Origin of the sequence: Vibrio sp. G-C-1 (genome assembly GCF_021728015.1) — a bacterium.
Lineage (GTDB): Bacteria > Pseudomonadota > Gammaproteobacteria > Enterobacterales > Vibrionaceae > Vibrio > Vibrio splendidus.
Genome location: NZ_JAKKCR010000008.1, coordinates 115,343 through 230,685 on the forward strand (window position 1 = coordinate 115,343; position 115,343 = coordinate 230,685).

Annotated in this window: 73 protein-coding genes, 1 pseudogene and 1 riboswitch (1 of these 75 cut by a window edge); of the genes and pseudogenes, 36 read left to right on the forward strand and 38 right to left on the reverse strand. The window is 44.6% G+C overall.

Annotated elements, in window-relative coordinates:
• Positions 1 to 624, reverse strand: a complete 624-nt coding sequence (locus L3V36_RS13515) for an XRE family transcriptional regulator (protein WP_017082298.1) — start codon at positions 622 to 624, stop codon at positions 1 to 3.
• 441 nt (positions 625 to 1,065) lie between these two features.
• Between L3V36_RS13515 and L3V36_RS13520 the strand changes: the two genes are divergently transcribed.
• The 3 genes from L3V36_RS13520 to gcvP all read left to right on the forward strand — a co-directional run bounded on the left by L3V36_RS13520 (position 1,066) and on the right by gcvP (position 5,758).
• Entirely contained in the window at positions 1,066 to 2,358 is a 1,293-nt protein-coding gene (locus tag L3V36_RS13520) for a serine hydroxymethyltransferase (protein ID WP_017082299.1), read from the forward strand.
• Between the two features lie 51 nt (positions 2,359 to 2,409).
• Complete coding sequence (gene gcvH, locus L3V36_RS13525) at positions 2,410 to 2,790, forward strand: glycine cleavage system protein GcvH (RefSeq protein ID WP_004730871.1); 381 nt, start codon at positions 2,410 to 2,412, stop codon at positions 2,788 to 2,790.
• Positions 2,791 to 2,878: 88 nt separating this feature from the next.
• Positions 2,879 to 5,758, forward strand: coding sequence for an aminomethyl-transferring glycine dehydrogenase (gene gcvP / locus L3V36_RS13530; protein ID WP_208774859.1), 2,880 nt, complete (start codon positions 2,879 to 2,881; stop codon positions 5,756 to 5,758).
• Positions 5,759 to 6,110: 352 nt separating this feature from the next.
• Here gcvP and L3V36_RS13535 read toward each other — a convergent pair whose 3' ends face one another.
• Positions 6,111 to 6,650 carry a hypothetical protein gene (locus L3V36_RS13535; protein ID WP_102491741.1) on the reverse strand — a complete coding sequence of 180 codons (540 nt, stop codon included), beginning with the start codon at positions 6,648 to 6,650 and terminating at the stop codon, positions 6,111 to 6,113.
• Between the two features lie 879 nt (positions 6,651 to 7,529).
• Here L3V36_RS13535 and L3V36_RS13540 point away from each other — a divergent pair.
• Complete coding sequence (locus L3V36_RS13540) at positions 7,530 to 8,912, forward strand: MATE family efflux transporter (RefSeq protein WP_208774861.1); 1,383 nt, start codon at positions 7,530 to 7,532, stop codon at positions 8,910 to 8,912.
• A 97-nt stretch (positions 8,913 to 9,009) separates the two neighbouring features.
• Here the strand turns inward: L3V36_RS13540 and L3V36_RS13545 are convergent, their stop codons facing one another.
• The 10 genes from L3V36_RS13545 to L3V36_RS13590 form a co-directional block, all read right to left on the reverse strand.
• Positions 9,010 to 9,573, reverse strand: a complete 564-nt coding sequence (locus L3V36_RS13545) for a type II secretion system protein (protein WP_267136746.1) — start codon at positions 9,571 to 9,573, stop codon at positions 9,010 to 9,012.
• Positions 9,574 to 9,935: 362 nt separating this feature from the next.
• Entirely contained in the window at positions 9,936 to 11,462 is a 1,527-nt protein-coding gene (locus tag L3V36_RS13550; protein WP_208774922.1) for a methyl-accepting chemotaxis protein, read from the reverse strand.
• A 453-nt stretch (positions 11,463 to 11,915) separates the two neighbouring features.
• Complete coding sequence (locus tag L3V36_RS13555; protein ID WP_017079152.1) at positions 11,916 to 12,542, reverse strand: LysE family translocator; 627 nt, start codon at positions 12,540 to 12,542, stop codon at positions 11,916 to 11,918.
• 290 nt (positions 12,543 to 12,832) lie between these two features.
• On the reverse strand, positions 12,833 to 13,693 hold the full coding sequence (locus tag L3V36_RS13560) for a delta-class carbonic anhydrase (protein WP_102446677.1): 861 nt from the start codon (positions 13,691 to 13,693) through the stop codon (positions 12,833 to 12,835).
• A gap of 356 nt (positions 13,694 to 14,049) precedes the next feature.
• Positions 14,050 to 14,529: a hypothetical protein gene (locus tag L3V36_RS13565; protein WP_102446678.1), complete on the reverse strand. Its 480-nt coding sequence runs from the start codon at positions 14,527 to 14,529 to the stop codon at positions 14,050 to 14,052.
• Positions 14,530 to 14,665: 136 nt separating this feature from the next.
• Complete coding sequence (locus tag L3V36_RS13570) at positions 14,666 to 15,043, reverse strand: VOC family protein (RefSeq protein ID WP_017094262.1); 378 nt, start codon at positions 15,041 to 15,043, stop codon at positions 14,666 to 14,668.
• A 191-nt stretch (positions 15,044 to 15,234) separates the two neighbouring features.
• The gene (locus L3V36_RS13575; RefSeq protein WP_017094261.1) at positions 15,235 to 17,271 is read right to left on the reverse strand and encodes a M4 family metallopeptidase; all 2,037 of its coding nucleotides are present in this window, start codon (positions 17,269 to 17,271) and stop codon (positions 15,235 to 15,237) included.
• A gap of 308 nt (positions 17,272 to 17,579) precedes the next feature.
• On the reverse strand, positions 17,580 to 18,641 hold the full coding sequence (gene trpS, locus L3V36_RS13580; RefSeq protein WP_102446679.1) for a tryptophan--tRNA ligase: 1,062 nt from the start codon (positions 18,639 to 18,641) through the stop codon (positions 17,580 to 17,582).
• A 250-nt stretch (positions 18,642 to 18,891) separates the two neighbouring features.
• On the reverse strand, positions 18,892 to 19,692 hold the full coding sequence (locus tag L3V36_RS13585) for a hypothetical protein (protein WP_208774863.1): 801 nt from the start codon (positions 19,690 to 19,692) through the stop codon (positions 18,892 to 18,894).
• Between the two features lie 267 nt (positions 19,693 to 19,959).
• Positions 19,960 to 21,291 (reverse strand): D-serine ammonia-lyase, encoded by a 1,332-nt coding sequence (locus L3V36_RS13590; protein ID WP_208774865.1) that lies wholly within the window; start codon positions 21,289 to 21,291, stop codon positions 19,960 to 19,962.
• A gap of 133 nt (positions 21,292 to 21,424) precedes the next feature.
• Here L3V36_RS13590 and L3V36_RS13595 point away from each other — a divergent pair, with 133 nt between their 5' ends.
• Positions 21,425 to 22,618, forward strand: a complete 1,194-nt coding sequence (locus L3V36_RS13595) for an MFS transporter (protein ID WP_208774867.1) — start codon at positions 21,425 to 21,427, stop codon at positions 22,616 to 22,618.
• A 45-nt stretch (positions 22,619 to 22,663) separates the two neighbouring features.
• Here the strand turns inward: L3V36_RS13595 and L3V36_RS13600 are convergent, their stop codons facing one another.
• Entirely contained in the window at positions 22,664 to 23,461 is a 798-nt protein-coding gene (locus L3V36_RS13600) for a helix-turn-helix transcriptional regulator (protein ID WP_208774869.1), read from the reverse strand.
• Positions 23,462 to 23,502: 41 nt separating this feature from the next.
• Complete coding sequence (locus tag L3V36_RS13605) at positions 23,503 to 24,036, reverse strand: YbhB/YbcL family Raf kinase inhibitor-like protein (protein WP_208774871.1); 534 nt, start codon at positions 24,034 to 24,036, stop codon at positions 23,503 to 23,505.
• A 243-nt stretch (positions 24,037 to 24,279) separates the two neighbouring features.
• Here L3V36_RS13605 and L3V36_RS13610 point away from each other — a divergent pair, with 243 nt between their 5' ends.
• From L3V36_RS13610 to L3V36_RS13625, 4 genes are all read left to right on the forward strand, one after another.
• Complete coding sequence (locus L3V36_RS13610) at positions 24,280 to 25,689, forward strand: DUF3404 domain-containing protein (RefSeq protein ID WP_208774873.1); 1,410 nt, start codon at positions 24,280 to 24,282, stop codon at positions 25,687 to 25,689.
• Entirely contained in the window at positions 25,667 to 26,314 is a 648-nt protein-coding gene (locus L3V36_RS13615; RefSeq protein WP_017082332.1) for a response regulator transcription factor, read from the forward strand. Before L3V36_RS13610 ends, L3V36_RS13615 begins: the two co-directional genes overlap by 23 nt.
• Positions 26,314 to 27,132, forward strand: a complete 819-nt coding sequence (locus L3V36_RS13620) for a DUF2861 family protein (protein ID WP_208774874.1) — start codon at positions 26,314 to 26,316, stop codon at positions 27,130 to 27,132. The genes L3V36_RS13615 and L3V36_RS13620 overlap by 1 nt, the downstream gene beginning before the upstream one ends.
• A gap of 120 nt (positions 27,133 to 27,252) precedes the next feature.
• Positions 27,253 to 29,661 (forward strand): glycoside hydrolase, encoded by a 2,409-nt coding sequence (locus L3V36_RS13625; RefSeq protein WP_208774876.1) that lies wholly within the window; start codon positions 27,253 to 27,255, stop codon positions 29,659 to 29,661.
• A 72-nt stretch (positions 29,662 to 29,733) separates the two neighbouring features.
• Here L3V36_RS13625 and L3V36_RS13630 read toward each other — a convergent pair whose 3' ends face one another.
• Complete coding sequence (locus L3V36_RS13630) at positions 29,734 to 30,636, reverse strand: LysR family transcriptional regulator (protein WP_208774877.1); 903 nt, start codon at positions 30,634 to 30,636, stop codon at positions 29,734 to 29,736.
• Between the two features lie 128 nt (positions 30,637 to 30,764).
• On the opposite strand from L3V36_RS13630, the gene L3V36_RS13635 reads away from it, so the two are divergent.
• The 5 genes from L3V36_RS13635 (at position 30,765) to L3V36_RS13655 (ending at position 36,961) form a co-directional block, all read left to right on the forward strand.
• Positions 30,765 to 31,829, forward strand: a complete 1,065-nt coding sequence (locus L3V36_RS13635; RefSeq protein WP_009844998.1) for an HlyD family secretion protein — start codon at positions 30,765 to 30,767, stop codon at positions 31,827 to 31,829.
• 3 nt (positions 31,830 to 31,832) lie between these two features.
• Entirely contained in the window at positions 31,833 to 33,383 is a 1,551-nt protein-coding gene (locus L3V36_RS13640) for a DHA2 family efflux MFS transporter permease subunit (RefSeq protein ID WP_102446688.1), read from the forward strand.
• 286 nt (positions 33,384 to 33,669) lie between these two features.
• Positions 33,670 to 35,259, forward strand: a complete 1,590-nt coding sequence (locus tag L3V36_RS13645; RefSeq protein WP_102455438.1) for a response regulator — start codon at positions 33,670 to 33,672, stop codon at positions 35,257 to 35,259.
• The gene (locus L3V36_RS13650) at positions 35,253 to 35,585 is read left to right on the forward strand and encodes an Hpt domain-containing protein (protein ID WP_017079133.1); all 333 of its coding nucleotides are present in this window, start codon (positions 35,253 to 35,255) and stop codon (positions 35,583 to 35,585) included. The genes L3V36_RS13645 and L3V36_RS13650 overlap by 7 nt, the downstream gene beginning before the upstream one ends.
• Before the next feature lie 479 nt (positions 35,586 to 36,064).
• Entirely contained in the window at positions 36,065 to 36,961 is an 897-nt protein-coding gene (locus L3V36_RS13655) for a sigma-70 family RNA polymerase sigma factor (RefSeq protein ID WP_017087197.1), read from the forward strand.
• A 240-nt stretch (positions 36,962 to 37,201) separates the two neighbouring features.
• Here L3V36_RS13655 and L3V36_RS13660 read toward each other — a convergent pair whose 3' ends face one another.
• Both L3V36_RS13660 and L3V36_RS13665 read right to left on the reverse strand, forming a co-directional pair.
• Positions 37,202 to 37,555, reverse strand: coding sequence for a hypothetical protein (locus tag L3V36_RS13660; RefSeq protein WP_017079131.1), 354 nt, complete (start codon positions 37,553 to 37,555; stop codon positions 37,202 to 37,204).
• Positions 37,556 to 37,756: 201 nt separating this feature from the next.
• Positions 37,757 to 59,851: a tandem-95 repeat protein gene (locus L3V36_RS13665; RefSeq protein WP_208774879.1), complete on the reverse strand. Its 22,095-nt coding sequence runs from the start codon at positions 59,849 to 59,851 to the stop codon at positions 37,757 to 37,759.
• Between the two features lie 186 nt (positions 59,852 to 60,037).
• Between L3V36_RS13665 and L3V36_RS13675 the strand changes: the two genes are divergently transcribed.
• The 10 genes from L3V36_RS13675 (at position 60,038) to L3V36_RS13720 (ending at position 74,545) form a co-directional block, all read left to right on the forward strand.
• Positions 60,038 to 60,400, forward strand: a complete 363-nt coding sequence (locus tag L3V36_RS13675) for a hypothetical protein (protein WP_016793662.1) — start codon at positions 60,038 to 60,040, stop codon at positions 60,398 to 60,400.
• Positions 60,401 to 60,402: 2 nt separating this feature from the next.
• Positions 60,403 to 61,752, forward strand: a complete 1,350-nt coding sequence (locus tag L3V36_RS13680; protein ID WP_004730526.1) for an HlyD family type I secretion periplasmic adaptor subunit — start codon at positions 60,403 to 60,405, stop codon at positions 61,750 to 61,752.
• A 3-nt stretch (positions 61,753 to 61,755) separates the two neighbouring features.
• Positions 61,756 to 63,987 carry a response regulator gene (locus L3V36_RS13685; RefSeq protein ID WP_017096054.1) on the forward strand — a complete coding sequence of 744 codons (2,232 nt, stop codon included), beginning with the start codon at positions 61,756 to 61,758 and terminating at the stop codon, positions 63,985 to 63,987.
• Positions 63,962 to 65,386: a TolC family protein gene (locus tag L3V36_RS13690; protein WP_208774881.1), complete on the forward strand. Its 1,425-nt coding sequence runs from the start codon at positions 63,962 to 63,964 to the stop codon at positions 65,384 to 65,386. The genes L3V36_RS13685 and L3V36_RS13690 overlap by 26 nt, the downstream gene beginning before the upstream one ends.
• Positions 65,376 to 66,962, forward strand: coding sequence for an ABC transporter transmembrane domain-containing protein (locus L3V36_RS13695; protein ID WP_017081154.1), 1,587 nt, complete (start codon positions 65,376 to 65,378; stop codon positions 66,960 to 66,962). Before L3V36_RS13690 ends, L3V36_RS13695 begins: the two co-directional genes overlap by 11 nt.
• Complete coding sequence (locus L3V36_RS13700; protein WP_102446690.1) at positions 66,959 to 69,097, forward strand: ATP-binding cassette domain-containing protein; 2,139 nt, start codon at positions 66,959 to 66,961, stop codon at positions 69,095 to 69,097. Before L3V36_RS13695 ends, L3V36_RS13700 begins: the two co-directional genes overlap by 4 nt.
• 107 nt (positions 69,098 to 69,204) lie before the next feature.
• The gene (locus tag L3V36_RS13705) at positions 69,205 to 69,579 is read left to right on the forward strand and encodes a hypothetical protein (RefSeq protein WP_017094532.1); all 375 of its coding nucleotides are present in this window, start codon (positions 69,205 to 69,207) and stop codon (positions 69,577 to 69,579) included.
• A gap of 213 nt (positions 69,580 to 69,792) precedes the next feature.
• Complete coding sequence (locus L3V36_RS13710) at positions 69,793 to 72,993, forward strand: response regulator (RefSeq protein WP_102446691.1); 3,201 nt, start codon at positions 69,793 to 69,795, stop codon at positions 72,991 to 72,993.
• Positions 72,994 to 73,002: 9 nt separating this feature from the next.
• The gene (locus tag L3V36_RS13715; RefSeq protein ID WP_017080103.1) at positions 73,003 to 73,479 is read left to right on the forward strand and encodes a hypothetical protein; all 477 of its coding nucleotides are present in this window, start codon (positions 73,003 to 73,005) and stop codon (positions 73,477 to 73,479) included.
• Position 73,480: 1 nt separating this feature from the next.
• The gene (locus L3V36_RS13720) at positions 73,481 to 74,545 is read left to right on the forward strand and encodes a porin (protein ID WP_102446692.1); all 1,065 of its coding nucleotides are present in this window, start codon (positions 73,481 to 73,483) and stop codon (positions 74,543 to 74,545) included.
• 88 nt (positions 74,546 to 74,633) lie between these two features.
• On the opposite strand, the gene L3V36_RS13725 is transcribed toward L3V36_RS13720, so the two are convergent.
• From L3V36_RS13725 to L3V36_RS13735, 3 genes are all read right to left on the reverse strand, one after another.
• Positions 74,634 to 75,044, reverse strand: coding sequence for a phosphate ABC transporter substrate-binding protein (locus tag L3V36_RS13725; RefSeq protein WP_017081159.1), 411 nt, complete (start codon positions 75,042 to 75,044; stop codon positions 74,634 to 74,636).
• Between the two features lie 9 nt (positions 75,045 to 75,053).
• Positions 75,054 to 76,190 (reverse strand): outer membrane beta-barrel protein, encoded by a 1,137-nt coding sequence (locus tag L3V36_RS13730; protein WP_102446693.1) that lies wholly within the window; start codon positions 76,188 to 76,190, stop codon positions 75,054 to 75,056.
• A 131-nt stretch (positions 76,191 to 76,321) separates the two neighbouring features.
• Positions 76,322 to 77,788, reverse strand: a complete 1,467-nt coding sequence (locus L3V36_RS13735; RefSeq protein ID WP_017094538.1) for a methyl-accepting chemotaxis protein — start codon at positions 77,786 to 77,788, stop codon at positions 76,322 to 76,324.
• Between the two features lie 621 nt (positions 77,789 to 78,409).
• Here L3V36_RS13735 and ggt point away from each other — a divergent pair.
• Positions 78,410 to 80,140 carry a gamma-glutamyltransferase gene (gene ggt, locus L3V36_RS13740; protein WP_102446694.1) on the forward strand — a complete coding sequence of 577 codons (1,731 nt, stop codon included), beginning with the start codon at positions 78,410 to 78,412 and terminating at the stop codon, positions 80,138 to 80,140.
• A 161-nt stretch (positions 80,141 to 80,301) separates the two neighbouring features.
• Here ggt and L3V36_RS13745 read toward each other — a convergent pair whose 3' ends face one another.
• Entirely contained in the window at positions 80,302 to 81,378 is a 1,077-nt protein-coding gene (locus L3V36_RS13745) for a hypothetical protein (protein ID WP_102446695.1), read from the reverse strand.
• An 87-nt stretch (positions 81,379 to 81,465) separates the two neighbouring features.
• Positions 81,466 to 82,797 carry an anaerobic sulfatase maturase gene (locus L3V36_RS13750; protein WP_102446696.1) on the reverse strand — a complete coding sequence of 444 codons (1,332 nt, stop codon included), beginning with the start codon at positions 82,795 to 82,797 and terminating at the stop codon, positions 81,466 to 81,468.
• Positions 82,798 to 82,933: 136 nt separating this feature from the next.
• On the opposite strand from L3V36_RS13750, the gene L3V36_RS13755 reads away from it, so the two are divergent.
• On the forward strand, positions 82,934 to 83,722 hold the full coding sequence (locus L3V36_RS13755) for an SUMF1/EgtB/PvdO family nonheme iron enzyme (protein WP_208774883.1): 789 nt from the start codon (positions 82,934 to 82,936) through the stop codon (positions 83,720 to 83,722).
• A 163-nt stretch (positions 83,723 to 83,885) separates the two neighbouring features.
• On the forward strand, positions 83,886 to 85,568 hold the full coding sequence (locus L3V36_RS13760; RefSeq protein ID WP_208774885.1) for an alkaline phosphatase family protein: 1,683 nt from the start codon (positions 83,886 to 83,888) through the stop codon (positions 85,566 to 85,568).
• 140 nt (positions 85,569 to 85,708) lie between these two features.
• On the opposite strand, the gene L3V36_RS13765 is transcribed toward L3V36_RS13760, so the two are convergent.
• Entirely contained in the window at positions 85,709 to 86,803 is a 1,095-nt protein-coding gene (locus L3V36_RS13765) for a substrate-binding domain-containing protein (protein ID WP_102462874.1), read from the reverse strand.
• Between the two features lie 81 nt (positions 86,804 to 86,884).
• Between L3V36_RS13765 and L3V36_RS13770 the strand changes: the two genes are divergently transcribed.
• Both L3V36_RS13770 and L3V36_RS13775 read left to right on the forward strand, forming a co-directional pair.
• Positions 86,885 to 88,003, forward strand: coding sequence for a substrate-binding domain-containing protein (locus L3V36_RS13770; protein WP_004730499.1), 1,119 nt, complete (start codon positions 86,885 to 86,887; stop codon positions 88,001 to 88,003).
• A complete protein-coding gene (locus L3V36_RS13775) occupies positions 88,000 to 90,474 on the forward strand; it encodes an EAL domain-containing protein (RefSeq protein ID WP_102446699.1) in 2,475 nt (824 codons plus the stop codon). The genes L3V36_RS13770 and L3V36_RS13775 overlap by 4 nt, the downstream gene beginning before the upstream one ends.
• Positions 90,475 to 90,555: 81 nt before the next feature.
• On the opposite strand, the pseudogene L3V36_RS23955 reads toward L3V36_RS13775, so the two are convergent.
• The 10 genes and pseudogenes from L3V36_RS23955 to L3V36_RS13820 all read right to left on the reverse strand — a co-directional run.
• A pseudogene (locus tag L3V36_RS23955) lies at positions 90,556 to 90,696 on the reverse strand (lipid kinase YegS); the annotation flags it as partial.
• An 18-nt stretch (positions 90,697 to 90,714) separates the two neighbouring features.
• Positions 90,715 to 91,620 carry a LysR family transcriptional regulator gene (locus L3V36_RS13780; protein ID WP_102446700.1) on the reverse strand — a complete coding sequence of 302 codons (906 nt, stop codon included), beginning with the start codon at positions 91,618 to 91,620 and terminating at the stop codon, positions 90,715 to 90,717.
• Positions 91,621 to 91,698: 78 nt separating this feature from the next.
• Positions 91,699 to 93,066, reverse strand: coding sequence for a BatD family protein (locus tag L3V36_RS13785; protein ID WP_102446701.1), 1,368 nt, complete (start codon positions 93,064 to 93,066; stop codon positions 91,699 to 91,701).
• Positions 93,063 to 94,769 (reverse strand): VWA domain-containing protein, encoded by a 1,707-nt coding sequence (locus L3V36_RS13790; RefSeq protein ID WP_102446702.1) that lies wholly within the window; start codon positions 94,767 to 94,769, stop codon positions 93,063 to 93,065. Before L3V36_RS13790 ends, L3V36_RS13785 begins: the two co-directional genes overlap by 4 nt.
• Positions 94,762 to 95,841 (reverse strand): VWA domain-containing protein, encoded by a 1,080-nt coding sequence (locus L3V36_RS13795; RefSeq protein WP_208774891.1) that lies wholly within the window; start codon positions 95,839 to 95,841, stop codon positions 94,762 to 94,764. The genes L3V36_RS13790 and L3V36_RS13795 overlap by 8 nt, the downstream gene beginning before the upstream one ends.
• Positions 95,834 to 96,376, reverse strand: coding sequence for a DUF4381 domain-containing protein (locus L3V36_RS13800; RefSeq protein WP_208774893.1), 543 nt, complete (start codon positions 96,374 to 96,376; stop codon positions 95,834 to 95,836). Before L3V36_RS13800 ends, L3V36_RS13795 begins: the two co-directional genes overlap by 8 nt.
• On the reverse strand, positions 96,377 to 97,339 hold the full coding sequence (locus L3V36_RS13805) for a DUF58 domain-containing protein (RefSeq protein ID WP_017080116.1): 963 nt from the start codon (positions 97,337 to 97,339) through the stop codon (positions 96,377 to 96,379).
• A 12-nt stretch (positions 97,340 to 97,351) separates the two neighbouring features.
• A complete protein-coding gene (locus L3V36_RS13810) occupies positions 97,352 to 98,335 on the reverse strand; it encodes a MoxR family ATPase (RefSeq protein WP_017094550.1) in 984 nt (327 codons plus the stop codon).
• Positions 98,336 to 98,484: 149 nt separating this feature from the next.
• Positions 98,485 to 100,923, reverse strand: coding sequence for a tetratricopeptide repeat protein (locus tag L3V36_RS13815; RefSeq protein ID WP_208774895.1), 2,439 nt, complete (start codon positions 100,921 to 100,923; stop codon positions 98,485 to 98,487).
• Between the two features lie 208 nt (positions 100,924 to 101,131).
• Positions 101,132 to 102,679 carry an arylsulfatase gene (locus tag L3V36_RS13820; protein WP_004730481.1) on the reverse strand — a complete coding sequence of 516 codons (1,548 nt, stop codon included), beginning with the start codon at positions 102,677 to 102,679 and terminating at the stop codon, positions 101,132 to 101,134.
• A gap of 347 nt (positions 102,680 to 103,026) precedes the next feature.
• Between L3V36_RS13820 and L3V36_RS13825 the strand changes: the two genes are divergently transcribed.
• From L3V36_RS13825 to L3V36_RS13845, 5 genes are all read left to right on the forward strand, one after another.
• Positions 103,027 to 104,589 (forward strand): arylsulfatase, encoded by a 1,563-nt coding sequence (locus tag L3V36_RS13825; protein ID WP_060981438.1) that lies wholly within the window; start codon positions 103,027 to 103,029, stop codon positions 104,587 to 104,589.
• Positions 104,590 to 105,005: 416 nt separating this feature from the next.
• Positions 105,006 to 106,100, forward strand: coding sequence for a cytochrome c peroxidase (locus L3V36_RS13830; RefSeq protein ID WP_208774896.1), 1,095 nt, complete (start codon positions 105,006 to 105,008; stop codon positions 106,098 to 106,100).
• Positions 106,093 to 108,519 (forward strand): ATP-binding protein, encoded by a 2,427-nt coding sequence (locus L3V36_RS13835; RefSeq protein WP_208774898.1) that lies wholly within the window; start codon positions 106,093 to 106,095, stop codon positions 108,517 to 108,519. Before L3V36_RS13830 ends, L3V36_RS13835 begins: the two co-directional genes overlap by 8 nt.
• Before the next feature lie 13 nt (positions 108,520 to 108,532).
• Positions 108,533 to 108,961: a hypothetical protein gene (locus L3V36_RS13840; RefSeq protein WP_102446707.1), complete on the forward strand. Its 429-nt coding sequence runs from the start codon at positions 108,533 to 108,535 to the stop codon at positions 108,959 to 108,961.
• Positions 108,962 to 109,068: 107 nt separating this feature from the next.
• The gene (locus L3V36_RS13845) at positions 109,069 to 109,722 is read left to right on the forward strand and encodes a DUF2057 family protein (RefSeq protein WP_029406130.1); all 654 of its coding nucleotides are present in this window, start codon (positions 109,069 to 109,071) and stop codon (positions 109,720 to 109,722) included.
• Between the two features lie 88 nt (positions 109,723 to 109,810).
• On the opposite strand, the gene L3V36_RS13850 is transcribed toward L3V36_RS13845, so the two are convergent.
• The 3 genes from L3V36_RS13850 to L3V36_RS13860 all read right to left on the reverse strand — a co-directional run bounded on the left by L3V36_RS13850 (position 109,811) and on the right by L3V36_RS13860 (position 112,200).
• Entirely contained in the window at positions 109,811 to 109,969 is a 159-nt protein-coding gene (locus L3V36_RS13850) for a hypothetical protein (RefSeq protein ID WP_004730469.1), read from the reverse strand.
• Between the two features lie 164 nt (positions 109,970 to 110,133).
• Positions 110,134 to 110,850, reverse strand: a complete 717-nt coding sequence (locus L3V36_RS13855) for a Crp/Fnr family transcriptional regulator (RefSeq protein WP_102482614.1) — start codon at positions 110,848 to 110,850, stop codon at positions 110,134 to 110,136.
• A gap of 351 nt (positions 110,851 to 111,201) precedes the next feature.
• A complete protein-coding gene (locus L3V36_RS13860) occupies positions 111,202 to 112,200 on the reverse strand; it encodes an adenosine deaminase (RefSeq protein WP_065607259.1) in 999 nt (332 codons plus the stop codon).
• 90 nt (positions 112,201 to 112,290) lie between these two features.
• A riboswitch (purine riboswitch) is annotated at positions 112,291 to 112,390 on the reverse strand.
• 167 nt (positions 112,391 to 112,557) lie between these two features.
• Here L3V36_RS13860 and L3V36_RS13865 point away from each other — a divergent pair.
• Entirely contained in the window at positions 112,558 to 113,340 is a 783-nt protein-coding gene (locus L3V36_RS13865) for a LuxR C-terminal-related transcriptional regulator (protein ID WP_102487904.1), read from the forward strand.
• A gap of 99 nt (positions 113,341 to 113,439) precedes the next feature.
• Here the strand turns inward: L3V36_RS13865 and L3V36_RS13870 are convergent, their stop codons facing one another.
• Positions 113,440 to 113,934 carry a GNAT family N-acetyltransferase gene (locus L3V36_RS13870; RefSeq protein WP_102497660.1) on the reverse strand — a complete coding sequence of 165 codons (495 nt, stop codon included), beginning with the start codon at positions 113,932 to 113,934 and terminating at the stop codon, positions 113,440 to 113,442.
• A 166-nt stretch (positions 113,935 to 114,100) separates the two neighbouring features.
• On the reverse strand, positions 114,101 to 115,084 hold the full coding sequence (locus L3V36_RS13875) for a DUF2860 family protein (protein WP_004730460.1): 984 nt from the start codon (positions 115,082 to 115,084) through the stop codon (positions 114,101 to 114,103).
• 202 nt (positions 115,085 to 115,286) lie between these two features.
• Here L3V36_RS13875 and L3V36_RS13880 point away from each other — a divergent pair, with 202 nt between their 5' ends.
• Positions 115,287 to 115,343: the beginning of a fasciclin domain-containing protein gene (locus L3V36_RS13880; RefSeq protein WP_208774900.1), read on the forward strand. 441 nt of this gene lie beyond the right edge of the window; 57 of the gene's 498 nt are visible here — the first part of the coding sequence; its start codon is at positions 115,287 to 115,289; the stop codon falls past the right edge of the window.

Genomic DNA, 115,343 nt, shown 5'->3' on the forward strand with positions numbered 1-115,343 from the left:
TTATTTTGCTGTCACCCACAAAATGAGCGCGTCTTCTGCGCTGGTCGAGATAAGCATGTGACCCATATTGGCATCGTAATACATGCTATCACCTTCACTCATTGGCACAGGTTCATAGAATTCTGAGTAGAACATCACATCACCAGAGATGATCATCAAAAACTCTTCACCGTCGTGACGTACCCAATCGTTATACTCTTCAAAAGTACGCGCTCTCACGCGACTCTTAAAGGGCATCATCTTCTTATTAGACAGCTCTGTTGCAAGCAGTTCATGCTCGTACGTTGGGGTTGGGTGAGGTTTACCTTGACCGGCCTTAGTTAAGTCACGACGCCCTGTTGCGACCTTTTTCCTTGGTGGCTCAAACAGTTGGGGCATGTTTATTTGTAAGCCCATCGCTAGCTTTTGCATCGCTTGGAAGGTTGGAGAGATTTGCTCGTTCTCAATTTTGCTGAGCGTAGAGCGAGCTAAACCAGTACGTTGGCTCGCTTCTTCTAACGTAATCCCAAGCTTGCCGCGGATATCTTTAATACGCTGGCCAAGCCTAAGTGGTTCGATATTCTGGTCTAACGTTTCCTTCGCCAACGTTAAAGATGGGTACTCATCATAAATGTCTTCTGACATAGGTCCCTCATTAAATTCTTGCTTCCTGTCTATTAATTTCATTGTTGCATGAAGCGCTTTGTTGATTAAAGAGCACACAGAGAAATAAAGCGTGCTCCCCGTAGCAAAACAAGAAAAGTTGTTTCCTATTGGAAATTTTTGTTGAAAATTGATTTTATCGGAGCTATGTTATCGACTTGTTAGATGAAGAGATGCTACTTCGGCTTGCAGCAAATGATAGATTTAACATTTGTAAGAGCTGTTTTTTACCCGAACTTTTTGGGAAACAATTCGTGCTGCATTGACCCTACAACGATCGCTTAGACGCTGTAAGAGTATATTTATAACGCAATTCACGTTTATCTATACCTATATAGCGCAAACGATACCGATGCAGAAATCAACGTAAGACCTAATGGACTATAAAAATAATCACCATTAGCTTAATGAAAGGTCTCGACAATGAACGCTTACCAAAACCATAGCTTAGACAGTTTTTTCACTACGAACCTATCTGGTACTGACGACGCAGTATTTGCTGGCATCCAAGCAGAGAACACTCGTCAAAACGAACAAATCGAACTTATTGCTTCTGAGAACATCGTTTCTAAAGCAGTAATGCAAGCTCAAGGCACTTGCCTAACCAACAAATACGCAGAAGGCTACCCAGGCCGTCGTTACTACGGTGGTTGTGAGCACGTAGATACAGTTGAGGCTATCGCGATTGAACGCGCAAAACAGCTGTTCAAATGTGAATACGTAAACGTACAGCCTCACTCTGGCGCTCAAGCAAACGGTGCAGTTAAACTTGCGCTACTTCAACCTGGCGACACTATTCTAGGTATGTCTCTTGACGCTGGTGGCCACCTTACACACGGTGCGCGCCCTGCAATGTCTGGTAAATGGTTCAACGCCGTTCAATATGGCGTAGACCGCGACACACTTGAAATTGATTACGAAGCGGTTCGCGCTTTAGCAATCGAAAGCCAACCTAAAATGATTATTGCTGGTGGTAGTGCTATCCCACGCGTTATTGATTTCGCTAAGTTCCGTGAAATCGCTGACGAAGTTGGCGCTATCCTAATGGTTGATATGGCACACATCGCGGGTCTTATCGCGACAGGTGCTCACCCTAGCCCACTACCACACGCACACGTTGTTACTACAACAACGCACAAAACACTTCGTGGCCCACGCGGCGGTATGATTCTGACGAACCACGAAGACATCAACAAAAAGATCAACTCTGCAGTGTTCCCTGGCCTTCAAGGCGGCCCACTAATGCACGTTATCGCGGCTAAAGCAGTGGCGTTTGGCGAAGCACTTGGCCCAGAATTTAATACTTATATTGATTCAGTGATCGACAACGCAAAAGTTCTTGCTGAAGTGTTGCAAACTCGCGGTTGTGACATTGTGACAGGCGGAACTGACACGCACCTAATGCTGGTTGACCTTCGTCCTAAGGGCTTGAAAGGTAACGTAACTGAAGAAGCATTAGAGCGTGCAGGGATCACATGTAACAAAAATGGCATACCATTCGATACAGAGAAGCCTATGATTACTTCTGGTATCCGTTTAGGCACGCCAGCTGGAACCACTCGTGGTTTTGGCACTGAAGAATTCAAACTTATCGGTGAATGGATCGGCGATGTACTTGATGGCTTAGTTGAAAGCCCTGAAGGCAATGCTGAAGTTGAGCAACGTGTTCGCAAGCAAGTTAAAGAGCTTTGCAAGCGCTTCCCTCTTTACCGTTAAACCGTTTTTAAGATTTAAATTAAAACCTCATAAATTTTTGGAGAATAAGCAATGGACAATACACTAAAGTTTGCAGACAGCCACGAGTGGGTAAAAGACAACGGTGACGGTACTGTGACTATCGGTATTTCTGAGCACGCTCAAGAGATGCTAGGTGACGTTGTGTTTGTTGACCTGCCTGACACTGGAGACGAAATCGAAGCTGGCGAAAGCTTCTCTCTAGTTGAATCAGTGAAAGCAGCTTCTGATATCTACGCACCAATCTCTGGCGAAATCGTAGAAATCAACGAAGAATTAGAAGATAGCCCAGAGTTAATTAACGAAGAATCTTATGAAGGTGGTTGGATTGTTAAAGTGAAGATGTCTGATGCGTCTGAACTAAACAACCTTAAAGATGCGGAAGAATACCTAAGCTCTATCGAAGAAGACTAATAGGTTCCTCATTACGATAAAGCTGCTCTTTAGAGCAGCTTAATTTTAGGGGCTAGCTCACGGCTCCAAAGAGAAAGTAGAACATATCATGACTGAATTACTTCAAAGCCAATTACTAAAAGACTTGGGTACTCAAAACGAGTTTGTTGCTCGTCATAACGGCCCTAATAAAGCAGACCAGCAAAAAATGCTTGATGCGATCAACGCGACTAGCTTAGACGCTCTGATCGACGAAACGGTTCCTGCACAAATCCGTCTTGAAAAACCAATGACACTTGCTGCGCCACTGAGCGAAATGGACATGCTGACCTCTCTTAAAGAGATCGCTAACCTAAACCAAGTGAAACGTACTTTCATTGGCCAAGGCTACTACAACACATTCACTCCAAACGTTATTCTACGTAACGTTTTAGAGAACCCAGGCTGGTACACAGCTTACACACCATACCAACCAGAGATTTCTCAAGGTCGTCTTGAAGCTCTACTCAATTACCAACAAATGGTAATGGACCTAACAGGTATGGAAATCGCGAACGCATCCCTTCTTGATGAAGCGACAGCGGCTGGCGAAGCAATGACACTGTGTAAGCGTGCTGGTAAAAGTAAGAGCAAAGTATTCTTCGTTGCTGACGATGTTCACCCTCAAACACTAGAAGTTGTTAAAACTCGTGCTGAGTACATCGGTTTTGAAGTAATGGTTGGTGCTCTTGAAACACTTCCAGAGCAAGACGTATTTGGTGCGCTTCTTCAATACCCTAGTACAACGGGTGAAGTACGTGACCTAACAGACATCATTGCGAAAGCTCAAGCTAACAAAACACTGGTTACAGTTGCTACTGACCTACTTGCTTCTGCTCTACTTAAACCTGCGGGCGAAATGGGTGCAGACGTAGTAATCGGTTCAGCGCAACGTTTCGGTGTTCCTATGGGTTACGGCGGTCCACACGCTGCATTCATGGGTACTCGTGAAAAGCATAAGCGTACAATGCCAGGTCGTGTAATCGGCGTATCTATCGATACTCACGGTAACCAAGCGCTACGTATGGCAATGCAAACTCGTGAGCAACACATCCGCCGCGAGAAAGCGACATCGAACATCTGTACAGCTCAAGCACTTCTAGCAAACATGGCGTCTTTCTACGCGGTTTACCACGGTGCAGAAGGCCTACGTACTATTGCTCGTCGTACACACCACATGACCGCTATCCTAGCAGCTGGCCTGACTAAATCGGGTTACGAGCTAACGAACAACAGCTTCTTTGATACCATCACGATCAACTCTGAAGAGAAGACAGATGCACTGTACGCGAAAGCGCAAGCAGCAGACATCAACCTTCGCCTTCTTAAGGGTAAGATCGGTATCAGCTTAGATGAAACAACAACGATCGATGACGTGAACGCACTGTTCGCAATCTTCGACGTGAAAGAAGACGTTCAAGCACTATCTTCTGACATTGCATCAAACGAGTTTGCCGCAATTCCAGAAAACTGCCGTCGTGAATCAGAGTTCCTAACTCACCCAGTATTCAACACGCACCACAGCGAAACGCAAATGATGCGTTACCTAAAACAGCTTGAGAACAAAGACTTCTCACTAACGCACGGCATGATCCCACTGGGCAGCTGTACGATGAAGCTGAACGCTGCTGCTGAGATGATTCCAGTAACATGGCCTGAGTTTGGTTCAATTCACCCATTCGCACCTCTTGATCAAGCAGCAGGTTACACAGCGCTAGCAAAAGATCTTAAAGAGAAGCTATGTGAAATCACCGGTTACGACGATTTCTCACTACAGCCTAACTCTGGTGCATCTGGTGAATACGCAGGTCTAATCGCGATTCAACGTTACCACGCAAGCCGCGGTGACGCTCACCGTAACGTTTGTCTGATTCCAAGCTCTGCGCACGGTACTAACCCTGCAACAGCATCAATGGTTTCAATGAAGGTAGTGGTTGTTAAGTGTGATGAAGATGGCAACATCGACATGACAGACCTAGCAGCGAAAATCGAGAAGCATAAAGAAAACCTATCAAGCATCATGATCACTTACCCTTCTACGCACGGCGTATACGAAGAGCAAGTGAAAGAAGTGTGTGAACAAGTTCACGCAGCGGGCGGTCAGGTTTACCTAGACGGCGCTAACATGAACGCTCAAGTAGGTCTAACTTCACCTGGCTTCATCGGTTCAGACGTATCTCACTTGAACCTACACAAAACATTCTGTATCCCACACGGTGGTGGCGGTCCGGGTATGGGTCCTATCGGTGTTAAATCGCACCTAGCACCTTTCCTACCAGGTCACATCGAAAACGGTGTACAAGGTTCTGACTACGCGGTATCAGCTGCAGATCTAGGTAGTGCTTCAATCTTACCTATCTCTTGGGCTTACATCGCAATGATGGGCGAACCTGGCCTAACAGACGCAACGAAAGTAGCGATTCTTAACGCGAACTATGTGATGGAGAAACTACGTCCTCACTACCCTGTTCTTTACCGTGGCACTAACGGCCGCGTAGCGCACGAATGTATTATCGATATTCGTCCACTTAAAGAAGACACAGGCATCAGCGAAGAAGATATTGCTAAGCGTCTAATGGACTTCGGTTTCCACGCGCCTACTATGTCTTTCCCAGTTGCTGGCACACTAATGGTAGAGCCAACTGAATCAGAAGATTTAGAAGAGCTAGACCGTTTCTGTGAAGCGATGATAGCAATCCGTCACGAAATGGCAGCAGTGAAAGCGGGTGAATGGCCACTAGACAACAACCCTCTAGTGAACGCACCGCACACACAAGTTGACCTTTCAGGCGCAGAATGGGATCGCCCTTACTCTCGCGAACTGGCTTGCTTCCCATCGAAAGCAACCAAGAACTCGAAGTACTGGCCAACAGTTAACCGTGTAGACAACGTATACGGCGACCGTAACCTAATCTGTTCTTGCCCAAGCATCGACAACTACGAAGATTAATTTTTGTAGATTTTAGATAAACAAAAGCGAACCATTTGGTTCGCTTTTTTTGTTTTTCAGATTATATGACTAAGAAAGCATTGACCTTACCGTAAGGGAAAGGTTTAAGGTTGAGTGAAACCAACGATGACTTAGGAACTGATTATGGGATGTTGCAATAAAGCGCCAAAAGGTGGAGCCCCTCTTGGCTTGCTTCTAAAAGTAACGCTTGGGATTGGTCTTTTTGTTTTTCTTCTGGCTTTGTGGCAGTAGGAGGCTTATATGGCGCTAGATTTGAAGCTAAGAAGTGGTGGTATGCAAAAGCTAGATTGCGCCAAATTGCTATTGGCGCCGTAGTAGTTACTATTTTGATTTATAAGTCATTTTTAATTTTCCGAGTGTCTGACATCCACCACTCACACATGTCCCAATAGTCAAGCTTAGTAGCCTCATTACCCATACTTTTGCGTATTTCTATCAAGAATGTCCCAAGTAGTCTCATCATATCTTTTAAGAAGTTTTCAGGTTGACCATTTTCATTCATGTTGTATAGATATTGCATCATATCGTTGTATGCTTTTACAACCTCATCATTTGCCATTAAAGCAAGCTTGAAGCCTAACCGCCTATATTCTAGAGTTAGCATCTTGGCAGAGCCTACATCAGCCTTATTTTTACCTCTATTTCTTTTATCCATTTCCCATGCAGCATCAGACATGAGAATGATAATAAACGGTTCTAATATTTGATTATAAATATCAATCCGGTCATCTCGAAGCTTATTCTCTAGCTCAATTTTACGCTCTATGTTTTGCTTAATTTTCCAACCAACCGAAGATACAACAAGCACTATTATGGGGGTGGCAATACTCCCTATTGCAGTCACTACATCTAACCAATGTTTTTCTTCCATTACCACTCCTAAATTTTATGATGTCGCGATTGGGATAACGCCCACGAAAGATGTGAGCAATACAATGTTTTGCGAATCACTCTTATACAATTTATATGAGCTTGGGACTTATCAATAAATACTGACCTGATCCCTTACGACCTCTAAAGTGATTAATAAATGAAGAAGCCGATGGGTTGAGTCTAGGAGAACCCTATCACTAACCTTAACAACCCAGTGCCAATGGTTCCCTGCTCGCAAATTTACTTTCACTATGGATGGCGCAATGACATTGTTCTAAGATACAAACCTTTGCGTTTCGCAATAAATCCCAGTGTATCTAAAACTCTAATGAGATCTTTGTGCATAGTGTAATACTGTCCATCAACCACCAAGTGATACTGATTGAAAACTTCTTCGACACGTTCACATGGTAATCCTGTAACCATTGCTATACATGCAACCCGCAGTCCCCTTTCATATATTTTCTTTGTACTACTCGATTCATCAATTTCTCCGAGAGCCTTAAAAACTAATAGACTGAAAAATTCTATATTTATATCAAAAGAATTCCACGCATACACTTATGCGACCAATTGTACTAGCCTTTGTCTTTCCATAACAATCACTTATACCGTTAGATTAGTGATTATCGTGGCAAATATAGAAATTATCCATCTAGCATGATTCACAATAAATCAATAACTTACGTGAGTTGGTATTGTGTTTTGACCATCAGAATCTGCCCCTACATCAAAGCTAGTGAAACTCAATAAATCCAATGCTTGACCCTATACGGTAAGGTGTTTATATTGTCGCCCGCCCAACGGGGCACATCCTAAAATACACACCGGCCATCCTGCCATCATTCGTGTATTTATATTGGTGTTGTGAACTTCCATGCTAACGAAACTTCGTCCTTTTACTCGTGAATCGGGTGCGCTTATGCATCTTTCGATTCCAATCATTTTGACTCAAATAGCGACCCAAGCGATGGGATTTGTCGATACGACAATGGCTGGCCAAGTAAGCCCTGCCGACCTCGCCGCTATTGCACTTGGCACTAGCCTTTGGATCCCAGTGTTGCTGTTACTGCGTGGCGTGATTATGGCACTAACGCCTGTTGTCGCTTACCACCGCGGCGCACGTGACTTTCAAAGTATCTCTGTCGAGTTCTTCCAGATGGTTTGGTTGGCATTAATCGCGAGCGTACTGCTTATCGCTTACTTGGTGAGTGCGAAACCGATCTTAGAATGGATTGGCGTAGCCGCTGAGATCATTCCAATTGGCAGTGACTATGCGTTTGCCCTAGCCTTTGGTGTGCCGGGTATTGCCCTGTTCTACACCTTGAATGGCTTCTGTGAGGGTATGAACAACACCAAAGTACCAATGATCATTTCTGTGGTTGGTTTGTTGGTGAATATTCCGGTCAACTACGTGCTTATCTACGGTAAGTTCGGCTTCCCTGAAATGGGCGCTGTGGGTTGTGGCTGGGCGACAAGCTTAGTGTATTGGTTAATGTCGGGAATGCTGTATTCCTACATTAAAGGTCATCACCACTACAAGACCATCATCAAGTTTTCAGATGCGAAGCCAAAAGCAAAAGAGATGCTACACCTTCTAAGATTAGGTTTACCTATCGGGATGAATATCGCGGTGTGTGGCAGTATCTTTGCGGTAATCGCTCTGATGATTGGCCGTATTGGTGCAGAGAACGTGGCAGCGGCGCAAATTGCTCTGAATATATCGAGCCTGACATACGTGATTCCAATGAGTATCTCATTTGGCATTACAATTCGTGTTGGGCATGCACTAGGCAAGAAAGATGAACTAGGCGCAATTGAACGCAGCAAAGTCGGTATCTTAGTTGCAGCATTAATCTCGCTTCTTTCAGTAGCGATGTTCTTACTGTTCCCTGAGTGGATCATTAGGCTTTACACCACCGACCCTGCAATAAGCGCTACAGCAGCGGTATTGTTGACCTTTACGGCGATGTACCAATTCAGCGATGCATTACAAACATCGGCTAACGGTGCATTACGTGGCTATAAAGACACTAAGATCCCAATGATCTTAGCCATCGCTTCATATTGGGGCTTGGCACTGCCACTCGGCATGGTGCTAGGACTAACAGACCATATTGTTCCAGCAATGGGTGAAGAAGGCTTTTGGATTGGTATCCTAACGGGATTAAGCGTTTCAGCGACGCTGATGCTAATTCGCTTGCGATACGTGATTAAGAAGCGTGACTTGCCACCAGCAAGTGCGGCAATAGCAAACTAAGATTGACCAATAAGCTAATACAAAAAAGCGCGTTACTACCAACTCGTAATAACGCGCTTTTTTATTGAATTTCTATAAACCAGATGATGTGCTTGGTTTAACACTCATCGTTCATAACACGAACTGTACACTCACAACCATCTACTGGACATGTGTCTCCACTTGTCCTGCCGCCAAAAGAATCATAGATAACATAACAACCCGAAGGTAAGGCATCGTCGGTAATGTTATTGCTGTTCAGGTCTGCGTAGCTAAAAGGTTGATTGTATCCGACTACCGTATGTCTATTTCCATAATCTGAGATAATACTGTCATCATCTGACAATGTGAGGAAATCGAGCATGTTCAATTTGTCACCAGACTCCCCTCGGCTTTCTGGGCAAAGTGTTCCCCAATCGACTTCAACACTACCAATACCAAAATCGATTACGTAGTTGCTCTGATCTCCTGGGTTTGTTGCGTCCGGATTAAGCCCAACGATAATGGCCTTAGACGTAACTTGCGTGATTACCCCTTCCATTGCACCTGCAACACCTTCAAGCACCGCTTCTCTCGCTGACTCTTGGATATTAAGAAACCTTGGAGCTGCTGTCACAGCTAAAACACCGAGTATCACGATAACAATGATTAATTCCATTAACGTAAAGCCGTTTTTCTTCATAACACCCACATCAACTGACAACTACAGATACAATTACTGAATGAATTATCAATAACTATACATCGTGATGAGATGCGGAACACCTTCTGTGTCGCGTCAAAGTTGTTGTTTAGTCGATTTTTAGACCTTACGCATGGGAGGATGAAAATTAGCGCCTTGTTGTCGCTGTCTTATTTGATCGCGTTGTTTTGAATGAGCTAAATTGTCACGATATTACACTGCAGGTACATTCTTCATTTCTATTGCGCTCTATCGGAGTATCTGCGTCTGCATATCGCAAAAAAATAGCGCTCATGTATGACATAAGCGCTATTAAATAACTGGAGACTCAACACTTCTCTCAAAGAAATATGTTGGGAAGTCTAGATTTTAAATGAACCAACATAACGATCGAGAACTTGTGACAACTCTGCCAGCTGCTGACTTGATTGCTCTAACTTCTCACTTGCGCTCAAACCGTTTTTGACTGAGCTATTAACCGTATCCATGTTCATATTAATTTCATTCGCTACCGCTGACTGCTGCTCCGTTGCCGTTGCGACTTGCGTATTAATATCAAGAATAGCCAAAACTTGCGTGGAAATTTTTTCCAAAGCTTGGCGAGCCATTTCAGTTTCAGTCGTACCCTCTTCAATTAAGCTCTTACTATTACTCATCGAACTAACAGCGTTCTTAGCTTCGGTTTGAAGTTGGTTGATCATAGTGTCAATTTCATCGGTCGACTGTGCTGTTTTTGTCGCAAGGTTACGAACTTCGTCAGCAACAACCGCAAAGCCTCGACCAGCTTCACCAGCACGTGCAGCTTCAATCGCAGCGTTGAGTGCTAGCAAGTTTGTTTGCTCAGAGATACCTCGAATAACGTCAAGAATAGTACCGATCGACTGAGTATTATCAGCAAGGCTCACGATGATGTTAGAAGCACTATTCATTTCGGCTTCAAGGTTTGCAATCGAATTTGTGGTCTTCTCGATCGTCTTATGACCTTCTTGAGTTTCACTTGCCGCCATGTTTGCCGCGCTTGCAGCACCAGCCGCGCTAGACGCAATTTCATTAACCGTGGCGATCATTTCATTCATAGATGTCACGACCAACATGGTTTGTTCGTTCTGCTCTTGTCCTCTTTGCAATGCTTGCTGTGACTGTTCACGAAGCCCAATAGCGGTGCTATTTAATTCAACACCCGTATTCACTGTTTGAGTAATAATCTCGTGCACCTTGCCAACGAACACATTGAAAGCCGATGAGATTTGAGCAACTTCGTCATTCCCTTTGATAGGCAAACGTACTGATAGGTCACCATCACCTTCAGAAATATCGTGTAATGTGTTTTTCAATACTAAGAGAGGCTGCATCAGTTTGCTAAGAAGAAGCGATAGAACAACGAGACAAACAACAAAAATGAAAACCATTGAAGCGAGCTGGTAGCTAATAATACCGTTCGTTGCTTGGCTAACCTCTGTGATAGGAATGCCGATATCAAAGGTGCCGTACAGCTCACCGTTGACGTAGATAGGTGCCATGATGTCAAACACCCACACTTGTTGAACATCAGCGTACCATTTTGAATACTGTTGGACGCCTTGGGTTGCGCCTTTAACGGTATAGCTATCTTCGTAAACTTTATTCAGTTTATTTTTGTCGCTGTGTGCAACAGCACTTACGTTACTATCAATAACAATGGCATAAGTGACATCAGATCGCTGTTTCAGCTCACCCACCAGCTTTTGTAAATCTTGAACTGGGTTGTCCGAATTCTCTAAGATATACCCAGCATTTCCAGCCAAGAATTCAGCTTGAACTTGAGATTTGTTCAATATTATCTCATCGATTTTTTCACTTGAAATGAAATAGGTTGACGCCATACTCGCAGCGACTGCAATGCCAAACATAATAAAAACGGCAAATAGGATTGTTTTCTTCATTTAGGTTGTCTCGACGCAAGTTTGTTAAAAATTCTCTGAAGGTTTCAATAACTGAAACCAAAGCTCGCACGTTCTGTCTCGTGTTAGAGCTCCCACTAATCCTTTATCTGTCAAAATCTCGATAACTTTAGCTAAATCATATAAAAAACATATGTTAGTCACACATCTTTAACACGCAGACAAGTCCAACTCGGAACCTACATTTGGAAATCTAATTAATAAGTAAAGCCGTCGCTTAATAAGTACATTTGTATGGATAGTCGATTTCACGTATCGAGTCGCAGAGTTGATATCTGATGAAATGTTAGGGCTTGGTGTAAACAGTTTGCTTAGGGTTACTTAACCTTATCGCTTGTAGTTAACGCCATAAAGCAAAAAAGGCGAACCATTCGGTTCGCCTTTCTACATGAAGAATCGTGCTTATCGATTTATCGCCAAATATGAGCCAGCCGCGATCATTATTCCACCAGCACTTTGATTTAATCTTCTATGCGCGCGTGGCGTTTTTAACAAACCTGCCATTCTGCCCGCTCCTACAGCGATAAGCATTAAACCGGACATTAGAGCAACAGATGCTAAACCAGAAACCAAGACAATATCTTGTGAGCGCAGAACTGTCAGATCAATGAAAGTCGGCAAGAACGAAATATAAAACAGAATCACTTTAGGGTTTGAAGCTGAAATCAAAAAGCCTTGCGCGAAACTTGCGAGTTCGGATTTCTGACTCTGTTTGGCAGCAAGTTCCGCAGAGCCTTGCACTTCAGGTAAGCTCTTAAACATCTTATAGCCCAAGTAAATCAAATAAGCTGCACCAACGTAGCGAATCACCTCAAACGCAATCGACCAATTCTCGGCAATCGTTGCTAGACCGAAACAGGCAAGTGCAAGATAAATAAGATCACTGCATATCATCCCTAACGAGAGAGTGATGCACTTTCGCCAACCATTAACCATGCCTCGAGCTAAAATGGCAAATACGCCAGGCCCCGGAGTAATACCAAATATAAACATGGCAATAAAGAATGTAATCGCACCTTCTAGTGACATTAGACTGTCCTTATCTATAACCCAACATAATTGATCATGAACGTATCATGGAGCTTCGATTCGCGTAAAGAACGTTTTTGACTAAGCGCGTTTAACACAACTCATGTTTTGAATAAGTGTGACACGTAATTTCCCCACCACACCTAAACCCAGCCTTAACCCCAAGCATAAACTTCAACTTAAACCAGTCACCAATCACCAATCACCAAAGTGTCTTTCGTTAAGACACAAAAAAGGCGAACCTGTAGGATCGCCTTCGTAAACGATGATCGAAAATCAACGTAACAAGATTAGTTAGCGATTGGAGACAGTAACTCAGGGTTTACGACTATATTTCTTACACCGTGGGCGTGATCTTCGTTAAAGTCATTACCTTCACACCAGCTACCCACTGTCGCGATATTTACTTTCGCGACTTGTGGTCTAACGCTCCATGTTACTTGGAAAGGTGAACCTTGCTCATTGTAACCAGGACCCGTTGTAGAGCCTGCGTATTGAATCGCTGACCCCGTATTTTGTGGAATATTTGGTGCTTGGTTTAAACCGTTGACTTTAGAGTGTTTCGCTAATGCTTCAAAGTCGAGAGCTTTATCGTCATTAACTAATACATAGACTTGAGTTTCAACACGCAATTGTGGATTGGTAATCGCGTCGTTAAAACAAGCGCCCAGTGTTTCGCCCGGTTCGACTTGCGCCGTTGAATAAACATAGTGAACTTCAATGGTGTCCCCCGAATGCAAAGAACCATGATCGCTCGGACAAACCTTGCCCTCAAATGGTTTCAGCTCAGCTGAACTCAACTTACCTGTGTATTTAAAACCACTCTGGAAGCCCTTCCCATCACCATTGCCAGCGTATTGAGTAAACTCGCCGCCTTTGTGCTCAGCGTTCTTATGGAAGTGAATATTACATAAGTTCATTGCTGTTGAATCAGGGGCATCCGAAAACAGTCTGGTATTTGTTCCTTTCAATGAACCCAAATCTCGTGGAGCTTGCGGGCCAAAACCTTGCCCTTGGGTGTTTTCAGAAAGCTTCGCTCTTTGTTCTGCGATAACACCATCTGAGACAGACTCATGGTTCGTGTCAGATGCATTTGCTTGAGCAGACAACATCACCATCGCGACGCTTAAAAACACACTCTTGTTGTTCATATTTCCTCCCTAGAATATTGATAACTAAACCTAAACCGAACCTAACAGCAAACATCTTACTATGCTCACATATGAATATAAGAGTTGTCTTTGTAAGATTAGATTTCATTGCTTACTTTCGGATGAGTATTAGAACCCTTGATGCATATAACAAGTCAAACAGATTAAATTCGGCGAGTCCCTTCCAGAACTAATAATTTCCGACTTTGTTGACTGTCGTCTGACTCAAACGCTCAGATAAGTGGACACGATGATTAGGCGCAACGCTGGCTAGATTTAGGATCAAAAAAGGCGAACCACTGGGCTCGCCTTCACGTTTAATTCTATCTATTAGGTTGGCATTCTTAGTTAACGGTTTAACCATTACCGGTGGCAAATATCCCAAACGTCATGACGTTTAATGCATCTGTCACGCCCTCTAGTGATTTAATCACGGTCTTAGTCGGTTGGTTATGACGAATAAAATAGCTTCCGATGCCTTTTTCACCGCTACTGTTAGCATCGCTTTCAGTTGTTTCCGTCGCTGCTATTTGAGAGGGTTCCACAGATTCTGGCTCTGCATTGGCGTGAGTTATCGTGTCATTATTTGAATCAAGGTTTGAGTTTGATTCATGATCAGTTATTGGTTGATGATTAACGAACGATTCATGGGAAGATTCAACGTTGGTCTCAGCACTTGTATCAATTGCAACATCGATATTACTCTCCCCTTCCAAGCTTTTCGACATAGCGTCTTCGTTGCTCAATGTATTGTCGTCTAGCTGATTATTACTCGCTGAAGAACAAGCTGTTAAGAAAAATAGGCTAACGATGAATATGAGTAAGTTTCTCATCATAGTGATAAAGCACGAATTAATAAAACATCGTTCGATTGTAATTTATTTGATTGACTACATCCAGCACCAAGCAGCGTAAAAGTGAAATGTCATGTACTTGAAGAGTAAAGAAAAGCGTACGATTGTAGGTCTATAACTAATAATTCGAGACTTCAATCAGGTTGCCATCAGGATCTCGAATATAAACGGAAACAATTTTTCCCGTCGCACCGGTTCGCTGTACTGGTCCCTCCTCTATCACGACGCCTTGCGCTTGGATATGTTCGGCAACTTCAGCAATTGACGTATTGGTAATAAAGCAGAGATCTGCACTACCGACCTGCACACGCCTCGCCTTTGGCTCGAACTCGCTACCACTGAGGTGTAAATTGATCTTCTGCGTCCCAAATGACAACGCCAACCTGCCCTCGCCAAATTCGATAGGCTTCATTCCAAGTACCCGTTGGTAAAAATCGACCGTAACTTGTAAATCTTTCACGGTTAATACCAAATGATCTAAATGACTGATTTCCAATTTAATCGTCCTTGTCTCGTCGTTACTAAATGTTGAATATTAAATGCTGAATAACGCTAAGTTACATACTCTAATGTTAGATTTACTAACACAAGATAAGCGTACATCTTCACTTCTCACTTTGAACGAATAAAGGGAGCACTGACTGCGCTCCCTTATCATAGGTATTACGTCACTTTAAACCGTTTTAACTAGTAACAAGCACCTTCAAATACCCAATACCAATAATTATCGAACGGATCTGCACCCCAATTGTCCGCCGATGCGGTGAATCGGTGGCCATAATATTGAACAGCCGCACCAGTAGGATAGTAGTAGTTTGGATTCCACTCTTGAAGGTTGTCACACAAGCCTTGTGGTTCTGGTTCTGGCTCAGGCTGAGGAGTTTCTATGTCAGCACTCACAGCAACATACGCATCCATCGAACCTTGAGTCCCAGCAGCCATCACGTATACGTCACTTCCCTGTATCCCATTAAAACCACAGTATTCACGGTTACCTTGATTGGTCGAAGAACAATCATAGTCATTGATCGTTGCTGGTCGACCGATTGCAACGTACATATCGACATCGCCGTAGCCATTATAAGTCTGAATCCACACTTCATCAGCCGGCGCGTTCTTAAGCACAAATTGTTGTTGATTCTCACTTTCGCCTTGTATAGGCGTTGGTGTATTGATCTCTAGCTCTACAACACCCGGAGTTGGAGTTGGCGGGTTAGGATTTGGATTTGGCTGGCCCGCACCACAGTTTTGAACATCAATACCTACCTGACTAAACGCTGAACTTACAGCTGAGGTTTCATAACCAAGATCTTTAGCGGCTTTGCAGACACCGTCAGCACCTTGTTGAAAATCCGAGTTAGGTGTCCAGTAAAGCTGGTTAGCCGTCGCGTAGGCCTTGAACGCTTTTTTAATACCCCAGTTATTACTTGTCGACAAATGGTAGAACGCTTTATTAAAGACCCCTGAACTGTGGTGTACATCAATGCCGCTATAGTATTGGTTGACGTGGTCAATAGATATACCATCTTGGCTTGGTTGAATGAAGTAACGCATTGCATCACTATTTTTCATTACATGCTCGCCCATCTTCCAATTGAAGCTACCGTGCACAAATTCACTTAATGCGGCAGCGGCCACATCTGAGAAAGATTCATTCATACCGCCTGACATTCCACGGTACTCAAGTCCGGAGTTTTGTTCAGTAAAACCGTGGCTCACCTCATGGGCAATTACATCCCATGTCGCTAACGGGTACATAGATTGGTCGCCATCACCAAATGTCATTTGTCGACCATCCCAAAATGCGTTCCCATAGTTTGAACCATAGTGAACACGCATCGTGAGTTTTTGCTTAATCGGACGTGTATTTAGCCAATCTTGGTACATGTCGAATACACGTTGTCCAAAATAATGAGCGTCATTCATAGGCGCATAAGCACCATTCACTGCGCGATAATTGTTAACGTTCACGCTATTGTTACCGTTACAACTAAACCGATGTATTTGTCCTGAACTCTGCTGATTGTTCATGTTCAGAGTGACAACATTCTGGCTGTCCATTTGGCAATTCGAGTTAACTTGAAATCCTCCAAATCCCGTATTTGAACCAAAATAGTAACGACCGCTTTTCTCGTTTCCACCAGGCCCCTCAGCTTCAATGAAAGCAATGCCTTCCCACTGATCGAGTAACTCTCCCGATTTCGCATCAACAAGCGTAATTGGTCTTGAAGGCCCCATTCCTTTGGTTTGTAAGAAATCAATCTTGTAGATGAGGCGTGCTTGTTCCTGTTGATCAAGCCAGATAACAAGCTCGGTATTAGGGTCACGAATGGTCGCTGCTGCAATACCTTTGTGCTTTGATTTCGCAATTTCAACGGCTTGTTTAGCGTTAATCAGCGGTAGTGTTGAACCAATATCAGACTCGATGCCTGTTAAGACTTGGCCATCAACGGCTGTTGCAATACCTTGCCTAGAAAGATCCACGACCACAGATTGTCCGTAAACAGGTACTCCATAATGGAATTGCTTCTTACGTAACAACGTTGTTGTATCTATGTTGACTTGGGTTATATCTTGATAAGAAAGCGGCTCACTTACGGCTGTAAACCCTTGTTTTGTATTATTAAGTACTTTAGACAAGTCAACTTTTGAATAGTCGACAACGTTGGCAGCTTGAGACGTGAAAGCTATCGGAAATAGCATTAGTAAATGTGTACTACGCATACATCACCTTTATAATTATGTTTTAAAAATTCATCAACTCGATGAGCGCACATCTTAACGATAGATATTACACATAATAAAATTAACTTAGTTGCATATGCGATGTTAATTCAAAACATAATTAATGAAAGGTAGCTAATTGAGACATACAGTCAGAAAAATAAATGAAATCTGATGGTTAGTTAAATTTACTACTGGATAGTTTCGATAGATAGCATGCTTTTAGATCACCTCCTTTCTCATCAAACGAGAACCCAAAGACGCTAAATCGTCCGAGCATGACTTTGGGTTCAAAATAGTTCTCAAACTTACAAAATATTCAAACCAAAGGCGTCTTTAACATCGAGCAATACCTTTTGCGTTCTTTCTCTAGAGACTTGGCTACCATTTCGCAAAATATCGATGAGCTGCGCTTTGTCATCCAGTAACTCAGCTCTTCTTTCACGAATAGGACGAAGCATCTCTTGTAAGCACTCTTCCAATACTTTCTTAGTTTGTCCATCGCCTAGCCCACCTCTTTGGTAATGCTCTTTTAGTTGACTGACATAGTTAGCGTCTGTGTGAAAAGCATCAAGATAAGTGAACACGATGTTGCCTTCTACTTTGCCTGGGTCTTCAATTCGCAGATGGTTTGGATCGGTATACATGGATTTAACGGCAGCTCTGATCTCTTTCTCTGTTGCACCCAAATTAATGGCGTTGCCCATCGATTTAGACATCTTACTTTTACCATCGGTACTAGGGAGGCGAGATGCATTGCTGAGAAGCGGTCTGCATTCATTCAAGATTGGTTTGCCAGCGAGCGAATTCACTTTCCTTACTATCTCATTGGTTTGTTCTAACATCGACAATTGATCATCGCCAACAGGCACTAAAGTCGCGTTAAAAGCAGTGATGTCTGCCGCCTGTGAGATTGGATAAGTGAGGAAGCCTGCTGGAATTGAACGTCCAAACTCTTTGTTCTGAATTTCGCTTTTGACTGTTGGATTCCGTTCTAAGCGAGCGATAGAAACAAGATTGCTGTAGAACATGGTGAGCTCAGCTAACACCGGCAGCTGTGATTGCAGACAAATCGTGGTCTTGGTCGGGTCGATACCCACCGCAAGATAGTCAGCGACTACATTGAGAATGTTGGAAGAAACCTTCGAAGGATTATGGGCGTTGTCGGTAAGCCCTTGCATGTCAGCGACCAATATCGTTTGGTCGTGAATATGCTGCAAAGAGACTCTTTGTTTAAGTGAACCGACGTAATGACCCAAGTGCAAAGGCCCAGTAGCTCTATCGCCAGTCAGAATGATTTCAGGCTTGTTGGTATTGTTCTTACTGCCAATATTATTGCTGTCGGTATGGCTGTTTGAGTTGGTATTCATGGTGTATCTCCAAGTTAAAAAGGCTACTGGAGATAAAAAGAGGCGACATTTTTGATGACATTCTTAGCTACCGTCCAGCAGCTAAAGAATGTAAGTATTCCGTGCTGCTCTATTGAGAGCACCACCAAAAGAAAATTGAAGTTGAAGCAGAATTAAATTTCATGGCTAAAACCTATCAACAATACAGACGAGCGACAACTGTTATTTACGCACACCAAGAAAATAGGTTTAAGATTAACAGTTTATAGGCTTAATCTTTACTGGAACACAGTTCAGTGATTCGGTCACACATGGCTTGGTTGACTGTGAAGTGGGTGTTGAGAAACACTAGTTGGGCAAGTGCCGATTCAGCCGTGCGCTCGTAACCTTGGGTAAAGGTTGGTAGCAATTGAGCAAACTTAGGAAAGCGTGCTTCTAGTCTTCTATCCGACATAAACTCATCGACAAATTCAGGCTCAGAATGTTCAGTTTGATCCACAAGATCGATCAAACGATCAAGTGCGTAAGATTGAACGAACCGACTGCCCGACAGCTTTTCGCCTCGATTATAACGAGACATGCCGACATAAAGATTGGTTAGAGCCTCACCAATGATCCACTCTTCGGAGTTAGTATCTGCCTCCCCTTTTACTGGTGGGATACAGCACCGAGTATCAAATTCAGGTTGCTGCCAAACAATGCGCCCTTCAGCAAATGGAATATGCGCTAACTGTTGGGATTCAAACACCGCAAACTCGCAAAAGATTCCGTCAGCATATAAGACTTTATAGCCATCGACGGTGTTTCTCACCGCGTAGTCGATTGGGTGAATATCAGATAGCCAATGCAAGCTGTCTAAGAAATACTGCTTATGCCCCGTTTGTACTATCGCGAAAAAATCGACATCTGAATACTGATCAAGTCGTTCTGTTTCAATACCTACCGAGCCCAATCCCAGTAAAGCATGAGCCTTACCCGATGCTTCCAAAGACTCCCCAATCGCATCTAAACGCTGGAGTAATTTTTCTGGTGTGTTTATGTGTCTTGTCTGCATCACTTTATCCGTCTGCATTGCTAAATCCCTATCAAGTTGAATGCCACTCAACCTAACTGATAGTTAGAACATCTAAGAAGCCTAATTTATAAAATATGTGTTTCGGGTAACGATCTGCGCAAGTTATTGTTCGAATAATGACTGGATTTATGAGTTAAAAAGAGTGCGTTCAACCGATAAACAACACTCTTCTATCATGGCTTATCTTTTAACCGCTGATATTTATAACAGCTTATACTTATAAACACCTAGTTTACAAACAGCTAGCTTATAAACGCTTTAGGGCTAAACCGATGACTTAGCTAAGTAAGCAGCCATTTCTTCTTTCGGCACCATGCCTCCGCCAGTCGCCCACACAAGATGCGTTGCATTCGCTAGCGTCGACTCATCAATCTGTAGGCGAGCAAGGTATTCGCTATTTCGCTCAACATAAACCGCACCTGGCATACCCGCTAACGCTGAAGGTTCAAGTTGAATACCCTCTGCTTGGTTCAGTTCGCCTAGCAATTGATACATGCGTTCATCGGTTAATGTGTAATAACCATCAAGCAAGCGCTCCATCGCGCGACCCACGAAACCTGAAGCCCGACCTACCGCCAAACCGTCTGCGGCGGTGAGGTTATCGATACCCAGATCTTGCACCGCAATCTCATCATGCAAACCGGTATGAACACCGAGCAACATACAAGGCGAATGGGTTGGCTCAGCAAAAATACAGTGCACGTGATCACCAAAAGCCATTTTCAAGCCAAATGCAACACCACCGGGGCCGCCACCCACACCACAAGGCAAGTAAACAAACAATGGATGTTCTTTATCCACTGAAATGTGTTGTTGTTCAAATTGCTGTTTGAGCCTTTGCCCTGCCACCGAGTAGCCAAGGAACAGGGTTTGCGAGTTTTCATCATCTATAAAGAAGCAGCGCGGGTCTTGTTCTGCCTCTTTCCGTCCTTGTTCTACTGCAACGCCATAATCTTGTTGATACTCGACCACGTTAACACCGTGCTCTCGCAGTTTACTTTTCTTCCAAGCTCTCGCGTCTGCTGACATATGAACAGACACGGTAAAACCTAGCTTGGCACTCATAATACCGATCGACATTCCTAGGTTACCCGTGGAGCCTACTGCAATGCTGTATTGTTGGAAGAAGTCACAAAATTCAGGTTCGAGCAACTTACTGTAGTCATCGCTCTCACACAGTAACCCCGCTTCAATCGCAAGCTTCTCGGCATGCGTTAGTACTTCATAGATACCACCGCGCGCTTTGATTGAACCTGAAATCGGTAAATGGCTGTCTTTCTTCATCATCAAGCGCCCTTTTATTGGCTGCTGATAATGAGCTTCTAATGCTAACTTCATTGCAGGGATATCGATAAGCTCAGATTCGATGATGCCATTCGTCACATGAGTTTCAGGGAATGCCTTCACCAGATAAGGGGCAAACCTTTGTAACCTCAAACTCGCATCATAAATATCTTGTTCGCCTAATCCCACATAAGGCAAACCGTGCTCCAGAGTCGTCACATTTGGGTTAAACCAAACCACTTCTTCCAATGCAATCAATTGTTGAAGTAATGGGAAATCTGAGATGAGTTTATGGATATTCAATACAGTCATGGATTACCTTCTTTGGTAAAGCGCGCGCGACGCTGGTTCAGTCATTAGTAAACCTATTTAAACGGTATTTGTGTAATCATTCAATGATCTGTAGGCTAGCCTGTCTTCTCATAAGCAAACAGTAGAACAACCTATGAGCGCCTCTCTTCGTAATAGCATTTTCGTCATGTTAGGGATTCTATTCCTAGCACTTAACCTTCGTGGGCCTTTTACGAGCTTGGCTCCTGTGCTTTCTCAGGTTATGGAAGGCCTCAACCTTACGTCGTCGGCTGCTGGCTTCTTAACAGCTTTGCCACTGTTAACTTTTGCCTTATTTTCACCATTAGTCACCAAGATATCTCAACGAATTGGTCTAGAACCTAGCCTGCTCTTAGGCTTAGTTTTGATCACTTCGGGTATTACACTGCGCTCTTTTGGAGCAATTCCGACGTTATACATCGGCACAGTAATGATTGGACTTGGTATCGCGATTGGTAACGTGTTGTTACCCGTTGTAGTGAAAATTAGCTTCCCTACTCGTATTGCGACAGTCACTTCTTTGTACATTTTTACGATGGGCATCGGTTCGACGTTAGGCTCAAGTTTGATGGTGCCGTTTTCAAATCTAACCTTATTTACGATCACGGGTTGGCAATTAGCACTGTTAATGAACCTAATATTCCCAATATTAGCTTTGGTGATCTGGTTGCCTAAAATCAGAAAGCGTTCTTCTTCAGCAACCAATAACAAGCATCAAGAAAAGCCTATTCCGATGAAGAAAATGATCAAGAGTGGCGTTGCATGGCAAGTGACACTAGCCCTTGGGCTTAACTCATTTACCTTCTACTCTTTGGCAGGCTGGCTTCCACAGATCTTGAACGACCTTGGCTACAGCGAAATCGATGCGGGTTACATCTACGGATTTCTACAATTTTCGACTATGGTTCCGGGATTGCTGTTACTGCCGTTCTTAGGTAAAAGCGATAACCAACAATGGCTTATCACTCTGTGTGCATCGAGTGTATTTGTCGGACTGATTGGCCTGTTGTATTTACCTGAGTTTGCGATTTTTTGGGTGGGACTGTTTGGATTAGCCAACTGCTCTACGTTTATTATCGCGCTCTCTTTTGTCGGCTTACGTACAGCGAATAGCAGCCAAGCCGCATCGCTGTCGGGTATGGCTCAAGGAATTGGTTATGCTTTAGCAGCAACAGGCCCAACGCTGGTGGGTAAGCTTCATGCTCAAACCGATTCTTGGAGCGTTCCCATTCTGCTGATCGCATCTGTTGCATTTGCGTGCACGATTTTCGCGGCATTGGCAGCACGAGACAAAAAAGTGAGCGTTTAGGACAAACAGAATGGTTATGGCGTCGCGACTTTATTGCTCGCGACTCTATTTGCTCGCGACTGTATTGCTGACGACGGTTTTGATGTATTCACTTGGCGACAAACCAAACTTCCCTTTAAAGCGCTGACTAAAACGCCCTTCCGATTGGTAACCGCAAGACTGAGCCAACATCGCCACATTCTGCTGCCCGTTTTGCATCAGATAAAGCGCATGACTCAACCGAACTTCAGCCAAAACCTCTCGATATTGCATGCCTTCAAGTTTCAATTTTCGGATAAGCGTGGCGCGGCTCATCGCAAAGCGCTCTGCTACCGACTCTAACGGATGTTTCTCGTCCGGTGAATGAGAAAGATAATGGCTGAGCTTTTGGCTAAACGAGACGTTGGCACTGGCAAACAATCGATGCAGTACCCCTTTTTCGGCTAATTGCTGATATAAGCCCTGCAACCAAAACTGCTGGGTCTCTTTACTCATGCTTTGTCTATCAAAGGAAAACAGAGCATTGAGTGAATCTCGTAAGCTACGATCCGCTTGTACTTTAGGCAGCCCCAGATCATTCGAGCGTTCCTCACTTAAATCAAGCATCGCCTGAGAAGGTTGGAATTGAAAGCTGAATACACGCGAAAGGAAACGTCCTTTGTGGGGCATGTTCTCAAAACTCAATGACGATGATGCCTCACACAACAGCAGCTCTGAATGTGAGAGTTCTGCCGTTGAATCTTTCCAAAACAGGCGCTTACTGCCTGTAATGATCTGAATGATACTAGGGGATAGAATCCTCACATTACGCAGTTTTTGTAACTGCTCTGCACGAAAGATCGTCACTTGATATTGATGATTCATCTCATCCCCCTTGTTTACTTATTATCAACGTGTATAAGCCATTAACGTGTGTAAGTTGTAGTCAGTTTCGCTTTATCTAAAGCCATGCTGTTCAACGTGAATCCAACCACAGCCGACGGCGTGTTTTCGTCTAGGTTGAGCTTATCCGTTTGCAATGCCCAAACCGTGAATTGATAACGGTGCATGCCATCTTTTTCAGGAGGACAAGCGCCACCGAAACCTACCGTTCCATAATCGATGCGGCCCTCTTTGCCACCCACTTTAGAGATGTCGACACCACGAGGTAGCGCGCTCACTGTTGCTGGAATATCAAACGCGACCCAGTGCCAGAAACCACTTTCAGTTGGTGCATCTGGATCATACGCCGTGATTGCAAAGCTTTTGGTTCCTGCTGGAGCATCTTTCCACATCAACTGCGGTGACAAGTTCTCGCCGTCACAACCCCAACTTGAATATTCAAACATCTTCGCCATCGGGTGACCTTCTTGAATATCATTACTCGTTAATTCGAATGCCTGAGCCGAGCCAGCTGTTAAGATACTAAGTGCCAATACTGATTTAATGAGTGTTTTCATGGTGGTTCCTCTGATTAGGTATGAGCCCAGTATAGTCCCCTCCACCCACCCAGAAATAACAATAAGTACACAATTACCTAGTTTAATCCATCAAAATGATACTTACTGTATTTTTAATTTATTATTTTAAAACATGACCCACTCGACAATTTGTTGTTAAAGGAACACTTGTTGACATTCAGGTTACAAATCACGTCCAAAACTCTTTAGACTCGCCCCACGACTTTTAACGAGAATGATTGGATGCGCAGGTTTACCTTAGCCCTTGGCTTGATCTTTTGGCTCCCAACTCTAGCCAATGCCCAAAATTTGCAAGACAAGTGGCAAACCCTGTATCAACTGAGCTGGCAATCATCCCCAATCCTAGTATCTCAACAAGAGTTGGCTCAGTATCCGAAAGTTCTGCTTCATGAACGTAGCCGCTATCCTGATTTCAACCAATTCAGTTGGGACGACATCGCAGCGTTAGCGTCAATACAAGATCACTGCCGAGCGATTGAAAGCAATAACCCTTCATTAGATGATGCCATCGAGTTTGAGCTCGCTTTGTGTCAGCAACAAGCATTGGATTCCATTTGGTTTGCAGCACACTCCAAACGACACCCTGCAGGTGGCAGTTTTGCTGATCGTTATTTAGCCGCTTACCCAGATGTGACCGAGCAGATACGCCCATTTTTGAGTCTTACCAACCCTCAGCACCCTTTATATAACAAGCTAGAAAACCTAAGTGCACAAGGCAGAGAAGCACTGCTCAGTGGATACCGTGCTTGGCAACAGGACGATGTGCTTTGGTTAAGTGGCGAACAAGGCTGGAAAGCCATTCCCTTAAATGTTTGGCAACCTATTGTAGAGCGGCAAGAGGTATCTTTGACGGGTAAAACCTGTACTTTTCGTTACAGCAACGTGTGCTTAAGCGAGCCTAGCAATGACAATCTGGTCATGAAAACGTTGATCTTTACATTGCTGTTAACGTTGCTTTCCGGACTCGGTAGAGTCTTATACCTAAGAACAAAGCAACGAAAAGAGAGGCAGTTCGTTTTACAGCTTCTTACTCATGAACTGCGCACGCCAATTACTAGCCTAGGCTTAACCGTCGAAATGTTTAGAAATCGCTACGATGACTTTTCTGATGAAACTCAAAATGCGGTTTGGCGTTTAATATCCGACTATCAACGGCTCTCTCAGCTCACTGAAAACAGCAAAGTGTATCTAAGTGCGGATCAGTCGGAGCCTTTATTAAAGCAGAACGCATCCTTAGAAGAGTGGCTCGATCATGTATGTGAAAAGCACAATATCGAGTATCAATGTGATTCAAGTGATGCTGAACTTAACCTACCGTATTACTGGCTAACCATCTGCTTAGATAACTTGATTAAGAACGCTAAACAGCATGGTATAGGTGAGGTTTTGGTCAAGGTAGAACTCGCTGATAAGCTCAGGATTGAGGTGCAAGACGAAGGTCACTTCCCTTCTTTTCTGCAACGGTTTGTATCTCGAGCAACACCGAATATCAATCACAGACAAGACAACATGGGCATTGGCCTGACTATTGTCGAACACTTGATGAAACAAGCGAATGGCCGTCTCATTATTCTTCGTAACCCAACCCGATGTATTTTGGAAATAGCTTATGAACACCCTACTGCTGATTGAAGACGACCATCTACTTGGACAAGGCCTCGTCAGCTTCTTTGAGTCCAATGGTTACCCATGCCTTTGGGCGAAGGATTCAGAGAGTGCCAGTAAGCAATGGTTCCGCGCCGATCTAGTGATACTGGATCGACAACTCGAAGACGGTGACAGCTTGCGACACCTGCCGAATTGGCTACTCCTCAAAGCGCTTCCTGTGATTGTGTTAACGGCTAAAGTGGAAGTCCAGCAACGCGTAGAAGGCTTAATGGCAGGTGCCAAAGATTACGTCACTAAACCTTTCTCGAACGAGGAGTTGCTTGCTCGAGTCATTACCCATCTTCGTCCGTTAGGTGTTAGCCACCTAAATTACGCCAACATCCAAATCAACTTGTCGGAACGAATCGCTTATTTGGATGAAAGCCCGATCACGTTAAAACCTAAAGAGTTCCAGTTATTGGTCTTGTTTGTTCAGAACCAAAGTCGTGTGTTTCATCGTGATGAGTTACTCAATAAGATTTGGGGGTATCAAGCCTTTCCAAGTACCCGAACCGTGGATAATCACATACTGCGCTTGCGCCAGAAGCTGCCAACCCTAAAGATCGAAACACATCGCGGCGTTGGTTACCGCTTAGCTGGGGAATCATAATGAGAGTCACTTCGTTAATCGCATTGATCTGCGCTTTGCCGTTTGCGTGTCACGCCGCTTGGTTTACCAACACGCCATTACAGCATACGTATCAATCTCTGCTTGATGAACAACCTCAAGTCGCGTGGCAAGAGCTTCAAATCGCACTCAATCAACAAACACTTGATAGTGAGCTTTGGTTGCCAGTTAAACAAGAGATACTGAGCCAAACTCAATGCGGAACTTCACTAAGACAAGACACTGAGACGAAACATCACATTCAAGTTAGCTTCATTCGACGCTACGGCCTGTCATCGCAAGGTTATCAAATCAAAGTCGCTGCAGAACAACTCAGTGAAGACATAAAAATCCAAACACAACCTATCTCTCTGGTTTCCCCAAGAGGTAAAATCCTTCTCGATGGACAACTCGCTTCTAACAATGAGTATCAAGAGATTGAGACCAGTGAAATGTTTAACAAACCCGAATCTGGTGTTTATCAACTAAGGATAGGTTCAAACCACTATCCTATTGTTGTCGCTTTAGACAACAGCAAGCGATGGTTAACACTCGAAAGTAAACTCAGCGAACCACATATCGTGATCACGCCACCGAAGGTGATCGACAACTGCCCTAACGCCAATGTGAGTTGGCAATGGTTCGATGAGAACTACAACCTGTTAGGCTACAAAGTGCCAATCAAGACAGCTCAAGCACCCGTTCCCACAGAAAGCCCACTAGGGACTAATGCCAGACACTTGAGTGCTTCGGTTGAAATGTTTGAATACCAAGGTGCGATTGAAGTCCAATATGTGCAGCGTGTCGCGGTCCCTTTCTAATGGAATGCTTTCATAAGAAGATTAGAAACTAGGTAATTCAGAAAATAGAGACATATAGGTGACAAAGCACTAGCGCTACTTGGGTGTAATAACCGTACTTACCCTTTACGGAATCTTGACATGCTCAGTGTACGTCACCCACTCAATCTTTCTACTTGTGCCATTGTAGCTTTAACAACAGCTTGTCTGTTTTCATCCAATGCACAAGCGAGCCAAATAACGCTAACCAGTAATAGCAGCGTCAGTGCTAACACCACTACCAACAATACAGTCTCTATTTCATCGAATACTTTAGAGATAGATTGGAACGGCTTAAGCGTTAACAGCGGCGCTCTCACCGTTGATAGCCAACCACAGAAAGTGACCAATCTAGTCATTGGTCTTTCCGATAAAACTAACTCAGCAAAGACCGCAACTTGGATCTTAGTACCTAGTGGGATAAACATTGAGGCAGAACTAAATCAAGATCAACTCACTTTTCAGTTCAGCTTCCCTTCAAATATACAGGTGAAACGTAACCAGCCCGTAGAGTTGGCGTGGTTTGATCTTGCAGAACAACAAACTCAGACACTATTTCTTCCTTTTAGCGAAGGCATGCGTGTACCTACAAATAACAAGCTTTGGGGTAGTTATCTAGTCGACAACCATTCTGGAAGCAACACCACTCAAGACCTAAAGATGCCTTTTTGGACAGCACAACAGAACGACCACTTCATTAGCTATCAGATGATTAATGCAACCAACAATCAACTGCTCTTTTCAGATGCATCCTCTAATGCTTCCTCAAATACAAAGACCAAAATTGATATGAAGGCATCACACCAATTTACGATGCTCAATCAATCGCAACCATTTATTGTTCGTATCACCGTTGGAGACTCGTGGTTAGATGGTGCCAAACAATACCGCGATTGGCGCATCAATAATGACCAGTCCGAAACACTTGTAGCAAAGCAAAAGCGCAATCCAGATGTGAGTAAGTTGATCGGCGCGAGCCACGTTTATTTGTTTGGTAAAGATCCATTAAGCGTCCAAGATGTGAGCGACTGGTGGGGATTGAAAACATGGTATCTAGAGAGGTCTAAACTCGGATTTTCTGGGGAAGCGAAAAGAGAGCTTTCATCACTCTCCAAGGGCAAAGATTGGTTCAGTCAGTACCACAAACAACTATTGTTAGACTCTATTAGCCAGTCATTGCAGGTGTTATTTCCAGTCGGTACTGCGACACTCGAAAACAACACGATCAAAGCGCAATACAAAGCAGCACAGGATAAGAAGAACTGGTTGCTAGAGCACGCTTCCCCTTACATAAACTCGTCAGAGACATGGGGGCAAGCATTGTCTTCAGACATGGTCGCTAATCTAAATAAGGCAGGTTTAAACAAACTGTGGCTAGGATTCGATAATTGGATGCCAGCATTCTATCAACCTAACGCCGTGGCTATGGCAAAACAGTCCGGATATCTGGTCGGTACTTACGATTCCTACAACACAGCCATTCCTGCGAAGCTGAACGACAACTGGCTAACCGCTCAATTACCAGAGCCAATGCGTCAAAGTTGTGCTATTGAACTAGCGGATGGCAGCCTAAAAAAAGGGTTTCGAGGTAACGGATTCTACCTCAATCCGAATTGCCATTTAGATTACGTAAAGCAGCGCGCTCAAGACATTATGAAATTCGGCAACTTCAACAGCTTGTTCTTAGATGTTGATGCAACCGCCATGGCTCGTGAGGATTACAGCGGCTCTATAGACAGTCATAGCAAGAGTCATAGCAAGAGTCATAGCAACAGCAATGGCGATACAAACGAATCGGATATGCTTTCTGCCTTCAACAACCGAATGCAGTGGCTAAGCGAGCAACCATCGTTAGTATTAGGCTCTGAAGACGGCAACAGCCTTACAACAAAAGGCATCGCGTTTGCGCACGGCTTAGAAACGGTTGGTTTTGGCTGGACAGATAAAGACATGAAAGAGAATCGCCGATCTCCCTATTACTTAGGTCGTTGGTACCCAGACCACAAGCCTGACTTCTTCTTTAAACCCGCCGACGTTAAAGAGCCCTACAAGTCGCTACTGTTTTCGCCACAATATCGAATTCCGTTATACCAAGCCGTTTTCCATGATGAAGTAATCAATACGCACCATTGGCACTCAGACAGCCTTAAGTTCACTAATGTACAAGCAGAACGTGACTTAACCACCATGCTGTACAACACACCACCGATGGTTCACTTGACCAGAGATGAAGCTTTATCAAGTTCAAGTCCAAGGATCAAAGCACTCAAACACTATCAAGATGGCTTTGAACCGATGCACGAACAGTTATGGGATAAACAGTTGGTCGATTTCGACTGGTTAGACAAAAGCGGCGAAGTTCAACAAACCGAGTTCAGTGACGGGAGTAAGATCATTGCCAACTTCTCCAACAAGGCCTTTCGTCACAACGGTATCGATATTGCTGCCCTATCGGTCAAAGCTATATTAGTGAATGGACAAGTCGTCGACTGGCAGCCCAATCATAGTTAGCTTCAATACGGTTTAGACAAAAACGAATAATAGGAAGCTTAAGCACTTATTTAACCGCTAATGTTCAGCCCGTTACTTGTGCTTCCTATTTTGAAAGGCAGTCAGTAGATAGTCGATAAAGACCTTTTTACGTTTCGGCATCAACTGCCTGTCTGCATACACTAGGCTTACTGAAACTTCTGGCATCTCATATTCAGGTAACAAACGAATCAGCTTACCTGTCTTGAAGTGTTCCCGACAAATGAATTCAGGAAGCACCGCCAAGCCGAGCCCATCCACACACGCTGTTAGGCATGCCGTGATGGTATTCACCCGCAACTGACACGGTAGATCGATCAAAATCGACTCTCCGCCTTCTAATTGCAAATGCCACTTAGGTAGACGTGCCGCCTTGTTCACCACCTCAATCATTCTGAATGGCGGTTCAAGATCATTGGGCGAAGAGATTTCATCGAACTGCTCTAAATACTCAGGGCTGGTTACCAATACACGCTTCGATGTTGTGAGGTAGCGAGAAACCAAGCTCGAATCCACCAACTCACCAATTTGCGCGTAAAGATCGATCCCCTCTGCAATGATGTCAACTTCTCGATTCGACAGTTCTAAGTTCAAAGTCACGTTTGGGTGCTCTTTTAGGAAACTGTGGATGTATGTGGCTAATACTTGATGTCCCAATTCGACAGGCAACACAACATTCAACTGCCCTCGGATCAAATCCTGATTGGCAGAAACCTCTAACTCAGCTTGGTTCATGATCTCTTGCATCTGCATGCTCGACTGATAAAAGCGCTCACCCTCTGGCGTTAAAACTAAACTTCGTGTCGAACGAGTGATCAACCTCACACCTAGGTGCTGCTCGAGCTCGTCAAGCTTTCGGCTGACGGTCGACTTGGTCATGTTCAATGCTTCAGCTGCGTGCGTGAAACTCCCACAATCAACAACTTGTGTAAAAACAGTCACAGCATTTAAGTCCATCGTATTTCTCCCAAAGCTATATTAGTAAGATTTTTGCAACAGTGTTTCTCTTTTTTCCTATCTTATCAATCAATCGAATTCATTTACAATTCGTTACATCTAAATAAAAACAAAATGAGAAATAAAAAATGACAGAGAACAATAACGCTTCGCAATCAGTAAGCACAAAAAAACGTAAAAAAGCTCCGCTTATTGCTACTGCGATCATGCTGTCATTAGGTCTTGCTGGTGCCGGATATTGGTATGGCTATGGCCAATACTTTGAATCTACCGACAATGCCTACCTACAAGGCGACATCACGAATATAAGCCCGAAGGTGTCAGGTTATATTGTTAAGTCTTACGTGAGTGATAACCAATCGGTTAAACAAGGTGACTTGTTGGTTCAAATTGATGATCGTGATTACCAATCTGCACTTGCTCAGGCGAATGCGCATTTAAGCGTCGTTCAATCAAGCGTACACAACCTTATCGCTCAACAAACGTTACAACGTAGCCAAATAAATCAAGCCGAGAGCCGTGTTGATTCCGCACAAGCTGAATACGAGCGTGCAATCCAACAAGTAGTGCGTTCTCGTAGCTTATTAAAGCGTAACTATGCTTCGCAAGATGAAGTCGACAGCATGGTCGCACAACAAAAAGTCACCCAAGCAGAACTTGAAGAAGCAAAAGCAAACCTCGTCGCAAGTAATGATCAGCTAATCGTGATTGCGAGTGAAATCGAACAAGCAAACGCATCCGTGACTGAAGCTCAAGCACAAAGAGATCAAGCACAACTTAACCTTGATTACACCAAAGTTTACGCGCCAGCGGATGGCGTGATTGGTAAACGTAGCGTCCGTGAAGGCTTGCTGATTCAAGCTGGCGCACCACTTATGAGCTTGGTACCAAACAACCAAGTGTGGATTGAAGCCAACTTCAAAGAAACTCAATTAAGCGGCATTCACAAAGGCCAAACCGTAGAAGTCGAACTGGATGCCTTTCCGGGTCAGCCACTTGAAGGCGTGGTAGACAGTTTCTCCCCTGCAACTGGCGCCAAGTTTGCGCTCCTACCACCAGAAAACGCGACAGGTAACTTTACTAAAATCGTTCAACGTGTACCGGTGAAAATTACCATTCCAGATCAGCAAGAATTGAAAGGTAGACTGCTTCCTGGTTTGTCTGTGGTAGCGACCATCGATAAACGAGGCTAGACCATGAGTAACGCTGGTGTTGTCACCCAAACTAATGATGGTGGAGTGGTTTCTAGGCGCCATTGGATCGCCCTATTTGGCGGTTTGATTGGTGCGTTTATGGCGATCTTGGATATTCAAATCACCAACTCGTCTCTCAAAGATATTCAAGGTGCGCTGTCTGCCACCTTAGATGAAAGTTCGTGGATCTCTACGTCTTATCTAGTCGCAGAGATGATCGCTATCCCACTCAGTGGTTGGCTTTCTAAAGCGCTCGGTAAACGCCGTTATATCACATGGACGACGGCCATTTTCACCATTTCATCTTTGTTGTGTTCGTTCTCTTGGAACATGACCTCGATGATCGTATTCCGCGCAATGCAAGGCTTCAGTGGTGGTGCTTTAATCCCGCTTGCTTTCTCGTTAGTGATTCAGTTATTACCTGTTAACAAACGTGCTGTGGGTATGGCACTGTTTGGCGTAACCGCGACCTTTGCTCCATCGATCGGCCCAACATTTGGTGGTTGGCTGACGGAGAACTTTTCATGGCACTATATTTTCTATATCAATATTCCGCCTGCTTTGCTTGTGATCACCATGATCCGATATGGTTTGGATGATGAAAAGCTCGACCTTGGCACACTGAAAAAAGCCGACTGGTTTGGTATCGCCACCATGGCGTTAGGGCTCGGTTGTTTGGAAGTGGTACTAGAAGAAGGTAACCGTGAAGAGTGGTTCAGTTCGAGCTTTATTATTGGCTTGAGTATCGTGTCGGCGGTGAGTTTGGTTTACTTCGTGATAAATGAACTCCAACACAAAAAGCCATTGGTTAACCTGCGGCTATTGCGGGATGGGCAGTTTGCTATGTCTTGTATCGCCTATTTGATTTTGGGGATGGCGTTGCTTGGCTCTATCTATGTGCTACCGATGTATCTCACTCAAATTCAGCAATATAACGCGATGGAAATTGGTGAAGTGCTAATGTGGATGGGTTTCCCACAACTTCTGATATTCCCAATTGTGCCCAAGCTAACACAGATCATTAAGCCTAAGTACTTGGTGACCTTTGGCTTCGCAATGTTCGGTTTCAGTTGTTACGTAAATACGCACATGACAATCGATTTTGGTGGCCAGCAGCTAATTTTGTCTATGGTTCTGCGTGCTATTGGTAGTCCGTTTATCATGGTTCCGCTGTCTTTGGTTGCCATGAAAAACATCAGTAAAATGGACACGCCAGACGCATCAACGTTAACCAACGTAATGCGCAACTTAGGTGGCGCTTTCAGCATCGCGATTATCGCTACGCTACTCGACAACAAAACCCGTGAGCATCTGGCTCACATCAAGGAGTCGTTACCTTCCGTGAGTCAACTTGGTTGGCAGACGCTTCAGCAACAACAAGCATTTTTCATTCAGTCAGGAAGTGATGCCGCAACGGCGATGCAACAAGCGCAAGCAAGCTTACTTGGTACAATGCAACGTGACGCTGCCATCATGGCTTACAACGATGTGTTCTTAATGATGACAGCGTTCTTAGCTCTAGCGGCAGTATTGATTTTTAACATGCGTGATTAGCGCTAGTTTTTTAGTTAGTAAAGCTTCCAAAAAGGCTACATTTCGGATAAAAAATCGAGTAAGAAAACAGAGAGGTAAGCTTATCGGCTTACCTCTTTTTTATTTCTAAAACACGGATAACCCCACAAAAATAAGGTAAACGTAGCATGCGTTTGAAGGCTTTCATAAATGTTATCGAATACTCTTTAATTACCAATAGTTTATTGAGTGTTTGTATGTGATGTAGGCACCTTGACAATGTGCAACCTGACACCTAAATTAAACATAACATTTGGTATTGAGGAAAATGGATTTGACCTTACCAACAGACCTGCGGGTTTTGATTGTCGACGACTCTAAGAGCGCAACAATACTTATTAAGCAGCAACTCTCGAGCTTGGGCATTTCACATGATTGCATCTTTATTGCGACCGATTATCGACAAGCCATCAAGGCGGTCGAGACGCACTCTTTTCATGTACTCCTCATCGATTACCACTTAGAGCAATCCTTCACGGGGTTTGAGCTTTTGGGGATCCTCTATCGAAACAGGCTCATCGATCATACAGTCGCCACAATTCTTGTTTCTGGGGATATGCGTCAGGAAACCGTATTGACTGCCCTTTCAGGCGAAGCACATCACTTTGTTTCTAAACCGATCAATACTCAATCTTTAGGCAAGAAGATTCAAAGTGCTGTGTCCGTTTCGAAGAAACTCACCCAACTGAATGACTTATATCCGATCACTAATCTGGAACGATTGACACAAGCGTTAGCGATCTCCCCTAATGGCAATAGCGTTCAGTTTGAAGCGACGTTGATTGAGCACTTAATTGGAGGCAAAGAATGGGATTTGCTTTCAAGCACAATCAACAACTCGAACACGAAAATGCACCCGACCAAATTAGTCGCAGAGGCATTAATTCTAGACAGCTTGGGTAAACCGAACCTAGCCATAGAAAAGCTCCACAATTACCTGATTGCTCAGCCATTGTCATTAAACGTTATTGATTGTTTAAGCTGCATTTATGAAAAACATAATATGTTACTGCCCGCACTTAAACTGGCCATAAGAGCGTTTGAAATGACGCCTAGCATCAGTCACCGTGCGATAAGAGCAATCGACTTGGCAGAAAACGTCGACAACACCCTGATGCTTATCAAGCTTGGTGAGATGTACGCGACGCATATATCGTCTGCCGACATTGATATTATTCATTCCATTAGCGCTCACTTCAGTTCACTAAAGGCGACCTACCAACGTGAGACACAATTAAAGTACAAACGTATTCTACTGGAACATGCTAATCAATTCACAGAGTTGGTAAACCTCAAACTTCCGGTAAAACAACAGCAACAAGTTCTGGCCAGCCTTGCCCTATTTCAAAGTAATATTTTACTCATTGAGAACAGCCCTCAAGTTGCTCACAAGAAAGTGATTCGAGCCTCGACACTGTTAGCAAATAACTTTTACAACCAACCCACTCACTTATTGCTTCAATTGCTGCCTCTTTTAACTCACTTTGGCGAGTACTCCCTGTACCACTTAGTTGCAGAGTGCTTAAAAGCTCGAGGGGAGACAATAAACCATCAACTCGAATCACAAGATGTAGACCCATCTACTTGTGTAAATATCGAAAATTCCGATTCCATCCAAGAACTAAAGGACTACATTCACAATTACCCATATTCAATTGCGGCGAAACTTGACTATATATATGCCGTCCATAAAGCTCATATAGAAGAAAACCTTAGACACGAATACTTGAAACAGCTCGCGCAGCTAGAGCTTCCACCAAGATGGAGCCAATGGCTCAGTGATTCATTAAGATCTGGTTTTTCTACTAAGCCGCCCAGCCCATTTTCAACATACAGCCGACAGGAGTCTATATGCTAGATTTTGATGCCCTAAATGCCTACTTAGATAATGACAAAGAAGTGATTTTCGCTGTGTTGTCTGTGTATCAAGAAGACCATGGCAATTCATTAGAAGAGATACAAGAACTGGTACAACAACAGGATTGGGGCAAGCTTCATTTTACCGTGCACACATTAAAAGGCATATTAGCCAGCTTCGGCGAAGAAACCGCCACCGTGGCCTTAGAAAGAGTCGAGCAAAACACACTTAATAAGCTTGCACCTCAAGATGATGATCTTTCTGTTATCTACAGCGAAATGAAGATCATCAACAAACAAATCGATGAGGTGCTCAGCACTTATTAGTCAATTCAATGAGCTTTTAGTAATCACTTTCAGTCTTCAGTAATAGCTTTTAGTCTTCACTAATAGTTTTTATAGTTTTACGCAGCAAACAATGTCAGCTGAATAGGTTAAAGAGCTGAGGTACTTTGGCAACATGGAACCTCGACTCTTGCCACGTTCTCCTTATTGTTCCTATCAATTATATAGCCGCCCGCTCCTATAAATTCACTCAATTTATCTACATACGCCAATGCATAATACATACTTTATAAGCTATGCATATTCATGTTTCCTATGAAAAACCGACACGCTCGATGAGATGTAAAATGGTTAAATACTTGTAGATCTTTTTGTGACGTAAGTATACGAAATTGCATTTTATTTATTGGTAAAGAAGAAACTGTTATCTACACTCTAATGAAACCAAGCGTTAATCACTTGGTGGCATAATAATAAAATGAAAAAATAAAACGTTCAGTCGGCTAAAAAAGGACAAGGAAATGAACAATGACAGTTTTGCTGCGTTTCAGGGGCTCACGGATGACACACCCATTAAAGAATCATTTTCTACCACTGCAGAACCTTATGCTCACTATCTAAAGGATATTGTGGGGATTGATCTGCTGTCGCGTGAAGATGAGGTGTATTACGCAAAATTGAATCGCGCTGGTGACAAGCAAGCACGTGACATCATGATCGAATCAAACCTGCGACTTGTTGTAAAAATCGCAAAGAGTTACCTAAAACGTAAAGGCAACAACTTCACGCTGCTCGACCTGATCGAGGAAGGCAACATCGGCTTAATCAAAGCAATCGATAAATACGACCCCGAACCCGGTTATCGCTTTTCGACTTACGCCGTATGGTGGATTCGAGAGAATATTGAAGCGGCATTGATGAACAAAGGTCGTACTGTCCGATTGCCCGCCCACGTATGCAAAGAAATAAACAGCCTCGCGTCTAAGAAGCTCGATGTAAGTAAAAAAATGAGTAAAGAGATTTCTATTTCAGAGTTGTCAGACAGCTCTGGCGTTAAGGCAAAACGTGTCGACCAGCTCGTGGCGCTTAGCGGGTTTATTGACGTGACAACAACGGTTGGTATCAGCCACGCACCGATAGTACTTGAACAGTGTGAAAGTGAGTATATCCCTGACCCGCAAAAAGATTGTGAAGATCAGTCTTTTACCCAAGCTCTAGAGCAAATCATAAACACACTGCCACCCAAATTACAGAAGGTTCTCATTCACCGTTTTGGTTTCTTTGATAACAAGGTGAAAACACTGTCTGAGGTGGGACAAATGCAAGATGTGAATGTTTCTAATGAGCGTGTTAGACAAATGCAGAAAGAAGCAGTCGAGAGAATTCAAAAACGACTCAAATTTGATGGTTGGGTGTAAGTCTCAACCCTACTGACAAGTAATAACGACAGGAAAGAACAATAACGTTAGACAAAAGCATCGTTAATCGAGAGCAACAACGTTAATTAAAGAAAGGACCTTAAGGGTGAGCCTCAAAGCTTGCCCTTTTTGTTTGCCTGTTTTGTTTACCTAATTCGGTAGAAAAACAAAAAGATCGTAAGCACACGAACCGTAAGTCGCTAATGGCTAATGGCTAATGAGAAGTGCCACAGCATTCACTTACCTTAAAGAAGTGACTCGCTCACTGCGTAAAATGAGATAATTGATGTAAGTGGTTTCAAGGCAATCTTGTTCCCACACAGATAAAATCCGTTTGGCCGCAAAATAATAATCTTTGTTTCTCAACAGCATCCCAACGGTGCCGCTGAGCTTTTCAAATCGAACGTGATCGCTCGCAGAGATGTAGTCATCTTCACTTTCAATAATGGGTGCTAAACCATCAGCAAACCAATTATTCAATATTTCTCGCATCTCTAATTCGGACTCAGGCACATCCACACTCGACAACTCACGATGTTGAGGTGGTGGCACGATGTACTTCGACGCTTGCGGTGAACTGACATAACGATACATGTCGTCCCTCCTTTCTAACTAACTCTTCTAATAATTAAGGACATTTTTATCTGTTCTCAAGTTTATTTAGCGAAACAAAACAAATAAAAAAGCCATGCATCAATGACTCTACATGGCTTTAATGAGGGCAACTTTACGCTGCCCGATCTACTTGTTGGTTTAGACTAAATGTCGGTTCAGACTAAAACTAAGCCCTCTCGATTAAATCGAGCTTTGGTCGAAGTCGTTGTCTTGATCGGTTCCAGTTTGAGAATCTGAATCGAAGCTTCCAGAGTCGTCCGTGAAGTCAACACCTTGATCTTGACCACCTGAACTTGTCCAGTCGCTGCCACCAGATTCCATACCTGCCATGTCTGGTTGCTGCTCTTGAGTAGAACCTTGCATGGTGTATTGATCATCGACCTCAACCTCAACAGAACCGCTAGCACCGTCTATTGAACTACCCAATTCGTCGTAACCTTGGAATTGGATCTCGCTAGTACCTTCGTAACCTTCTGGTAGTTCGACAGATACAGGCTGCTCTAGGTTGCCACTGATTGTGAAGCTACCATCACCGTTATCCAGTGCGTTGCTCACAGTAGCGCCCTCAGGTAAGCCAGACATATCAGCGTAATCAACCGATTCGTTACCACTTACCTCATCTGGAATCGAGATAGAGATGGTATCACCCGGTGCCGCGGTTACATCTGCTGTACTGTCTTCAGTTTCAGCATCTTGAGCTTGGTCATCAGCTTGTTGAGCCACTTCCACTTGTTGCTCTTCTGTTGCTTGAGCAGCTTGGACTTGTGGTTCATCACTTTGTACTGAATCATCTTCAACTTGGATGCTTAAGCTATGACTTGATACTTCACCGCCGTCGTTAACTTCAACATTCATCGCTAAGTTGCCATCGAAGTCTTCGTTCGGCCAGTAAGTCCACTCACCTTCACCTGATTCGGCAAAGAAGCCAGCATCGTTCGCGTCTGCAACATCAACAACTTGTGCAGAATCACTCACGCCCAACTCATCCACCAGCTGTGCATCCGTGATAGTTAGTGAACCATCATCAGCTAAGGCATAACCTTCACTCGCCGCTGCTTCATCTCCGCCTTGGATATCCACATTGAAGAAGCTTTCGATGCGATTTTCGCCATCGGTCGCTATAAATCCAACTTGAACATCACCGGTGTAGTCTTCAGCAGGTGTGAATTGATAGTTACCTTGGTTATCGCTCTCAATTACGCCCTGACCTTCCATCAAGCTTACTGACTCAATGCTCATGCTATCGCCTTCTGCATCGCTCAGGTTCGCTAACATGTCTTCATCAGTGAACGACAAGGTTGCATCCGCTGCGATTTCCGTCGTTGTGATGCTGTTAACTTCTGGTGCTGCATTCTCTTGTGAGTCGCCTTCTTTCACGACTACGCCAGTTTGCTCATCATGAAGCACGCCATCTTTATCAACTACGTACGCAATGTCTGCTTCGCCCGTGAAGCCTGGTGCTGGTGTGAACGTCCAAGTGCCATCGCCATTATCGACAATCTCACCTTGGCTGCGGTCAGCAAGATGAACCAGTTTCACTTCATCATCACTGTCTGCATCCACATTCTCAGCCAATCCGATTAGGTCGTCCGCCGTTAGGATGATGGAATCACCCGCTACAGTTTCGAAATCACCTGAATCGATACCATCATCAAACGCTTCCGGCTCATCTCCGTAATCAACGGTTGTTGCACTTACGGTTACGAAGAACTCACCATGGAAGTCTTCAGGAGGCGTCATTTGAATGTTTGAGATATCCCAATCGAACAGGTCGATGTATTGACCCGGCTCGGTGATCATCACGGTATTCACACCATCTGTTACCTCGAATCCAACAGGGAAACCTGTCATCACTAGATTACTTAGTGTTTCTGAATCATCGACTAGGCCAACATTCAGTCCTAAGTGACCGGTTTCATCCTCACCGAAAACCAATGGACCGTCATGGTCAGTTGAAATAACCGCGCCATCTGCGACAGGACGTACGAACACAGGAACATCGAGAACGGTTTCAAACTCACCGTCACTCACGACAACTTGTAGGTCAGAAACACCCGCAAAGTCGCCTGTTGGTGTGAATGTCCACGTACCATCACCGTTGTCTGTTACTTCTCCGCCATCTTCACCGTCTGCGGTGATAATGCGAGAAACAACAAGGTCAGCGGTATCAATATCACCGAACAAGTTCATCAAGTCGCCAGCATCGAAGGTGAACGCGCCATCTTCGTCTGTGGTCATCATTGCGTTGCCGACATTGAATGGTGCGTCGTTAACCGGAATGACATCCACATTCAGCGACCCATCAACCACTTCTTCACCGTCAGTAGCTTGATAACCCAGTTCCACTAAGCCATTAAAGTCTTGAGTAGTCACTAAGTGATACATGCCGTCTGGTTGCTGAGTTAAGGTCGCGTTCGCTGGAGCTCGAACTGTGATGCTCTCAATGCTGATCTCGTCGCCATCAAGGTCTGTCACTTGATCCGCGATGTAAGCTGGGTCAATCACCATGACCACATCTTCTTCGCCTTGCATCTCAATCATTGGCGCTTCAGGTGCATCATTCACTGGCGTAACATCGATGTTGCCGTCGACTGAAATTGTCTCTTGGCCATCGCTAACGTTAAACGTCATTGGCACATCGCCATTGAAGTTTTCGTTTGGCGTAAATGACCAAGTACCATCTTCGTTGTCTAGCAACTCACCCAAGCTAGAGTCGATTTGTAGACCCGAAGCTGACAGCTCATCTGCGGTGTTATCGATGTCGGTAGCTTGAGCTAACAACATGTCTTGTGTGATAAGGATGGTGCTGTCTTCGGCTGTGGTTAGTTTCACATCCTCAGACTCTGGTCCATCGTTCACAGCCAGAACTTCGATACCTGCCGTTGTTGTTGCAGTTGCACCGTCATCATCGGTCACGACCACATCTAGGCTGATATCACCGTTAAAGTTCTCACTCGGCGTGAAGGTCACAGAACCATCATCGTTTTGAACCAATGCGCCGTCAGAGCCAGTGTAGGTCACGCTTTCAAGCGACACTTCACCATCAACGTCTGAGCTGTTCGCAATCAACTGCTCAGGGCTAATAGTAATCGTGCCATCTTCGTTCATTTGGTAAGAGGTAGAACCCGCCACTGGTGCATCATTCACATCCGTTACCGTCACATCAATATTGGCATCGACTGTCTCAGTGCCATCAGACACTGTGAAGCCTAGGTTGACATCGCCATTGAAGTTCTCGTTCGGAGCAAAGCTATAAGTGCCATCACCGTTATCAGTGAACACACCTTCTGCGCCCGTGTAAGACACATTCGAGATAGACAAGTCATCGCCGTCAATGTCTGCAGCGCCTGCTAGTAGGTCTGCATCCGTGAAGATTAGCGTTCCATCTTCCTCAACGGTAAAGTTTTGGTCTTCTGCTGTTGGTAGGTCATTGACTGGGTTAACCGTTAGGTCGACGCCAGCTTGAACAGTTTCAAGGCCATCTGAAACATCGAAGCTTAGGTCTATGTCTCCGTTGAAGTCAGCATCCGGAGTGATAGTAAATGAACCATCATCGTTCGCTGTTACGGTCGCATTGTCACCTGCAGATAGGTTGCTTGCGGTCAGTGCATCACCATCAACATCGGATGCGTTAGCCAGCAACTGCTCTTGAGATAGCGTAATTGAACCATCTTCATCAACCGAGTAAGCCACGTTTCCGGCCACTGGTGCGTCGTTAACTGCAATGACTTCAATACCAGCGGTAGTCTGAGCTGTCGCACCGTCGTCATCAATAACCGTCACATCAAGGTTGATGTCACCGTTAAAGTTTTCGTTTGGTGCGAACGTTACCGAACCATCTTCATTTTGAACCAAGATACCGTCTGCACCTGAGTAGCTCACGCTATCAAGCGACACTTCACCGTCCACATCGGAGCTATTAGCAATCAACTGCTCAGGGCTCAATGTGATGGTGCCATCTTCGTTCATTTGGTAAGACGTTGCGCCTGCCACTGGTGCATCGTTAACGTCTGTTACCGTTACGTCGATATTTGCATCAACCGTTTCTGTACCGTCAGATACCGAGAAGTCCAGACTTACGTCACCATTGAAGTTCTCGTTCGGTGCAAAGGTGTAAGTGCCATCGCCATTGTCGGTGAACACACCCTCTGCGCCAGTGTAAGACACATCGGCAACTGAAAGCTCATCACCATCAATATCAGAAGCACCCGCTAGCAGTTGCTCATCAGTAAAGGTAAGTGAACCGTCTTCTTCAATGGTGTAAGCGACATCTTCAACAACTGCGATGTCATTCACTGGATTCACAGTAAGGTCGGCCGTTGCAACAACTGTTTCAGTACCATCAGAAAGGTCGAAGCTTAGGTCAATATCACCATTGAAGTCGGCATCCGGAGTAATGGTAAATGAACCATCATCGTTTGCCGTAACGGTAGCGTTATCACCCGCGGTTAGGTTAGCCGCGGTAAGATCATCGCCGTCCAAATCCGATGCTTGAGCAAGCAGTTGCTCTTGGCTTAGCGTGATTGAACCATCTTCATCCACTGAGTAAGCCAAGTCACCTGACACTGGCGCGTCGTTAACCGCGATAACTTCAATACCCGCAGTGGTTTCAGCGGTTGCACCGTCTTCATCTGCAACGGTGACATCGAAGCTGACATTGCCGTTGAAGTTTTCATTTGGTGCGAAGCTGTAAGTACCATCACCATTGTCAGTAAAGATACCGTCTGCGCCTGAGTAGGAAACGTCGCTAACGGATACATCACCTTCAATGTCTGAGCTGTTCGCAAGAAGCTGTGCTTCAGAGATGGTAATCACGTTATCTTCGTCAACGCTGTAGGTCGTTGAACCTGCAACCGGCAAGTCATTAACAGCAATGACATCGATACCTGCGGTTGTTTCAGCGGTTGCGCCATCTTCATCCATAACAGATACATCAAGACTGATGTCACCGTTAAAGTTTTCGTTTGGAGCAAAGGTGTAAGTACCATCACCATTATCAGTGAATACACCATCAGTGCCGCTGTAGCTTACATCGCTGACAAACACTTCCCCTTCAACATCCGAGCTATTCGCCAGAAGTTGTGCATCGCTTAGCGTGATACTGCCGTCTTCTTCAACGCTGTAAGTTGTAGAACCTGCTACCGGTACGTCGTTGATTGGAACCACTTGAACATCAATATTCGCCGATACAACATCAGTGCCATCGCTGACATCGTAAGTTAGGTCGACATTACCATTGAAGTTCTCGTTTGGAGCGAAGGTGTAAGTGCCATCGCCATTATCCGTGAACACACCGTCGGTGCCTTCGTAATTAACCGACTCGACAGAAAGGTCATCGCCATCAATATCCGTTGCACCAGCCAATAGCTGTTCATCGGTAAAGGTCAGCGAGCCATCTTCATTAATGGTGTAGTCGTGGTCGTAAATAACCGAAAGGTCGTTAACTGCTGTTACAGTAACGTCTAGTTCCGCAGGCGTAACCCCGCCGTTGCCATCGTCCACGTTGTAACTAATCGAGAATTCACCATTGAAGTTCTCTTCCGGTGTAATGGTGTAAGTACCATCACCATTGTCAGTGATAAGAGCGTTCTCAATGGAAACATCTCCAACACTTGGTTCGTTTCCACCCGTCTCACCAGAGTCATCACCTTCATCGTCGGTTAGCAATTCAGAGATATCAATGCCGTTTTCATTCGCGAGCGCTTCTTCTGCCGTTGGTAAATCAAACGCATTCTCGCTGCCTACATCTTGGCTTGGAACAATAACGCCGTTCACGATATCAAATACATGCCAATGGTCACCTGATGGGTTATCAGATAAATCTGGGCTGAAGGTTTCAACCAATGTATCGCCTACAAATACCTGAACCTGTACATCTTCAACACCATCTACATCCCAACTTCTGCTGGTGTAGTTGTGTACTGAATAGTGCATGTCAGCATCTTGATAATTTGGAATAGTGATGGTTTCAGGACCACCGCCATTCGTGTCATCTACATCTTGCTGAACGACATTACCTTCGCCCAAATCGTGGCTCATGTCGCGATAGTAAATATGGTCTAGCTCATTGCCATTTTCTGTATCGTAGAGCCATAGATGGTTGTCCATATCACGTGGGCTTTCACCCCATGTGACCACGATACGCATATCAGTTTCTTCAAGCACTTCCGATATTGCGGTTACGCCACCATTGGTATCTTCACCAGCTGGAACCAGGAAGCTGCTAGTAATAGAGCCTTCTTGTTCAATAGTGACGGTACCTTGGTCAACAACAGGACCGCTCACAGAGTAGTTACCGGATTGATCCGTCTCCGCCGTGTAAGAATGACCTGCGTTGTCGGTTAGCGTAACATCCGCACCTGCGATTGGATTACCAGTTTCAGCATCCAACACTGTACCGGTTACGGTTGTTTCATCGCCCTGCTCTCCAATAATTGCGGTCATGTCATCGTCTTCGATGTCAGTCGCGAATTGTAGGAGCTCTTCTTGAGTAATGGTGTATGAACCGTCTTCTTCAATGGTTATCGCCACATCAGCAGAAACAATTGGCGCGTCGTTAACTGGGTCAACGGTCAAGCCTAAGTTAGCGGCAATTGGTGTGTCGCCATCGCTGATGCTGTAGGCAACATCGATGTAGCCATTGAAGTTTTCGCTTGGAGTGATTGAGAACGTGCCATCGCCATTGTCGACAATCGTTGCATCGTCACCCACTAAGGTTAAGTCGGAAGCGACAAGGTCGTCGCCCTCAATATCAGCGGCATTCGCAAGTAGCTGCTCCTGCGTGATAGTGATGACATTATCTTCATCAACGTTCGCGTAAACATCGGATGTCGTTGGCAAGTCATTGACTGGGTTTACCGTCAGATCGGCGTTCGCCACAATTGACTCAGTGCCGTCCGAAATATCAAAGCTTAGGTCGATATCGCCATTGAAGTTCGCATCTGGCGTTACCGTAAAGGTGCCATCGCCATTATCAACAACGGATGCATTATCGCCTCCGCTTAGGTTGCTTGCGGTCAGGTCATCGCCATCCACATCAGATGCTTGAGACAGCAACTGCTCTTGAGTCAGAGTAATCGAACCATCTTCATCAATGCTGTATGCCAAGTCACCCGATACTGGTGGATCATTAATTGGAAGAACATCAATACTTGCGCTGGTGGCTACTGTCGCACCGTCTTCATCTGTCACCACTACATCGAGGCTAACATCGCCATCGAAGTTTGCGTTCGGCGCGAAGCTAAATGTTCCATCGCCATTGTCAGTAAAGATGCCGTCAGCGCCTGTGTAGTTCACGCTATCAATCGCCACTTCACCTTCAATATCAGAAGAGTTCGCCAACAGTTGCTCTGCACTGATGGTGATAACTTCATCTTCGTTTACTGAGTAACTGGTTGAGCCTGCGATTGGCGGATCGTTCACCTCAAGTACAGTGATTCCCGCTGTGGTCGCTTCTGTTGCCCCTTCTTCATCGGTAACAACAACCGCTAAGCTCACATCACCATTGAAGTTCTCGTTTGGCGAGAAAGTATAAGTGCCGTCACCGTTGTCTTCGAACACACCATCACTGCCAGTGTAAGACACGCTATCAATCGCAACCTCACCTTCAATATCTGAAGAGTTGGCTAATAACTGTTCATTACTGATCGTGATTGAGTTGTCTTCATGCACAGTGTAAGACGTGCTGCCTGCCACTGGTGGATCGTTCTCAGGCGTCACGCTCACATCAATGTTGGCTTGAACCGTATCCGTGCCATCTGACACATCAAAGCTGAAGTTCACATCACCATTGAAGTTCTCGTTTGGCGCAAAGCTGTAGCTTCCGTCACCATTGTCGGTAAGCACACCATCAGCACCCGTATATGTCACACCTTCGACTGTTAGGTTATCACCTTCAACATCCGTTGCACCCGTTAACAGGTCAGCGTCAGTGAAGTTAAGAACCCCATCTTCACCAATAGTGAATGCTTGGTCTTGTGGCTCTGGCGCATCATTGACCGGTGTTACCGTCAAGTCTAGGCCAGCCGCGACCATGTCTTCCCCATCGGTTACATCGTAACTAAATTCGATATTACCGTTGAAGTTTTCACTCGGTGTAATGGTGAAGCTGCCATCGTCGTTCATTTGAACGGTCGCATTTTCATCATTGGTAGTTAGGTTGATTGCTGATAAATCATCACCATCAATGTCAACAGCGTGCTCTAGCAGCTGCTCTTGAGTTAGCTTGATGCTGTTGTCTTCGGCTGTCACAGCACTGATGTCACCATCAACTTCTGGAGCATCATTCGCTGGCGAGATATGAATCGTCACATCTTGTGTTGCCGTCGCGGTGGTACCCGTATCAACATCAGTCGATGTCGCATTTATAGTTAGAACCACATCACCATTGAAGTCACCTGAAGGGATAAACTCTAGCCCTTCTAGCTCGCCTGGTTGCAATGACCATGTGCCATCACCGTTATCGGTACCTGCAGAAAGCGAGCTGCCTTCCGGCACATCTTCAATCAAAATAGCAAGGTTTTCTGAACCATCGGTATCAGTAAGCGCCGCATCAATATCAAGTGGTACAGGTGTATCTTCGGTACCAATGATTTGGTAATCCGCGTCAGACACTGTGATTTCAATGTTATCGATGCCAAACGACTCATCACTCACACCTTGGTTCAAGGTTGAACCGAAGCCTAACTCAAGTTGGCCGTCTTCAACGGGTACCGTTAGGTTGATTTGGTGTGCTTGGTCGTTCCAACCACTGAAGCCTTCACCTTGCGACACGCCGTGAACAACTTCACCCACTTCATTGCCCGCTGAATCGTACAACGTTGTAGTGCCATCTTGAGTTTGGAACGCCGAGTTGTCTAACGAAGTAAGCTCTTCGCCGCCGACAAAGATTTGGAATGACTCACCATCCCAAGAATCAATTTCGTAGAAACTGAACGAGATATTAACTTCGCTCACATCACTTGGAATGTCGTAAGTTTTGCTGACAGCTTCATCGCCACCAGTGCCACCAATACGACCTAGCATGTCACCTGATTCGAAGCCTTGTGAGCTTTCAGTACCGGTATTCCAACCGTTTGAGCCAGACTCGAAGTTGTCTGACGCAATCACTAGGTCAGACGCAATCGACAGCTCTGGCATATCAACCACAGATTGAACATCAATCGTCGCTTCTGCTGGTACTGTCGCTGTACCGTCATTCACGTCGAACGTCACATTTACATTGCCGTCGAAGTTTTCATTCGGTGCGAATGTGTAAGTACCGTCGCCGTTATCAACCAAAGTACCGCTATCTGAAGCAACATTTTCAACCGATAGGTTGTCGCCATCAATGTCGCCCGCATTTTGCAGCAGTTGCTCTTCTGTGAAGGTAAAGCTGGTGTCTTCTTGAGTCACAAATTGTGGCTCACCGACTGTTGGCAAGTCATTAACTGGGTTGACCGTTAGATCAGCCGTTGCTTGAAGCGTCGCATCGCCATCGGTAATGTCGAAGTTCAAATCAATGTCGCCATTGAAGTTAGCATCTGGCGTGATAGTGAAACTACCATCATCGTTTGCTGTAACTATCGCATCACCACCAACAGTTAGATTAGCCGCTGTTAAGTCATCGCCGTCAACATCGCTCGCTTGAGCAAGTAATTGCTCTTGGCTCAAGGTAATTGAACCATCTTCGTCCACGCTGTACGCCAAGTCACCCGATACCGGAGCATCGTTAACAGGCAGAACATCAATGCTTGCGTTGGTTGCTACGGTTGCGCCTTCTTCATCAGTAACGACAATATCAAGGCTTACATCGCCATCGAAGTTAGCGTTTGGTGCGAAGCTGAATGTTCCGTCACCATTGTCGGTAAATATACCATCTGAGCCTGTGTAGTTAACGCTATCAATCGCCACTTCACCTTCGATATCAGAAGCGTTCGCCAACAGTTGCTCTGAACTGATGGTGATAACTTCGTCCTCGTTGACTGAGTAGCTCGTTGAGCCTGCGATTGGTGGATCGTTCACCTCAAGTACAGTAATACCCGCAGTGGTCGCTTCAGTTGCGCCCTCTTCGTCGGTAACAACAACATCAAGGCTAACTTCGCCGTTGAAGTTTTCGTTTGGTGAGAAGGTGTAAGTACCGTCACCATTGTCTTCAAAGACACCGTCAGCGCCAGTGTAAGTCACGCTATCGACTGCTACATCACCTTCAATGTCCGAAGAGTTAGCAAGTAACTGTTCGTCACTGATGGTAATTGAGTTGTCTTCATGAACGGTGTAAGACGTGCTACCTGCAACCGGTGGATCATTCTCTGGTGTCACGCTGACATCAATGTTGGCTTGAACCGTATCTGTGCCATCTGACACATCAAAACTGAAGTTCACATCACCATTGAAGTTCTCGTTTGGCGCAAAGCTGTAGCTTCCGTCGCCATTATCAGTAAGAACACCGTCCGCACCTGTGTAAGTAACGCCTTCAACCGATAGGTCATCCCCATCAATGTCGGTCGCCCCTGTCAGCAAGTCTTCGTCAGTGAAGTTCAAGACCCCATCTTCGCCAATGCTGAACGTTTGGTCTTGTGGTTGTGGAAGGTCATTAACTGGATTGACGGTTAGGTCAGCCGTCGCAACAAGCGTATCTGTACCGTCGCTAATGTCGAACGTTAGGTCAATGTCACCATTGAAGTTCGCATCTGGCGTAATGGTAAAGCTGCCGTCATCGTTAGCAACAACCGTCGCGTCTCCATCAACAATCAAGTTAGAAGCAGTCAGGTCGTCTCCGTCTACATCGCTTGCTTGAGAAAGAAGCTGCTCTTGGCTCAAGGTAATCGAACCGTCTTCCTCAACACTGTATGCCAGGTCGCCTGATACTGGTACGTCGTTGATTGGTAATACATCAACCGTAATAAACGTATCAACTTGAGCGCCGTCTTCATCTTGAATGGTCACATCCAACTGCACTTGGCCGTTGAAGTTTTCATTCGGAGCGAAGCTACATGTACCGTCACCATTGATTGAGAAGATACCGTCTGGGCCATCGTAGTTGATCTCAACAAGCTCAACATCACCTTCAATATCAGAAGCGTTCAGCAGAACTTGAGACTCATTGAAAGTCAGTACTGAATCTTCATCGATGGTGTATGACGTTGGGCCAGCAACTGGCGGATCGTTCACCTCAAGGACAGTAATACCCGCAGTTGTTGCTTCGGTCGCGCCATCTTCATCCGTAACGACAACATCTAGGCTAACTTCGCCATTAAAGTTCTCGTTTGGCGAGAAGGTGTATGTACCGTCACCGTTGATTTCCAGAACACCGTCGCTACCACTGTAAGTCACGTTATCAATTGCGACTTCGCCTTCGATATCCGAAGAGTTCGCTAGCAGTTGTTCGTTACTGATTGTAATAGAGTTGTCTTCATGAACCGTGTAAGACGTACTACCCGCAACCGGAGGGTCATTCTCTGGCGTCACGCTCACATCAATGTTGGCGCTTACCGTATCGGTACCATCTGATACATTGAACGAGAAGTTTACATCGCCATTGAAGTTTTCGTTTGGCGCGAAGCTGTATGTGCCATTGCCATTGTCGGTTAGGACACCGTCTGCGCCAGTGTAAGTTACACCTTCAACACTTAGGTCGTCCCCTTCAATGTCCGTTGCACCTGTTAATAGGTCTTGGTCATTGAAAGTTAACACGCCATCTTCGCCGACTGTGAATGCCTGGTCTTGTGCTTCTGGACCGTCATTCACTGGTGAAACTGTTAACTCAAGGTTGGTAGAGACAACATCATCACCATCAGACACATCAAACGTAAAGCTCACATCGCCATTGAAGTCAGCATCTGGCGTTAATGTGTACGTACCATCACCGTTATCGGTAATCGTAACGCTCTCATCATCGGTTGCTAAATTCAGAGCCGTCAGCTGGTCGCCATCGAGATCACGAGCATTGGCTAACAAGTCTTCTTGCGTAATGGTGATAGAACCATCTTCTTCTACTGTTGCAGCAACAGGCAGTGCTTCAGGTGCGTGCTCAATGTGCGCGCCTGTCGCGTTAATGTAGATAGTTTGAGAGACCGTTTCAGAATCATCATTCGATAGCTCTGTTGCGGTTGCGGTTACATGAACTTCAAGCTGTTCGTTGAAGTCTTCTGGTAACTGGATTTGTAGTGAATTTTCGATAGCCGTTGTCGGTAAGTTCACCGTACCATCAGGGCCAACGGTCACTTCACCGCTGTAGATTTGGCTGTTCACTTCACCCACATCGATTGTGAAGTTGAAATCTGTGTAGTCAGCATCACCGCCGCCATACAAATCTTCAAAGCCGTAAACCAGCTCGCCGTCTTCATTAACCGTCGTGCGAGTATGTTCGATACCATCTTGGTTTAGCTGAGAGCTTGAACCACCATGGAAGATCGCGTCACCATTCTGGCCTTGAACCACGGTCTCAGTGCCATCTGCCGCAACAAAGACAAGTTGAGGATCAACCGTATCCATGTTCGCAGGCGAACCATCCTCAGCACGGAACTCATACTGACCGTCTTGCATCGCATCAAAGTCGTTGTGCTGATGTCCGTTTGGAATTAAGAACAGGTTAAAGCTCTCACCTTCCTCGACTTGGAAGCTGAACTGATCTTGCCCAGGGACAAGGTCACCGCCGCCACCCACTTGTGATGCATTCTCGTAGACAACTTCAACACCTGTAATGTTGCCGTCTTCATCGACTTTGTAGTAACCCGCTGCGTTTTGGTATCCCGCGGTTTCACCTTCAAACGTTACTGTGATTTCAGTATCGTTGTAACTGGTGATACCGTTTTCTTGGTCATTCAGAACGCCTTCATTATCGTATTGAATAACCGAACCTTCTGGCACACCATCCACCGTTACCGTCAGTGTTTCTGATAGATCTTGGTCTACTAGCGCAGCCGCAATATTAAGCTCAACAATGCCGCCTGGCTCAACCAAAATAGCTTGGTCATCAACGTTAACGCCGTCGCCATCGGTTATCACAAGATCCGGCGCATCCGCGACTGCTTCAATATGAACGTTAAGGTCTTGTTCAACCTCATCCGTACCGTCTGTTACCGTAAAGCTGAACTGCAGATCACCACTGAAGTGCTCTTCAGGAACGAAGCTGAACGTGCCGTCACCATTGTCGGTGACTGTACCTTCATCGCCAGAGTAATTGATGCTAGTAACGCTTAGGTCGTCGCCATCAATATCAATTGCACCACTCAACAAATCTTCTTGAGTGAACAGGATGCTGCCATCCTCTTCGATGTGGTACATGCCTGGGGCAACAATTGGAATGTCATTCACCGGATTCACGGTCAATGTCATATTATTAGACGTGCTCAGCTCACCATCGCTCACCTCATAAGTGAATGCAATATCACCGTTGAAGTTTTCAGAAGGTGTCACTGTGTACGTGCCATCACCATTGTCTACAATGCTGGCGTTCGGATCATTGGTTTCAAGCGAAGAAGCAAATAGCTGATCGCCATCTTGGTCGCTCGCGTTCTCCAACAGCATTTCTTGTGTAACGAGGATTGAACCATCTTCGTCGACATCAGCCACCATTGGCGTCGCTTCTGGTGCATCGTTGACGAACTCAACTTTTAGGTCGATGTTTGCGGCAACCACATCAGTGCCATCGCTCACATCAAACGCTAAGTCAACGTTACCGAAGAAGCCCTGCTCTGGTGTTAATGTGTATGTTCCATCGCCATTATCTGTGACTTCTACCGTGTCGCTTGCGCTCGTCACATTCACCACAGACAGTTCATCACCTTCAACGTCTGTCGCTTGTGCCAGTAATTCAGCTTCGGTAATAGTAATCGCTTGACCATCTTCCGTAATGAAAGACATGTCTGGAACGTCTGGCGCATCGTTGATTGGATTTACGGTTAAGTTGAGGTTGGCAGCCACGGTCTCAATCGCGTCAGTGACATCGTAAGTAAATTCAATCTCACCAAAGAAGTCTGCACTTGGTGTGATCGTGAAGCTACCGTCTGGGTTTTCTACAACAACCGCATTTGGATCGTTGGTCGCAAAGTTAACCGCTTCAAGGTTATCGCCATCGACATCCGTTGCATTCGCTAACAGATCCTCTTGAGTGATAGTGATTGAACCATCTTCATCAACAGCGACTTCAATTGGACCACTCACCTCAGGGCCTTCATTGACAATTTCAACGTCAACTCTTGCAGTACTTGGCGCGCTTGCTTGACCATCACTGATATCGAAAGTCAGATTCACTTCACCAGAGAAGTTCTCTGCAGGTTCGAAGGTAAAGGTATTATCACCGTTATCCGTTAAGGTACCTTGCGTTTGGTCTGCAAGTAATAGGTTTTCAACATGAAGAATGTCGCCATCAACATCGGTCGCACCAGACAATAGGTCTTTCGCTTCGATGATCATGGAGCCGTTTTCAAGCATTTGTGTGTGCAATGGCTCACCAGGAACTGGCACATCATTGACCGGTACAACGGTTAGGTCTAAATGCGTTGCAACTTCATCAGTACCATCAAACACCTTGTAGTCGATGTCGATTTCACCATTGAAGTTTTCATTCGGCATAAAGGTAAACGTACCATCGCCGTTATCAACTAGCTCACCGTTGTCACCACCGTAAGTGATGTCAGAAATAGACAGCGTATCGCCTTCCACATCTGTGGTGTTCGCTAGCAAGTCATCCGCACTGAACGTGATACCTTCATCTTCGTCTGTCGATAGAACAATCGGGCCAGAAACGATTGGCGCATCATTCACCGATTCGAAGTTGATGTTGATGATGTTGCTGTCTGTTAGCTCACCATCGGTAACTTGGTAGCCGAGTTCGATTTCACCATGGAAGTTTTCATCCGGCGTTACCGTCCAAGTACCATCACCATTATCGATGAGTGTTGCATGCTCTGAGTTTTCACCCACCAGCTCTAGATTTTCAATATCAAGGTCGTCGCCATCAATATCAGATGCTTGCGCCAGTAGTTGCTCTTCAGTAATCACAACCGAAGCAAATTGAGCAGAACCTTCAGTATCGATAGTGATATTAGGAAGATCAGCCGTTAACTCAATTTCGTTGTCACCCGCATGGATGTTCAACTCAACCGTTTCGGTGATTTCTGAACCGTCTACACCAATCGATGTGAACACCGCTTCATCATGAAAAGTTTGTGACACTGTCATGTTTTGAACGACGTAAGTACCATTACCTTGCACGGTACCAAGCTCAAAGTAAGACACCGGTTGATCAACCGTTAGCGTGTAATCTGTCTCGAAAGTACCCCGGTCTTCTTTGTGGTAAGTCATCGAGTCAATTAGGTCGCCATCCTCATTGAACGCTTTGATTTCTACTTCTGTAAAGTGACGAGACTCTTCCATGAACCAACCACCCAAACCATCTAGGTGGAAACTGATTTCATTGATGTCTTGACCTTCAACCGAAACAGTCAGTTTCTCATCACCACTCAGGCCTTGACGGTCTGTATCACCAAGTCCGTGACCAATGTGGGTGTTACCATTCCAGGCACCAAGTGGATCATCGTTACTTTGAACGGTTACCGTTAAGTCACCATCTGAGAACTCACGCGTATAAGGGTCTACTTCTGTACCCCAGTCATCCACGCTCGCGTTATCGTCAAACGTACCGATTTGTGTGGTGTGTGTACTTTCAGCCAATGCTTCATCACTAGGAACAAAGCGTACTTCGGTATCTGCAGGAACTTCTTGTCCTACCTCCAGCACCACCCATTCGTCATTGACATTCGCTTCAATGATGCCGTTTTCTGGCGCTTGATCTAAACGTAGTGCAGGTTCTTCACGAAGCGTCACACCAACCGTTTGGTCTTCTTGCGCTTGGATGAATATTTCATCGCCCGCTTCCGGCGCATCGTTGACAGGATTAACCGTCAAGTCGAGTGTCGTCAGAACTTCATTCTCACCATCACTGATGCTGTATGTGAAGTCTAACTCGCCATTGAAGTTTTCTGTGTGCGTAATGGTGAATGAACCATCGTCATTCGCAACAATCGTCGCGTCAGGATCGTTGGTTTGTAGGTTAGTTGCCGTTAGCTCATCACCCTCAACATCGGTCGCATTCGCAAGTAACTGCTCTTGAGTAATGGTGATTGAATTATCTTCGTCGACTTCAGCCTGAATACCAGATGTTTCAGGGCCGTCATTCACAGCAATAACATCGATGCCAGCGGTTGTAGTTGCGGTTGCACCGTCTTCGTCAACGACAACAACGTCTAGTGAAATATCACCATCGAAGTTTTCATTTGGCGTAAAGGTGTAAGTACCATTGCCATTATCAACAAAAGAGCCGTCATCACCGGAGTACGATACTCCTGACAGTGATACATCGCCTTCTACATCGGAAGAGTTTGCCAATAGTTGCTCATCACTGATCGTGATTTGGCCATCTTCTTGAACTGTGTAAGATGTCGAGCCCGCTACCGGTGGATCATTCTCAGGCGTTACGCTGACATCAATAACAGCTGATGTTGAATCAGTACCGTCAGAGACATCGAATGAGAATTGAACATCACCATTGAAGTTCTCGTTTGGTGCAAAGCTGTATGTGCCGTCGCCATTATCGCTAAGAACACCATCTGCACCTGTGTAGAGCACGTTTTCAATCGACAGCTCGTCACCATCAATATCTGACGCGCCTGCAAGCAGGTCAGCATCGGTGAAGAGTAAGGTACCGTCTTCTTCAATCGTGAACTGTTGATCTTGCGCTTGTGGCAAGTCATTAACCGGATTCACGGTAATGTCTAGGCCAACTTGAACTGAACCACCATCGTTATCGATGATATCGAAGTTCAGATCTAGGTCACCGTTGTAGTCGGCGTTAGGTGTAATGGTGTAGCTGCCATCATCATTGTGTTGGATGGTCGCATTTTCATCAGTAGATAGATTGATAGCTTCTAAGTTGTCGCTATCGATATCACCTGCTCGTGCTAGCAATTGCTCTTGGCTTAGCGTGATGGAGCTATCTTCATTGATGGTGTAAGCCAAATCGCCCGATACTGGTGGATCGTTAATTGGCAGTACATCAACATTAATCTGTGTCTCTACCGTCGCGCCATCTGCATCTTGAATGGTCACATCCAGTTGAACCTGACCATTGAAGTTTTCGTTGGGTGCAAAGCTGCATGTACCATCACCATTTACAGTGAAGATACCGTCAGAGCCATCGTAGTTAATGCCAACAAGCTCTACATCGCCTTCGACATCCGAAGCATTCACAAGAATCTGAGATTCACTGAACGTCAGTACCGAATCTTCATCAATGGTGTATGACGTTGGACCCGCAACCGGTGGATCATTCACTTCTAGTACGGTAATGCCCGCAGTGGTTTCATCAATCGAACCGTCTTCATCGGCAACAATAACGTCAAGGCTGATATCGCCACTGAAGTTTTCATTAGGAAGGAAGGTGTAACTGCCGTCACCATTATCTTGGAACACACCATCTGTGCCGCTGTAAGTGACGCTGTCAATCGACACTGCACCTTCAACGTCAGAAGAGTTTGCTAGCAACTGCTCATCAGAAATTGTGATGGCATTGTCTTCGTTGACCATGTACGAGGTTGAACCCGCAACTGGCGGGTCGTTCTCAGGAGTCACACTGACGTCAATGTTAGCGCTGACCGTTTCTGTGCCATCAGACACATCGAAACTGAAGTTCACATCGCCATTGAAGTTTTCATTTGGCGCAAAGGTATAAGTACCATCACCGTGGTCGGTCAGTACGCCATCACCACCTGTATAGCTAATACCTTCAACGGTTAAGTCATCGCCATCAATATCGGTGGCACCGGTAAGTAAGTCGGCATCTGTAAATTGCAGCGTACCGTCTTCTGCAATACTGAATTGTTGATCTTGAGGAGCTGGCAAGTCATTAACTGGGTTAACCGTAAGATCGGCGGTTGCTTGAACTGTGTCAGTACCATCAGTGATGTTGAATTGAATATCAATGTCACCATTGAAGTTCTCATCTGGTGTGATAGTGAAACTGCCGTCATCGTTAGCTACAACCGTCGCATCACCATCAACCGTTAGGTCGCTCGCGGTTAGGTCTTCGCCTTCAACATCGGACGCTTGAGACAACAACTGATCTTGGCTCAAGGTGATTGAACCGTCTTCGTTTACGTTATAAGCCAAATCACCCGATACTGGTGCATCGTTGATTGGCAGAACATCCACGTTGATGACGGTATCAACTTCTGCACCGTCTTCATCACGAATGGTGACATCAAGCTGAACTTGGCCATTAAAGTTCTCATTCGGAGCGAAGCTACAAGTTCCATCACCATTTACTGAGAAGATGCCCTCAGGGCCATCGTAGCTAATACCCACAAGCTCAACATCCCCTTCTACATCTGAGGCATTAAGTAGCACCTGTGATTCACTGAAGGTCAACACTGAGTCTTCATCAATGGTATAAGACGTTGGGCCAGCAACCGGCGGATCGTTCACTTCAAGAACATTGATCCCCGCAGTCGTCGCGTCGGTCGCACCCTCTTCATCAGCAACAACCACATCCAGTGCAATTTCACCGCTGAAGTTCTCATTTGGCGAGAAGGTGTAAGTGCCGTTACCATTGATTTCAAGGACACCGTCACTACCAGAGTAAGTCACGCTGTCTATCGATACATCACCTTCAATATCTGAAGATGTTGCCAATAGTTGTGCATCAGAAATGGTAATCGAATTGTCTTCATTCACCGTGTAGGACGTTGAACCCGCAACTGGCGGATCGTTCTCAGGAGTCACGCTAACATCAATGTTTGCAGACACCGTATCGGTGCCATCTGACACATCGAAGCTAAAGCTCACATCACCATTGAAGTTTTCGTTTGGAGCAAAGCTATATGAGCCCTCACCTAAGTCAGTCAGTACGCCATCAGTGCCTTCATAAGTGATACCTTCAACCGTCAGGTTATCACCTTCAACGTCTGTCGCGCCTGTAAGCAGATCCGCGTCTGTGAACTGCAAAGTACCGTCTTCTGCAATACTGAACTGTTGATCTTGAGGGACTGGCAGGTCGTTAACTGGGTTAACGGTTAGGTCTGCAGAAGCTTGAACGGTATTGGTGCCATCAGAAATATCGAAGCTGATATCGATGTCGCCATTGAAGTTCTCATCTGGCGTAATCGTGAAGCTGCCGTCATCGTTCGCTACAACCGTTGCATCACCACCAACCGTTAAGCCGCTAGCCGTAAGGTCATCGCCTTCAACATCTGACGCTTGCGATAGCAGTTGCTCTTGGCTCAAACGAATCGAACCGTCTTCATCGATTGAGTAAGCTAGGTCGCCAGACACTGGCGCATCATCAACCGCTGTTACGCTTACGTCGATGTTCGCTGACACCGTATCGGTACCGTCAGATACATCGAAACCGAAGTTTACATCGCCATTGAAGTTTTCGTTTGGAGCAAAGGTGTAAGTACCATTGCCGTTGTCGGTCAGAATACCGTCGCCGCCATCGTAGGTCACACCTTCAACCGTAAGGTTATCGCCTTCAATGTCCGTTGCACCTGTTAACAAGTCTGCATCGGTGAAGATTAACGTGCCATCTTCTTCAACGCTGAATTGTTGATCTTGAGGGACTGGCAAGTCATTGATTGGGTTAACGGTTAAATCGGCAGAAGCTTGAACCGTGTTAGTGCCATCTGAGATATCAAAGCTGATATCGATGTCACCATTGAAGTTCGCATCTGGCGTGATGGTGAAACTGCCGTCATCATTAGCTACAACCGTTGCATCACCACCAACCGTAAGGTCGCTGGCTGTCAGGTCATCGCCTTCTACGTCAGACGCTTGCGATAGAAGCTGCTCTTGGCTTAGACGAATCGAACCGTCTTCATCGATTGAGTACGCTAGGTCGCCAGACACTGGCGCATCATCAACCGCTGTTACGCTCACGTCGATGTTCGCTGACACCGTATCGGTACCATCTGATACATCAAACCCGAAGTTTACATCACCATTGAAGTTCTCGTTCGGCGCAAAGGTGTATGTACCATTACCGTTGTCGGTCAGGATACCGTCGCCACCGTCGTAGGTCACACCTTCAACAGTAAGGTTGTCACCTTCGATGTCGGTAGCGCCTGTTAACAGGTCTGCATCGGTGAAGATAAGTGTACCGTCTTCTTCAACGCTGAACTGCTGATCTTGAGGAACTGGTAAATCATTTACTGGGTTAACCGTTAGGTCAGCCGATGCTTGAACCGTATTAGTGCCATCTGAGATATCAAAGCTGATATCGATGTCGCCATTGAAGTTCTCATCTGGCGTGATGGTAAAGCTGCCATCGTCGTTAGCAACAACCGTTGCATCACCGCCAACCGTTAGGCTGCTGGCAGTAAGGTCATCACCTTCCACATCAGATGCTTGAGAAAGCAACTGCTCTTGGCTTAGACGAATCGAGCCATCTTCGTCGATTGAGTACGCTAGGTCACCAGACACTGGCGCATCATCAACCGCCGTAACACTCACATCAATGTTTGCAGACACCGTATCGGTACTATCTGACACATCAAAACCGAAGTTTACATCGCCATTGAAGTTTTCGTTTGGAGCAAAGGTGTAAGTACCATTACCGTTGTCAGTAAGAATACCGTCGCCACCGTCGTAGGTCACACCTTCAACCGTTAGGTTGTCACCTTCAATGTCAGTAGCGCCTGTTAACAAGTCTGCATCGGTAAAGATGAGTGTGCCGTCTTCTTCAACGCTGAACTGTTGATCTTGAGGGACTGGCAGGTCGTTAACTGGGTTAACGGTTAGGTCTGCAGAAGCTTGAACGGTATTGGTGCCATCTGAGATATCAAAGCTGATATCGATGTCGCCATTGAAGTTCTCATCTGGCGTAATCGTGAAGCTGCCGTCATCGTTTTGAGTAACGGTTGCATCACCACCAACCGTGAGGCCGCTGGCAGTAAGGTCATCGCCTTCAACATCTGACGCTTGCGATAGCAACTGCTCTTGGCTTAGACGAATCGAACCGTCTTCGTCAATTGAGTACGCTAGGTCGCCAGACACTGGCGCATCATCAACCGCTGTTACGCTCACATCGATGTTTGCAGAGACCGTATCGGTGCCGTCTGACACATCGAAGCCGAAGTTTACGTCGCCATTGAAGTTCTCGTTTGGAGCGAATGTGTAAGTACCATTACCGTTATCAGTAAGAATACCGTCGCCGCCATCGTAGGTCACACCTTCAACCGTTAGGTTGTCACCTTCAATGTCTGTAGCACCGGTTAATAGGTCAGCATCAGTGAAGATAAGTGTGCCATCTTCCTCTATTTCAAACGTTTTATCTTCAGGAACCGGCGCGTCATTAATCGGACGTACCGTTAAATCAATTGCGCTGCTAATCGTTTCTTGGCCGTCACTGATGTCGAAAGTAAGGTCAAGTTCACCATTGAAGTCAGCTGAAGGAACTACTGTGAAAGTACCGTCACCATTGTCTTGAACGGTTGCATCAGCACCAACTTGAACGTTAGATGCAACCAGTTCGTCCCCATCTACATCACTTGCGTATTCGAGTAATTGTTCTTGAGTGAATGTTATGGAGCCATCTTCATCCATGATGTAAGCCAGATCTTGTTCTGCTTCTGGCGCATCATTTTCACTTTCTACATTGATTTGGAAAGTTTCACTCGTCGTTTCAGAATCAAAATCATCTTCTACTTGATTCGTTGCTTCACCGCTTTGGTCCTGAACATCGACTGCAAACGTTTCTTCTGCGGTTTCCGAGTCTAGATTATCACCACCTTGTGACCCTTCAGAATCTGTTGATGAGCTTGATGCTGCTGAAGTTTGTACTGCTTGACCTTGGTCTTGATTGCCTTCTGCATCAACTCCCCCTTCAGATCCGGCTGCACCACCGCCTCCTACTGCCTGTGCGCCTGCACCAGAATCCCCACCACCACTTCCGGATGCGCTTTCAGCACTTCCTCCTTCAGAAGCCACACTGTCGACTACATTGGATTGTGCTGCGTCTGAATCTCCATCGCTTTCTGGCGTCTCTTCTTGAACAGCCGCACCAGAAGCCGACGCATCTTCAGCATTACCTGCGCCACTAGGATTGTCTTCTAAAGCCTGATTAACCTCGTCGGCCGCATCCGTGTTTTCAGCACCCGTCGCTATTGTCGACGCAATCGTATTTTGTTGATTTTGTTGATTCTGCTGTTGGGAGGGCGTACCCGCGTCGTTCGTGTCCGTTTGTTCTACCGCGTCATTGAGATCTTCATTTTGGTTGTTTTGGTTATTTTCGCCTGCCATTACAGCCTCCGTTGCTACTAGCTAACTGATCGTATTTAGAGGCATTAAAGGACACCATTTTGAAAAACCAAGTTTTTATACAACATTTTTCATATTTTTCTTTTTATACATAAAGAATCAAAAAAAATTTGAAAACTACCTTTAAACATCCTTAGTTATTGTGATTAAAGCAATTACGGCGGTGGAATGATGATAGACATGACGAGTTTGCTGCGTTCAATCGACAACAACCACAAAGGGCTTCAATTGCTACTAGGCGATTTTTATAAGGACTTTTCAGACGCAGCGATCAACATAGAGACGCTCCATAAAAGTGACCGTTTTGATGAACTCAACAACTACTCAAAGAGATTAAAGACCATCTTAACTTTACTGTGCGATCAAGACTTGCCACCCAAAATGGCCAAATTGGAACATTTGAGTAAGCACGAATTCCCTGCACCAGAAGATCTTTTAGAGGATGTAAAAACTGAATTGCACAACGTCAATCGACAAATCAATCACTTGTTGGACATTAAGGAAGTAATAGATGACAAGTCATCGAGGTAGTCATGAGCAATAACCAAATAGAACATCACTTAAGAAAAGCGCTCGTTTCTAATAATGAGGCTTCTAAGGTCACAGCTGACGACACCATTGTGCTTGCAAGTGCCATGACCAGTGTTCACAAAACGTTGCTCATCATATTCCTACTCGCTTTAGTCGCTATCGCCGTGGCATCACAAGCGCGTATCGACATCGTCGTTTCTGTACGTGGTGAACTTTTGTTGGAATCTGACGTTGAGAAGGTTCAACACCTAGAAGGCGGCATATTGGAAGAGATGTTAGTCCGAAAAGGAGAAGTCGTTTATGAAGGACAGCCGATCGCACGAATTCGCTCACTAGACCGCAACACACAACTCGATACCGTGAATACTGAGATTATTCAGATAGAGCTCGATAAGATTCGTTATGAAAGCTTACGCGACATGGTAGAACCCAACTTCGCTTCTTATATCGAAAAATTTCCAGAACAAGTTCAGGTCAACATGAATACATGGCGACAAGAGTTCTCTAAAAACCGTTCAAATGAAGAGCTCATTACCCACGATATTAAACACAAAAACTCCCTGATTAAATCAATGCTTAAGCGTCGTAAAAGTTCAGAGAACCAACTATCGCTCATTCGCAAACAACTCAACATCAAAAATACGCTTTATAAAGAAGAGATGGCGTCTTATGTCGACGTCCTCAACATGAAAGTACAAGAATCCAATATGGTACGTGAGATTGAGAACCTTGATGAGTCGGTCATGAACGAACGTTTTCAGCTCGACAAACTGGAAAAACAACACCGTGACTTAGTTGAGAATCGAAACTCTGAGTATCAAGCACAAATCATTCAAGCGAATAAAGATCTCAAGCTAAAACGTATCTTACAACCACAACATTCCGACAAGGTTGATCGACTGGTTGTCTACTCACCAGTCGATGGCGTGGTCGACAAACTGCACTTCAATTTCCGTTCTGCTGTGATTCCGCCAGGCGAGAGTATCGCCGATATTGCCCCAATAAATAATTCGCTACACGGCGAAGCGAAGATTCCACGTAAAGATATGGGATTTGTAGAAATCGGACAGGCTGTGAAGGTAAAAATGGATACCTATAACTTCGCTAAATATGGATTTGTTGAGGGAACCATCGCCTCAATCAGCCGCTCGTCTTATGAAGAAGAAGACGCCGAATTCTATTTAGCAGAGATTGAAATTGACCGAAACTTTCTTGAACGAGGAGGCACTCAATACAAATTATCACCTTATATGGAATTTACCGCCGATGTAAAAACAGGTTCGCGTCGCGTGATCGAATACGCAGCGAAGCCAGTGATGTCTGCCATCGAAGATGCTTTCGATGAGAGGTAATCAATGAGCGGAAAACCTTCGTACAATATTTCTGTACCCGCCCTGCGACTGAGCATATTGTTTAGCATCGTACTGGCTGCGCTCGCTTTCTATTTATACTTTTCTTGGTCGAAAGTAGATTCAGTCGCGCAAGTGCAAAGTGCCCCACTGCTCATACAAGCTCAGAAGCTTAATCAGACCATCGAACAAGATATTCAAACTCTGCAGCAGTGCTTAAGTAACGACACTTGTGGTACTAACGAATTCAATCTAGTTAACTTGAAGCGTGAAATAGATGAATTTCGATCTTTAGCCTCTTTGAACAAAACTGAGTTCAGCTTGGTTGGCGCTACTGAATACACTCAACTTGAATTAGCGATTAACCGTTTCACCGATAGCGCTAAAGCACGTGCCGATGTACTCGATTTATATCTCTCACTGACCAACAACTATCTGCAGATGGATGACAACTACCGCACCATGTTTAACAACCATGCGAGCGATTTGATGTCTGAGAAAAACGAGTTCTTCGTTTGGTTGTTTATAGTGGTCGTAATACTGGCTGTGATCACGGTTCTATCTAACGCTGTCGCCATGTTGAAACTGAAGAAATCCAGCTCTAACGAACGCGAAATCGACTATGAGTTCGATGCACTGTATCAAGAACTAAAACAGTTAGATTTACAAAGGCTTGAAGAGCTTCTTAATGAAGTGAGCATCAATCCCAAACAGCGTCAGATCTACTCTCATCTCAAACTGATCTTCAGTAAATTGGAAGACCAAAAGCGCAATAACGATCTCTACAAACAGTTGTATGCACTCATCGGCTATGAGATTCGTGGGATCACCAACACCATTAACGGTGGTGTCCAGTACCTCGTTCAAGAAACCGATGAAAACGGCGTTTTGATGGCGAAGGACATTACCTCTGCATGTAGCACCCTATCTGAGCTAGCAGAAAACTATAATCGATTGATTTCACAGGGTACGGAAAGCAAGTCGAAAGAGTTCTCTTTACTGAGCGTGTTATCTGAATTGATGATTCATATCAGCGCCAAAGTACAACGTAATGAAAGCCAATTGGACTGCTTTATTTCCGACAACTTGCCCAATCGCGTAGAAGGCCAATCCACCAGCTTATTCTGGATATTGTTCCTACAGCTTTCCAATGCCATTCAACTCAAATCAAATAAGAAACTATTTGTGACGATTGAATCTGGGGCGGCTTCAGACATGGAAAATACCCGAGTTACCATTAATCTAAACTTCTTATCAACGCTGGATGTCTCTGTAGCCAAGCTCAATAAACTCCATTGGAGTACTCACAAGGACCACACCGCTAGTACAGACGACTTAGCAAAAAGCGTATTAAAAGATTACGGGTATTACGAAAGTCACTGGTTCCAATCGGGTACGCAGGAACGTTTTCAGATTGAGCTTGATCTCAAGGCGAAGAATTTCCACACAGAAAAGACTCGCTTCGACGGCAAGCGTTTACTGTTGTGCGCCAACACTCAAGTTCGCATCGATGTAATGAAGAAAATGCTCAGTAATTTGGGGCTGGACATCACCGAAATTCGGACTGCCAATGAGTTATTTTCAGCGGCGAAGACCTTTGGTGATTACGATGCGATTATGCTCACCGATACCTTTGAACCCAACAAGTTACCGTCACTGAGTAAAACAGTGAAATCTCAACTTAAGAACCACCCAAATACCAAGTTGCTGTTATCGGTAACCAACACTCAGCATGCGCAAGAGTGTCACAGCTTCGTCGATAAGATCATCAACTCCCCTGCGATTCCTTATGAGTTTATTCCTAACTTGCTCACCATTATGGAAGCGGAAGCATCAGAAGAACAAATGGAGAACAGCTCATTCCTAATCGTAGAAGATGACCGAGTTCAGCAGATTTTACTTAAACGAATCCTTACCAAGCAAGAATATGAACCAGAAATGGTTGGCGATGGCGCTGACGCAGTGAAACACTTCATGAATAAACGTTCTGACATCATCTTTATGGATTGCATCATGCCGGGTATGGGCGGTATTGAAGCCACAAAACGTATTCGCCAGTTTGAACAAGAAAACGAGAAGAACCCTTGTACCATCATAGGTGCAACCGCATTGACCAGCAGTAACGAACACCAGGCTTGTATCGAAGCCGGAATGGATTACGTGATCAGCAAACCTTATAAAAGTGACCAAATAATCAAGGTGATCAACAAGTATGTGGCGGTACAAAAACTTAACTAGCAGCATCATGGCTGCGCTTGCTTTAAGCACGACACCTTCGGCATCGGCGACTACCCTGCTTGAAGCGGTAGAACTCGGCCTGCAAAACAGCCTATCCCTTCGCGCCAGTGATAAAGGTGTGGAAGAGAACGAATACAACATAGGGATCAGTCGCTCTAAGTTTCTGCCTTCACTCAATGGTGCAGCCGATACGACATGGAACGAGAATGAAACCTTACTATCGAGCGTTCCCGATGAAACCTCTAGCTATAACTCAAACAGCTATAGCCTTTCTCTTTCGCAATCCATATTCAATCTTGGCGACATTTTTAAATATGGAACGGCTAAGCTCGACTTCAATATCGAAGAAGTGAAGCATGAGAACAAAATCCAAAGCACTATTTCGGAAATCGGTTCTCAATACTTTGAGTATTTGAAAAACAACGCCCAAATTAAAGCGACCAAAGTTGAGCTCAAATCGTCTGAAACGCGTGAACATCAAATGCGACGTAATGTAGAGCTAGGTAACACCGCAGCCAGTGAGCTGTACGAAGTAATTGCTCAGAAAGAAGGCGTGTCGAACCGATTAAGAACCTTGCAAAAAGATCGACGTGTCATTCTCAACGGGCTCTCTATTCAAATTCAATACCCTATCACTCCGTCGCAAGACATATACGAAAGCGTACCGCTAAAAGAGATAAACGAAACCGAGCAACGGACGATCATGGATCAGGCGTTAAAGCTGAATAACGACTTGTTGGTGGCAAAGAAAAACGTAGAGAGAAGCCGCAGAAGCTTAAAAGAGAGCGGTTCAAACTTCTTACCGACCGTTTCGCTTTCAGCCAGCTATCGACATGATGACGCCAATAACTACGATAAAACCGACATTACAGCAACAGGCGAAAGTAACTCAACCAGTGTTGGCTTAAACCTCGCCGTGCCTATCTTGTCGGGTGGTTCTGATTACTATGGCTATCAAAAATCATCGACGGCCATCGAACGTACTGAGCTGCTTTACCAAGATTCGCTTTATACCACACGTAACAGCGTGAATACCTCAGTGCTCAACATTAACGATTTCTCGCAGTCTATAAGCAGTTACGAAAATATCATTCGCGCCAACTACGCCTCTTATAAAGGGATCCAAAGAGCCTACCAATTAGGCACGCGTACCATCACCGACTTGCTGGCGGCGGAAAGCAAACTGTTCAGCGCTTTGAGAGACTATGAAAGCGCACGATACGACTACATCATCGAGACCATCAAGCTTGAGCAAATTAAGGGCATACTCTCTATTAAATCGATAGAGAGCATCATGCAATTAATGAGCGATATTGAAGGGCGAAACAATCAAGAATTGGTGCCTAAACACCTTCTCTCAACGGAATCATTGAGAAAAGGAGGTCGTAATGCAAACTGAGCAATTTTCGCAAAAGATAAATATGGCAGATAAGTGTTATCTGACTTTCTCAACGATAATATCGACCCTGTTTGGCTTGGTACTGCCCTTCTCTATTCTGATCATTTTTGACCGAGTGTTACCCAACCAAGCCCAAGATACTCTGTTCTTATTGTTCGCGATTATCTTGATTTCTATCTTCCTCGACTATCACTTAAAAAATCAGGAAGAGAAGATTTCCTCTGTCATCATGAGGCAGTTTGAGACCAACTTAACCAATAAGGTATTTCAATCCATCTGTTTGGCTGAGATCTCTAAATTCCGCCGTTTAGAACCGGGCGAATACCTAGAACGAATCTCAACCATTCCTGAACTTAAGACCTTCTTTGGCGGGGAATCGGTTCGAGCGCTTATCAACCTTGCCGTCAGCGTGATTACCATACTTATCATCGGGCTCATCAACATATGGGCTGGTATTACACTTCTGATTGCCTCTGTCATCTTAGCTATTTTCGCGTGGAGCCTTTCCAAACAAAAAATTGGTAGTTTGCAGAATAAGTCAGACATCGAAGGGTTAACCACCTCCAAAATCATCGAGATCATCTCTAGCCCGCTTGATATCAAAGCTCGAAATATGGAATACCGCGTTGAAAGCCTGATGACACAAATGGTCGAAGAGCGCGAGGTTGAGAACATCAAATATGAGCAGATTGAATCGAACTTCAGCCTAATATTGGCGCTCATCCAACAGCTCTCTATAGCTTGTGTTGTTGTGGTACTGGCAACGGCCGTTATCAATATGGAATCTAGCCAAGGCATCATGGCCGCGATCATCATGCTAACCAACCGTTATTTTGCGCCTTACCAGCAAGTGATGCGCACCGCGAGCCGTTGGGAGTTAAACAAACTCCACATACAACGTATCGCCGAACTGCTTGAGCTGGCGGCTTCGGTTGAACATCAGCATGAGACAACAGAGGTTGAACGTATTTCGGTTAAGTATTCTGAAAAACAGCGTATCGAGTTCGAACTTGGGCAAGCCTATTTACTTACAGGGAAAAGTGGCTCAGGCAAAACACACCTTGCCAACTGTATTACTCGCCAGAACAGCGATAACAAACTGGACATCATGATTAATGACACGCCTCTGGATGACGTCAACTACAACGTTTGGCGTAACAGCGTGCTGATGGTCGATAAAACAAGCTCATTCGTGGAAGGGACCATTATTGATAACCTAACTTGTTTTCGACCAAGCCTTAATAACACGGCGTTTGCGCTGTGTGAAACCATGAACATCAAGGCACAAATCGATGGGCTTCCTGCTGGTTTTTACACAGAACTCAAAGGCCACATGCGCAATCCATTCTCACGCCAAGTAGGTTACGCCTTATTATTGGTTCGCGCCCTGCTCGCCAGTAAGCGTGTATTGATATTTGATGATATCGATTGTGTCTATGATGAAGAATTTGCACGAGTGGTGCTGACCAGTACCGCCTATCGTGCCAATGACAAAATCCTAATCATCGCCAGTAATAAGATGGACAAACTAAACCACCGCCTCAAACGCGTAAAACTTACCGGAGGTGATCAATGAGCATCCTAGTTGATTTCAACAATGTTCCGCAGCGGGTGTTGGACTTTGAAGCAAGTGGTTATGATGAACGCTACAGTCAGTCACCGCTGATTCGTGGTCTAGCTTACACCTTAATTGCACTGGAATGGGAAGGCACGCCGTCTATCCTCAGTGACGCTTTTATTCCTAAACAAAAAGACAGTGACAGCTTTACTGCGACCATAGAGCGTCTTGGATACCGCTGTGATGTGACCAAGCTAAAGACACTCGAGAATATCGATAAGCACCCTCACCCATGCTTTATTGAAATAGAGAATCTAAGTGCGATTTTCTTAGGCACCAAAGATGGAAAGTTGCTGCTGTTTGATTACACGAACAACAACACCATAGAATACCCAATGTGCAAAAAGCCCTGTTTGCTGATTGCGATTAGCGAATATTCTCGCCTGTTCCGCGAACCACCTCCGGAATCGCAAGACAGAAGCAATTGGATAAAATACGCTTTCTATCGTTACAACAATGAACTTAAAAGTCTGATCATTCTCAGCTTTGTCATCAGTATTCTCGGTGCATTGCAGCCATTCTTTATTATGAGTGTATATAATTTCGCACTCACTTCGAGTTCTGAGGCGACACTGTATTGGTTAACTCTGTTTGCCATCATTGTTGGCTTCTCGGAGTATTTCTTTAAAAAGATGCGGGTCAATATCATTGCCACTTCCGGTAAAGATCTCGCCGTGCACATCTCGCAAGCCGTTATATCTAAGCTGCTGTGGCTACCTTATGCGATGACATCCACTGCTGGGGTCTCTTCCCAGTTAGCTCGTTTGAAAGATATCGATACGTTCCGCCGCTTAGTGACTGCAGAATCAACCCTCAGCTATTTTGATATGCCATTTGTGATTGTATTTATCATCGCGATTGCCCTGATGTCGGGTACGGCAGCGCTTGTAGTGATGGGTGGCTTAATCTTGATGTTGGTGTTTTGTGTGTATTCTCGCTATATCTACTCTCAAGCCACATCCAAAAGCTCGCGCGCCAATGCGATGGTCTCGTATCAATGGAATGAAATCCTTCGTGGTATCAAAACTATCCAAGGCCTGCCTTTACTTCGTGTCGTTCAATCTCGATTCAGTGCTTCACATATGCAAAGCACCAGTGATGCCGAGAACGTTGCCGTGACTAACAGTAAGATTCAGGCCGCTGGCGGTAGTTTGATTCAGGTGATTGGTACTGCGAGTATCGTGACCGCAGTAATCGGAGTAATGGAAGGGACTTCTGATGCTGGTGCGATGCTCGCGACAGTGATATTGGTTTGGAAGGCGTTAGGTCCGATCATGGGTATCTACAACTCAATTTCTAAATTCCAGTCGATTAAGGCTTCATCAGCACAGATCAATAACTTAATGTCGATGAATGACGATAAACTGACCTTAGAGAAGAGCCCGCCTATTCGCTTGTTCCAAGGTAGTATTGTTGGCAGTGGTGTCAGTCATCGTTACACAGGTGCGGCGACCGGCTTAACCAACCTTGGTTTTAAGATACCACCCAGTGCAAAAGTCGTCATTTGTGGCCCAACTGGCTGCGGAAAAACAACACTCATCTCAATTATTGCTGGCTTAGAGGATCGTTATCAAGGCGCAGTATCCGTTGACGGCTACAACATCAAGCAGTTCAATAGCTACCGTTATCGCACCTCAATTAACTACATCCCTTTTAACCTGCATATTTTTGAAGGTTCACTAGAAACCAACTTCATTCTGCATAACGGCCTCATTCCAACAGAGAAGATGCAAGAGATGGTGAGCTTCTTCGAACTGGACGAATGGCTACCAGAAGGCTTAGCCACTCAATTGAGTGTCGATAAGTGCAAAGGTCTTCCAAATGGAATTCAGCAAAAACTTCGTTTGGCCCTTGGCTTGGGTAACTGTGAGCAATCCCTGATAATCATTGATGAGCCCTTCAACGGTGCCGAGCAAGAAAACGCGCAATACTTTAACCGTTTGTTCAGCGATAAGTTGCTGAATAAGACAGTCATTTTTTCGACCAATGATCCCGGCTTAATCGCCACATCCAACATGAGTTTGGTTCTAGAGCCAGATGGAAACTTGAAATATTTTGGCTTAACAGACAAATACTTAAACAGTTTGAGCTAAATCATAACGCTTACTCACAATTCGTCATTTCGCGAGATGGATGTAATTGACAAAATCATAAGTGAGAGAGATGATTCGATCCAATACCACAGGTAACAAGGAAACAAATGTACACATTCGTTGCAGACAAGCTTGATGTTGCTTACTTATCCGCAATTCCTGAGAATCATATATTTCAGGGCTGTGACGTGCCTGAAGAAGAAATCGAACTTCGAGAGATCATTGAGATTTGGTACGAATGTTCATTCCTGCCTGCTTTCAATCTTCAAAAAATTGATATCGAAAACAAAGCTGAGCTCACAGTCGTACAAATGCATGTTTTGAGCAAAGATACGAGCACGCTCGCCTTCCTAATCAAAAACAGAGCATATCGTGCCGCGTTGAACAGAATGCTCGGTATTTGGGCATTAGAACCCTCTGCAAAAACGGTTTTAAAGCAACTTCTTTTCGAATTAAGCCTCGATAACAATCGTCCTCATTAGTACGCTTTTTAAGTTATTCATCAATAAGCATAAAATTAAACAAACTGCCAAACGCTATAAATTACTAATAAAAGAACGTATATCAAAATAAGCTTTGGAATCACAAGAACTTATACCCCTCCCACACTTCTATTAAATTTGCGGTTTCAAAGTTTCCATATCGGCATTTTTATTCTACTGTTTTTATATAAAAACAGTTGGATGGATCCTTATATGGCGATTACGGTCTGGAATAACCTTTCAGTCAAACATAAACTCTTTGGCTTAGTTCTACTTCCCATTTCATTATTACTCTTCCTTGCAGGTAGACAGGCTTATATTTTAACGACTCAGTTGACCGATTTTGAACGAACCAATCAGTTATCTGTGTACCTTCAAGATATCTCGGTTCTTTATAGAAGCACTCTGGCCTCTAGCCCTGAGGAGTTTGAAAATCAAAGCAATCAAGTAAAAGCTGAATTAAAAAACCTGTCTCCAATCATTTTTTTGGATGCTTCTGATGAAATGAATCAACTGGTTGCCGACTTCAGCGAAGCAACCTTATCGACAATGCAAGCCACTGACAGCTACGATAAATTGGATGCCCTTGAGTGGCAGAGCGACTTATACAAGCAGTTACTGCTCGAAATAGAAAAAGTCCCATTCGAAAACACCAAGCGGGAAATTCAACAACACCTCACCGCATTGCAGCAACTGGAATGGCTGATGTTCTGGTCAAACGAAGAATTTAAGCTGGGTACCTCTCTGATTGAGATATTCCAAAGCAGCCAAGAATACGATCCAGAACTTGCAGAACAGATTGAAACCTTGAGTGAAAGACAGCAATTGTTCTTAGAACGCTTTGTTTCATTGAATGCCAACGAACATCAAGTGTCACTGATGGTTGAAGTATTCAGAAACGATGTATTCGCTCAAAGCCAAGAGATTAGAAACGCGCTACTCGACCTAAACGCAATCAGCCAACTGACTCCTAAAGAAGTTTCTGTCGGCTTAGAGGCGATGAGTGCTCGACTTAACTTATTACAAAGCCTTGGCGGCGTGATTAAACAAGAATTCCAACAAGAAGTTGAGCAAGCTATCTATGACGCACAAATACAGCGAACTCTGTTCATTTCAATCGTTGCCCTGCTCGCAACGATTGTTATGGGCTTAACCCTAAGCTTAGCGAGACAAGTCACTAACAACCTGAATTTAGTGTTAGCTTTCTTAAAAAGCGAAAATGACGAAACTCGCCCTTCTTTGGATAAGTTAATCCAAGGCAAAGACGAACTCAGTCTATTTGCGCAGCAAGTTGAACGATTGACCATCGAGCGAGAACTTGCAAAAGAGAGGCTTACGATAGCGAAAGAAGACGCAGAGCGAGCCCAAGAAGACGCTGAAGAAGCGAAAGACCACGCAATACAAGCTAGCAAAGCGAAAAGCAGCTTCTTGGCCAATATGTCTCATGAAATTCGTACCCCACTCAATGGCGTTATTGGTATTTCCGAGATTCTTGCAGATACCCCACTCACGCCGACACAACGCGATTACGTTGATACTATCGAAACCTCTTCTCAACTGCTTCTGAGCTTGATCAACGACATATTGGACTTCTCTAAGATCGAGTCTGGCATGCTGTTAATCAGCCCTCACTCGGCGTCGATCAGAGAATCGATATACGACATAGCCTCTATTGTTGCGCCAAAAGCCAAAGAGCAAAAAATATCGGTTAACGTTGATATCAGCCCAGACACACCAGCTCGCGTGATGATCGACGATCACCGCTTAAGACAAATCCTAATGAACTTTATGTCGAATGCAGTGAAGTTCACGGCAGAAGGTGGCGTCACATTATCAATCCAAACGCTCGAACAATCTGACGATAATGTCACCATTCGATTTGCCGTTCGCGACACAGGTATTGGTATCGGCAAGCAACAACAGAAACAAATATTCGAGCCCTTTGCTCAAGAAGATGACTCAACTACACGTCAGTTTGGCGGTACCGGTCTTGGCCTCGCCATCAGTACACAGTTGGTCGAACTGATGGGTGGCCAGATTCAGCTCGATTCAGTCAAGGGGGAAGGCAGTTGTTTCTACTTCGACTTAGAATTACCCGTTGACATGATGCTACCGAAACCAAGCACGGCAACCGCTGACATTTATGTTCTGGGTAACGAGAACATGCTTTCTACACGAATAGAATGCGACCTTAACCTTTATGGCTTAAAGGTAACTCAGCGAACGAATAACACTACCGCGATGACCGAACAACTCGCGACTCAGAAACATAATCAACCGATTACTGTCGTTTTCGCTGAAGATGATGCATTCCTAGCTAATACCCACGCAGATAACTTAGCTAAGCTGCACCAAAATGGCATCACTATCTGTTTGATACGTTCTTTCTTAAGTGAGCCTGCGGATCTTGGCGACAGCGTTACTGCACAAGTCGCACAACCCCTACTCGGCTTACGTTTAATTAAAGCTATTGAGCTCTGTGATACGCAGGGTTTAGCTGAGCTTTCAGAGGCAAGCCAGCAACCTCTAGAGATCCAACACAAAATCCTCATCGTCGAAGACAACAAGATCAACCAAAAAATTGCTGGGCTTCATGTCGGTAAAAGTGGTTTTGAATTCGAGTTCGCTAATAATGGTCAAGAAGCTGTGGACATGTTCACCGCAAACCCTCATTACGCAGTGATACTGATGGACTGTATGATGCCCGTCATGGATGGCTTTGAAGCGACAAGCAACATTCGACGCGTTGAAAAAGAGACCAAGGCCACGCGCCGTATCCCTATCATCGCCTTAACCGCCAGTGTGATTGATGATGATATTCAAAAGTGTTTCGACGTAGGTATGGATGACTATGTACCAAAGCCATTCAAATTTGAAATGCTAAAAGAAAAAGTACTTGCCGCGGTTGAAGCGATGCCACTTCCTGCTGCCTACAAAACTAAATCTACGAAAAAACCCGCGACCGTAACGCCGATTCTTAATGCTGCAGCTAAGCGAACATTGCCAGAAGAAAGAGTGCAAAACACGGTTCCGAGTAAATCTGAAAGAATACTGCTCGTCGAAGACAATCGAGTTAACCAAAAAGTCGCTTCTGTGATGTTAACAAAGGCCGGCTACGCGTTTGAAATCGCCGACAACGGACAAATCGCCGTCGACATGTACCAAAACGACAGTAGCTTCGACATTATTTTAATGGATTGCATGATGCCCGTTATGGACGGCTTCACTGCGACCAAAGAGATCAGAGAGCATGAGAAAAACCTAGGCTTAAGCAAAACGCCTATCATCGCGTTAACCGCCAGTGTTATCGACGATGATATTCAAAAGTGCTTTGATTCAGGCATGGATGGATATGTAGCGAAGCCCGTAAGAAAAGAAAAGCTATTCCATCAAATAGAAAGTGCGACTTGTTAGGAGATACCCATGGATTGGATTAGAACAATAAAAACACTTCCCCGCAGAGTCATGTTGCCAGTCGCGGTAGGGCTATTAGGAAGCTTGCTTCTTCTCAGCCCTGCTCACGCCGCTGAAGATTATGCCATATTTTCTTTAGACTCCGGATTTGAAGAGATATCAATAAACAAAGCGCGAAAGCTCTATAGAGGGAAAACTAAGCGCCTCAATGGCAAACGTGTTGAACTGTCTGATTGGCCTGAGAACAGTGCCGAAAGAGAGGACTTTTATCAGCTTTTGCTTGGAAAAAATGCCGCTCAAATGAATGCACACTGGGCTGGTTTATCTTTTTCAGGAAAAGCGCGTTATCCAAGAGAAATCAAAACGGCGTCAACCGACAGCTTAGTGGACTGGCTTGATGACAAACCAAATCGTATTGGTTATTCCCCACTCTCTTCGGTTCCTCAAAATGCCAACATTCTCTACGTTATAAGTTCGGAGAAATAATATGAAAAGAATAATTACGTCAGTGTTATGTGCCTCAATGGCCTCTCCGGCTTTTGCGAATATCGAACTTACCGATAATTTATCCTTGAGTGGCTTCGGTTCAACATCTTGGGCTAAGTCGGACAATGAAACCCCCTTGATGATCACTCGCGGTTTTACCGACGAAAATTGCTACGACTGTGACACCACATTTGGTGTTCAACTAGATTACTTTTACAACTCATTCAAAGCTTCCGTACAAGTTGTCAAGCCACCCCAATATGATTGGAGTGACCCTCAACTGGAATGGGCTTACTTGGGCTATGAATTTAACGACTTCGATGTCAGCGTTGGTCGATTACGACTGCCACTGTTCCTTGCCTCTGAGTACTACTATGTAGGCCAAGCCTATATGACCGCGAGGCCACCTACAGAGGTGTATAACAGCGTTCTCGGAATCACAGCTTTCAATGGCATAAAAGTGAGCTGGACTCACGATGTCAGTGACGAAGCGACTCTTTTACTTACTCCGTTTATCGGCATAAAAGATAAAAATGACGTAGATTTCAACTCGACTACAAAACTGGAATTTGAAACCAATCGCATGCTCGGCGCAAATTTTCAGCTAAGCGGTGATAGCTACCGTTGGAATTTATCTTTCCTAGACTCAAATTTCGATCAGATTGTTATCACAACAATTCACGGAGTACCGACCCCATTCAGAACTGAGCAAGATAACCAGCATATCCAACTTTGGTCATTAGGAGCAGAATACGAACTGGGTCAATTTGTTTTGACAAGTGAAGGACAAATCAGTGACTTCTCTTCATCCATGTACGCCAGTCTTGGATACCACTTAGGAGCATTCACTCCTTACGTTGTGTATGGTGCACAATTTGACGACCATGAGCATTTAAACGGAAATAGTTATTTAGTCGGCGTTGATTACGATGTTCTGCCAAACGTTTCTATCAATGGCGAAGTTCAGTACTTTGAATCGAAAAAATCAAATGGCGTATTTATCGATACCCCAACGGGTGACAGGGATGCCATGCTTTACACCATCATGCTGAGTTTCGTTTTCTAATCAAGCGTGAAAATCATCGTCATTAGAAATAAAAGCCCAAGGTAATTAAATAACCTTGGGCTTTTTAATGTTGGTAAGCAAACAACGCTTAGTATTTAAATAATACTTTCACGTCACCTGTTACAGCGGCTTCGTCGACATAACCAATTGCGTTGGTTTTTGAAGCAACCGTTGTGATTGCTTCGTTGTAGTCTGCAACCTGGATTGGCGCTTCAGCTTTACCGGTAAATACAAGTCGCGACCACGCTGATTGAAGTTGTGATTCGCTGCGTCCCGTCGCCACCTCATGGAAAGCTAGTCTACCTTCAGAACCATCGGCCAGCTCGATGATCTGTGCTTTGGTACCATTCGATAGCTTGCTTTTCTTACCCATGAATAACTTTTTAACGTCAGATTTAGATAGAGAATCAACGCCAGCATTGTTACCAATCACTACCATTCCAGCAGAAGCGTTAAATGAAAGAACCGCTACGGTTATTGCTGCCAGTAAACTTTTCATGTTGCCTCCTTAGAATACGAAATCAAGACGTGCTGAATAGACAATAGAGCTGTCTTCAAGGTAGTTACCCGTTGCAATATATGGGTTTGCTGTTGTTTCAACATTGCTTTGGAACCCACCACTAGTGTCGCGGTAATCGACATAGGTCACATCTGCTTTTAAAGACATGTTCTTAGCGAAATCCCAACGGCTACCAACTGAATAAGAAAGACGCTCGTAATTCATCGACTCTTTAATAGCCGTCGTAGTCATGTTTTCACGTTCTTCGTTGTCTGTTGTTTCAACCCAGCTAACAGAAACGTAAGGCGTAAATTCATTGATTCGGTAACCAACCAAGCCAGAAACCGATTGATAGTCATAAAACTGCCCTTCCAACTGAACATCCGCAGCTTCGACATTAACTAACAGAGCACCATTGTCATATTGAGCACCCAAGGAGATGAACTGACCATCTTGGCTATCTAGCATTGCACCCAATTGACAATACGGGTCTTGTGAGTTTTGGAAATCACAAGAAGGGTTTGACTCAGCAACAAAGTACGAACCACGGAAAGTAAAATCATCAACGTTCCAGTTGGCACTGATACCGAATAGTTTATCCAGTTTCACCTCACCAACAATTGAGTCATCTTCATCAATAGTACCGATACCAACCACTGGCTGAAGAAGAATACTTGAATCTTCAAGTTCAATCGGAATCAATAAATCAGCACCCGTGTAGCCCTTCAAAACAATGTTTTCATACAATTCTTGAGAAGGTCTGATCATAGGGTATGCATAACCAAGATCGGTGTAATCTGAGTAGAAAAACAAAGGTAAACGCAACTTACCTGCTCGAGCTGTGAAAGCCTCAAAATCATAAGAGGCATAAGCCATCTCAATTTTTGGCTCATAATCATAACGGCTGTTTGCAACGATTTGCGTCACGAACTTAGCTCGCTCATTTACTTGAAAATCAAATTGCAAGCCAGCTAATGTCTCTTGCTCCCAATCTAATTTTTCGCCGGTGTAACCCGCATAACCGATCGCATTATCCGACTTACCGATGCCTACAGAACCAAACCCACTAATTCGAAGATCATCCATGTTTGCAGCATTTGCTCCAAACGCCATACTTATTAGGGCAGCAACCACTGTCTTCTTCATAACTAACTCCAATTGTTATGTGATTTTTGTTTTTTATATAATTGTTTTTGTATAATCAGCCCATATTTTGGGCATACTCCCGCCCTCCTTAAGGCATAGCCGAAAAGAAAGAGGGAATGATTCTAGGGAACTTAACTGACTTTAAAGTGGCCAGTTAATGTTGAAAGATTACGAGTCACTTTTTGAATATCTTGCGCCACGGCGTCCACTTGCTGAACACTGTTACTGGTGCCTTCTGCCATCTTACGAATTTCTTCGACAAAAGTTTCAATGCGAGTTGAGGTTTGCTCCTGCTCTTCAGTCGCAGCGGCAATACTTTCGTTTCGTTGACTGATTTCGATAATATCTGAAGTGATTTTCTGTAGAGAATTTTCCGCGACAATTGATTTTTCAACACAAGTTTCAGCTTTAACTACGCTATCAGAAATAATCGATGACGCGGTTTTTGCTTGGTCTTGTAACTGTAAGAGTACAGATTGAATTTCTTGTGTAGATGATTGAGTTCTTGATGCTAACGTTCTTACTTCATCAGCAACGACAGCGAAGCCACGGCCTTGTTCACCAGCGCGTGCAGCTTCAATTGCCGCATTGAGCGCAAGCAAGTTGGTTTGCTCTGCAATCGAACTGATCGATTCAAGTATTGAGCCTGCACTTTGTGTGTTGTCATTTAGCTGTTTAACCACTAGCGATGCATTACTTACATCATGCGTTAATTCTTGAACCGCTAAAATCGTACTCTTGACTTGCTGTTCTCCTAAGCTTGCTTGCTCACTCGCACTGGAAGCTGAAGTCGAAGCATCATTAGCGTTCGTAGCGATTTCTCTAGCGGCAAGAAACAACTGATTTAATGAGCTTGATACTTCCTCAATAGAGAGATGCTGCTTAGTCGACAATTGACTTGTTACTTGACTTGATTTAACAAGTGAACCAGAGATCGTGTCCAGCTGAGTAACGTTACCTATAGTGTGTGTGACGTTCTGCTGTAAATGAGAGACAAAGCTATTGAACGACTCTACTAAAGGTTTCAGTTCGTCATTTTTTTCATGCTGAAGACGAACCGTTAAGTCTCCATCTCCTTCAGCAATATCACGCATTTTGTCACTGATATTTGCGAGATCTCTACGTATACCTTTCACCACAAACCAACCAAAGATACACATCGCAAGCATGGCTACAGCACCGGACACGCTCATGATTTGGTTAGCTTTTTTATTGTTTGATTCTAAATCTTGCACTGCGCTTTCAAACTCTGATTGACGAGCCAAAGAAAACTCATGCATACCCAAAGTAAGCTCATCTAAGATTGCGGTGCTCTGTTTTGCAAGACGCCCTGCTTCACTAAGGCTGATCTCTTCATCTATCATGCCTTGAGCAATTCGGTAAGCTAACTCAAAATATTGATTGGTTTTATTTTGCAGAAGTGCAGATGAGCTCTGTAACGAAGGATCGAGAGAGATTTGAATGTTGAAGTTATTTTGAATCTCAGCGAGAGTTTGCTTGTTCATCTCCAAAATCTCTTCATCGCCTAGAGTCACTGCCAAATTAAAGCGCTCAGCTAATTGAGAAATCAATACACTATTCAATGAAGCCGCATTCATAACCGGATAAGTAACTTGGTCAATTCGATTAACCTGCTGGGTGTTACTGGTTAACGCATCCCCTCCGACAAATAGAATACTAGTAAATCCTACTAGCGACACTAAACATAAAGCCAAAATCCTATTTTTGATCGATAGTGTAAACATAAGCTCCCTTTGTTAAACAGTATGGTGAACCGCACATATATTTTGAACAATAACAGATCTGACCAGTATATCAATCTGTTACAACGAAAATAGTGACAGAAATGTTAATACTATTTATAAACCATCATATAAACGAGAATAACCATATAAATCAGTGGGTATAATTGAGTGCTTTATTAAAAACAAGTTCAACATCAAACTGAACACCTCATCATAAGACTGAAATTCATCATGTTCCAAACTCGCTTTAGTTATTCATGAGTGGGGATTTCACGATAGTTAAATCAATATTAAGAACCCAAGTTTCCTCTTACATTTAGCTTCGTAATAAATTTGAACCACAAAATCCTCTACTATTTAATGGTTCTGTCAGCAGCGTCAGCATTGTGTAAGAAGGCTGGAAACTCACGAACTTCACCGCCTTTATTCAGTCAACCTAAGAGCGAATAAACAGATACCTTAAACGGAGAACGCATGCGAATAGCGACTTTATCTTTAAGTTTGGTTTCAGCGGTCGGTTTCGCGGCTGAGCCAAATCCTTTTCCAATTACGCCAGATGAAAGTGGCGAAGAGTTTATGGTAAGTGCAACGAATCCATACGTAAGCAGCACTGGGTATTCGATACTCAAAAAAGGCGGTAATGCGGTCGATGCGATGGTGGCGATGCAGATGACAATGTCGGTGGTTGAACCGGATATGACAGGAATTGGCGGTGGTACTTTTGCGCTGTTTTATCAAAAAGACAAAGATCAATTTCTCGCACTTGATGGACGAGATGAAGCCCCTTCAACTGCTACTCCAGACATGTTCATGGAAAATGGAGAAGCACTAAGTCGAAACGAGATTTTAGGGGCTCGTTCTGTAGCGGTTCCCGGCACACTTCGTTTGCTCTATAGCACTCATCAACAATACGGAAAACTGCCATGGTCTGAGCTTGTTCAACCCGCAATTGAACTGGCGAGTAAGGGCTACGCGATGAACAGCTACACCTACGACATCGTGGTTCGTGAACAAGAACGATTGATTGAAGATCCAGAAATCGAAGCCCTGTATTGGAATGGCGACCAAATCAAACCAACCGGCACATTGATGAAAAACCCTAAGCTTGCCGACACTCTGAGCAACATTGCCCAACAAGGCGATAAGTACCTTTATGGTGGCGAGTTTGGTAAGCACATCGTTGAAACTGTGAACAGCAGAATCGATGCCGACCACGCAAAGCTCTCTATTGAAGATTTTGCACGATACCAAGTCAAACAGCGTGAGGTTATTGAAAGTGACTACCGAGGCAACAAGATTGTCTCGTTCGGTTACCCAGCCTCTGGTGGCGTGATGGTTGCTCAAAGCCTTGAAATGCTCGAAGCCTATGACTTAGCCGATATGTCTAAAACTGATGTTGAACCTTGGCGCTTGATGACCGAAGCCATGAGAATCTCCAAGGCCGATCGCATCGCTTATGCGGGAGATCCAGATTACATCGAAGCGCCAGTTGCTGCCCTACTCGACAAAGCCTACATCGACGAGCGACGTAAGCTCATTCCAGAGACTGGTATTGCGAAAACAAAGCCAAAAGCAGGCAAGCTAACCGATACTAATTACGCTCAGTATCAAGGTTTTGAGAGCCAAGATACCGGGCACATATCCATCATCGACAAAGACGGTAATGCCATTGCAATGACAAGCACCGTCGGCACAGGCATGGGATCAGGAGTAATGGTCGATGGTGTGATTCTTAACGCGCAAATGGCAAACTTCTCAACCAAACCCACCATAAACGGTAAACCGACTCAAAACTCTATTGAAGCAGGTAAGCGACCTCGTTCCGCGATCACCCCGTTAATGGTTATGGATAAAAAAGACGACCTGCGTTTAGTGGTTGGTTCTCCTGGTAGCTCACAAATTCCGGGGTATGTGTTAAAAACCGTGGTTGGTGTTTTAGATTGGGATCTGTCTGCGCAGGAAGCAATTGACCTTCCAAACATCCAATACGGCACCAAGATAGATCGCACCAAACCTTATGACCCAACGGGTTTATTGGTCGAGAAGAAGACTTACGCTGAAATGTTGGTTCCAGAATTTATGCAGCTCGGTTACCCAGTACATGTCATTCCAGTGGTTAGCGGTTTGAACGCCATTGAAATCAAAGATGGCAAGATCCATGGCGCGACAGACAGACGCCGTGCATCCACCTCAATGGGCGAATAATTTAACTTAACGGGTGAGAGAATAAGCTCACCCACTTTAGATGTTTCCAACTTGTGCCTTGCTTTAATAGACATTCCAAACAGAACTCTAGATCCAAAAAAGCCAATCGAATATTTCGACTGGCTTTTCATAAGCGGCTTATCAATTTACTCATTCAAATATTATGAGCTTGGCGCTACTCGCTTCTCTTTCAGCTGTTCAATAACATAATCAGGAGCCACTTTACCTAGCTCACTTAAGCAATCATCGGTCTTGTCGTTGCCGTATCGCACGTAGATATCACATACTGCGTATAACTGCTCCGGAGAACCAGAGATCAAATACGCCTTCTCGAACGATTTAGTCGATTTGTCGATATCCAGCTCTTCTTGTAGTACCCCATTCAAGTACCAGTAGTAGCTGTTATCTTTTGCAAGTTCTGCTGCTACTTCAATCTCTTTGGCTGCTGCTGCCTTGTCTTCAAGGCGAACCAAAGTTAATGATTTAGAATAGTGCATCGCTGCATTGTCCGGCACGTTCTTCAAACCACGATCCAACACCTCGACCGCTTGTTGATCTTTATTCTGAGCTCGGAAGTTATCCGCGTAGCTCAGCCAAACTTGAGCGTCTTTCTGGTGAGTATTAATCAACTCAAGATAAATCGTTTCCGCTTTATCCCATTCATTGTGCCAACGGAGCACGTCAGCGAACAACAATTGAAACTTTTCAGATTCTTGTGATTCCAAGAATGTGATTAACTCAGCGACAGGTTGTTCGATTTGTGCTTTCTGTTCTTTATCTAACGTATTGTAATCACGTACTAAGTTCGATGTTGCTGAATGACGAACCATAGAATCTGTATCGCTAAGCAAAGGCGAAACTAACGCCCAACGGTGCTCAAGTTGATATGGCGAAGAACCGATAATCGAAGCCTCACGAACTTCAGGGTTTTGATCTTTCAAACCTCTTGCCACCGCCACCAGCGCATTCTGGCTTGGGTATGAAGCAAGCTCTTGCAGTGCACCTGTACGATTTTCTATAGATTGGTTCTGATCTTGTGCCATGTAAGACAACTGTTGAATACGGGTTTGAGTGTCCGTCATTTCGAGCACTTGATTGATATTTTTTGCCGGTGCGTCAACAGTTTGCTGAACGCTATTCGCTGCTATTGCTGATGTTGAAATCAATGCGGACGTTGAAACTAATGCGGACGTTGAAACTAATAGAGCAACAGCCGTCGCTAAACTCTTCTTCATCATAGTATTACCTTAAACTGGAGAACTTAGCCTGTCCTTAGACTCGTATCTGATTAAATTTGTCTTGGATCTGTTGACCCAAAAAACGAGTTAAAACTTGGTCTCGAACGTAATTTGTTGCGCTTGTTTTGCACGATGTGCCATCAATACTGAATCACTGAATTTGCCATGAGCAACCGGATGCCCCATCGCACGAGCGATATAAGCCATCGACTTGTCGACATGAGAAAAGAACTTGTGCCAACCTGCACATAAGTAGTTCAAGCCCGGTTCGCCTGCACGAGTTTTGATAAAGCGGTTTTTAGGACATTCGCCATGACAAGCAAACTTGTAATCACACTGCTGACATTGACTGGTCATTGTACGTGATTTAGCGAAACCAAACTTTTGCTGTGGTGCGCTGTACGCCAAATCATCAAGCTTCTCGTGATGAATATTGCCAATCTTGTATTCAGGGTAAACATAGTGGTCGCATGAGAATACGTCGCCATTAGGCTCCATCGCGAGGCCTTTACCGCAGATTTCATTCAGAGTACAAAGCGGGTTAGGACGCCCTATCCATGTTTCTAAACTTGCTTCAAAATACTGAACGAACACTTTACCGATGTCGTTCTTCGCCCACTCATCAAATACAGAAATAAGGAAGTTACCCCAAGCCAAGTCCGACACACACCACGATTCCATAATCGAGTCTTTATGGCCGGGGATCAGGCGTTTGTCGCCTTGCTTAAGTTGCTCACTCACTTGAGACGTTTGTGGCGCAACCGTTCTAAAGGTTTTTTGCTCAACGATAGGGATAAACTGCATTTGCGGTGACTTCACCACATCACGTAGGAAGCGATACACCTCAAGTGCATTTTGACTGGTGAGGTTATTCACACAAGTCAGCGTTGCGAATTTCACTTGGTGTTTGTGCAGCAGTTCAACGGCCGCCATCACTTGTTTGAATGTACCACGGCCTGCTCTGTTGACACGATACGCGTTGTGCAGCATTTCAGGGCCATCAATACTCAAGCCGATTAGGAAATTGTTCTGTACTAAGAATCGCCCCCAGTCGTCATTCAATAATGTGCCATTGGTTTGCAGATCGTTTGAGATCAACACACCTTCAGGTCGGTACTTTTTCTGTAGTTCAACCACTCTTTCAAAGTACGCTAAACCCAGCATGGTCGGTTCACCGCCCTGCCATGAGAAGATAATTTCAGGCGTATTTTGACCTTCGATGTATTGTCGGATGTAGGTTTCTAACGTCTCATCATCCATTCTTGGAGAACTGCCTTTCTTGTACTCCAACAAATCTTGCTTACTTAGGTAATAACAATATTTACAGTCAATGTTGCACGCTGCGCCAATTGGCTTAGCCATAACATGCAAGCGTTTAGACGCTTTACCATTGTATTGTGGACCTTGAGTAATGTGCATGATTTATCTACCTATCTTAGTGTCTGTAGCCATCATAATGCCTATTTCAGTCAGTGGCATGTTATACCCTTTATAACCAATAGGAATGACCTTAAACGTTAAAATTGCCCTCTATTTCGAACATTCGAGGCACGTGATGAAATTTTTCAATTACAAACAATTAGCGGCGATCAGCAGCGTCACCATGACTATTTTCCTAAGCGGCTGTGCGAGCGTGCCTACACACCCTATCGCCCAACAAATCGACCAAGAGATGGTGCTAGTTGAAGGTGGTACATTCACCATGGGTTCGAACGATCCTGAAGCGACCAAAGCAGAACGACCAGCGCGAGATATAACTGTAGATAGTTTCTACATTGCGAAGTTTGAGGTGACTCAAGAATTGTTCGAATCGGTGATGGGTTCATCTCTCAGTTATTTCCAAAACCCACAAGTTCCGGTCAATAACTTAAGTTGGCAACAGGCGAACTACTTCGTTGAACAATTGAACGAACTTACAGGTGAAGAATACCGTCTGCCGACTGAAGCTGAATGGGAATTTGCAGCGAAAGGTGGCAACAAGAGCAAAGGCTATACTTACAGTGGTTCCAATAACTTAGATGATGTTGCGTGGTACTCAGCAAATTCTAAAAATAGCGCACAACCAGTCGGGCTAAAGAAGCCAAATGAACTAGGCTTATATGACATGACCGGAAACGTGGGTGAGTTTGTGATTGATGCCTTCGATGACACCTTCTACCGATTCGGTCCAACAGACAATCCTAACAACGCAAAACACAGCGACGTTGGTTTATCACATAAATCGGTTCGCGGTGGCAGCTTTGCTTATGACGAAAATGAATCTGAAAGTTACCGTCGCGACTTCGCAAGCCAATCGATCACTATGTCAGATATGGGCCTGCGTTTAGTTAAGGATACGAACTAACTAAGGCTCTGAACTAGCTAGAGATGCGAACTAGCTAAAGGTGCCGACGGTTATGACTCAACAATCTTCACCAACAATCCTAAAAATACGATTCGCACTGTACACACGTTAGAAATCTGACCAAACGTTAGAACTTTGCTGCAATACTGAATAAGGAAACTCTATGCAATATACCAAGCTTTCAGGACTGACACTCGCGTTACTCTGTGCTCTCCCAGCTTCGGCTGCAGAAAAGCCAGATCTAGTCCTTCAAATCACGGTAGATGGCCTGCGCGCAGATCTAATCGAACGATATAAGCATAACTTCGGTGAAGGTGGTTTCCGGTACTTAATGGATGACGGCACTTACTACACCAACGCGAACTACCAACATGGCAACACGGAAACGATCGTGGGCCATGTGTCGCTTGCAACCGGTGCGCCACCGAGCGTACACGGCATGGTAGGTAACGTTTGGTATGACCGTAGCGAAGAGCGTTTGGTGTATAACGTAGAAGACGGCAACTACAAAATGTTGACCTCTGGCGCAGGTGTCGACAAAGCAACTGAGATCGACCCAACGCAAAAGACAGCACAGGGCGATGGACGTTCTCCGGAGCCAATACTTTCCACCACGTTTGGTGACGAGTTGACGATTTCCAATAGTGGCAAGTCAAAAGTGTTCGGTGTATCAGTGAAAGACCGCGGCGCTATCTCATTGGCGGGACACACTGGTAAAGCCTTCTGGTTCTCCAAAGCGCAATCTGAGTTTGTCACCAGCAACTATTACTACGACGAGTATCCAGATTGGGTATCACGTTGGAACGAGAAAGCAATTGCTGCTCAGTACTCGAAACAGAAGTGGGAGCTCTCATTACCACGTGACAAGTACACGCTTCAAGAACACGATACCGAACACAAAGTGAAACTCGGTGACTTCCAACGCACCTTTCCTCACCCTTATGGCCCTGCAAGTTACAAGTACTACAGCACAACGCTAACCGTTAGCCCGGCCGGTGACGAGATCACAGAAAACTTTGCAAGCACACTGTTGATGCAAGAGAAGCTAGGCCAAGGTGAAGTGACTGATTATCTGTCTGTGAGTTTCTCATCAAACGACTACGTGGTGCACTTATACGGCCCTGAAAGCCTAGAAACAGAAGACAACCTAATTCGACTTGATAAGACGATCGCCAAGCTTCTTAAAACCGTTGATAACCAAGTCGGGCTAAAAAATACATTAATTGTGTTGTCTGCCGATCATGGTGTCCCTGAATCTTCACCTGCGGCAAATGCGCTTGGCTTTAATCAAGCTCAATACTTCAATAAAGACACATTGCTCTCGAGTGGTGTTGAGAAACGATTGAAGGATGAATTTGGTCTAACCAAAGACGCAATTCGCTTGTACGCACAGCCTTATATCTATCTGAATCACGATTTAATCGCAGAGAAAAAACTTGACCTAGCTAAAGTGCAGGAAGCGATCGCCGATGAAATAGCGAAAGTGAAGGGTGTGGCGTTTGCAGTATCAAGCAGCGATATTGCAGCAAACCGAGTGCCTGATACTCATGTGATGCAGCTAATCAAAAACAACTACCACCCTGCTCGTTCAGGTGACGTGTATGTGGTATTTGCACCGCGTAGTTACATTAACGATATGGAAGGCCTTCAAATCGCCTCTACACATGGCTCGCCATGGAAGTACGATACGCATGTCCCTGTAATCTTCGCAGGCTACGACGTTGAAGCTCAGAAGATCTCGCGGGCAATCACGCCATACGACATTGCGCCAACACTTTCGAACAAACTAGGGATAACCCAACCAAGTGGATCAATTGGAGAGGTGTTACAAGAGGTCACTGAGTAGACTATACCTCTAAGGTTTCGTGAGCTAGATTTCGAATCCAGAACCCACTCATTAAAAGAGTCGTTTATCATATTCAGACTGATTCAGTCGAAACAGATAAGCGGCTCTTTTTGATCGATAAAGGATAGATTGAATCTAACCTAGTTCTTACCAGAATATCGAAACGCTTCTCTGGTCAACTGATCCAACTGGTCATCATTCATCTTGTTGTGCACAACCGTGATACGGCCTAAATAAACCAGTGGGACTTCTGCTTCACGCTCTTCCAAATGAAACTTGATCGCCTCGGCCGTTGCCACACCAAGATCATCACTCATTCTCATTGGAGTCGCATCCAATTCATCCGTACGAATCTTTTCAATCTCTTTCGCTGTACCGCCCCAACCCGTCACATAGATTTCAGACAACATGTCGGCATTGTTTAGTGCATCCACCGCTCCCATGGTCATCGCAGTATTGGCATTGTGAACCATGGTCACCTCGGGGAAATTACCGAGCACTAAACGAATCCCATCGGCACCGCCTATCTTCTGGTATTGCCCAAAGTGCTCATACACTGTTAACCAATCACCTTTCTCTTCTACGCAATCAATGAAACCTTGCGAGCGTTGAGTATCGGTTATGCCCGGTATCCCACGATTCGCTGAAAATTCTACGTCGTTGCCGAGCTCTTTCACCACATGGTCGCACAGGACATCGGCCCCCATCGCACTTGAAAAATCGAACCAGCTATCCGGTTGATGTTTCCATTGTTCATTGGGCGTATGAAAAGCCCAAATAAAGGTTTTGAACTCTGTCGAAGCAGACAGTTTTTGAATATTCTCAGCTTGAATACCCAGCTCAGAAGGGCCGAAAATAACGAAGTCGTAAGGGGTTTCAGAGTTCAACACTTGTTCGGTGTATTGGGTCTGCAATGAGTGCTCAATTTGCCTTGAGGTGAACTCGCTGATCTCAAATGGTAACTCCAAAGCGACGAGCCTTTGCTTCAATGCTGTGTAATTTCTTGTCCAAAAGTCAGAAATATCTGCACTTGGGTAAATTAATGCAATTCTTACCGGTTTTTCTACCGACATAGGAGCCAAAAGAATCGGTTCGCCACTCACAGTCTCTTGAAATTTTTCGAGTTTCTGAGCATCAGCCTCCACCCTCATCCGGTCAGACTTGGCGTACAAAGGGAGGGAAAAACACGCTGTCAGTAGGGTTAGCAAGACGTTTTTACAAATTTGACCCGGCATAACTGTTACCAAATGTTTGAATGTTTATTAACATTATTATAAATATAGAGCGATTATAAGTTAAAGCGTTTTATAAGCCATATGAATAAGAGATTAAATTTTGCGAGTTTGTTGCTCGCTATTACTTGCTACTCTCAGAGTTTTGCGGGTAATCATGAAGACGATTTCTTCCAATATGCTGAAGAAAAAGTGATGCGTGCGGTTTCCAACCAGCGAACGTGGAATGGCCCCACACAAGGCCCTGCCGTGCGCCATGAAAAGAACGTTATTTTTGTAGCGTCTGATTTACGTAATGGTGGCGTTTATGGCGTTGGGAAAGGCATATCTGAAGCCATTTCTAACATCAATTGGCACCTTAGATTCATCGATGGATTAGGCTCAGAAGTGCGCCAAGGTGCAGCTATCAGGAAAGCGATTGGTTTTGAACCCGATGCCATTGTTTTGGGCGGCATTGACGCTGTCCGACACAAAACCATTTTGAAACAAGCTGAAGATCTGGGAATCGTTGTCATTGGATGGCACGCGACTGAACTTGTCGGTGGTAATCCAGAAATAGGTTTATACACCAACATCACCACCGACCCTCTCGATGTGGCGGAAGTGGCCGCGCTACTCGCGATTGTAAACTCAAACGGTCGAGCGAGAACCGTGGTGTTCACCGACCCTAACTATGAAATCGCGATGATCAAAGCCAACGCGATGGTCAATACCATCAAGCGTTGCAGCACTTGTGATGTACTTGAGCTTAACTATTTACCGCTCGATAAAATTGCCGAGCAAATGCCTGCGACATTAAAGAACCTAGATGAGAAGTACGGCGAGAAAGTCACTCATCTTCTGGCAATCAACGACCTGTACATTGACTATGCTATCCCGTCTTTGGAGTCAAACCTCGAGGAGTACCGGTTAATACCACAAAATATCTCAGCGGGTGACGGTAGCAAGGCCGCGTACAAAAGAATCAATAGCGGTCAATTCCAACTGGCAACAGTACCTGAGCCTTTATATCTACAAGGCTGGCAAATAGTCGACGAACTCAACCGAGCATTTAATCACATGCCGCCAAGTGGCTACTCTGCCCCTGTGCATCTCGTCACGCCCGATAATGTTGAAGAGCTCATCAGCCAGTCAGACAAAGGCATCTACGACCCTAAAAATGGCTACCGTGAAGCGTATCTGAAAATTTGGAAGCCACAATGAAATTACCTCAGATAAACATCACCCAACGACTCATTATTTCGAACCTGCTTTCGCTTTTGATTGTCAGCTTTGCTGTCATCATGGTGATTCGATCTCTCTATTACGTCGAATCGACGCTTAAAAACGAAACTTCTACACACGTATCAGACTTGATTGTTAACTCTGAAATCAGCCGACGCGTATTTACGCTCACCTCTCGAGTTAAGTTACTTGAACAGACTTTTTTGTTCAGTGAAACCACACTGTCGGAAGAAGCATTTAATGTGGATTTCCAGCTTCAACGACTCAGAGACCTATCAACTAACGAAGGTTTCTCACAAAAGATTGATGCCTTTATCGATAACTTCCATCGTTTCTTAGGCAGTTCGCTCGCATTAAATCGAATTCTAAAGCAGACCAATCAAATCGACGCCACCTTAGCCGAACAGCTTGATCAGCTCGAATTTGCGATAGCCGACAGCAAGCTTAGGCACTTAGACCAACCAAATTTCATTCGTTATAACAATGAATTGGATCTCATCAACATGTTGAGAGAGTCGTTTCTCACTTCAGGAAAAATGGTTGGAGACATTCACAGTCGCATCACGCCAGAAACGGAGAAAGTACTGCTTATCGAGGTCGAGAAAGAACTCGATATATTCTTACTCCACTTAGAAAACGTTGATATAGAAACGACGGCGGTTATTGCTGAGAAGAAAAGAATCAATCGAACGGTGAAACGATACAACGCCGCTTTGAAGCGCATTAGAGCTAATCTGGAGCAGCGTTGGCTGGTGATGGCTTCGCTCTTAGTCGCTCAAAGCGACCTGTTGGAGATGGTAGAAAAAACCGAGTCACGCGTACAAAGCCAAGCCTTAGAATTAACCGACCAGCTTGAAAAAGAGATCGGTTTATCAAGACTGAACGCCATTATTATCAGTTTTTCAGCCGTTGTATTATCGATGTTATTGGTTCACCACGTTGTTCGACACCACATTCGAAAGCCACTCAATGCACTCAGGCATGGTTTTGATCGTCTAGAGTCTGGAAGCCTAAAAAACCCAATTAACTTGGGCCGAAGTGACGAATGGTCTCACTTAGAGAAAGCCTATAACGATATGGCTTCAAGGCTATCTAAAGCATACCTAGACCTCACGGAAGAAAAAAAGAACTTCGACTTCCTCGCCCACCACGATCCACTGACCAGTTTGGCAAATCGACTATTGGCAACCAAACAGTTAGATGAAGAGATCAGGAAATCCTATGAGAACAACGCCTCTTTCTTGCTGTTCTACCTCGACATTGACGAGTTTAAGACCATTAATGATTCTTTAGGGCATGCACCAGGTGACAACTTATTAGTCAATGTCGGGCACATATTGAGTAACTTAGTGGGTGATAAAGGATTTGTTGCCCGAATGGGTGGAGACGAGTTCTTGGTTGTTTACTCAAACATTGGGTTAGACGAAGGCGAACCTATCGCAGACCGCTTAAATCAAGCGTTAAGAAAGCCTTATTACATCGATGATAATTCTATTTTTGTATCGGCGAGTATTGGTGTGTGTGAGTACCCTACTCATGGTTTAGATCGTGAAACTCTAATCAGGAATGCGGACACAGCAATGTATCACGCAAAGCGAAACGGCCGAGATCAATATCGCGTCTACGCGGACGAAATGACTCACGAGGTAAACGACTTGATTGAAACCAACATGGGGCTTCATCAAGCCATTGCCAATGACGAGCTTGAAGTCTTCTTCCAACCCAAAGTTAACTTAGACTCGCAAGACATCATTGGTGCCGAGGCTCTAATACGTTGGCGCCACCCTAAACTGGGCTTATTGCCACCCGTCGATTTCCTTGAGGTTGCCGAAAAAAGTGATCTCATTATCGACATTGATAAGTGGGTATTTAAGAAAGTAGCGAATCTGATTACCGAATGGCAACGCACGGGAATGGACCTACAAGGCGTGATTTTTTCCATCAACTTCTCAGCGAGAATGTTCTATATGACCGATCTGGCAGACCAGTTACAAGTGATACTCGACGAAACGGATTGTCAGCCTCATCAACTGCTTCTGGAAATCACAGAAAGGGATATGATGCGAGATTTCGAGACCTGTTCAAGGACCATCGAGGTACTTCATTCTAAGGGTTACAAGATCGCTATCGATGATTTTGGAACGGGTTACTCTTCGTTGTCGGTGTTGAAGAATCTTTCCGCCGATTGCGTAAAATTAGATCGAAGCTTTATTGAAGATATTAACTCGTCAAAAGTAGATTATGAGATTACTTGCGCGGTTCTCAAGCTCGCGCAAATACTCGATTTCTCAGTGATTGCAGAAGGCCTTGAAACCCAGAATCATGTAACGACTCTACGCCAGATCGGTTGTAAATATGCTCAAGGCTATTTCTTCGCGCGACCTTTGCCTATTGATGATTGGGTGTCCTACTTCTTGCTTAACTCAGAACAGAGCCCAAAAGAGGCTTAGTATCCGTTACTTAAATGAAATAATTCAGTAAGTTAAGTTCCTTCACTGATTTATGATCAAACAAGGGCTGCCTTCGGGCAGCACCAAGCGAAACATATCTGAAGAGTCCCACATGACTCTAACTTGCAGGTCAATATCCCGCTCCCTTGCAATAAACGCCGCTTACCTCAGCTCAAGGATACTGGCTTTCTTTCCATTTGAAATTGTGCGAATGCTTTCTATAAAAAAGCCCTTTAGAAGCTAACTTGATAACTCTTTTGCTGCCGCTTTGAGCTTAGTGCGCAACCACTTGTGGCTAGGTTCGTTAGTGCGACTGGGGTGCCAAATCATACACATATCGAGGTCTTCCAATTCGAATGGCAAAGGCAGAGTTTTAACGTCATATTTTTCAGAAAAGCAACGCACCGATGACATAGGTAGCACTCCAATGTAATCAGAGCCCTCAATAACAGGCAGCATCTCAACAACGCCAGCAGCTCGATAGACTATTCTACGTTTTTCAAGGTCACTGTAGTGTTCAGAACTCAATAAGCTTCTACGTGCATGCCATCTTGAAACAACCACATGATCAAGTGATAAAAACTGTTCCATATCGATAGTGTCACCAATCGTGGGATGGTCTTGACGGCACACCACCACCAGTTCCTCTTTAGAGATCACCTCATGCTTGAGCATGGTTCTTCCTCTTGGCGTCATATCGATAATGACATCATGTCTTTGAAGCCTTAAATCAGACTCGTAATCTTCCGTAAATAGAGGATGAACTTCTAATGCGATACCAGGTGCGACTTGACTGATTAACTGCATGACTCTTGGCATCATTTCATAACTCGCTGCGGAAACGCAGGCAATTGAAAACACACGGCCAGAAGTTTTAGGGTCAAAATCTCTTGATGCGGATAAGGTAGAAGTAAAGTTTTTAAGCGCAGCAGCCATTGCAGGATAGATATCAATAGCGAATGTGGTTGGCTCTACGCCAGAAGTAGTTCGATGAAACAGTGGCTCGTCATAGATATCTCTCAACCTTGCAAGCGCTTTGCTCACAGCTGGCTGGCTTATATCCATGCGATTAGCAGCCCTAGATAAGTTCTGCTCTTCATAAATAGCGACAAATATAGGAATTAGATTGAGTTCGGTACTTTTCATACAGTTCCATATTAAAGAAGCAGGTTCCCTATAGTAGAGAACCTGCCGATTTTGTTCGATGCGAATGACTAAAGTTTGCTACTTAGTTCTATCTTTTAAGTCTGGCAAGGCTTTAGGGATTTTCAAGCGGTCGAAAATTGAACGAGAATTGCTTGAGTTGGATTTATCACTGGGTAATTTACGTAAGCTTTTCCATAAACGAGTAAATACGTTTTTGTCTTCACGCCCTAGTTGAAGCGCTTCACTATCTTCTAGCCAACGCTTTTGTCCATTCAATTTACCAAGTTGGGCTTTATCCAGCTCTAGCTGAGAGGTTTCGTTTCGTAATTGACGATAGATAAAGGTTCTTAATGCAGCCCAATTACCTTGCTTAAGTAAACGACGTAGTACCAACCAACCTGGTGTTGGGCGGTTCGCATAATAACGTTTAACAGAAACAAAGCACGCCACACTGAACAACAATGCCAGACCAACGCTAATAAACACTGACATGTAAGCCTTGATGAAAGATTGGACTGTGTGTTTGGCTTCAAACAGATTCCCTTTTATCACCACGGTTTCAAGGCGTTGATTTTTGCTGTCCCACCACTGAAATGAAAACTCTGGCAACGTAAATTCACCGCCCTGCTGAATAACATAAACCGTCTCCTCAATTCGACTGGAACGGTAGTTACCACGATCTTGAGTATCATCTAAACGATTAGGTTGCGGGTAAGCTTGGTACTGCTGGGTCGATTCATTGTTCAACACATCCGGCAGTAATACAGAAAGGCTGTCTTTTGCCTTGATGGTTACCGTTCGAGTAATGGCATCGCCTACTTTTAAGTTTTCACTCGAGCGTAGCCATTGTTGCTCTGTATCTACTTCTGTTGCAGAAAACCAAGGCGATTCATTATCAAGTAAACCTGAAGGTAACGAAGCTTCAAACTTAATTGGCTGCGTGTAAAGCGTGCCGCCAACGTTAGAACCATCAGGTGCAGAAACTTGGACGCGAACCGGCACGGTTGGAATGACAAACTCGCCAGAAGTCATCGGATAAAGTGTCACTTCCCATCGTTGACGCGACCATGTAGTGCCATTGACCCGTTCCGTGTAGTTAGTTGCGAGTTGGTTACGTTGCTTAGCAATCACGTTAGGGATTTCGATACTGCCGATTCGAGTCCCTCCTGTTAACCAGCGCGGCGTCGCCACCTCAATATTTAGAATTACCTGCTCATTAACGCTCACTTTAGTCGGCGTTATCTTATCGCCTGACTTTGGCTTTTCCCCTACCCAAGCGATAAGCTCAACGTCACCACTTTTTTGGAGATCGAAGATATCGGCAGCAGAAGCAACAAAAGGAGAAAACCAACTCAATATAAGAGTCATCGACAGTAACCACTTATGGGATCTGAATCGCACTCTCTTTGATTGAATGGCTTCAAGAGCTAAATCATATCGACTCATTGGGTTTGCTCCTGTTTTGGCGCCTGTTCGATAGAAGGCGCAGGATCTCTTAACTGAATTTGGAATTTGGATTTCAAGAAGAACTTAGGGTCCGCTTCTACGCGCTTCAACCACTTGTCGGCAAGTTCTTGGCTGCCCAAGATTTCATTGGCGTTAAGCGTTTCCTTGAGCATCAATTCCGCTACCGTTTCTTCTTCAGCACCATCACCCGTTCGCGGCTGATCGTCTTCGAGTTCTAAAGATTCTTCAGGACCATCTGTGGTTCCAGACTGACTTTCACTGGTTCGGTTAACCTCTTCAACAATCCCACTAAGCACTGCAAGATTGTTTTCGACATCTGTTCTTAGTTCTGGTGACAGATCCTCTTTCTCGCTTAATGATTTCAAAAGGTCTCGCGCCGCAAGATATTCACGCTGTCTGGCTAACGCACTGGCCGCGTTGTATAAACCAAGATCAGTTTTGGTTTGCAAGAACGCACTGTGAGCGAGCTTAAAATCACGAGCATAGTAGTAAGCCGCGCCTTTTCTCATTGGGTCAGTAAAATGTTTTGCCGCTTCAAGGTATTCCTTCTGGTTCAACAGGCGTTGACCTTGCTGGTCGGGCGTTAACCATAAGTCCCACCACCATTGAGCGGTCTTATCCCAAGCCGTAAGTGACTCCACCACAACTGGTTTCTCAGCGGTTAAGTTGACTGTTTTCGCCAAAGTGTCTGGTGAATACATGCTGCTTGTGATCATCAAACCAACGACACACCACTGCACCAACCACCCTTTTCTGAACCATAGCAACATAATGAAAGCCATTGGAATAAGCAGTCCATAGCCCATGTCTTTCCAAGGCATTGAAGATTCGCCGTTGAGCTGCATGTTTCTTTCAACCGCTCTGTTCAGTTGTTGGATATCCGAATCATCAACGGTCACCTCAACCACTCGTCCGCCCGTCTTGCTCGCTAAGCTACGCAGTGAATCGAGATCGACTGGATTATCACTCACCACATTGCTATTTCCTGCGGCTAGAATGAGCAACTGATACGGATTGTCGTTAAAGAAACTCTCGTACGCCCTAATGGTGCTTGGGTTTACACCATCTGATACCAACAGTACAGAAGAGCCTAACTCACCAGACAGTTGCTGATTAATCAATGGCAGTGCTTCTTCTGCTGACTTACCTGATACCGGCATGATATCGGGAGTGATAGCCGCTAGAAACGGTTCGAATACCTTGCTGTCTTGAGTGACGGGCATCGCGACGTGTGCGCTGCCTGCGTAAACCACTAAGCCCGTATTACCGCCTTTCCGAGCTGCCAATAAGTCTCTAATTTTCTGCTTAGATCGTTCCAAGCGACTCGGTGGTAAGTCTTTAGCGAGCATGGATTCACTGTTATCAAGCACAACCAACATCGACGCTTTGTCTTCACCAAAAGGCGAAGCCTCACGTTGCCATGTTGGGCCAGAACAGATAATGATGGCGATAGTTACAATCACCACCAATAGCTTCAATGGCAGCTGCTTACGCCAGCCTGTTTCGCCAATCGTCAATGCATCACGTAAGTGTGCAGGTAGAATGTCTTTCCACGTTGGTTTGGTCTCTTCTCTCCAACGAACCCATAACAGGAAGAACATCGGAATAAAGGCCAACAACCACAAAGGTCGGATAAAATGAAACTGGGTGAATAACTGTTGTAGAGTGAGAGAATCAGGCATCATCCTCTCCTTTCAATTTTTTATTTTTAGAAGCCAAAAGCGACCTTCTACGTAAAGTCGCCAGACTAAAGGCAGTCAGATACATCACAACAACAATCGCCATTAAGTAATGGTGCAGCCCCTGTTTAGGACGATAAGTGGTACTTTCATATAACTGTGGTTCTAGTTCACCGATTTGAGCGTAGGCTTTGGTCAGTTCGTCGCGGTTAAGCGCCTCAAAGGCTTCGCCACCAGACTCTTGAGCCACTCGTTTGATGGTTTCCATATCCAAAGCCACTTCACCAACGGTTTGTGGGTCACCCATAGCGATCACGTGAATACGAACGCCTTTCGCCTTCGCCACTTTGGCGGCATCAATCGGTTCAACAAAGCTTCCCGTATCATTACCGTCGGTTAGTACGATCACGACCTTCTCTTTTTCGTTGGCATCAACACTTGAATCTTGAACGGCAACACTTTGCTTTTCGCTTTGTTCAAACACCTTAATCGCCAAGCCAATTGCATCACCTAAGTGCGTGCTTTGCCCTGCCATAGCGACATCGGTTTGATTAAGCAGTTCAAGCCACACATCTTGGTCAGCTGTAAACGGTGTTTGTACAAACGCTGCATCACCAAAAAGAATCAAACCGAGTCGATCCCCTTTTCGGGTAGTCGCAAAATCAGCCAGCACTTCTTTGGTCGCGTCCAAACGAGATATTTTATCGCCCCGCTTAGAGGTAAAGTCTTGTTCTGCCATTGAGCCAGATAAATCGACCACTACCATCACATCACGACCTAATTGTTCGCGAACTTGCGGCTCACCAAGAATGGTTGGTTTAGCGAGCGCGCACACCACTAATGCCCAAGTAATAATGAGCGTGGTTCGTTGCCACCAGCTTGGTGTTAGCTGGCTTGCCCCTTCAGACGGCGCTTCACCAATAGCTTCAACCAATTCACTGAAAAATGGCACCTTGATGGCCATTTGCTTAGTTCGATAAGCTGGCACGGCAAAGTAGACCAACAACGGCAAAGGCAGCGCGATAAACCACAGTGGGTGCGCGAATTCAAAGCTGGCAGATAAACTATCAAACATTATCTTGCCCCTCTGGTTTCGCTTGTACATCTGGTTTATGAATTTTTAGCCACATCATCGCGGTTTGAATCACCTCTAAACGCTGTTCAAAGCTCAAACGCACATTAGGGTCAATTAAGCTCTGCATCCATAATTCTGAGATTTCATCGGCAAAGAACGCATTGCTGTTTTCACTTGTGTTAGCGCTAACAGGCAGATAAGCGTTTAGACGGTTTACATAGGCTTTTCCAAACAGCTTTGCATTACTGCTGTCTAGGTAACGAAGTACCACTTTGAGGACTTTAAAGGTTCGTTCAGTTGAGTTCTTGTCTCTTGCATCCAGTACCATGAGTTCTTGAAGCGCTTCTTTGCGATAACGGTTATTCCACCACCTTAACGCCAAGCGATAAGCCAGATAGATAGCGACCAATAACAGAATAACGCCAAGGATCTTCCAGCCGATAGTTTGAGGAGCCCAGCTCACACTGTCAGGAATCGCTACATCGTGCAGTTCGCGGAGGATATAGGTACTTGGGGGAGTATGTTCAACAGCCATTTAGCGCCCTCCCACTAGCTTCTGCAGCTGTGATATGTGATTGCCCGACGTGTCTAATTCTATATAAGGGAGGTTTTTCATCGCCATCAATTTAGCAAGGGACTGTTTCTGAAGTGCCGCTTTCTGAGCAAGACTTTCACTCGCGAGGTTTACCTTAGATTGGCTATCCAGATTAAGTTGAAAACGACCATCACCCACCACCCAGTTTGCGCTTGCAAGATCTTGAGGCAATGACTGTTCTAATGGGTCGGTGACCATAATGGCCAAGATATCGTTGTGTTGCTGTAACTGCTTTAGTCGATCGAGATGTTGTTCTCGGCAGTCTCGCCAGTCACTAATGAATATCAAGGTTGATTGCTTGAGTCTCATTCGCTTGATCAGTTCAATCCACTGGCTAAAACCAACACCCTCGCTGTCACTCACACTCACGTCTAAGCTTTGATTAGCCTTGGTAAGATGCTTTAACTGAGCCAATAAATCAGACTGTGAACGCTGCGCTTTGGTATGAAAGAGCTTTTGGTGTGACGCTAAAACGAAGCCGACACGATCACCATCTTTAAGCACTCGCCATCCACACAGTGCAGCGACTTCGGCAGCCACAACGGATTTCATGGTGTTTTGAGAAGCAAAAAACATCGAACTGCGCTGATCAACACAGATCATCACATTACGGTCTTTCTCTTCGGTATAACTACGAACATGAGGTTTACCTGTTCGCATCGTAACTTTCCAATCGAGGTTACGAATATCATCACCCAATTGGTAATGACGTAATTCTTCGAAGTTCAAACCACGACCACGGAACAAAGAGTTATGTCTGCCCGAAAGTACGCTGCCCGCTTTTAAATGAGGTAACAGTGAAAATGACTCAGCTTGAGCCTGAATTCGCACTAACCTTGAATAGTCACAGTACAGTCGAGGATCAAGGCCTTGCGGTTTAGGAGCTTGTGTTGGCTTCGCCATGACGCCCCCTAGTTATCCGATCTCAACATTATCAAGCAGTTCTTCAACCACTCTTTGATGGTCAACACCATCGGCTAATGCATCGTAAGACAACGAGAATCGGTGGCCTAATACGGTTGGTAACATGGCACGCACATCGTCTAACGTGACGTGGTCACGCCCTTGTAGCCAAGCATAAGCGCGAGCACATTTATCCAATGAGATTGACGCGCGTGGGCTTGAACCAATCTCAATCCACTTTGATAGATTTGATTCTGGGTAACGTTCTGGCTTACGTGTCGCCATCACCAAAGCCACAATGTAGTTCTCAACTAAATCGGAAACGGCAATGTCTGGAAGTTGGCGGCGCGCTTCAAGCACCAATTCAGGTTCGATGTGTTGCGGTGTGACTAGCTCTGAGCTAGTTTCACTGCCAAGTTCTTCGCTGCGCACCAATCGAATGATGTCGCGTTCAGCTTCATCTTCTGGATAGTCGACCGTCACTTTCATAATGAAACGGTCCATCTGTGCTTCAGGCAGTGGATACGTACCTTCTTGCTCTACTGGGTTTTGAGTGGCTAGCACCATAAATAGATCTGGCAGAATATGAGTTTGACCACCCACCGTAATCGTCCCTTCCGCCATCGCTTCAAGCAGTGCCGCTTGCACCTTTGCAGGGGCACGGTTCACTTCATCGGCCAGAACAATGCTATTGAAAATAGGACCCGGTTGAAAGTGCAACTGAGGCTTTCCATCAAGCTCTTGATACACTTCTGTACCGGTTACATCTGATGGCAGCAGGTCAGGCGTAAACTGAATTCGACCAAAACTGGTGTTCAATAGATTCGCCAGCGATTTCACTGAACGAGTTTTCGCTGTACCGGGAAGTCCCTCTAAAAGCACATGCCCATTAGTCAATAACCCTATCACCAGAGCCCGAACGACGTGGCTCTGACCGATAACACTTTTCTCTGTTTGTTCAATCAGTTGGTTAATTGCTTGTTGCGCATGGTTCATAGGTCTTCCCTTAATTCAATCTGGCTGCGTACATCCTACTCACAAGCCCCATAACTATTAGTTATAAACGTGATAATTGCTCATAAGCGTGATAATTAGTTACAAGCGGAATAAGCAGCAAGCACAATAGCCAAGCTCACCTTATCGCTTTATTTAAACTTAGCTCTCAATTGGTTAATGGCCTCCGGCGGTGCCACTTTGCTCAGTGATGAAATACATTGCTCAAACGCCTTTGGTACGCCCGGTATATGGCTGTTTCGCGCCAACACTTCACACTGGGCATACAAGTGCTGTGGGTTACGGCTAAATTGGTAAGCCTTGTGCAGTGATTGACTTGCCGCAAGCACATCAGATTTCTCCAAAGCCAATCCGTACACGTACCAATATTGTGGGTCGGTTTGTGCAGTTTCAGCAGCTTGCTTAAGGTACTCCGTTGCTTGGTCGTAATCTTTCACACGAAGCAGAGACAATCCTGTGCTGTATGGCAAAACACTCGATTTAGGCTGAGCTTCAATACCTTGCTTCAACGTCGACAACGCTTTTGCTTCGTTACCTTGCGCTCGATACAAATCCGCCAAGTTGGCGTAGCTGTTTTCGAAGTAAGGCTCAATCTCGATAGCACCTTGATAGAACTCAATCGCTTTATCGTGCTGACCTAGATCGCGGTAAACGTTGCCTAGGTTAGTTCGTCCAAATCCTCTATCGGCATTAAATTGCTGTATCTCAATGTACTCTTCCAATGCAGGCTTGATTTGGTCTTTCTGCAGAGGGTTCATTTCTCCCCAATAACGTACCAATGCACCTGCGGTTTCTGAACGAATCGACAATACAGGGTCTTTCAGTAGCGGTTCTAAAATCTGCCAACGGTCAGTGAATGGAAAACCAGACGAGCCTTGCACCACGCCCAAACGGATCATTTCATCATCATGTTTCACCGCTCTTGCTAGCGAGATAAGCGTATTCTTACCCGTATTGCCGCCCAAACGTTCTAAGCTCGATGCACGAATAATATTGCTTAAGCTGGAGTCCTGAGCCGAGTATGCCAACGCATCCTCTGCACCTCTGTGCCCTATTGAGTCAGCATAAAAGGCAACGGCAAAATGTTGCTGATTACGATACTTAGAATCTGGGAACCACTCACCGATTTGCTTATCTGCCCACTGGTCAGTTTGGTCTTCATGACAGCTAGTACACACGTTCGGCGTTTTAATATGTTGGCTAATATCAGGACGCGGGATATGCCAACTATGGTCACGTCTTGGGTCGACCTCCATGTAAGTCGTTTCTGGCATGTGACAAGTCGTACATTGTGAAGCTTCGGTATTCGCCTCGTGGAAGGTGTGCTTTTCAGGCGTGTATTCAGAAGCAATGTGACATTGGCTACATACGGCTTCCTCTGCAATTTTTAATTCTGCGGTATGAGGATCGTGGCAGTTAGTACACGTGACGCCTTTCTCTGCCATCACTGATTGAAGGAAAGATCCGTAAACGTAATCTTCATCGTAGATTTGACCATCGTTGTGGTAAAGCTCAGGAGTAATCAAGCTCAAACGATACTTATCAAAGAATGACCCGTTCACGTGGTCACCCGTTTCATTTAACTGAGTTCGTCGGCCGTGGCACTGAGCACAGGTTTGGACTTGGTTGGTATGGATGATGTCTTTTGGTTGCAGGGTTGAGTTGCCCTCTTGGTAGATCCACTCTTTCACCGACTTCGACAAGTCGCGATCAAAACCATAATGCGCCGAGACTTGAGCATCCTTTCCGCCGTTAGCTTTTGCTGACTGCTCTTTGGTTAATTGAGCTTTTGCTAACTGGGCCTGCTCAACGTGCTCACTCGCAGGGCCATGACACGCTTCACAACCGACATTAATCTCAGACCAAGTAGTGTTGTAAGTATTGCTTGCGCTGTCGTAGTTCTTTTCTAGGTTCGTTGAATGGCAATCAGCACACATGAAGTTCCAGTTTTGACCGCTATTAGTCCAGTAGAATTCATCAGTGTTGGTGGTATCCGGGTAGAGGTTAAACCAGCGTTGACCGCCTTCGCCCTCAGTGCGAGAGTCCCAAGCGAAAGGAATCAACTGTACTCGACCGTCTTCAAACTCAACCATGTACTGTTGTAATGGTTCAAAGGCAAAGGTATAGCTGATTTTGTAATCTTTGAATTGCCCGTCTGGGCCTTCGATATTGACCCAGAACTCTTCACCCTTGCGAAAAAATCGGTTGGGTTTACCGCCATGAGTGACCGTTTGATCGTTGAAATCGCCTAATACAGATTCATCTGTAGCGTGTTTCATCGCCATGTCATGATGAGAGCCCTGCCACGCTTCGACTTCTTCACTATGACAATCAACACAAGCTTCCGAACCGACATACGTGGCTTTAGAGCCGATAGGTAAAACATCAGAGCTAGCGTGTGAAGCTACAGAACTGAGCTTTGAAGCCTCAGTGTTGCTATTAGGATCTTGCTCGTTGGCATAGGTGCTCAAACTGAACAGCGACAACATAAGTGGAGACAAGATTACGGATAATACTGCGACTCTCTGGTGTTTCAATCCGTTCACTAGCGAGCACAACCATGCAGACATAACATTCCTTGTTTTTATACATCCTTATGCTTACTAAGGTAGACGTAAAAACGACTAAAATACAATTATTTAGTGGCAATGAGCACGATAGTTGTGATTCATATTCACGACCGGGATTTACTCATCGATATGCGCATAAAAAAAAGAGCTCCTAGGAGCTCTTTGTGTTTTCAGTTTCATCAAGCTATCAGTTTCAATAAACCAGAGCTTACTTATTATGGTTCTCTTGAAGTTTCTCCATAACCTGATCCAAGCTAAAGCTTGCTGCTTTTTGGCGTGGTGGGTATTCGGCAAACGTTTCTAAGAACTCGCCTACATACGCTTGCGCAGGAACGAACATATAAGCATGGTCTAACAACCAGTCATAATAGGTATTCGAAGTAATGTCTGCGTTTTCGTATGGGTCCATACGCAGGTTAAACAGCTTAGGAAGACGTAACGTCACGAACGGTTCTGACCAAATCTGCATGGTACCCGTTGCACGTTGCTCCATGAACACCGCTTTCCATTGGTTGTAACGAAGCGCCGCTAAATCGCCATCATCGGTAAAGTAGAAGATCTCTGAACGACGGCCTTTTTCTTCTTCACCCGTTAGGTAAGGAAGGAAGTTATAACCATCTAAGTGAACCTTAAACGTTTTATCACCGGCAGTATGACCTTTCAGCAATTTCTCTTTGATTTGGTCATCACCAGCAGCGGCAACGAAGGTTGGCATCCAGTCCATGTGGTGCATGATTTCATTGGATACGGTTCCAGGTTCAATCTTACCAGGCCAACGGACCATTGCTGGTACACGGTATGCGCCTTCCCAGTTAGTGTTTTTCTCACCACGGAACGGGGTTGTACCCGCATCAGGCCAAGAGTTCATGTGTGGACCGTTATCCGTTGAGTAGAAAACGATGGTGTTGTCTTTGATTCCCAACTCATCCACTTGCTTCAATAGTTGCCCAACGTGTCGATCGTGCTCAACCATACCATCTGCGTAATTACCGACACCGGTCACACCTTTACTATCGGCTTTCACGTGCGTTCTAAAGTGCATACGTGTTGCGTTCCACCAAACGAAGAATGGCTTGTCCGCTTTCACTGCGCGATCCATGAAATCAAGTGCCGCGTCTAGTGTTTCTTCATCGACCGTTTCCATACGCTTACGCGTTAGTGGACCCGTATCTTCAATCTTGCCATCAGCAAACGACTTGATAACGCCACGAGGGCCGAATTTCTTACGAAACTCTGGGTCGGTTGGGTAATCTTCATTTTCTGGTTCTTCTTCAGCATTTAGGTGGTAAAGGTTGCCAAAAAATTCGTCAAACCCGTGTGCTGTTGGAAGGAATTCATCTTTATCGCCAAGGTGGTTTTTACCAAATTGACCTGTCATGTAACCCATAGGTTTCAGCATTTCTGCAATTGTCGCGTCTTCCGCTTGCAAGCCAATGTCTGCGCCCGGCAAACCTACTTTACTCAAACCTGTTCGTAATACACTTTGTCCCGTAATAAAGGTAGAGCGACCCGCAGTACACGATTGTTCAGCGTAATAATCGGTAAACATCATCCCTTCTTTGGCGATGCTATCAATATTGGGCGTTTTGTAACCCATTAAACCAAAGGTGTACGCGCTAACATTAGACTGTCCAATATCATCCCCCCAAATCACGAGAATATTTGGTTTTTCAGCTGCGAATGTGGTGGTGGAAGCCGCCATCATCGCCGTACCCAAAATTGCTAAACGACGCTTAACGCCATATTTCGCTGTCATAGAAACCTCTTCGTAAGTTATTTGCATCCTGCCCTACAACGTATAGTCCATTTTTTAAGCATGCGCGAGGTTCGCTAAGCTATTAATCTTTTTGTCATTTTTTATTCAGATACAGGCGCAGAAGTTATCGATAAGGTTTACGGCGACAAACATGATAAGGATCACACATGTTATCTAAGGGTTTCTGGTAACCATCAGCCTAAATTCAATTTAATCAGCAAGTTAACCATGCATCATAACGATTGGTTATAAGCACTATAAAAGGACGTAACGGAATTTTGAGAATAACATTTACTCATCGATGCGTTGTTCTAACGCATTAATCTTAAAAGTGAATCGGAGTCCTTATGGGTACTAAAATTAATAAACTAGCATTAGGTGTTGGCTTATTAGCAGCTTCTTCAGCGGCAACAGCAGCAGAAAAACCAAACATTCTTGCTATCTGGGGTGATGACATTGGTGTATTCAACATCAGTGCATACAACAACGGTATGATGGGTTACGAAACACCTAACATCGACCGTATTGCTAACGAAGGCGCACTATTTACTGACCACTACGGTCAACAATCGTGTACTGCTGGTCGTGCTGCATTCCTAACAGGTCAAGAACCTTTCCGTACTGGTCTATTGACTATCGGCATGCCAGGTTCGGACCACGGTATCCCTGATTGGGCTCCAACGATCGCAGACCTTCTTAAAGAACAAGGCTACATGACAGCTCAGTTCGGTAAGAACCACATGGGTGACCAAGACAAACACCTTCCAACGAACCACGGTTTTGACCAGTTCTTCGGTAACCTGTACCACCTAAACGCGGAAGAAGAGCCAGAGACATACTACTACCCTAAAGACCCTGAGTTCCGTAAGAACTTTGGCCCTCGTGGTGTAATCAAATCGACTTCAGACGGTAAGATTGAAGATACAGGCCCTATGACGCGTAAGCGTATGGAGCATGCGGATGAAGAGTTCCTAGAAGAATCTCTAGCATTCATGGAAAAAGCAGTGAAAGCTGACAAACCATTCTTCATTTGGCACAACACGACTCGTATGCACGTGTGGACTCGTCTACAAGAAAAATACCAAGGCGCATCTGGTATCAGCATCTACGCTGATGGCATGTTAGAGCACGATGACCAAGTGGGTATCCTTTTAGACAAGCTTGATGAGCTTAAAATCGCAGACAACACTATCGTCATCTACTCGACCGATAACGGTGCAGAAACGGTATCTTGGCCTGATGGTGGTGCTACTTACTTCCACGGTGAAAAAGGTACAACTTACGAAGGCGGTATGCGTGTTCCTCAGCTAGTTCGCTGGCCTGGCACTATCAAACCGGGAACTAAGATCAACGATATCATGGGACACCAAGACTGGATCCCTACTCTACTAGCAGCCGCTGGTGATGATAAAGTGGTTGAGAAACTTGCATCTGATAAAGGTGCAACTTACAACGGTAAAAACTGGCGTGTTCACCTAGATGGTTACAACTTCCTACCTTACTTCCAAGGCAAAGAAGAGAAAGGCCCTCGTGACAGCATGCTTTACTTCTCTGCTAACGCTGAGCTAAACGCAGTTCGTTGGAATGACTTCAAGATTTCGTTCGCAGTAATGGACGGTAACATTGTTGATGCAGTTCGCTTCCAACCAAACTGGCCTCAAGTTGTTCATCTACGTGCTGACCCATTCGAAAAAGCACCACACGAATCGGGCATGTACCTACGCTGGATGGCAGACAACATGTGGTTATTCGTACCAGTAGGCGGCAAAGTACAAGAGTTCATGAACACGCTACCTGACTACCCAATGCAGAATAGCCAAGTACTGAACCCTGGTAACTTCAACCAAAATGCTTACATGCTTCAAGGTAAACTTAAGCAACTAGAAGCGGCAGCAGCTCAAGCTAAATAAGCCCCTCTAGACCATGTAATTCAAGCAGTTTAGAAAGTACATGATGTAATACCAAAGCCGTGGTCACTCTATGCAGTTACCACGGCTTTTCTACGTCTGACACTTGTTTTCTGTATCTGCATAAGTATCTGTATCTTAAAAATCCGAGTTTTATACAACAAGGTCTTTTCGAATTGACCGTTAGGTCACTAACTTACCCTACGTAACGCGTTGTTTCTAACGATCCCTGTTCCTTGCCATTCAACGATTCAATGACTTCATCTTTCTCCTATCCTCTTGTTACACCATCTTCTTGCAACATCACCACTATGAAACTAAGTTTATAAATATGCACCTCTCATCCACAGGGTGAATAAGGTTTAAATCAGAAGGATTCTGACTTGCCAAAATTATCTAAACTAGATGGAACTAATACTATGAAAACGCCATATTTAGCAGTAATAAGCATCACTGTCATTTGCGTTTCAATAGGCCTACTGGTTTATGACGCCGCTTCTTTAAAGATGCACGCCTCATTTGAGCACCAAGAAAATCACTCTCATGCAAACGACCATGATGATTCATACTCCTCAGAACACGCCTCAAATACAAACTCACAAGATGCCCAACAAGCGGCATTTCCAGATCAACAAATCTTCCCAATTCCAGATTCGACCGAGATTAACAATGAACTTGCCAAGATAGGTTGGGCGCTATTCAAAGACCCTAACTTATCATCGAACCGAAGTGTCAGCTGTGAAAGTTGTCATAGCCTACAAACCAATGGTGCTGAAGTGATTCCTGTTTCCATTGGCGTAAATGGAGCAGGAATGCGAAATTCACTCACCGTTTTTAACGCTGCCTTTAACTACCGATTTTTTTGGGATGGTCGGGTGAATAACCTTGGCGATCAAATCGATGGTCCAGTACACAACGTTGACGAAATGGATTCAAACTGGAAACACATTACGGACTATGTATCTCAATCGGAGACTTACATCAGCCTATTCAAAGAACAGTCGACAACCATCAACGAAGTTTCGATTAAGGCTGCACTTATTGAGTTCATGCAAGGGCTAACCACGCCTGATTCTCCTTTCGACCAGTACTTGCGAGGCGATCATTCAGCGCTGTCTGATAAGGCCAAGCGTGGCTGGGAGGCCTTTCAAGAACAAGGCTGCATTCGTTGTCACCAAGGTACCAATATTGGTGGAGGCATGGTGATGCGATTTGGCTATTTTGGAATATCGAAAACGGGCTCAGAACGAAGTGAAGACCAAGGTCGATTTATGTTTACAGGACAACCACAAGACAAGCACCTCTTCCGAGTCGCCAGTTTAAGAAACGTGGCGATTACTGCCCCCTATTTTCATGATGGTCAAACTGAAACGTTAGAGGAAGCCATCAAAATCATGGGTGAAAGCCAACTCGGTAAAACGTTTGAAAAGCAAACCATTAGTGAGATTAAAACATTTCTAGAAACCTTAACGGGCAGCCGCCCTCAGATGTTAGTGGAGTTTGAAAATGAATAAAATCAGACTCATCTTTTTGCTGTTTTTCTCGCTATTCTTGGCTTTGGTTAGCTTAATTATATTGACCTACTCTGAACACGAGAAAGTATCGGAATATGGAGAATCTGTTCGAGAGCTGGGGCATGAAGTTTTAGAAATGCGCGATCAGATAACCAACGCTGCTCTCGCTGACATTTCGAACCCTTACCAAATATCGGCTGATTTAGTCAGACTAGAAATAGAACTGCAAGAGCTCAAGGATAGCTATAAGGGGGAAAGCATCCACTCAACGTTCTTTCAAGACTTACAAACCACCCAATTACTTGAGCGTTTCCACAAGGCCTCGATAGCCAATGTCGATACGCTCGACAAGCTCGTCGGGTTGAGTGTCGCTCGTCAGTTCATACTGCAATCCCTAACGCTGCAACTCATTGATAGTCATTCAGCAAACCATCGAGAAGCAGCAAGGGGACATGATTCAGAAAAACTAAATGTTATCTCTACACCGGAGCTCAACATTCAAAGTGAGTTACTTGCTAGCGTGTTATTTTCAGGGAGCCAAATTCAACATCAAGAGATTAGCTCAGAGTTGGCGGACCTATCTGAAACGTTCGCTGAACTCAATCAGCAACAAAAGGTACTGTTATCTCAAGTTCTTTCGGTGCATAACATGGAGTATCTTGAGCAAATTGAACATCAATTCACCGACCTTCAAGACCAACTAGAAGGCGTGATTGTCAAACTTATCATCACACTCGCGCTATTAACCTTCGCTTTCTCGTTCGCCATCTTTATCTTCCGAGTCTTTGAATTAAAACGAAACAACCTTGCCTATCAAGAAACCGCAGACAAAGCAGAAAAAGCCAACGAAGCGAAGTCCTTATTCCTTGCCACCATGAGTCACGAGTTAAGAACGCCGATGAATGGCGTACTAGGAATAGCTCAAATAATCAAAGAGGATTCGCAAAGCGCCGATACTCGCCAACAAGCACAGATCATCATCGATTCAGGCCAGCATCTTGTCACCATATTGAATGATATTCTTGACTTTTCTAAGGTTGAGCAAGGAAAAATGGAGCTTGAATATAGCCCTTTCTCAGTGGCAGACGTGGTGACACATCTTGATAAAACCTTGACGCCTCTTGCAAAAGACAAAGGCCTCGCTTTTACCATTAAAGATAACATCCCTCCCCATATTCAGTTGATTGGTGACTCTGCACGTACACGTCAGATCTTATTTAATTTAGCAGGCAATGCCGTCAAATTTACTGAGTCAGGAAAGGTTGAAGTGGAATTCTTGATTGCACCAACCACCCCACCAAGCGTGAATATCTTAGTGACTGATACAGGTATTGGCATCGCAGAAGACAAGACCAAACATATATTCACGGCATTTGAACAAGCCGAGCTCTCGACGACCCGTAAGTTTGGCGGGACAGGATTAGGGCTTTCCATTGTTAAGCAGTTAGTCGAACTGATGGGTGGCACCATCACGGTTACCAGCCGGCTTAATTTCGGCACTCGATTTGCTATCTCACTTCCGCTTGAAATGCACGAACTTGAAGAACAAGTCATCGATCAAACGCCAACCAAAACCAATAAGACTCTCGATGACTTCTCAGTATTGTTAGTCGAAGACAACAAGATCAACGCAATGGTGATTAGGAAGTTCTGTGAATCTATCAACTTAACGGTTGAGAACGCCTACGACGGTTTACAAGCCTTAGATAAATTAGTTTCAAACCAATATGACCTGATCATCATGGATAACCACATACCTAACATGAGCGGCATTGAGGCAATTCAAAAAATCCGTAACGAACTCAAGCTGACTACCGTAGTTTTTGCATGCACAGCAGACGTATTTAAAGAAGCACACGATGAATTTATCATGTCAGGGGCTGATTTTGTTCTCACCAAACCATTACAGAAAAACAGCTTACAAAACGCTATCAATGAGTTTCATGACCAATTTGAGGGTAACCGACATAACTTGGCTAACGAACATAACCTTTTAACCAAAGGTGCAAGCAACATCACCATGTTAACGCGTCATCCCCAAAATAAACTGCCACTCACAGAAGAAGAACTGTCGCGTAGCCAAGTATTGGCACAAGATGAGCTCAAATCAGACGAAAAACTCAAATGCTTAACGTCTCTCGTTGATGAGCTAGAAAACGAAATCGATGAGTTGATAGAGCTATTTTCGGACGCTAAACAGGATGACCTCTCCAGAACATTGAAGGCGGTTAAAGAGATTGCCGCAAGATATGAAATGAACGAAGTGCTTGAACTCGCGAGCTCAGCCGAACAAATAGCCGAACAACACATCATGCCCGAAGCAGAATTGCTTCAACAACTGATCAATCGATTGATGGTCAATAGTCACCAAGCCACTCGATTGATACACAAACTCCACCAGCAACGCAAAATTGGGTAAAGGAAGGTATCACATGATATGGAATTTGAACTTACCTAGCACCGGTCCACACTTGTTCTTGGCTCTTGGTGCAACCATCATTTTTGTGGTCGACTATCATGTACCTTTGGGCATTGCTATGGCCGTTCCCTACGTTACGATAGTATTGCTGGCGGCAACAACGAAAGATCCAACCTCCACAGTCATGTGGGCTATCACCTGCACCTTGCTTACGCTCATTGGCTACTACCTATCTAGTACGGGCAGTGAAACCTGGTTCGTCGCCTTCAACCGAGTGATTACGATTTATGCCATTTGGGTATCTGCAATCGTTCCTATGTATATCACTCTGCAGTCGCATCGAAGCGCTCAAGAGAGCGATTCAGATAATCCAGAAGAGAAAACGTTGAGGCCACACCATAATACGAACGAAAAAAATACGTTTCGTACGCTCAAGAATTAGGCTTAGGTTAAGTTTCGGTGAATTTTACCAAATCGAGACAAGGTAACTTGAAATACTTCGTTCTGCATGAGATTGTAATTTAACTATCCATAAACAACTGTATGATTATGAAAACATTACAATCCATCGCGCTGCTTTCCACAATTATCGTAGCACCACACGTGTTAGCTGACGTTGAGATCCAAGTTCCATCAAATGTTGATATTCTAGCGGTCAACGAAGCTAAGCCAGATCTCGATGGTAGCTTATTCTCTTCTTATAAAACGCTAACCGTTCCAGACGGTCAAAACCAAATAGTATTCCAGTATCAACTTGCTTTTGATAAAGGCAACGATCGTGAGTTCGTTGATAGCGACGCTATTATTGCAACCTTTAGCGCGACTGACGCCGCATTAACATTTGATATGCCTAAATACCGTAATACAGCTGAAGCAAAGAAAGGCTTGGAGAAGCTAGATTGGAAATTGGTTGATGAGAACCAAAACGCAATCAGTGTTAAGCAAGATAAGCTAATCAAAGATGGCATGCAGATCGGTCGTAAGTACCCGCAAGAAGCGAAAGAATACAACCAAAAAGGCGGCATCGCAGCACTTACAGTAGGTGCTAGCGCGGGCGCAGCGGCGGCTGTAGTACAACCCGTAACGCTTCCAGCAAAGATTGACGGAAATGCGGCGAATACAGCTGAAGAAATGTTGTATTTCTGGTACGAAAAAGCGGATGCTGAAACGAAGCAGAAATTCAAAGACTACGTGAACAAGTAGCTCAATGGTCTTAATTTAAAAACGAAAGAAGCTGGCGCACTGCCAGCTTCTTTTTTGTCTTCATCTAGATGATTTAGGCTTATATAGATTAAGCAGACTCAGTCGATAACACTTTGCCATCTACTTTTGTTGGCCACCCTAGCGCTTTGTATTCTGCAGCCAGTAAGTGCGCACAGCGGCTAGAAACCGTTGTTTTAATCCAATCACCAAGCCCCAATACTTTATATTCCAATACAGCCATTTTCATAACAATTCTATTCCGCTCTAATTCAATTTATAAATCTAGAGTGAACATTATAGATGTTCTCTTGTAATGTATGTTCCTAAAAGAACACTGTGCATAATTTTTTGAAATATCTAATAAACACTGAAAATCTAGTAATCCAAACGTTAGCTCGTAGTGTTAAAGATTCATGCCTTAATTTCAGCAACAGGGTCTCGTATCATCAAATTCATCGGTGAAATATGCTCATACAAGCCCTTAACATCGGTGATAAACACCTTCCCTCTTTGTATCTTAACCAAGCCTTGCTGCTCTATCCCTTTAAGAACTTCGTTTAGCCTAGGTCTTGATATGCCCGTTATCGAACTCAATTGAATTTGTGAAATATTAATGCTGACGGTTGCCCCCACGATATTGGTCTGGCGTGCCGCAAGTTCCAACAAGACGTAAATGGTTTTCTGCTCTTTTTCATGAATCGAGGATAAGTAAGCCTGCATCCAAATAGATTGCGCTTTGGTTCCACAGTGAAGTAGCCATTTGTAAACCATGCACTTCCGCTCTGCGAGCTCTAATACCTTACTTGCAGGAAAAAGTACCATAGTGATAGGCTCGACTTCTTCTGCCACTGCAAAGAGGTTGTAGTCAGCATGTATAGACAAAGCACCCATCCAATCTCCCCTTCCAATAACACCACCAGATAAGCTTTTCATGTTTTCTGTAGAAAAACAGATTCCAGCGGAGCCACTTAAAATATAAAAGACGCCGGGCAAATTCTGAAACTTTTTTGTAATCTCAAAGCTGTCGACACCCGATTTAAAAATGGCAATATCAAGCAAGCTTTCTATCAAGTCCGCAGACAATTCACACGGCCATTGTATTTGTTCGCTGATTGTTGGATCTAACAACAGTTTGTTCCTCCTCAGACAATCTCTGTGTCTGCTTTTATACGCTTATGCTTATGCTTAAGTTAATCTCTATTTCAATACAGCGTGACACTGTATATCTACACCTCGTTTAAATGTAGTTCATTAAAGCTTAAGACAAGATGTTTTTACGCAAATAAAATCATATTTCTTAATGTCTTAAGCCACTTATCTAGCTCAAAACCCGCTTGAGAACCAAAATAAAAACGACCAACACTTGTTGGCCGTTTAAGCTTTCTAAATCGCAGAATGCCGAGAGTTCGTTCGCATTCACCTATACCCTAAACTTCACCTTTAGCTTCATACTGAAACTTTTAACTTTTAACTTTTGACTTAAGCGAGATACGCCAAAACAACATCACGATATTGCTGTTTCAATGATTCTTCAATAAAGCTCGCTTCTATTGCATTTAAAGTAAATTGAGCAAGCTCTTGCTCCGTCATCTCATGAGCTAAGCTCACCGCGTTAAAGTTATCCGACATATAACCACCAAAGTATGCAGGGTCGTCCGAGTTAATCGTCACCGCTACGCCTCGTCTTAACAGCTCAACAATATTGTGGTCTTCCATCTCATCGAATACACGCAATTTAATATTAGACAGTGGGCACACGGTCAGCGGCATTTTGGTTTCAATCAATTCGGCTATCAGAACTTCGTCGGTCATACACTGCACACCATGATCCACTCGGCTCACGCTGAGCATTTCAATCGCATCGACAATATTTTGAGCAGGCCCTTCTTCTCCTGCATGCGCCACCGTTAAGAAACCTGCTTGTTTTGCTTGTTGGAATACACGCTTGAACTTCTCTGGTGGGTGTCCTAATTCGGAAGAATCAAGCCCAACCCCGACGATCTTGTCTTGATGCTGCAACACATCGGCGAACGTTTGAATGGCGCTCTCTTCAGATAAATGACGCAGAAAACATGCGATGATTTGAGATGTGATGCCCAACTCTTTATGACCCTGTTCAAGCGCACGATGAATGCCGTTAATAGCGGTGTCGAATGCAATGCCACGATCGGTATGTGTCTGAGGGTCAAAGAAAATTTCAGTATGGATAACATTGTCGGCTTTACAGCGTTCTAGATAAGCCCATGTTAAGTCGTAGAAATCCTGTTCTGTGCGCAGTGCATCAGCACCTTGATAATAGATATCCAGAAATGACTGTAAATCATCAAATTCGTATGCGCGTCTTAGCTGCTCTGGGGATGAATAAGGCAGATCAATGCCGTTGCGTTGAGCAAGTTGGAAAAGTAACTCAGGTTCGAGCGAACCTTCAATGTGTAAATGCAACTCTACTTTTGGGAGCCCTTGAATAAATGCGTTCATATTTCACCTACTATGGATTTTAGGTGTGCACTTACTCTGAATAATAGACAGGAGGTTTTCTTGAACGCCATTACAAAGAGTAAGAACACAATTGTGATCTAAACCCTTCGTAATCAGCACTTTGCGGGAGCTGGTAGAGACCCCCAAACCATATCATTGGGGTTATACGAAGCAAACGGTTGCTACTATACAGAGTTCAGTGTGAATTTCACTAATCGTTTCTTCATAAAACTAATAAATTACTCAGTAGCATTTAAGAATACTCGCCACACTTTATTCAGAACATCATTCTAATATTAGGTTGACACACTTTAGCTATTGCCGCTATTTTGTCTAAAACCACAAAAGACGGTCGATATGAAAAACAGCCCATTCGCGAGCTTTGAGGATCTCCTCTCTCACCAAACCAACACTTTGACCGCATGCCAACCCAAAGATTTCGATAGCACTTTTTTCTTACTGGCAAGAGAAGCGCTCGCTTGGTTTAAGCTCGACAGACTTACCCTGTTTCCAAACTCAATGATTCTTCTGGATACAGGAAAAAGTATTTCCGTATCCCAAACAGATACTCCAGCGCTTGAAATGGAACGCTTTCTAAAAGGCAATTATCTTGATTACCTAAAGCTTTTACGTTCAAAAGAGTGTTGGCAGTTGTTCCCTGAGGAAACACTAAAGAACCATAAACTCGACCCGTTACGTGTACTTTATGAAGAAGGTGCTCATTGGCATGGGATTGTAAGCCTTTCGCTGTTTGGTCAACAGTGGGGAGCGATCGGCTTCTCACGGTTCAGTCGTTACGATAAGCCAATTGAAGAGGCTGACATGAAGCGAATCAAATTGCTAAGTGACATCTGGCTCTGTTTTTGGCAGCACTCCAAAATGACTCGTAGTGTCACCAGCGATGAAACCAATAATATTAACGAGAGTGAAAAGCTATTATTGCTGACCAAAAGGCAGTGTGCAGTTCTAACTCAATTGGCACAAGGTTACACCGCAAAGCAATGTGCGGAGATCCTCTTTTTAAGCCCTAGAACCATTGAGTCACACAAATACCGCATGTTGGATATTTTGGAACTCGACAACCATACCGAACTGATTCAATTTGCGCTGCGCAATGGTTTCGGTATCGACAACAAATAACGCTATATTCGTATAAAAGCCCTAAAAAGCAATGATTTAAGGGCTTTGTTTAATCACTATCTTATTGGCCAATTTCAACTGAACTGAGTTAAGTCACTCTCAACGATAATCCGGTCGAATTCTCGACATCAGCAACATATCGATATACTTACCTGCTTTGAATGTACTCAGCCTTTTGGTGCCTTCTAACTGAAAACCCACTCGTTCATATAAAGCAATCGCGGAGTGGTTATCTGCATGAACCTCTAACTCGAGGCGAACGAGGTTTAGCCAGTTATCGGCTTGATTGATCGCTTCTTGCATTAAAGCCTTACCGACCCCTTTGCCATGCATCTCCGGATTAATCGCTATCGCAAGACCAGCGCAATGTCTGTCTCTCACCTTCGTGGTCATGAATAAAGTAATGTGACCTACGACCTTGCCAGAAACCTCCGCAACTAAAGTGAAATGGTCTGAGTGACCAAACAGTCGCTCCACTTGATCAGAGCTAAGAAAAGGCTTTTGTGAGGTATTCTCTAATACCGACGAGTGTCGATAAATATCAAAAATATCTTGGTTATCGGTGGGTTCAAGATGTCTAATTTGTATTTCCAAAGCGCTTCCTTACCATATTATTTTTGTCCATAAGCTAATTTTCATATTACGGATAGCAACAAGCACCTACAACCTTTGAAGGTGTAAGTGCTCGAAATAATTACACAAATAGAAAGGCTGCTCTTAAGCTTCTGCTTTGATTAGTTTTGTTGACGTAGTGTGAATATTAGAATTTGTAGTCAACACCAACACTCGCTAATGCTTGTTCAGAGCTGTAAAAGTCAATCTTAGAGTCAATCGACCTTACACCGAGTAATGAAATAAACGACCAATCTTCATAACCCATTAAGCCGCCGAACTCATAAGCTAAAAATGCACCGAATTCATTCTCTTCACGTACTTGCCCGTAAATTGGATTCGACTCATCATATTCACGATCACTTGCATCTAGGGTAACAACAAAACCGTGGCGACCGATTCTCTTCGCGTAGTTTAATTCAATACCATAACTATCGAAGCTGAGTGCTCCTCCTTCTGCGTCTGAGTGGAAATACACCATTGAAGGAACAAATAGACCTGCTTGGTTTGGCAAGATAAAGCGGTACCCTGCTTTGGCGTACACATAGGTTCTTTCCCTATCCAGCAGCACAGCATCTTCCGGAGATAAGACTTGGCTACCAGATAGCTCTTCATCAACATCAGATTGCCCAAATGCGAGATCCGTTCGAAAACCAGTTCCACCGATATTCGTGAGCTGCAGTCGTCCTACATTACCTTTCACATCCGTTTCATTTCGATTAACGCCAACAGCATACGGATCCGTCCAAGCCTTGCCCGAGATAAGCGTAGGAAGAACAGAAAAATCCAATATTGTGCCTCCAGATAGCTGATGTCGATAACCAATCTCAAAAGCAATGGTACCTGTTGCAATATCCTCTCGAGTGGTACCCGCATACACTTGATGAGTCAGTGACTCACCAAAGGTATATTGAACCGTACCCAAAAAACCGAGTAGCCCTTGATTTTCGCTGTCCCCCTCCTTGGTGTTGGTTGCTTGATTCGCGTCTTGCTCGGTGCTCAAGTTACTGCTGTCAGAAGATACACCCGTCAAGACACTAAAGTTACCACTGAAACCTTCCGTTGGTGCAAGGCCACTATAAGCTGGCATTGAAGCGAATGCCGAAAATACAACTGGTAAAACAAACCTCATATTCACATCCATTAATTGAATAATCACCCGTTAACTATATGTATTAAATTGAAATTATAACAACTATTTAACAGAGGCATTTATTCAACTGACGAATTGGGTATCTAAAAAATAGGTTCAAAGGTGCAATAAGTTGATCTATCGCTTTTAAGCTTTCGTAGTACTTCTCGAAAATAACGGACAAAACTCAAAGGAAGACAATATGTTTAACAAATTAATCAAAACCACATCAGTGCTAGTTGCGACGCTTCTTTTTACG

Coding starts and splice junctions, on each gene's coding strand:
- L3V36_RS13690 (WP_208774881.1), top strand. CDS start 63,962: ATGTGGCGGTACAAAAACTTAACTAGCAGCATCATGGCTGCGCTTGCT.
- L3V36_RS13760 (WP_208774885.1), top strand. CDS start 83,886: ATGCAATATACCAAGCTTTCAGGACTGACACTCGCGTTACTCTGTGCT.
- L3V36_RS13835 (WP_208774898.1), top strand. CDS start 106,093: ATGAATAAAATCAGACTCATCTTTTTGCTGTTTTTCTCGCTATTCTTG.
- L3V36_RS13535 (WP_102491741.1), bottom strand. CDS start 6,650: ATGGAAGAAAAACATTGGTTAGATGTAGTGACTGCAATAGGGAGTATT.
- L3V36_RS13515 (WP_017082298.1), bottom strand. CDS start 624: ATGTCAGAAGACATTTATGATGAGTACCCATCTTTAACGTTGGCGAAG.
- ggt (WP_102446694.1), top strand. CDS start 78,410: ATGCGAATAGCGACTTTATCTTTAAGTTTGGTTTCAGCGGTCGGTTTC.
- L3V36_RS13795 (WP_208774891.1), bottom strand. CDS start 95,841: ATGTTTGATAGTTTATCTGCCAGCTTTGAATTCGCGCACCCACTGTGG.
- L3V36_RS13780 (WP_102446700.1), bottom strand. CDS start 91,620: ATGAAAAGTACCGAACTCAATCTAATTCCTATATTTGTCGCTATTTAT.
- L3V36_RS13645 (WP_102455438.1), top strand. CDS start 33,670: ATGGATTTGACCTTACCAACAGACCTGCGGGTTTTGATTGTCGACGAC.
- L3V36_RS13650 (WP_017079133.1), top strand. CDS start 35,253: ATGCTAGATTTTGATGCCCTAAATGCCTACTTAGATAATGACAAAGAA.
- L3V36_RS13745 (WP_102446695.1), bottom strand. CDS start 81,378: ATGATGAAGAAGAGTTTAGCGACGGCTGTTGCTCTATTAGTTTCAACG.
- L3V36_RS13630 (WP_208774877.1), bottom strand. CDS start 30,636: ATGGACTTAAATGCTGTGACTGTTTTTACACAAGTTGTTGATTGTGGG.
- L3V36_RS13550 (WP_208774922.1), bottom strand. CDS start 11,462: ATGTTTGGCATTGCAGTCGCTGCGAGTATGGCGTCAACCTATTTCATT.
- L3V36_RS13660 (WP_017079131.1), bottom strand. CDS start 37,555: ATGTATCGTTATGTCAGTTCACCGCAAGCGTCGAAGTACATCGTGCCA.
- L3V36_RS13540 (WP_208774861.1), top strand. CDS start 7,530: ATGCTAACGAAACTTCGTCCTTTTACTCGTGAATCGGGTGCGCTTATG.
- L3V36_RS13790 (WP_102446702.1), bottom strand. CDS start 94,769: ATGCCTGATTCTCTCACTCTACAACAGTTATTCACCCAGTTTCATTTT.
- L3V36_RS13680 (WP_004730526.1), top strand. CDS start 60,403: ATGAGCAATAACCAAATAGAACATCACTTAAGAAAAGCGCTCGTTTCT.
- L3V36_RS13615 (WP_017082332.1), top strand. CDS start 25,667: ATGAACACCCTACTGCTGATTGAAGACGACCATCTACTTGGACAAGGC.
- gcvP (WP_208774859.1), top strand. CDS start 2,879: ATGACTGAATTACTTCAAAGCCAATTACTAAAAGACTTGGGTACTCAA.
- L3V36_RS13805 (WP_017080116.1), bottom strand. CDS start 97,339: ATGGCGAAGCCAACACAAGCTCCTAAACCGCAAGGCCTTGATCCTCGA.
- L3V36_RS13860 (WP_065607259.1), bottom strand. CDS start 112,200: ATGAACGCATTTATTCAAGGGCTCCCAAAAGTAGAGTTGCATTTACAC.
- L3V36_RS13595 (WP_208774867.1), top strand. CDS start 21,425: ATGAGCGCCTCTCTTCGTAATAGCATTTTCGTCATGTTAGGGATTCTA.
- L3V36_RS13750 (WP_102446696.1), bottom strand. CDS start 82,797: ATGCACATTACTCAAGGTCCACAATACAATGGTAAAGCGTCTAAACGC.
- L3V36_RS13620 (WP_208774874.1), top strand. CDS start 26,314: ATGAGAGTCACTTCGTTAATCGCATTGATCTGCGCTTTGCCGTTTGCG.
- L3V36_RS13825 (WP_060981438.1), top strand. CDS start 103,027: ATGGGTACTAAAATTAATAAACTAGCATTAGGTGTTGGCTTATTAGCA.
- L3V36_RS13820 (WP_004730481.1), bottom strand. CDS start 102,679: ATGACAGCGAAATATGGCGTTAAGCGTCGTTTAGCAATTTTGGGTACG.
- L3V36_RS13850 (WP_004730469.1), bottom strand. CDS start 109,969: ATGAAAATGGCTGTATTGGAATATAAAGTATTGGGGCTTGGTGATTGG.
- L3V36_RS13700 (WP_102446690.1), top strand. CDS start 66,959: ATGAGCATCCTAGTTGATTTCAACAATGTTCCGCAGCGGGTGTTGGAC.
- L3V36_RS13830 (WP_208774896.1), top strand. CDS start 105,006: ATGAAAACGCCATATTTAGCAGTAATAAGCATCACTGTCATTTGCGTT.
- L3V36_RS13770 (WP_004730499.1), top strand. CDS start 86,885: ATGAATAAGAGATTAAATTTTGCGAGTTTGTTGCTCGCTATTACTTGC.
- trpS (WP_102446679.1), bottom strand. CDS start 18,641: ATGAATACCAACTCAAACAGCCATACCGACAGCAATAATATTGGCAGT.
- L3V36_RS13675 (WP_016793662.1), top strand. CDS start 60,038: ATGATGATAGACATGACGAGTTTGCTGCGTTCAATCGACAACAACCAC.
- L3V36_RS13625 (WP_208774876.1), top strand. CDS start 27,253: ATGCTCAGTGTACGTCACCCACTCAATCTTTCTACTTGTGCCATTGTA.
- L3V36_RS13560 (WP_102446677.1), bottom strand. CDS start 13,693: ATGAACAACAAGAGTGTGTTTTTAAGCGTCGCGATGGTGATGTTGTCT.
- L3V36_RS13695 (WP_017081154.1), top strand. CDS start 65,376: ATGCAAACTGAGCAATTTTCGCAAAAGATAAATATGGCAGATAAGTGT.
- L3V36_RS13755 (WP_208774883.1), top strand. CDS start 82,934: ATGAAATTTTTCAATTACAAACAATTAGCGGCGATCAGCAGCGTCACC.
- L3V36_RS13685 (WP_017096054.1), top strand. CDS start 61,756: ATGAGCGGAAAACCTTCGTACAATATTTCTGTACCCGCCCTGCGACTG.
- L3V36_RS13575 (WP_017094261.1), bottom strand. CDS start 17,271: ATGCGTAGTACACATTTACTAATGCTATTTCCGATAGCTTTCACGTCT.
- L3V36_RS13600 (WP_208774869.1), bottom strand. CDS start 23,461: ATGAATCATCAATATCAAGTGACGATCTTTCGTGCAGAGCAGTTACAA.
- L3V36_RS13765 (WP_102462874.1), bottom strand. CDS start 86,803: ATGCCGGGTCAAATTTGTAAAAACGTCTTGCTAACCCTACTGACAGCG.
- L3V36_RS13815 (WP_208774895.1), bottom strand. CDS start 100,923: ATGTCTGCATGGTTGTGCTCGCTAGTGAACGGATTGAAACACCAGAGA.
- L3V36_RS13775 (WP_102446699.1), top strand. CDS start 88,000: ATGAAATTACCTCAGATAAACATCACCCAACGACTCATTATTTCGAAC.
- L3V36_RS13585 (WP_208774863.1), bottom strand. CDS start 19,692: ATGCAGACGGATAAAGTGATGCAGACAAGACACATAAACACACCAGAA.
- L3V36_RS13725 (WP_017081159.1), bottom strand. CDS start 75,044: ATGAAAAGTTTACTGGCAGCAATAACCGTAGCGGTTCTTTCATTTAAC.
- L3V36_RS13635 (WP_009844998.1), top strand. CDS start 30,765: ATGACAGAGAACAATAACGCTTCGCAATCAGTAAGCACAAAAAAACGT.
- L3V36_RS13730 (WP_102446693.1), bottom strand. CDS start 76,190: ATGAAGAAGACAGTGGTTGCTGCCCTAATAAGTATGGCGTTTGGAGCA.
- L3V36_RS13735 (WP_017094538.1), bottom strand. CDS start 77,788: ATGAATGCGGCTTCATTGAATAGTGTATTGATTTCTCAATTAGCTGAG.
- L3V36_RS13640 (WP_102446688.1), top strand. CDS start 31,833: ATGAGTAACGCTGGTGTTGTCACCCAAACTAATGATGGTGGAGTGGTT.
- gcvH (WP_004730871.1), top strand. CDS start 2,410: ATGGACAATACACTAAAGTTTGCAGACAGCCACGAGTGGGTAAAAGAC.
- L3V36_RS13810 (WP_017094550.1), bottom strand. CDS start 98,335: ATGAACCATGCGCAACAAGCAATTAACCAACTGATTGAACAAACAGAG.
- L3V36_RS13800 (WP_208774893.1), bottom strand. CDS start 96,376: ATGGCTGTTGAACATACTCCCCCAAGTACCTATATCCTCCGCGAACTG.
- L3V36_RS13710 (WP_102446691.1), top strand. CDS start 69,793: ATGGCGATTACGGTCTGGAATAACCTTTCAGTCAAACATAAACTCTTT.
- L3V36_RS13610 (WP_208774873.1), top strand. CDS start 24,280: ATGCGCAGGTTTACCTTAGCCCTTGGCTTGATCTTTTGGCTCCCAACT.
- L3V36_RS13545 (WP_267136746.1), bottom strand. CDS start 9,573: ATGAAGAAAAACGGCTTTACGTTAATGGAATTAATCATTGTTATCGTG.
- L3V36_RS13840 (WP_102446707.1), top strand. CDS start 108,533: ATGATATGGAATTTGAACTTACCTAGCACCGGTCCACACTTGTTCTTG.
- L3V36_RS13520 (WP_017082299.1), top strand. CDS start 1,066: ATGAACGCTTACCAAAACCATAGCTTAGACAGTTTTTTCACTACGAAC.
- L3V36_RS13875 (WP_004730460.1), bottom strand. CDS start 115,084: ATGAGGTTTGTTTTACCAGTTGTATTTTCGGCATTCGCTTCAATGCCA.
- L3V36_RS13555 (WP_017079152.1), bottom strand. CDS start 12,542: ATGTCACTAGAAGGTGCGATTACATTCTTTATTGCCATGTTTATATTT.
- L3V36_RS13715 (WP_017080103.1), top strand. CDS start 73,003: ATGGATTGGATTAGAACAATAAAAACACTTCCCCGCAGAGTCATGTTG.
- L3V36_RS13605 (WP_208774871.1), bottom strand. CDS start 24,036: ATGAAAACACTCATTAAATCAGTATTGGCACTTAGTATCTTAACAGCT.
- L3V36_RS13720 (WP_102446692.1), top strand. CDS start 73,481: ATGAAAAGAATAATTACGTCAGTGTTATGTGCCTCAATGGCCTCTCCG.
- L3V36_RS13865 (WP_102487904.1), top strand. CDS start 112,558: ATGAAAAACAGCCCATTCGCGAGCTTTGAGGATCTCCTCTCTCACCAA.
- L3V36_RS13665 (WP_208774879.1), bottom strand. CDS start 59,851: ATGGCAGGCGAAAATAACCAAAACAACCAAAATGAAGATCTCAATGAC.
- L3V36_RS13845 (WP_029406130.1), top strand. CDS start 109,069: ATGAAAACATTACAATCCATCGCGCTGCTTTCCACAATTATCGTAGCA.
- L3V36_RS13590 (WP_208774865.1), bottom strand. CDS start 21,291: ATGACTGTATTGAATATCCATAAACTCATCTCAGATTTCCCATTACTT.
- L3V36_RS13705 (WP_017094532.1), top strand. CDS start 69,205: ATGTACACATTCGTTGCAGACAAGCTTGATGTTGCTTACTTATCCGCA.
- L3V36_RS13565 (WP_102446678.1), bottom strand. CDS start 14,529: ATGATGAGAAACTTACTCATATTCATCGTTAGCCTATTTTTCTTAACA.
- L3V36_RS13655 (WP_017087197.1), top strand. CDS start 36,065: ATGAACAATGACAGTTTTGCTGCGTTTCAGGGGCTCACGGATGACACA.
- L3V36_RS13785 (WP_102446701.1), bottom strand. CDS start 93,066: ATGAGTCGATATGATTTAGCTCTTGAAGCCATTCAATCAAAGAGAGTG.